The organism is Rhodococcus sp. Leaf278 (genome assembly GCF_001426085.1).
Lineage (GTDB): Bacteria > Actinomycetota > Actinomycetes > Mycobacteriales > Mycobacteriaceae > Rhodococcoides.
Window position 1 is genome coordinate 57,672 of record NZ_LMRR01000042.1, and the last position, 112,423, is coordinate 170,094.

Sequence of the window (112,423 nt, forward strand, 5' to 3'; positions counted from 1 at the left end):
GTCGCCCCCGTTCACGTGGGCGACGGCGCTTACACCGGCGCAGGAACAGTGATTCGGGAGGATGTCCCTCCCGGCGCACTGGCCGTCTCCGGTGGCAAGCAACGGAATATCGAAGGCTGGGTCATCGACAACAGGCCCGGAACCGAAGCTGCGCAGGCAGCGGCGCTCGCAGATCGTGATCGGCACGAACAAAAGGACGGCGAACAGTAGTGAGCACCCCCAATTGGATCGACAACCAGAAGAACCTGATGTTGTTCTCCGGTCGAGCACATCCGGAGCTGGCCGAACAGGTCGCGAAGGAACTCGGCATCGAGATCACCCCGCAGACGGCACGTGACTTCGCCAACGGTGAGATCTTCGTGCGCTTCGAGGAGTCGGTCCGCGGATCGGACGCATTCGTTCTTCAGTCGCATCCGTTCCCGCTCAACACCTGGCTGATGGAACAGCTCATCATGATCGACGCTCTCAAACGTGGATCGGCCAAACGCATCACCGCGATCCTCCCGTTCTACCCGTACGCCCGCCAGGACAAGAAGCACCGCGGCCGTGAGCCCATCTCCGCTCGCCTCGTCGCCGATCTGCTCAAGACCGCAGGTGCCGACCGCATCATCACCGTGGACCTGCACACCGATCAGATTCAGGGCTTCTTCGACGGCCCCGTCGATCACATGCACGCGCACAGCCAGCTCGCCGATCACATCCGCGGCAAGTACAGCCTCGAGCACATCACCGTCGTCTCCCCCGACTCCGGCCGCGTCCGCGTCGCCGAGAAGTGGGCGGACTCCTTCGGCGGCGCACCGCTGGCCTTCATCCACAAGACGCGTGATCCGCTGGTGCCCAACCAGGTCAAGTCCAACCGCGTCGTCGGCGAGGTCGAGGGCCGCACCTGCATCCTCATCGACGACATGATCGACACCGGCGGCACCATCGCGGGCGCGGTCAAGGTTCTCAAGGAAGCCGGCGCGGGCGACGTCGTCATCGCTGCCACTCACGGCGTGCTGTCCAACCCGGCCGCCGAGCGCCTGGCCAACTGCGGTGCCAAGGAAGTTGTCGTCACCAACACCCTGCCGATCAGCGACGAGAAGCGCTTCGACACGCTCACCGAACTCTCGATCGCACCCCTGCTGGCCCGCACCATCCGCGAGGTCTTCGAAAACGGTTCCGTCACCAGCCTTTTCAACGGCAGCGCATAACAATAGGTCTGTTTCGCTCGACCGGAACCCGCCCCACCCACTCTCCATCCGCACTGCATGAACTACGTCACGTCGACGACCGGAATATGCAGCTCGCGAGACGGGGGTGTGTGGGGCGGGTTTCGTTGTCACCTAAGATGACTCGTCGTGATCGACGCACACTCTCTCAACGGCCCGGCTGGAACTACTACCGTCAGAATTGCTCGATGGACGCCGGGCGGGTGCGTCTGGTGCGGGAGCACCGACGCCGTCGAAACCTTTCGGAACGAACCTCGCTGTGGTCTGTGCCGCGAGAAGGAAGCCGTCATCGACGAGGCCAAGCACTTCATCGGCATGTACGGTCTGCGGCCCCTGGGCGGCACTCTCGCGTCCGAGGACGACGAGGAGCGCGAGTACCGCGTCACCGCCCGCGATGCGCGTGAGGTCCTCAACCGCATTCGGCTCGAGAAGCTCCCCGACCCAGCCGCCGTCCGCAAGGCGTTGCGCCCCAGGGCCGCTGCCGCAGTGAACGCGCCGGCCTCACCCTCGTCGACGTCCGCTCCGGCGAAGGCACCGACGAAGAAGTCGCAGGCCGGTGTCACCGGAATCGATGCGATCGAACTGCAGTCCCGCGTGGAGAAGTTGCTCGGCCAACTCACGTCCGTCGACGAGCAGATCAGCGCGCTGGACGGCGTACAGGGCCTCCCCGCACGTGCCCGTATGAAGGATCTCGAACGTCAGCGGACCACCGTGCTGTCGACGTTGGCCGCGCTCGAGAAGGCTCGTCGCCGCACCAACTGATCCACGTAGTCTGATCGAGTGCTGCGCAAGCGTTCGATCTCCCGGCAGGTGCTCGATGCCGTCTATGCGGTCGTCTTCGTTCTGCTGCTGCTGGGGTCGACCCTGAACGGAGTCGCCGGTACCCCGGGTGTGGGTGTTCTGGTCGGGTTCGGCATTGCCTTGGCCATCCGGCGCCGATCACCACGGTGGTCCTTGGCGCTCGCCTGGGTGTTGGCCGTCGTGCAAATGGTCTTCGGAGTGCTCCCCCTGTCGGCCGATACCGCAATCTTCGCGATTCTGTACTCCTCGGCCGCCTACGGCGACAACGTGGTTCGACGCCTCGGTCTCGTCTCGGCAGTGGTCGGCGGAGTGATAGCGGCGCTGTATCTCGCGTACGTGGACGGCAATCCTTTCGGAGATCCGACGGAAGAGGGATTCCAGGAGCCTCGCCTCGCTCAGTTCGCTCTCCTCCTCGTCGGCCTGTGGGCCATGCTCGGCTTGTCCTGGGCATTGGGTCGACTCGCCTACGCGCGGCGCACAGCCATCGAGTCGGCACACGCGCGCGAGCTCGCCGAGGTCTATCAGGCGCGAGCCGAGCAGGAAGTGGTAATCGAGCAGGAGCGCAACCGAATTGCCCGGGACATGCACGACATCGTCGCGCATTCCCTGGCCGTGGTGATCGCTCAGGCCGATGGCGCACGCTACGTGCGTGCAGTGGATCCCGCTGCCGTCGACACTGCCCTGACAACGATCTCCGACACCGCGCGCGAGGCGTTGTCCGACGTTCGGGTGCTGCTGGGGCAGCTCCGCCACAGCCAAGGCGATCTCCCGACCCCCGGGCCGGGCGACCTCGAGCGATTGATCGATCAGATGCGCGCCACCGGCCTGACCATCGAGTCCTCGATCGGCACCGGCGACGTGTCGTTGGGTGCCGGGGCGCATCTGGCGCTGTATCGCATCGCGCAGGAATCGTTGACCAATGCACTGCGCCACGGCGATCCGAACGCGCCGGTGACCGTCGCCGTCGAATCGGATTCTGCCGGCGTCGAACTGACGGTACGAAACAGTGTGTTGCCGGGGCCTCCCGCCGCGGAATCAGCCGGTCACGGAGTGGCCGGCATGAAGGAACGCGCCAGCCTCTCCGGCGGTACGTGCACTGCGACCGGCGACGCCTCGTCATGGACCGTGACGGCATGGTTGCCTGCCACCACCCCCTCGACGAAGGGCACTACGTGAGTTCCGATCGCATCAAAGTTACGCTGGTCGACGATCAGCAGCTGTTCCGAGCGGGCATTCGCATGCTCATCTCCTCGCAGACCGATCTGGAATTCGTCGGGGAGGCGGGGAACGGACGAGAAGCCGTCGAACTCGCAGCGTCCGCGACTCCCGACGTGATGCTCATGGACATCCGAATGCCGGTGCTCGACGGTATCGCCGCGACCGAGCAGATTCTGGCCGCCTCCGACAATCCCCCACGCATTCTGGTACTGACGACGTTCGACCTGGACGAGAGCGCTGCGCGGGCCATTCGTTCCGGTGCAAGCGGATTCGTGCTCAAGGACGCCGACCCGGAGTTTCTGCTCGCGGCGATTCGTACGGTCCATGCCGGAAACTCGGTGATCGCTGCGTCCGCGACGACCGGTCTGCTCGCACATTTCACTCCGACGCCTCCGGTTCCGACGGTCCCGGCAGCCTTCGAAACCCTCACTGCGCGAGAGAAGGAGCTGTTCCGGCTCACCGCCCGCGGGCTGAGCAACTCCGAGATCGCCGAGCTGGAGTACCTGAGCGAGGCGACGGTGAAAACACACATCAGCCGCATATTCGCCAAGCTGCATCTGCGTGATCGGGTGCAGCTTGTGGTCTACGCATTCGAGCACGGACTCACTGGAGACTGACGCCGACGTCATCCTGCAGATGTACGAGGTGAAGACTCGCGCCTGACTACTTCGGTGCGTCGAATTCATAGCGTTGTGGGCATGACAAGCACAGCAGGCCCTGTTGCACGGGCATTCCAGGTCAGTAAGCATTTCGGCGACTCGTCCAATCCGGTGAGCGCGCTCGACAACGTGTCCCTCGACATTCACGGCGGCCAGTTCACCGCCATCATGGGGCCATCCGGTTCCGGTAAATCGACGCTCATGCACGTCATGGCTGGATTGGACAGCGCCAGCTCGGGCCATCTGATGCTGGCCGGTGCAGATATCACCTCGGCCGACGACGACGCTCTGACGACGTTGCGACGCAAGCAGGTCGGCTTCATCTTCCAGTCCTTCAATCTTGTTCCCACCCTGGATGTTCGGGGCAACATCCTGCTTCCCTTCGAGCTCGACGGCCGCGCGCCCAGTGCGCAGGAGTCGGCGTGGATCGATCAGCTGATCGACACCCTCGGACTGAGTGGCCGGGTGAATCACCGTCCACATCAGCTCTCGGGTGGGCAGCAGCAGCGCGTCGCCATCGCCCGCGCGTTGGGTACCCGGCCGCATCTCATCTTCGCCGACGAGCCCACCGGCAACCTCGATTCCCGCACCGGCCGTGAGGTTCTCGGCCTCCTGGCCGCAGCGGTGCGCGAGTACGGCCAGTCGATCGTCATGGTCACCCACGATCCCATCGCAGCCAGTTACGCCGATCGCATCGTCTTCCTCGCCGACGGCCGCATCGTGAACGAACTGGGACGTTCGAGCGCGGAGCAGATCTCGAGCTACATGCTGGGAATGGAAGGTGCAGTCCGATGAGTGCGTTGACTTCTGCACAGGCGTCGAAAGAGCACGGTGCCAGCATCATGGTGACGTCGCTCGCGTCGTTCTTCGGTGTCGTCTTGATTCAGGCGACGGCCTTTCTGGTCGACATATTCGGAGGTGGGGCCGGCGACAGTGCCGCAATCAACGCGCTCTACAGCGTGGCGTTGGTGTTCATCGGCGTTGCCCTGTACGTCGCGGCGGTGGTCACCTCGAACACATTCGCCACGATCGTCGCGGGGCGCACCCGCACCATTGCACTACTTCGCCTCCTGGGAGCGCGCTCTCGTGACCTGCGCCGATCGGTGGCACGCGAGGGTCTCGTCGTCGGATTGTTCGGTGGCGCAGTCGGTATGGTTCTCGGCGTCGGCGCCAGTCATCTGGCCCGGGCCATTGCGGTCTCGGCCGGCCAGCTGCCGGACGTGCAGTACACGACCGTTCAGCCACTGATAATTCTGCCGGTGGTCATCGTGGTGCTCACGACGACCGTCGCATCGTATGTGGGGTCTCGCAAGGTACTGGATGTCACGCCTGTCCAGGCAACGGGAGGTGCAGTCGACACGGGAGTGGAAGCTCCGCGGTCGCGTCGGATCAGAACAGTGCTCTCGATCGTGCTCATCGCCGGCGGGGTGATTCTGCTGGGTCTCGGGGTCCTGATCGGGATGGTCAACCCGGGCGGTGTGCTGGTGGCATTCTTCGGTGGTATCGCATCGTTCACCGGAATCATGGTTGGGGCGTATCGCATTCTGCCCGCCACCCTGAAGCTGGTGGGGCGACTGTCCGGCCGCGGCCCTGCTGCTCGATTGGCGTCCGCCAACGCACTTCGCTACCCGGATCGCAGTACTCGTACCGCGGTGGGCCTGCTGATCGGGGTGACGTTGGTGACGACGTTCGCGGTCGCCATGTACAGCTATCGGACGATGCTCGTCAACGAATACGACGAGGCCACCGTCGGGCAGGTGCTCACCGTGACAGTGGGAATCATGACCGGTCTCATCGGATTCTCGGCCGTCATCGCGGCCGTCGGAATGGTGAACAACCTGCTGCTGAGCATTCTGCAACGCACTCGTGAGATCGGCCTGCTGCGCGCACTCGGGTTCACCCGCAAGCAGATTCGAGCGATGATCGTATCGGAAAGTACTCAGATGGTGGTCGCATCGATGGGCTTCGGTCTGATCCTCGGCATCGTGTACGGCTGGGCCGCAGCACAATCGCTGCTGGGCTCACTGGATTCCCGAGGGCTCACCGCGCCCACCCTGCCATGGGCCGTCATCGCCGGAACGGTGTTGTGCGGTGGACTCCTCGCACTGGGGGCCTCGTTGACCCCGGCGCGGCGTGCCAATCAGATCTCGCCGGTACTCGCGTTGGCAGACGCCTGATCTCGAGGCCTCGGGCCGGCTGCGGTGGGCATGGTTGCGCACTACCGACGCCGATCGACGGGATTCCGTCGATCGGCGGTCGTCGTGTGCACTGGTGCCCGTCATGGTCGGCCGGCCTGTGGATAACGCATCGACTTATCCACAGTTACGGAATTGCCACTGTTGCGCAAGCTCCACAGCCGCAACGGTGTAGCAATGGGGGTTTACGCGGTGCAGCAACTGGTGGCGCAAGGGCTCAGTACGAGCGGCATTTCGAGGCGAGCTCGATCGGGAGAACTCGTACGCCTTCTGCCTAATGTCTAAGCGACGGAGAAACCCGACTACTTCGGCCTGTGCACTGCGGCGACTCTATGGAGACCGGATGCCGCACTGAGCCACGAAAGTGCGGCCTGGTTGTGGGGACTGATCGACTACGAACCGCGCCTGGTCTCTGTCACCGTTGCCCCGAACACCCAGTCGAGGTCGGTTCCCTGGGTTCGAATACATCGCCGACGCCTCGTCGACGTCCAGCTGCACCGAGGCCTGCGAGTCGTGTCACTGGAGCAAACTTTTGTCGATGTCGCGACGTGCTTGTCGACGCCTGACCTCGAGAAATTCTTCGACAACGCCATCGACCATCACCTGCCGTGGCGTCGAGTTGCCGAATTGTGTCACTCCGCAAAGGGGATGCACGGGATGGCCGCGGTTCGCAAGCAGCTTCGAACATGTTGCCCCAGCACCAGATCGGAGCCGGAACGCGTGGTGGCGCGGGCATTGGCAGCTCGCCACTTCACGATGGAGATCAATGCGCGCGTCGGAAAGTTCTACGGCGACCTGGTCGACTTTTCCGCACGAGTGATCGTCGAAATCGATGGCCGAGAGTTTCACACGGATCCCGCCACGTTCAACAACGATCGTCGACGGCAGAACGAGTTGGTGCTCGATGGATGGTTGGTGCTGCGCTACTCGGCGGCGACGGCACTTGCGGAGTTGGATCGCGTCGTGGACGAGATCATCACCGTGGTGCGCCGTCGACGGAAATCGATTGCGGCAAGCGATCGTCGACTGCCGTGATCATGCAGCTGCGGCGGGCCGGAGTGCGCACTACCGCCGCCGATCGACGGGATTGAAGTCGATCGGCGATCGTCGTGTGCACTGGTGCCCACTCGGTGCGAGCTACTCGACCTTGCGCGCGAGGATGAGCGCGAAGCGGGAGTCTGCATCGGTCCACAGATGGTCGACGTCGAATCCCGCTGCGGCGAGTTCTTCGGTGATGCCTTCCGGTCGAAACTTCGCCGAGATTTCGGTGCGCAGGTCCTCATCGGCGTCGAAGTGCACGTGCAGATCGAGATCGGCGAGATACACCTCCTGCGGTGACGTGGCCCGGAGCCGCATTTCGATCCACTCCTGCTCGGCATTCCAGAGCGCGACGTGCTCGAACGCATCGGTGTCGAAATTTCCGTCCAGGCGAGAGTTGATCACCGACAGCACGTTTCGATTGAATTGCGCCGTCACCCCGGCAGCATCGTCGTATGCCGGAACGAGAACCGCCGGGTCGATGACCAGCCCGACACCGAGTAGCAGGTATTCGCCGGCATCCAAGGCGTCGGCGATGGCCTTCAGAAATTCCTCGCGCTCCTCGGGGATGAGGTTGCCCAGGGTGCCGCCCAGGAACGCAATGGTGCGTGCGCGACCTGCGGGCAGATTGTGCAAGGTGTCGGTGAAATCGCTGACGATGCCGCGCACCTCGAGAGCGGGAAACTCCTGCCCGATCTGCTCGATGGCTCCCTCGAGCGCAGTGACCGATACATCCTGCGGCACATAGGTGTTCAACGAACCGTGCTTGACCCCTGCAGCAAGAAGAATCTTCGTCTTCTCCGACGACCCCGAGCCCAACTCGATCAACATCGTCGATTCGGTTGCCTCGGCGATGTCGAGTGCATGTTCTTCGAGGAGTGCCCGCTCGGTACGCGTCGGGTAGTACTCCGGCAACACGGTGATCTGCTCGAACAACTCACTGCCCAGTGCGTCGTAGAAGTACTTGGGCGACAGCCATTTCGGCGAGGACGTCAACCCGTCTCGCACATCCTTGCGCAATTCGTCCACCAGTGCGGTATCTGCCAGGTGTACCTCGACAGTGCTCATGTGTGCTCCTCTTCATCGAGACGGGAAACGGTGAACTCCGATGCTGTAGCGACGACAAGACTGCGGTCGTCTATGTGCGTCCAGTCGGAGTCGTCGGTGGGTTCGGACGCGATGGTGACGGCGTCATCGGAACGGCGGACGGACAGTGCGTGATGTATCGCGGTGGCGTACATGTTCTCCCCGTCGCCGAGGAGAAAGTTGAGCCTGGACCCCGGCGCGCGCTCTTCGATGCGCCGAACCAACGTAGCAAGGGCCGCCTGCGGTTCGAGGCGGGTGAGCAACTGACGCAATACGATCCACACCGCCGCTGCGTCGGTCGGAGCCGGCAACGTGAGTGCATCGACGGGTGGTACCTCGGACCACAGGTCGGTCAGCGAGTGTGGCCAGCCGCGGACCACACCGTTGTGACTGAATGCCCAGCGGCCGTCGGTGAACGGGGCGCAGGCCGATCGTTCCACCGGCATTCCCACCGTCGCCGATCGCACCGCGGCGATCACCGACGTCGACTCCAGCTGCGGCAGAACATCGTCGACGGCCGGATCGGTCCAGATGGGCATCGGATTGCGGTAGCTGCGCACCGAACCGTCCTGCCACCAGGCGACGCCGAACCCGTCGGCATTGATGGTGCCGCCGCCGCGCATGTCGTTGGGGGCATACGACTGCACGCGGAGACTGTGGTCACCGGCAGTGAGCACGCCCCCGACGGACGTGCGAGGGCCGAGATACCCGAGATGACGGCACATTCAGCTGGGCTCGACGTCGCGGGCCAACCGGAACCCGCTGAAGATCTGCCGCCGAATCGGGTGATCCCAGTTGCGGAACGTTCCTCGACAGGCCACTTCGTCGGTGCCGAACGAGCCGCCGCGCAACACCTTGTAATCGCCTCGCAAAAACACCTCGGAATATTCGGCGTAGGGGAACGCCTCGAATCCGGGGTACGCCTCGAATTCGGAGGACGTCCATTCCCACACGTCACCGATCAGTTGATGAACACCGGCGGCGGACGCACCGTCCGGGTATGCGCCCACGTCCGCCGGTTCGAGGTGTCGCTGATTCAGATTGGCATGCGCTGCAGTGGGTTCGGCGTCGCCCCACGGGTAGGCGTGGCTGCTACCGGTCCGGGCGTCGTGGCGCGCGGCCTTCTCCCACTCCGCCTCGGTCGGTAGTCGCTTACCTGCCCAGCGGGCATAGGCGTCGGCCTCGAACCAGCTCACGTGCACCACGGGCTGCTGCGGACGCACCGGCTTGCGAACCCCGAAGCTACGCCGCCACCACGTGCCGTCGGAATCACGCTCCCAGAATTGCGGGGCGGTGAGTTGCGCGTCGACGCGATGCGCCCAGCCCTTCTCGGTCCACAGTTCACGACGCTCGTAACCGCCGTCGTCGATGAACTCGATGTACTGCGCGTTGGTGATCGGAGCTCGGTCGATGGCGAACGTCGGCACGTGCACCAGGTGAGCGGGCCGCTCGTTGTCCAGTGCCCACGGATCGAGCGAGGTGCCCATCGAGAACGCTCCACCGGGAATGATCGCCTCACCCGACACCTGCGCCGCAGACGTCGGGGGCGCGGGGGCAGTGAGAACGGCGGGGCCGGAGCGTAACTGGTGGGTCGCCAGCATCGTCTCGTCGTGCTGCTGTTCGTGCTGCGCGATCATGCCGAATGCAAATCCGTGCTTCTCGACCGGCCTGCCCGCGAATGTACTGCGGTCCAGTACGTCCCAGGCCTTGTCGCGAACGGTCTGCACGTACACGCGCGCCTCGTCCGGAGTGAGCAACGGAAGCGAGGTTCGGGACGACCGTGAGTGCTTGAACGCGTCGTACAACTCGTCGATGTCGGGACGCACGGGATCACGACCACCGACGTCGCGGACCAGCCAGAGTTCTTCCTGACTTCCGATGTGCGCGAGATCCCACACCAGCGGACTCATCAACGGCGAATGCTGCGCCATCAGTTCGGCTTCGTCCACGCAGTCGGTGAGTGCTGCACTGCGGGCACGGCTGCGGGTGAGGACCGTTTCGATCCTGTTCCTGAGTTGTTCGGCGCTCACACCGATTCCTTTCGATTCCGAAAATCCGGTGATGCCGTGTCGAACTCGCTGGGAGGTTCGCCGGCTCGGCATCGGCGAGCAGCTGCCGACAGGTAGTCGGCGTACTCACCGCCACACTCTGCTGCGAGGTCGAGCAATTCGGTTGCGGCCGAACGGAGATCGCGGTCGCCGAGTCCGATACGAGCCGCGTCGAGCCAGCGTCCGGCCGTCCCGGCTCCGATCTCGGTGGCGCGAGCCACCAGCTCGGGCGTCGACAACAGCGCCTCGAACGCCGCCGCGGGAATGACCCACTGCCCGTCCGGTTGGGCGTCGAGATAACGGATCTCGAGATGACCGCACGCTCGAACCTGGGGAAACAGGGTGGTCAGGTGATAATCGAGGTCGCCGTACGTGGGCGCACGTCCGACGACATCCGGATCAGCCAGCCACTGTGCGAACGTCGTACCCGCAGGCGCTTCCCAGTTCTGGTCGACGCCCATTATGCACAGCAGCGGAACGTCGAGAGCCCACCGCGCGTAATCGGCAATCGGATCTCCGGTATTCGGAACCGCCGTTCTGCTGGAATCGGTTCTACTGGAATCGAGTTCGAGCCACGTGCGCATCCGCTGGGACGCCCACACTCCTTCGGGGGCTCCCTCGAGTTCCGGGGACCGAGCGAATGCCGCCACGAACGCCGGGCCGATCACGTGGAGCATTCGCCACCGCGCGGCAACCTCGCCGCGGTCGCGACCGGCGTCGACACTCACCTGCGCGGCAGCGGTGTTGCACATCATCAATTTGCCGAAGGGACCGATGGTGGTGAACCGGTTCTCCATCGCGCAGTATCTCGGCAGAACGAGAAGCCGTTCGGGAGCGCGTGTGGTATCTGCCGGAACGGCGAGGATGCGGATGCCGGAGCCCTCGAGCATGTCTCGCACCAAGCGCGCATCGGCGTCGAGCACGGATGCCAGGTCGGAAACGGATGTATAAGGCGAACTGGACAATTCGACTTGGCCGCCGGGTTCGACGGTGACCATACTTCCGCCCGGCAACGTCAGGGCGGGTGACTCGGGGGCGATACTGCGCGGGGAGTGATCACCGAGCGCAGTGGCAAGCGAGGAGAGGCTGGGACGCGTTCCGTCGTCGAGGGCAGTGAGCCACTCGAGTTCGGCACCGATCAACGTCGGTGGACCCAGCTTGAAACACACTTTCGACACGTATGCCTCGGCTGCTGGGCGTGTGCTCAGCTCGAGGGACTTCTCGTTGGACGACACTTTTTCCTTCTTTCCGCACTCACCACGTTCTTCGCTACTGAACGTACCCAGCTGCGGGGATCGAAAACGCCGTGATCCCGCGTCGTATCGAGGCTACCGATTGTGCAACCCTGATGCCGAGAGTTCGTGACAGGAAGGACGACCGATGCTCGATCAGGACCGCATCCGCCGCGATACCCCCGGTGCGTCGGGTCGGGTATTTCTCGACAGCGCCGGCTCCTCGTTGCCGCCCACCGTCGTCGTCGACACCGCCGTCGCGCACCTGCGCCGAGAAGCGGAAGTCGGTGGCTATCGGGCAGCAAACGAACGCTCGGACGATCTCGCGGCGGTGAAGACATCGATCGGAACGTTGATCGGGGCTTCGGCGTCGAGCATCGCCCTGAGCGATTCCGCGACACGTGCCTGGACCGACTTCTTCTACTCCGTGCCGCTCTCCCCCGGTGATCGAATCCTGCTGTGCGAGGCCGAGTACGCCAGCAACGCGATCTCCGCTCTGCACCGCGCCGAGGTCACCGGAGCGGTGGTCGAGGTGATTCCGAGCGACGTGTCGGGACGGATCGACGTCGACGCGCTGGCCACCATGCTCGACGATCGCGTGAAGCTGGTCTCGGTGGTGCACGCACCCACCAACGGCGGTCTGATCAACCCCGCCCGCGCTGTCGCAGATCTCGCCCACCGACACGGTGCCCTGGTACTGCTCGACGCCTGCCAGTCCATGGGACAGATGCGCATCGACGTCGACGAGCTCGATGTCGACGCGCTCTCTGCCACCGGACGCAAATGGCTCCGCGGCCCGCGCGGAACCGGATTTCTCTACCTGCGTCCAGGATTGGCGTCGACGCTGCATCCACCGGCCCTCGACTTGCACAGCGCCCAATGGGAAGACACCTCCACCTACCGAATGGCCGACGACGCCACACGATTCGAGTTCTGGGAATGCGACGTCGCGGCCAGGCTCGCACTCGGTGCCGCCGTCGACTATCTACTCGAGCTCGGTATCGACCACGTCGAAGAGGCAGTCGGCGAACGTGCCGAATATCTGCGCGCGGGGCTCCTGAAGGTCCCCGGCGTGACAGTGCAGGATCTGGGCGAACGCAAGAGTGGGATCGTCTCCTTCACCGTCGACGGTGAAGATCCCCTTGCTGTCCGCGATCGACTCGCCGCCCAGAACGTGACGGTGACCGTCAGCCACCGTGGCTCGACGCGCCTGGACATGACGGGCCGCGGACTCGACGCCGTGGTGCGTGCGTCTCCGCACTATTTCGTCACCTTCGCCGAGTTGGACGCGATGCTCGCTGCGCTCGCAGGTGCATGACAATTCGTAGCGGGGGTCGAATTTTCGCTCACATGGGTCTTGCGGAGGTATAGAGCCACACCGATTCCCGAGACCACCAGTCCACCCACTCCAACCCAGGTAATCGCATCGCCGAACATGAGCCAAGCCCACACCATGGTCGTCGGCGGAGTCAGGTACAGCAGCACGCTGGCGCGAGTGGGTCCGTTACGACGCACCACGAACAGGTACGCGCCGTATGCGCCGAACGTCGACAGCACCACGGTCCAGGCGACGGCCGCTCCGAAAGCCACCGTCATCGGCGGTGCGAGATCTCCCGCCAGAGCGCTCCAGGTCATGAAACCGGCTGCGCTGAAGGAACATTGAACAGCCATCGACAGCGCGATCGGCTCCTTCGGTGCCAGGATTCGCTGACCGACGGTCCCGATCGACAACGCCAACATCCCGGCGGCCGGTAGTAAGTAGACGGGCCAGGAGAGGTCGGCACCGGACATGTCCCCCACCACGACCAGCGATACCCCGACGATGCCGACGACGAGTCCCAGACTCTGCCTCGGCCCGACGCGTTCGCCGAAGATCCTGCTCGACGCCATGGCGACCAACAGCGGCTGCAGGGCGGCGATCAGCGCGGCGACACCTGGCGGCACGCCCATCCCGATGCCGGTGATGGTGGCCCCGAGGTAGAGGAACTGACAAAACAGGCCCAGCACGGCGTGAATTCGGATGGCGTGCCAGGTCGGTGTCAGCCTCCGATATCGGCACCAGGCGATCAGGAGCACCGCAGCCGCGACGTAGCGCCAGGCCAGCAGCGTGTGCGCGGGGGCTTCGGCTGTGCCGAGTTCGGCTCCGATGAAGCCCGAACTCCACAGCACCACCAGGGCCGTACCTGCGACCGTATCGATATTTGCTCTCATTCAGCGATGTAAACATACAGGTCTGTATACTCGCAGTGCACCTGCTTCTCACCAGCGCTTTCGGAAGGTATCCATGCTCGACAAGCCGCTCACCCCCGCCGGAGAACGCATTCTCAGCGTCGCCAGCGAGCTGTTCTACGCCCGCGGGATCCGCGCCGTCGGCGTCGACCTCATCGCCGAGGAGGCCGGTACCACCAAGAAGACCCTCTACGACCGCTTCGGCTCCAAGGACGGCCTGGTGCAGCGATACCTCACCCGCCGATACGGCCTGTGGTGCGAGCATGTGAGCAGGTACGTCGAATCCCTCGAACCCGGCGACGCGCGAATCCTCGGGGTGTACGACGCCCTCGATCTGTGGATGCGCGACAACCATCGCGGCTGCGGATTCGTCAACGCGTTCGCCGAGTTCGGCGGCACCGACAGCCCGGTACTCGAGATCATCAAGTCCGAGAAGGAATGGACCAGATCACTGTTCGCGCAACTGGCCGCCGACGCCGGGTACTCCGACGCCGAACAACTGGGCTCACGACTGTCGGTACTGCACGAGGGCGCGGTGGTGATGGGAACTGCAGGCGGCCGTGATGATGCGATATCCGTCGCGCGTGGTGTTGCCGCAGAGTTGCTCGCTGCGCTCGCACGTGCACGGTAGTTCGTAGCAGGGGTCGAACTTACGCGCACATGACGTGGTCGTGTATTGTCTTCCAGGTTGTCTCGGCGAGGGTAGATCCACGATTTCAGGATCCACCGTTATCGACGCGGCTCGGCCCCGTTGGCCGCGCTCGTTCGTGTCCGCCCCGACGAGCTTGACCGCCCGACGAAGTACGCCGCACGAACCACAGTTATCAGGAGCATGTAGCACCATGGCATCGAAGGTAAACAATCTCACCGCGCAGGTCCGCACCGAATTCGGCAAGGGCGCAGCTCGCCGCGCACGTCGCGACGGCCTCGTTCCCGCCGTTCTCTACGGACACGCCACCGATCCCCAGCACCTCGCACTGGACGCTCGCGCGTTCGCCGCTGTGCTGCGTAACGACGGCACCAACGCTGTGCTCACCCTCGACATCGCCGGCAAGTCGCAGCTGGCCCTCACCAAGTCGATCGTCGTGCACCCGATCCGTCGCAGCATCGAGCACGCCGACCTCCTCGTCCTGAAGAAGGGCGAGCGCGTCACCGTCGAGGTCAACGTCATCGTCGAAGGCGATGCCGCACCGGGCACCCTGGTCGTCACCGACTCCACGTACATCGAGATCGAGGCCGACGCGCTCGAGATCCCGGAGAACTTCGTCATCTCCGTCGAGGACAACCAGATCGACACCCAGTACTACGCAAAGGACGTCGAGCTTCCTGACGGCGTCACCCTGATCTCCGATCCCGAGCAGCTGCTCGTCAACGTCACCGAGGCACCGTCCGAGGAAGAGCTCGAGGCCGACGGCGAAGGCACCGAGCCGATCTCCGAGGAGGGCGAGGCCGAAACTCAGGAAGAGGCCGAGAGCCACGAGGATTCGGACGAGGACAGCAAGGATAGCGACAGCTGATCTCGCTCCATCGACCGCGTACGACGCGCTGTTCCCACGCCGGGAGCAGCGCGTCGTTCGTTTCGAAGGCGTGATGAGACAATGACGACCGTGAGTGTCGAACCCGAAGAGCCGGCCTTGATCGTCGGGCTCGGTAATCCTGGCCCGCAGTACGAAAAGACCCGCCACAACGTCGGTTTCATGGTCGCCGACGCCTTGGCCGGACGCATCGGCGGAGCGTTCTCCTCGCACAAGAAGTCCAATTCCGACATCGTGCAGGCTCGTCTGGGTCGACGCTCGGTGGTCATCGCCAAGCCGCGCACGTTCATGAATGTCTCGGGCCAGCCGGTGGCGGCATTGGCTCGGTTCTTCTCCATCGACGCGGCGAACATCGTGGTGGTGCACGACGAATTGGATATCGACTTCGGGGCTCTGCGACTCAAACTCGGCGGCGGCGAAGGCGGCCACAACGGGCTGCGCTCGATATCGCAGCATCTGAGCACCAAAGACTATCTGCGGGTTCGCGTCGGCGTCGGACGCCCGCCCGGACGAATGGATCCGGCGTCGTTCGTGCTCAAGCCGTTCTCGGCCGCCGAACGCAAGGATCTCGGCGTCGTCGTCGAAGAAGCAGCAGACGCCGCGGAGCTCCTACTCTCGGCCGGACTGGAAGCAGCGCAGAACCGAGTGCACCCACGCTGAAGCCCACACCCTTTTTACGAGGTGCGCGCCTGTTCTCGCCTCCGAGCGCACGCGCGCACCCCGCAAAAAGGGTGTGAAGTCCCAGCTCAGCTGAGTAACGACGCCGAATTCGCCCGTCGCAGCTTGCCGCTCGATGTCTTGGGAATGCTGCCCGGTCCGAGTACCGCGACGGTGCGCGGCCGCACCCCCACCTCCGAGTGCACCGCATGGATCACCTCACGTTCGATGCGTTTGACCTCGTCCGGCTTGTCGATGTCGTTGGTTTCGACCGCTACAGCGAAACTTTCACGCTTGTCCCCTGCATCGAGTCGGATGGCCACGGCATTGCCCGGTCGCACACCAGCGACGGTTTGTGCAGCCCGTTCGATATCGGTGGGATAGATATTGCGACCGCCCATGATGATGACGTCCTTGATGCGTCCGCAGACGACCACCAGTTCGTCCTCGGTGATGTAGCCGACGTCGCCCGTGTCGAGCCAGCCGTCGGCGTCGAGCGTCGAGACCGGCCCGTCGACGGTGATGTATCCGGGGGTGACGGCCTTGCCCCGCACTTCGATGATGCCGACACCGCGCGCGGTCAGCACCTGCCCCTCCTTGTCTACGACCCGACCCTCGAGGCCCGGCACGAATTTGCCTAGAGTGGCGAGAGAGCGGGTGTTTCCACGGGTGGACGGAACGGCGCGACCCAGCGTCTCGAGCAGGTCCGCGTCGACCACGTCGATCACCTGACCGCGATCGGGGTCCGGAATCGACACTGCCAGAGTTGTTTCGGCCATTCCGTACACCGGAGCGAGCGCCGACGGGTTGAGCTTGTACCGCGCACCGGCCTCGGCCAAGGCGATCATCGTGTCCGGATCGACAGGCTCGGCCCCGTTCCAGGCGTAGCGCAGAGTGGAGAGGTCGAGGTCCAGATCGTCCTCGGCCTGGCGCAACCGGCGCGCAAGCAGTGAATACGCGAAATTCGGTGCTGCCGTGACGGTTCCGCGGTACTTGTGAATGAGCTTGGCCCACAGCAGCGGTGAACGAAGGAAGTCCAGCGGAGTGATGCTGACGACCTCGGCACCGACCTGCATGGGCACCGAAAGAAAGCCCACCATCCCCATGTCGTGGAACAGCGGCAACCAACTGACCATCACGTCGGACTCGACGTCGAACTCGATGCGGTCGATCATCGCGTACGCATTGACGTAGAAGTTCTCGTGCGTGATCCGCACGGCTTTGGGTGAACCGGTCGAACCGGAGGTGAGCTGTTGCAGCGCGATGTCGGACTCCGCCGTCGGCACCGGGTCGATATCGCGACCGGTCTTCATGTCCTCGATCTTCAACACGGTGATGCCGCGCTCCTCGAGCACCGGGGCGGCGATGTCGAACGGCGCGCCGAGAACGACGGCCTTGGCCTCGATCATCCGCACGACGGTTTCGGTGTCCTCGCCCCACACAGCGAGGTCGGTTCGGGGAGTCGGCTGATGCAGCATCGTCACCGAGGCCCCGCGCATCCATGTCGCCTGGCACGCTGGTGCGATATCCACCGGCTGACCGGCCAGAATGCCGATCGCGTCACCGTGTACTACGCCCGCGTCGGCCAACGCGCCTGCCATCCGACGCGCCTGCTCGTGGATGTCGCCCCAGGACTGTCGGAGCGCCTCGTCGGGCTCGCCGGTGACCAGACCTCGCTTGCTGGTGCTCGCGGTCTCGAACATTTCCTCGGTGAACTTGCTCAACGCGCGTCTCCTCGTGACGTGAACCCCGCCCCACCGAACACAGTAGGCAGTCCCGCCGCGCCCGCGCTGGACAATAGGCCGCGTATCCTTGATGTCTGCCCGGTCACCGCATCGGTCCTGCCTGTCTACGAGAATGAGGTTTTCGTGAGTACCCCGTCCAGTACCCCCGACGTCGACGCAACGCTCGAAGGGTCCGGACCGGCAGTGCTGGAAGAATCCGGACCCTCCCGAAGCCCTGCCAAGGAACTCGAGACCGAGGTCGCGAGGCGTCGAACATTCGCGGTGATCTCACACCCCGACGCCGGTAAGTCGACTCTCACCGAAGCACTCGCATTGCACGCCCGCGTCATCTCCGAGGCCGGAGCCATCCACGGCAAAGCCGGCCGCCGGTCCACCGTCTCGGACTGGATGGAGATGGAGAAGGCACGCGGTATCTCGGTCAGTTCGACTGCGCTGCAGTTCAATTACCACACCTCACCCGATGCCGAGATCACCAACGTCATCAACCTCGTCGACACTCCGGGCCACGCCGACTTCTCCGAGGACACCTACCGGGTCCTGACCGCCGTCGACGCAGCCGTGATGCTCATCGACGCCGCGAAGGGCCTCGAACCCCAGACCCTCAAGCTGTTCCAGGTGTGCCGCCAGTTCGGCATCCCGGTCATCACCGTCATCAACAAGTGGGACCGTCCGGGCCAGTCACCGCTGGAGCTCTTGGACGAGATCGAGTCGCGGATCGGACTGACCCCGACGCCGCTGTACTGGCCCGTCGGCATTGCCGGCGATTTCCGCGGGCTGCTCGACGTGCAGGACGGCAGCTACATTCGCTTCACCCGCACCGCGGGTGGTGCGACCATCGCGCCGGAGGAATTCATGTCGGCCGAGGCGGCCGCCGCACGCGAGGGCGTCGATTGGGACACCGCGGTCGAGGAGAGCGATCTGCTGATCTCGAGCGGTCAGCAGCACGACCAGGAAATGTTCCTGGCCGGCCAGACGTCGCCGGTGATCTTCGGCTCGGCCATGCTCAACTTCGGCGTCCGGCAAATCCTCGACACCCTGGTGGCCCTGGCCCCCGCGCCGGGATCGCGTGACGATGCTTCCGGCGGCGTGCGCGAGGTGACCGATCCGTTCAGCGCCGTGGTGTTCAAGGTGCAGGCCGGCATGGACACCGCCCATCGGGATCGACTTGCCTTCATGCGCGTGGTGTCGGGCGTCTTCGAGCGCGGAATGGTCGTCACGCACGCCCAGACCAAGAAGCCGTTCACCACCAAATACGCCCTGACGGTGTTCGGTCGCGATCGCACGACGGTCGAGAACGCATACCCCGGCGACATCGTCGGCCTCGTCAACGCGACCGCGCTGGCTCCGGGCCACACCCTCTATTCGGACAAGAAGGTCGAGTTTCCGCCGATCCCGTCGTTCGCGCCCGAGCACTTCTCGGCACTGCGCGTCGACAGTGCGGACAAGTACAAGAAGTTCCGCCGTGCCGTCGAGCAGCTCGACTCCGAAGGCGTGGTTCAGGTGCTACGCAACGACATTCGCGGTGACGCGTCGCCGGTACTCGCCGCTGTCGGACCCATGCAGTTCGAGGTGGTCACCGCACGAATGAAGACGGAGTTCGGCGTCGACGCCCGAATGGAACCCCTCGGTTACTCCTTGGCCCGGCGGACCGACGCGGCATCGGCCGTCGAGTTGGGTCGCCAGCGCGGAGTCGAGATCTTCACCCGCACCGACGGAGCCCTGCTGGCGTTGGTCAGCGACAAATGGCGCCTGCAATACATCCAGAAGGAAATGCCCGAGCTGACCCTCGAGCCGCTCGTCGCCGCGGGCGATCAGTAGCCCCTGTGCTGATCGAGCTGCTCGACGCCGAATTCAGCGTGTTCGGCCACCCCGTGCTGTGGCGCGAGGTGGTCGGCAACGGCTTCGGGTTGCTCTCGGCAATCGGTGGGATGCGACGCGTCGTATGGGCGTGGCCGGTGGGCATCATCGGAAATGCATTGCTGTTCACCGTCTTTCTGGGCGGGGTGTTCCACACACCGCAGGCCCTCGATCTCTACGGCCAGGCCGGACGCCAGCTGATGTTCATCGCCGTGAGCGTCTACGGGCTGGTGCGCTGGATGCGCGATTCCCAGCGCACGGGGGCCGCCGTCCTCCCGCGGTGGGGTACTACGCGTGAACGGACGGCGATGCTCGTTGTCGCGGTCGTCGGAACGGTCGTGTTCGCGCAGCTGTTCGGCTATCTCGGCTCGTTCGGCAAATGGGCCGATGCGTGGATCTTCACCGGATCGATGCTGGCCACGTTCGGAATGGCGCGCGGCCTCACCGAGTTCTGGCTGATCTGGATCGCGGTCGACGTGGTGGGTATTCCCCTACTCGTCGTCGCCGGGTTCTATCCGTCAGCGGCGCTCTACCTGGTGTACGCCGGGTTCGTTGCCTGGGGATTTGCCGTCTGGTTGAGGATCCAGAACAAATACGCCGGTCAAAAAATGGCGTCTTAAACAATCGTGATGCTACTCTCACAGGGTCCGAACAAACTTAGAGTACGTTTTAGCGTGCTCGGCCCCGAGTAGCACGTCCTGATCGATATCCGATCGTGACATCTCGGCACCGAGCCAGCTGGGAACACGATGAAGTGGAAGACGACATGACACAGGGATCGAATTACCCATTGGCCGGGATCAAGGTCGGTGGCGCTCCTGCGCATCGTTTGGCGACGCCGCCGAAGTCGGACTCCACTTCGCCAAAAAGTGCCCGCACCGATTCTTCGGCGGCAGCGCCCGCCGAGAAGGCGGTCGAGGCCGCAACCACCGAGAAATCGGCCGTAGCGACCACGCCCGCCGAGAAGGCGTCTGCAACAACGCCTGCACCAGCAACGTCGTCCGTCACGGATTCAGCGACTCCCCGCGCGGATCGACGTCGTCCAGAGAAGCCCGCCACGGAATCGAACGAGGTTGAAGTGACTACAAGCGATCAGATCTCAGAACACGGCCTGCCCACCAACGGCCGCTCCACGTCTCACGGATCGACCGCCGGCTCCACGCCGACGCTCGGACGCGGCCAGGCACCCGATCGTCGTACTGCCATGGGCGTCGCCTCGGTACGCATCGCAGGCCGGCTGACCCAGAACGAGCTCGGCAGCCGTACCGGTGACATCCGCACCCCCGACACCTCCGTCGGCCCCGACGAGCTGCTGCAGCTGCTCGGCGAATACCTCGTCTCGGGTGGCCTGCAGAACCCCGAGATCCATGTGCGTTCCAACGGCCAGACCATCGTGTTGGACCTGCAGAACCCTGCCAAGGGTTACCGCTGACCCCAGACGGTCACAACAGCTGTTGGAAAGCCTCTGGTCGCACCATTTCGAGTACCAGAGGCTTCCACTGCGGTGCGCGGTCCTTGTCGACCAGCACCGCGCGTACACCTTCGGCGAAGTCCGGTTCGGTGATGATCCAGGTCGCCATTCGCAACTCGCGGTCCAGACATTCCCGCAACGTGCTGTCTGCTCCGCGCGCAATCAGCGCGTCGGTGGCCATCAGTGACGTCGGAGACAGCGTCGCCAGCTGAGTCTTCGTGGTACGTGACCACGGGGTGTCGCACTCGAGCGCGTCGATGATGTCGACGAGAGACTCCTTCTCGAACACCGCTGCCACCGCCTCGGCGTCGAACGAGAGCTCTGTCGTCGACGGCACCGTTGTGTGGCGATCCAGCGCCTCGTGAATATCGGTGCCGGCGAGGATGTCGGCCTTCAATTCGTCCACGACCTCGCTCGGGCAGAAGTGCGTGGCCAGACCCAATGCGAGTGCGTCCGGTCCGGTGATGCGCGTACCCGTCAGAGCCAGGTACCGCCCCACACGACCGGGCAGTCGTGACAGGAAGTAGCTCGACCCCACATCCGGCACGAAGCCGATCGCCGTCTCCGGCATGGCCAACACCGCGTTCTCGGTGACGACGCGGATGCTGCCGTGAATCGAGATACCGAGACCTCCACCGAAGGCCGCTGCCTTGATGATCGCGATGTAGGGCTTGGGGTAGTTCGCGATCAGTTCGTCGAGATCGTATTCCGCGGCGAAGTACTGCGGCCCGGCGTCGCGATCGCCGTCGACGACGGCCTGCCGAATCGCCTTGATATCTCCGCCCGCACAGAACGCCCGCGGTGAACCACTCGTCACCAATACCGACGCGACCGCATCGTCGTCTCGCCACGCATCGAGAGCGTCGCGGATGCCGTCGATCATGGCACCGTTCAACGAATTCAGAGCCTCCGGCCGATTCAGGACGATATGTCCGACCCCGCTGGACACCTCGGCTTCGACAACAGCCATTGTTGACTCCTTCACCCGCACATCGTTCGACGCGTAACAGTAGCGCGCTACTCGCGTGACTCCACCGATCGAGGACGCGCGTCACCGGGGATGTCGGCTGTTCGACACGGCCTCTCCTCCGCGGTGAACCATCCGCGATACAGAAAGAGCTGGCCGAGGACCGGACTCTGAACCTTGATCTCGATGCGATGCCGCTCCTCGGCCGAGTCCCACCACTCCCGACCGATCGTCAGCGCCGACGCCACCTTCGGCAATTTCGGTGCCACCGGGCCGAGCAGGAATCGGGGCACTTCGCTCTCGAGTATCAGACCGCCTTCGTCGTCGACCTCACACCTGGTGTGCACCACCATGTCCGAGGAGAATCCCAGATAGTCCAGGGCGTACTCGTCGGACTCGGCAGAGGACACCATCACGGAGTTCATCCCCTGCGGACGGCCGGCAAAGGCGAAACGGCGCACGAAAGACATTGTCTCGCGGCCCAACTCGTCGACATACGCGTAGTTGGCGATGGTGAACGGCACGTCCGTGCCCACGCCCGCAGGAAAGAGTCCGCGCTTGCGGCCGGCCCACAGCAACGGCGGCGGTACCAAACGAGAGTGCGTCATCTCCTCCATCACGCCCACCCCGAACTGGGCGAGCTGATCCGAGGACTGCAACCCGAAGCGCCACTGAACCTTGGGATGCAGACGTGAGAAATCCGAACCGAGTACTTCCGCGACCACCGATGCCATGTGTCCAGTATGCGCACCTCGCACGTGCACGAAACTTCGTAGCGGGTTACGAATTACCGATCACCTGGGTCGTTCCGCAGGCTCCACTCCGGCCACATGCGGCGGAGCCGCTCACTCGAGCTCGGCGGCCAGTTCCATCCACCGTTCCTCGGCCACGTCCTTGTCCGCCAGGACCTGCTTGAGCTCGGTGTCGAGAGCAACGAGCTTGCCCTGCTCGGTGGACGCGTCGACGAGTTCGGCGTGCAACTCGACCTCACGCTTGGACAGACGCAGGACGAGCTTCTCGAGCTTGCTGAGTTCCTTGCGGGCCGCGCGCTCCGAGGCCGCATCGCGGGTTGCCTTGCGCGGTGTCCCGCCGGTGGTCAACGAGTCCGGCGTCGCGTCGGCGGCGAGAACAGCCCGCCTGCGCAGGTACTCCTCGATGCCGCCGGGCAGGTTGGTGAGTTTGCCGTCACCGAACAGCGCCCACGTCGAGTCACAGATGCGTTCGATCAGGTACCGATCGTGACTGATGACGACGAGCGTGCCCGCCCAGCCGTCCAGGATGTCCTCGAGCTGCTGCAGGGTGTCGATATCCAGGTCGTTGGTGGGCTCGTCGAGCAGCAGCACGTTCGGCTCGGCCATCAGGACTCGCGTCAATTGCAGGCGGCGGCGTTCGCCACCGGACAGGTCACCGACCGGCGTGCGCTGGCGGGCGGGCGTGAAGCCCAGCCTCTCCGCGAGCTGCCCGGCAGAGATCTCCTTGTCGCCCAACGTGATTCGCTCGGCCACTTCCTTCACCGCGTCGAGCACCCGGAGCTTCTTGGGCAGGTCGTCCAATTCCTGCTTCAACCAACCGATCTTGACGGTCTGGCCCTGAATGCGCTTACCCGAAGCAGGTTGCAGTTCACCGGCAAGCGTGCGGAGCATGGTCGTCTTACCCGAACCGTTGACGCCGACGAGACCGACGCGCTCGCCGGGAGCCAGACGCCAGGTGAAGTCCTTGACCAGCTCACGCCCGTCGGGAGTTTCCAGGCGCGCGTCCTCCAGTTCGATGACGACTTTGCCCAGCCGACGCTGCGCGAAGGAGGACAGTGCGACGGAGTCACGAGGCGGCGGAACATCGGCGATCAAGGCCTCGGCGGCCTCGATTCGGTACTTGGGCTTGGACGTCCGGGCGGGAGCGCCGCGGCGCAGCCACGCGAGTTCCTTCCGGGCGAGGTTGCGACGCCGCTCCTCGGATGCGTCGGCCTGACGGGATCGTTCGGCGCGCGCGAAGACCCAATCGTTGTAGCCACCCTCGTAGGTTTCGATACCGCCCCCGACGACCTCCCACGTCTGATTGGCGACGGTATCGAGGAACCACCGATCGTGAGTGACCACGACGAGTGCGCTGCGACGCGAAACAAGGTGCGCAGCGAGCCACTGCACTCCCTCGACGTCCAGGTGGTTGGTGGGCTCGTCGAGCACGAGCAAGTCCAGGTCCTGCACGAGCGCGGCAGCCAGCGCGACGCGACGGCGCTCGCCGCCGGACAGATTGTCGATCGAGGCGTCCAGCCCGGAGCTGCCGACCGGTCCGAGATCGGCGATGCCGATGCCCGTCAGGATGTTGCGCACCCGAGAATCACCGGCCCATTCGTGCTCGGCCATGCCGAGCGGGTCGAGCACAACCTGGCCGACGGTCGACCCGGGAGGCAACACCCCGCGCTGGGTCACGACGGCCATCCGCAGGCCGTTGACTCGGCTGACGCGTCCCGAATCGGGCGGTTCGAGACCGGCCAGAACCTCGAGCGTGGTGGTCTTACCGCCGCCGTTGAGGCCCACCATGCCGATGCGTTCGCCCTCCTGCACGCCGAGGGATACGCCGTCGAGCAGCGGCTTGACGCCGAAGGACTTGCTGACGTTTTCGAGATTGACGAGATTGACCATCAGGAAAAACCAATCGATTCATTAGTGACAACACGAGCGCCGGGAACCGGCCCACTCGCAACACGGACGGTGCGGCACACGCCGGCACCGGACAGTTCAGCGCTCACCGACACCGCCGCGTCGGCGTCGGCGCAGAGAAACGCACACGTGGGGCCCGAGCCCGAGACGATGCCCGCCAACGCCCCGGCCGTCACCCCTGCGCGAAGGGTGCGACGCAGCTGTGGCATCAGCGACACCGCAGCAGCCTGCAGATCGTTGCCGAGCAACGGCGCGAGGGCACGCGCATCACCGGACGTGAGCGCATGCATCAGATCCTCGGTGCCGCCGAGGCGAGGCGGACTGCCTTTGGCGCGCAACTCGTCGAGTTCGTTGTACACCGCGGGCGTCTGCAGACCGCCCTTGGCCAACGCCAGTACCCAGTGAAAACTGTTGCGCGAGAGCACCGGAAGCAACTTCTCACCGCGTCCTGTTCCCACCGCAGTGCCGCCGTGCAACGAGAACGGTACGTCGCTGCCGAGGTCTGCAGCGACGTCGTCCAGCTCGTCCCGAGAGAGATCCAGATGCCACATCGCATTGAGGGCCACCAGAGTCGCAGCAGCATCGGCGCTTCCACCTGCCATGCCTCCGGCCACCGGAATGCCCTTGTCGATGGTGATCTCCACCGACGGCTCACGGCCGACTCTTTCGCCGAGCAGCACCGCGGCCTTCCACACCAGATTCCGCGAATCGGTGGGAACCACCTTCGCGTCGTCGCCGCGCACCCGAACCGACAGCGACGTGGCCGGAATCACCGACAGCTCGTCGGACAACGAGAGCGCCTGGAACACCGTCGTCAACTCGTGAAAGCCATCGGGACGCAGGTCACCGACCGCGAGATGCAGATTCACCTTCGACGGGGCCCGTACGACAACGGGTGTGGGAACGACAGACAGCACGAGTAACCACAGTAGTGGAGAAACAGCGGCCGAGTTCACCACCGGACCGCCCACCTGGGGGTACTCAATGTCACGTCGAGTGGACTGGAGTGCAGCCTGCGGAACGACCATCGAGCACTTTCGGGGGTCGATGTCACGTCGAGTGGACTTCGGTGGCGGGGCTGGGTCGCTAAAAGGGACCGAAGGTGTCCGCATTCGGTGGCATCGTGTGGATATGAAGGAAACCTCGGCCCGGCTGTTGCGGCTGTTGTCGCTCCTGCAGACCCGTCGCGACTGGGCGGGTGCGGAGCTGGCAGAGCGGCTCGATGTCACTCCGCGGACGCTGCGACGCGATGTGGACAAGCTGCGCGATATCGGATACCCCGTCAATGCCACGCCGGGGGTCGGCGGCGGCTATCAGCTCGGCCCCGGCGCGGAGATGCCGCCACTGCTGCTCGACGACGACGAAGCACTGGCGGTGGCGTTCGGCTTGCAATCCGCCGCCGGCGGGTCGGTGGCAGGCATCGGCGAGGCGTCGCTGCGGGCCTTGACGAAGCTGCGTCAGGTGATGCCGTCGCGCATCCAGCATCGGCTCGACGCGCTGCGCATCGACGTGGTGGAACAGACGCCACGTTCGGCGGTGGATGCCTCGGTGCTGTCGACGGTGGCGGCGGTGTGTCACCGGCACGAGCGGCTCCGATTCGACTACCGCAAACACGACGGTTCCGAGTCCAGGCGTGAGGTGGAGCCGTACAGCCTGGTGCGGGCGGGAGCGCGCTGGTATCTCCTGGGATGGGATGTGCTGCGGGAGGATTGGCGATCGTATCGAGTCGATCGTCTGATTCCGAAGATCCCGACGGGTCCTCGGTTCACCCCGCGCGAGCTGCCTGCCGGCGGGGCTGCCGCGTTCGTCTCGAAGGGTATCGATCGCGCGTTCACTCAGGTGCAGGCGAGGATCGCGCTGCATGCACCGATCGAGACCATCGCTCCGATGATCGACGAACAATGGGGCGCAATCGAATCCATCGACGAGCACACCTGCGCTGTGATTCTGTCCGGCGATTCGCTGCCGTCGATCGCGCGGTGGCTGGCAGCGTTCGATACCGATTTCACCGTGCTCGATCCACCAGAACTACGTGACGAATGCCGAGTCGTCGCCGAGCGGCACGCGAGACTGACCGACCGGTACCTGGCGGCGGTTCACTCTCCGGTAACCGACGCGTGAGTCAATGGACCGATGACGTCACCACTCGGTTTCGACCCGGAGTTTCTGTCCGACATCGACGTTCCTCTGCCCGATCGCGCAGGCCTGGTGGTGCTGCCGTACACGCACTTCTCGGTGTCCATCGACCCCGATCGACGCCTCGCCGCGGTCACCGGCGTCAACATCGACGGCATGAGCTTAAAAGACGTCGAGCGGGGCGACGACTGGCGCTTGGACGACCGACTGCCGGCGTCACAGCAGGCCGGTAACGAGCTGTACAAGAACAACGACCTTGATCGCGGGCACCTGGTTCGCAGGCGAGACCCGGTGTGGGGCGAGCTGCCGGTGGCCACTCGCGCCAACCAGGACACATTCCACTACACAGTCTGCGCTCCGCAGACGGCCACGCTGAACCAGTCCAAAACACTGTGGCTGGGGCTCGAGGATTACGTTCTGGGCTACGCAGAGCAATACGGCCAACGACTTTCGGTGTTCAGCGGCTGCATCTTCGCCGACGACGATCCGATCTACCGAGGCATCGCAATTCCGCGGCAGTTCTTCAAAATCGCTGTGTGGTCGCAGGATTCGAGTCCTGCGTGCACCGGCTACGTGCTGGACCAGTCGCCGTCCCTCGACCCGATCCTCGACAAGCCGCTGCGACTCGAGACCGATCCCCCGCCCCTCGGCCCCTACCGGACGTACCAGGTTCCGGTCGCCGACATCGCGTCCGCCACCGGTCTCGAACTGAGCCTGCTCATCGACGCCGATCGGTACGCACCGGTGGCCGCGGCCCGTGCCGAGGCGTCGAGGTGGACCGAGCTGACGCGACTGTCTGACATCCACCTCTGAACGAACCAAGTGGTTTGATATGAAATCGTGACGCGCACAATCGATGGATGCCAATAGCATTGCTCAGCATCTGACGGAACGTCGAAGAACAGGGGTCCGACATGCGTAGACGATGGACGACGGCACTGGTGGCGCTGGCGATGACGGTGGCCGCACTGTTCGTCTCGGGTGGCACGGCGGCGGCCGCGCCGCACTCCCATCTCGCGACCGTATCGATCCCGAGCGCGTACCCCTGGGAAGCGCCGTACACGCTCGAGGTCAACGGCTACAGCGGCCTTCGATCCGACTTCGGCGGGCCGTATCACGCATTCCTTGCGATCACCGCGCAGCCGCCGACCACCGACCCGATCTACAGCCAGAACTGGCGTTTTCTGTCGTTCGCTTCGCACACCGAAGTGCAGTGGCGCAACACGACGACCGGGGCCTCGGGCGTCGCACACGAGGACAGGAATGCGCGGTATCCGTGGGGTGAGGCGTACATCGACACCGGTCTCGGGTGGGTCGAGTACACGATCACGGTCACCTCTGGAGCATTCGTTCAGCAGCTGAATCCGCAGCGGGTCACGTCGTCCGGCGCACTCGAAGTGTCCATGAATCCGTTCTGACGGTCAGGCTTGCGTAGCGGCCAAACGGACGAAGGCTGCGGCGTCGATGGTCTCGCCGCGTGCCGTCGGGTCGATCCCGGCCTCGCGGAGGCGTCGTTCGGCGGCAACCGGGGAACCGGCCCACCCGGCCAGGGCTGCTCGTAAAGTCTTGCGCCGCTGCGCGAATGCGGCATCGATCGCGGCGAAGACGGCCTTGCGATGCGCTGTGTCCGTCGGCCACGGTGGCTCGGCGTACCGATCGATGCGAACCAGGCCCGACTCGACCTTGGGCACCGGCCAGAACACCGAACGGCCCACTGCGCCTGCCCTTTTGACATCACCGAAGAATCTGGCCTTGACGCTGGGAATGCCGTAGATCTTGCTTCCCGGTACCGCGGCCAGTCGATCGGCGACCTCGGCCTGGACCATCACCACGGCCACCCTCAGGCTCGGCAGTTCCGAGAACAGATGGATCAGCACGGGAACGGCGACGTTGTAGGGAAGATTGGCCACCAGGGCGGTCGGCTCGCCGGCGATGTCTGCTGCACGGATACGAAGGGCGTCGAACTCGATGACCGTCAGGCGGTCGGCCAGAGTCGGGGCGCGGTCGGCCACCGTGATCGGCAGACGGGTCGCGAGCTTGGGGTCGATCTCGACCGCAATGACGGCCTCGGCGACATCGAGCAGCGCGAGTGTCAGCGATCCGAGCCCTGGACCGACCTCGAGCACCGTGTCCTGCGGGCCGACGCCCGCCGAGGCGACGATGCGTCGAACGGTGTTGGCGTCGTGGACGAAATTCTGCCCGAGCTGTTTGGTGGGCCGAACATCGAGCTCGGCGGCGAGAGAACGGACCTCGGCAGGACCGAGCAGAGCCGCAGCTCCCCTCACATGTTCGGACACTGGGGAGACTCTACTGAGGCGATCAGCGATAACCCAAGCGCGAGGTGCAGGCAGGCCATGCGCCCCAGCCTTGCGACTTCTGCGTCACCGAGGCGATGGCGATCTGCTCTTCGCGGGTGGCAAGGTCTGCACGTGGAGCGTATTTGAGGCCGCCCTGGCGTTCCCAGGTGTTCTGGTCGAACTGCACGCCGCCGTAGAAACCGTTGCCGGTGTTGATGGCCCAGTTGCCGGTGGCCTCGCACTGAGCGAGCGCGTCCCAGATCGCACCGTTCTCCACGGGCGGAACCTCGGTACCGGGCTTGGCTCCGACGCGCACGGTCTTCGGCTGCGCCGGCACCTTGACCACTTCGTCGACCTTCTCGCGTCCGACCTCGACCCCGTTGACCATGTTGATCTTCCAGGTGATGTCGGAGACACCGGGAGCGCCGGGGTTCTCGACGACGGTCTTGCTCATGTTCATCGCCGGATCCTCGATGCGCTGTTCCGGGGCATCTGTATCGGTGGTCTCGGTCTTGGTGACGGTCCGATCGCGCGTCACGACGATCTCCGCGCCGTCGGTGACGGTGGCGTCGGGATCCGGGGTGACGGTATCGGCCTCTTCCAGCGGCTTACCCGCTGCTTCGAGGAATTCACGCACGGTCGGTGCGGCCAGGGTGAGCGGTGTGACCGGCGATCCGCCGTCGACCAGTGAGACCTTCTTCGGGAGAGCCACATCGAGCTCGGTTCCGTCGAGGGGCAGTCGTTCGGACCTGGACGCGGACACATGGACGTCCTCGGCCAGACCGGTCTGCTGCAACGCCTCGTCGACGGTCAAGGCGGTGGTCCAGATGTCCTCGGGCTTACCGTCCACGTTCAGCGTGATCTCGCGCGCGCGGCGCAACACCACGGTGTCGCCGTCGCTCAGTCCGGAATCGGGGGCGGGAACAACCAGATCCTTGTCCGACGGCGCGTAGCCCGCATCGACCAAGGCACTGTTCACGTCGGTCTTCATCGTGCTGAGGGAGATCATGTCGCCGTCGACGTCGATGGTCACGGTCTTGTGACGGCTCACGGCCATCACGCCACCGGCGACGAGCGTCATCAACAGGGCCGCGACGACCAGGTAGAGCGTGGTCGAACGGGCGGAGTTAAGACGTCTGATAGTCGACAAGTTTCGTATTCCTGGCGGTTGCGAGCGTGACTCGGTACGCAAAACGCCGAGTTCGGTCACGGTACGGTAACGAATTAGTACCCACGCCGCAACTTCAGCTGCTACAGGCCGTACACCCGCTCGGCATTGGCCGTCGCGTGCGCCGCCAGCTCGGCAGGATCCTGGCCGCGCACGTCGGCCAAGGCTCTGGCGGTGTACGGCAGGCAGTAGGGCTCGTTCGGTGCGCCACGGAACGGATGCGGAGTCAGGAACGGTGCGTCGGTCTCCACCAGCACCAACTCGTCGGGCACCAGCACCGCGGCCTCACGCAAAGCGTGCGCATTCTTGAAACTGACGGTCCCGGAGAAGCTGAGAACGTAGCCGGCGTCGACGCAGGCCTTCGCGGTCTCGGGACCGCCGGAGAAGCAGTGGAAGATCACGGTCTCGGGTGCACCTTCCGACCTCAGCACCGCCAGTAGATCCTCGTCGGCCTCGCGGTTGTGGATCATCAGCGGCTTCCCGAGCCGCTTGGCGAGGTCGATATGCCAGCGAAAGCCCTCGTGCTGCTCGGCCACCGTCGCGCAACCGTCGAGCTTGCCGGGCCAGTAGTAATCCAGCCCCGTCTCACCGACGGCAACCACACGCGGATCGGATGCCAATCGCTCGATCTCCGCCTTGGCGTCGTCGTCGAGCACGTTCGCGCGGGTGGGGTGAATGGCCACCGCGGCCCACACCCGCGAGTCCCAGGACGCAGCGTCGACGGCGAAGCGCGCAGCATCGAGATCGTCGGCGATGGTGACCACTCGGGAGACGCCGACGGACTCGGCCTTGTCCACGATCGCGGCCACACTCGCCGCGTCGGTCGCGCCGCACGCATCGAGGTGGGTGTGCGCGTCGACGAGGGTGCCGACGGGCTCGGGCAACGGTGGTGCGGGACGGTCTCTACTCACGATCGTTAGAGTAGGCGCACCATGACTGCGCCAGCTGATGCCTCACGGCCACCCTTCTACGTCACCACGGCGATCGCGTACCCCAACGGCGCTCCCCACATCGGGCACGCCTACGAGTACATCGCCACCGACGCCATCGCGCGCTTCAAGCGCCTCGACGGTTACGACGTGCGATTCCTGACGGGAACCGACGAGCACGGGCTCAAGATGCAGCAGACCGCTCAGACCGAGGGCGTCGACGTACGCGAACTCGCCGCTCGCAACTCCGATGCGTTCCAGACGGCCCAGGATCTGCTGAAGATCTCGTACGGACGCTTCATTCGCACCACCGACGCCGATCACCACGCCGCGAGCCAGGAACTGTGGAAGCGGATGGAAGCGAACGGCGACATCTACCTGGACTCGTACTCCGGCTGGTACTCGGTGCGCGACGAGGCGTTCTATACCGAGGCCGAAACGACTCTCGGTGAGGACGGCTCCCGCGTCGCGACGGAGACGAACACTCCGGTCGAGTGGACCGAGGAGTCGTCGTACTTCTTCCGGCTCTCGAACTACCAGGACAAGCTTCTCGAGCTGTACGACGCGTCGCCGGACTTCATCGCACCGAACACACGCCGAAACGAGATCGTGAATTTCGTCAAGGGCGGACTGCGCGATCTGTCGATCTCGCGCACCACATTCGACTGGGGTGTACCGGTTCCCGGCGATCCCGCGCATGTCATGTACGTGTGGGTCGACGCGCTGACCAACTACCTGACCGGCGCCGGCTACCCGGACCTCGAGTCCGAATCGTTCCGCACGTTCTGGCCTGCCGATCTCCACGTCATCGGCAAGGACATCACTCGCTTCCACACCGTCTACTGGCCGGCGTTCCTGATGTCCGCAGGCATCGAGCTCCCCAAGCGGGTGTTCGTGCACGGGTTCTTGAACGTCAAGGGCGAGAAGATGTCCAAGTCTCTCGGCAACGTGCTGGACCCGCAGTCGTTGGTGGAGAACTACGGTCTCGATCCGGTGCGCTTCTTCTTCCTGCGCGAGGTCTCGTTCGGTCAGGACGGCAGCTACAGCCACGAGGCCATCGTCGCCCGCGTCAACGCGGATCTGTCCAACGAACTCGGCAATCTCGCGCAGCGTTCGTTGACGATGGTCGCGAAGAACCTGGAAGGACAGCTTCCGACACCGGGCGACTTCACCGCCGAGGACGAGGCGATGCTGGCCCGCGCGGACGCGCTGTTGGATATCTGCCGACGCGAATTCGACGTGCAGGCAATCCATTCCGCGCTCGAGGCGATCTGGTCGGTACTCGGTGAAACCAACCGCTACTTCTCGCTGCAGCAGCCGTGGGTGCTACGCAAAACTGATCCCGATCGCATGGCCACCGTGCTGTACGTGACGATCGAGGTGCTCCGCATCGTGAGCATCCTGGCGCAGCCCGTCATGCCCGATTCCGCGTCTCGCATCCTCGACCTGCTCGGTGCGTCCAACCGCGAATTTGCCGATGTGACAACACGTTCGGTACCCGGTACCGCCCTACCGACCCCGACGCCGGTGTTCCCCAAGTACGAGTAGAGCGCTCCGCGCATGTGAGCGAAAGTTCGACCCCCACTACGAATTTTCGTTCACATGCGGCGAAGCCGCTCTCACAGGGTCTTTTCCAGCTCCTCCAACGTGTTCTCCAGATGCGTCAGCATGCGCTGCAGATGCGGAACACTGCGTCGGCACCCGATGAGTCCGAAGTTCAACGAATCGCCGTTGCTGGCGACGGTGATGTTGAGCGCCTGCCCGTCGACCACGATCGACGCCGGGTAGATGCCATCGAGTTTCGCGCCGTTCCAGTACAGGTCTTCCTTGGAGCCCGGCACGTTCGAGATGACGACGTTGAACGGCGGCGGGGTGTAGTCCACGAATCCCGGAACCGGCCCGAACAGCAACGGAGCCATGGTGATTGCGCCGACGGCAAGAGCTTCGAGGGTATTGAGTTCGCTCATCATCTGCTTGCCCTTGACGGTCGAATCTTTGATGCGCTCGAGCCGCAGCAGGGGATCGGATTCGTCGGTTCCCAGATTGCACAGGATTGTCGTCACGGAGTTACCCGCATCCTTGCTGTCGCCCTCCTTGCGCAGCGACACCGGAACCATGGCGATCAGGGGCTCCTCGGGCAACGCGTTCTGGTCGATGAGGTACGCGCGCAACGCTCCGGCGCACATCGCGAGCACCATGTCGTTGAGCGTGGCGTCGAGCGCGGTACCGACCTTGCGAATGCGCTCGATCGACCAACTCTCGGCGGCGAATCGACGGGCTCCACCGATCGGCACGTTGAGCATCGTCCTGGGTGCCTGCAGCGGTAGCTGTGCACCCTGTTTCTTCAACGCGCGCAGCCCGATTCGAGCGGATGCCGGCGCGAAATCCACCAGGTCGCCGGCAATCTTGCGTCCCAACGAGAGCCCGCTTCCGAGCTGCGCCAAACGCCCGGGCTGCTCGGCATCGGCTTGCTTCGTGCGCTTGCGGAACAACGACGGGTCCCAGGTGGCCACCCCGTTGCGATCGTCCGGATCGTTCGTGAGCGTGCGCATCGACAGCTTGAGAGCGCTGACGCCGTCGACCAAGGAGTGATGCATCTTGGTGTACAACGCAATTCGTCCGTCGGCCAGCCCCTCCACGATGTGCAGTTCCCACATGGGCCGGTACCGATCCAGCGGTGCACTGTGAGTGAGAGACAAGAACTGGAACAACTCACGGATGCGTCCCGGTGAGGGCAGCACGGTGCGTCGGACGTGGTATTCGAAGTCGACGTCGGGGTCGTAGGCCCACGCCAGGTTTCCCATGATCTGTACGGGCCGGGCAGGCCGCTTGCGGAACAACTCGTGTACCTCACCGGTGGTGAACTTGTGGTGCACCTCCTGGGCGAACTCGTGCGGATCGCCCGGGGGAACGAACAGCTGCAGCCCGCCCACGTGCATCGGGTGCTCCCGTGACTCGGCGATCAGAAACATCGATTCGGTGATGGGCATGAGTGCCATGAGCTGTCCTTTTTCCATTTGTTTTATGTCACGGTACGGCACCGAATGTGACTCAGAACACGACCTTACGTGCGCTCACGAAAACCCACCCGCTATTGTCCGTTACCAGGGGTTCCAAATAGAGCGGGGTTCCGACGCACGGCGCACACGCTCCGCGCAACGACAACGGGGATGGAGGCGACGGCTATGAATCCGGCGCTCACCGTAGTGAAATCGACCGATCCGGCGGCCACCGCACGCCGCCGTGACATCCGTGGCGCGAGCCTGCAATCACAGATCCTGTCCAAGTACCTGCAGTTCACCGTTCGGCCGTTTCTGACGGTGTGGGCGCAGGCTCCTTCCCTCCCATGGCCGATGGGGCTGGTCGACTACGCCGGGCTTCTCGTCCCACAGATCAGCGGCACCACACGCAGTCGCGTCATGCTCGCCGAGTGCGAGGCCGAATGGATCCGAGCCGAGGGCACCGGAACCGATCGTGTCGTTCTGTACCTGCACGGAGGAGCCTTCGTCTGCTGTGGCCTGCGTACCCATCGCCGAATGACCTCCCAGGTCTCCAAGCACGTCGACGGCCCCGTGCTCTCGGTCGACTACCGCATGATGCCGCGCAATCCGATCAATCATGCCGTCGAGGACGGCGTCGACGCGTACCGCTTCCTCCTCGATTCCGGCTACCGCCCGGAGCAGATCGTCCTGGGCGGCGATTCGGCCGGCGGGTATCTCGCGTTCATGGTCACCTTGGCACTGCGCACCGTCGGCCTGCCAGCACCGGCAGGGATCTTCACCATGTCCCCGCTGACCGATATGGACCCCTCCCGCAAACTCGACCACGAGAACGCGTCGAAGTGTTCGGTGTTTCCGTCCAATGCGGTTCCCGCACTGACTGCATTGGCCGATCGCGTCGATGCGCGCATCGTCGTCGAGGGCCAACGGGGCCCACGGGTCTCCCCCGTCGACGGTGACCTCACGGGTCTGCCGCCGGTGTTGATTCAGGTCGGTTCGACCGAAATGGTCTATGCCGACTCCGAACTCATGGCTCAGCGCCTCGCGGTTGCCGGAGTCGACTGCGAACTTCAGGTGTACGAGGATCAGGTCCACGTGTTCCAGGCAGCCGATTTCGTTCCCGAGGCCCGACGCGCGTTACGCGCCATCGGCGAGTTCGCCCGCAACGTCAGCCCCCGTACAGAAAGCTGAGATACCTTCTCCCCATGGCAGTCACAGTGAACAAGTCCGTCGATATCGACGCCGACGCAGCGACAATTCTCGACGTCCTCGCGGATGTCGAAGGCATCCCCTCGTGGTCTCCGGTGCACAAGAAGTGCGAGGTGGTCGATCGATTCGAGGACGGTCGACCGAACCACGTCAAGATGAACGTCTCGATAATCGGTGTCAACGACGAGCAGTTGGTCGAATACACCTGGAGCGAGAACGAGGTGTCGTGGACCTTGGTGGAAAGCGATCAGCAGAAGGCCCAGGACGGCCGATACACGTTGACGCCCAAGGGCAACGGCACCCACGTCGAGTTCGAGCTGACGGTCGACCCGAAGATTCCGCTCCCAGGCTTCCTGGTGAAGAAGGGAACCAAGACCATCCTCGAGGCGGCGACCGAAGGACTGCGTCAGCAAGTAGTGGGCTGACCCGCTACTGCTCTTTCCGCGCAGCGAGAACCGCCTCGTAGACCTCACGCTTGGACACGCCGTCGACCGCCACCTGGGCGCAGGCGTCTTTCAACCGCATGCCCGACGCCACCAGCGTTTCCACGTCGGCGACGAGATCCTCGGGCTCCCCGGCGACGGCGACAGCGCCTTCGAGTACGACGGTGATCTCGCCGCGCACTCCGCCTCTCGCCCAGTCGAGCAACTCCCCCAGGCCGCCGCGTCGGACCTCCTCGTAGGTCTTGGTGAGCTCCCGGCACACCGCGGCGCGGCGGTCGGGACCGAGTACGTGCACGGCGTCCTCGAGACACGCCACGAGGCGATGTGGGGCCTCGAAGAAGACGATGGCCCGTGGTTCGGCGAGCACCGACTGGAAGTAGGTGCGTCGCTGGCCCTGCTTGCGCGGCGCGAACCCGTCGAAGCAGAACCGTTCGACCGGCAGACCCGACAACGCGAGAGCAGTCGTGACGGCCGACGGACCGGGCAGACAGGTCACCGGCAGATCCGCCTCGACGCATGCAGCCACGAGCCGGTAGCCGGGATCACTCACCGACGGCATCCCGGCGTCGGTCACCAAAAGCACCGTCTTGCCCTCGGCCACGGCTTCGACCAGGGCCGGCAGGCGAGCCGTCTCGACCTGGTCGTAGAAACTGACCACCCGCCCTGCGATCACCACGCCGAGCGAGGACGCGAGTTGTTTGGTGCGCCGAGTGTCCTCGGCGGCGACGACATCGGCACTGCCGAGGGCATCACGCAGGCGCTGCGAGGCATCACCGACGTCGCCCATCGGGGTGGCGGCAAGGATGAGCATGTCTTCAGTGTCCCGCATGCAGTGCAGCGAACTGCATGCACCGCGCATCAACGCCTACGATCGGTACGTGACCTTGCTGACCTCTGAGCGCTCCGGCGACCGGTCGATGGTCAGTCCCGGGCCCACGGTTGCCGCGCGCGACTGGTTCCACGACACCGATGCCAAGCGCGGCTGGATCGTCACTCTTGTCATCACCGCCATCTGTGCGATCACGCGATTCACGATGCTGCGCTACCCCACCGACGCAGGAACCCCGGTCTTCGACGAGAAGCACTATGCCCCGCAGGGCTATCAGGTACTCACCGGCGGCGGACTCGAAGACAATCCTGCCTACGGCCTCGTGGTTCATCCACCGGTCGGCAAACAGCTGATCGCCGTCGGAGAAGCGCTGTTCGGTTACAACGGGTGGGGTTGGCGGTTCTCGTCGGCCGTGGCCGGAACACTGTTGGTGCTGTTGGTGATTCGTAACGTTCGACGCCTCGCACGGTCGACACTGGTCGGTGCGATCGCCGGGATCCTGCTGACCGTCGACGGGGTGACCTTCGTCAGCAGCCGGATCGGCATGCTGGACATCTTTCTCGCACTGTTCGTCACCGCGGCACTGGGCTGCCTGATCGTCGACCGCGACGACATGCGGCAACGATTGTCGAGGGTGCGTGACGAAGGCCGAATGAACGCAAGTGCGTTCGGTCCGCGCATGGGTGTGCGATGGTGGCGATTCGGAGCCGGCATCATGCTGGGGCTCGCCTGCGGCACCAAGTGGTCGGGCCTGTACTTCATTGCGTTCTTCGGATTGCTCAGTGTGGCATTCGATGTGGCCGCACGTCGCTCGTACGGCGTCCAGCGTCCGTGGCGAGGAACGGCAGTGCGAGACATCGGGCCTGCGCTCTACGCGTTGGTCGTCGTTCCTATCGCGGTGTATCTGATGACGTGGTGGGCGTGGTTCACCTCAGAAACGGGCGTCTACCGGCACGAGGTCGGCAGCGGCATCGGAGTCGGAGGCCCGTTCTCTTTCGTTCCCGACGCACTGCGGTCCCTGTGGTTCTACAGCGGCAGTGTGCTGCAATTCCATGAGGGACTGACCAATTCGGCCGGCAACCGGCATCCGTGGGAATCGAAGCCGTGGACGTGGCCGATGGGTCTGCGTCCGATGCTCTACTACTTCGCCGACGGCGAGAGCGTGTCCGGCTGCTCGGCGTCCTCGTGCGTGAAGGCCATCATGCTCATCGGCACACCCGCGATGTGGTGGCTGGCGCTGCCGATGCTGGCCTGGACGATCTGGTCGGTAGCCGTTCGGCGCGACTGGCGTTATGCCGCAGTGCTGGTCGGATACTCCGCAGCTCTCCTGCCCTGGTTCACCACACTGGACCGGCAGATGTACTACTTCTACGCGGTGGCGCTCGCTCCGTTCATGGTGATGGGCTTCGCGTTGGTGCTGGGAGACATCATCGGCAAGGCGACGGCATCAGCGGAACGGCGAGGTACCGGGCTCCTACTGGTTGCCCTGTACCTCGCCGTGGTGATCGCGAATTTCGTCTGGTTGTGGCCGATCCTCACCGCGATGCCGATCACTCCGGAGATGTGGCAGCAACAGCTGTGGTTACCGAGTTGGCGTTAGGCCGACCGACTACGCAAGCAGCGCTGTCTTGCCTTTGGTGAGCCCGTCGATGCTGATGCGTCCGGCACCGAATGCGGCCAGCAGCAGCGCGCCGACGCCGAGGGCGACGACGAGTTCGTAGCCGTTGTCCGCTGCGAACACACCGTGCTCGAAGTGGACGAAAATCGCCGCTCCGAGCATGTCGAGGAAGAGCAGCAGGCCTGCGATGGGAGTAAAGATTCCCAGGATGAGCGCGCCGCCGCCGATGAGTTCCACGAAGGTGGCGAAGTAGGCGGACGCCGTGGGGAGCGGGATGTTCATCATCTCGAAGCTGGCCGCGGCACCGTCGAGGCCGTAGGTGTTCAGCTTCTGCCAGCCGTGGGCAATGAAGACGACTCCCAGGCCGATGCGGGCTACGAGGGCGACGGCGTCGCGGACGAGGGTGGAGTTCATTGGACATCCTTCTGACACGACTACATGGGCCGCACCACGATGTCAGAACTATGTTGAAGCGTCAACTTAGCGGTCGCTTGCACCCTTCAGCGCCGACTCCAGGAAGGATCGCGCCTGATCGTCGCCCAAGCCGATCGAACGGACGGTCTTGACGAACTCCGTCGCCGCCCGTGCCGCGATATCGCGCGAGGGATCGCCACCCGAAGCGACGAACGAACCCGATCGTCCGCGTGTCTCGATGACACCTTGCTGTTCCAGCTCTCGGTACGTCTTGGCTACCGTGTTCGGAGCGATCTTCAGCTCCTCGGCGAGACCGCGAACCGTCGGAATCTTGGTGCCGGCGATCAGATCTCCGGATCGCACCAGCCCGAGGATCTGCATCCTCAGCTGCTCGAACACCGGTGTCGTGTTCGACGGATCGATATGAACGCGCACAGTCCGTGCCTCAACCAACCGCGTCGACTGCGTCGACGATCGACGTCGAACCGGACGTCAACATCAGAATCTTGTTCACTGCTTTGCCGGTATCGAGCAGCTGCGCGATCACGGCGGCCACATCGGCACGCGTCACCTCGCCGGCCTCGAGGGGCGGCTCGGTGAGCGACACCGAATCCGTGGGATCCTCGTCCGTCAGTTTGCCGGGACGCAGAATCGTCCAGTCGAGACCGGATCTCGCCGAAACATTCTCTTCGGCAGCGGTTTTGGCGTTGATGTAAGCCTTCCAGCCGTCATCCAGATCCTCTGCCACCGGCTCTCCGGCACCGAACGAGCTGATCAGCACGTAGCGACGAACACCGGCCTTCTCGGCTGCGTCGGCCAGCAGTACCGCACCTGCTCGATCGACGGTGTCCTTGCGCTCGGGACCGCTGTTGGGCCCGGCACCGGCTGCGAACACCACGCCGTCGGCACCCTCGAGCACGGCCGCCAACTCGTCGACGGAGGCAGACTCGAGGTCGATCACCTGGGGCAACGCACCCAATGCGGTGACAGCATCGACGTGGTCGCCGTTGCGAATCAGCGACACCGCGCGATCGCCGTGCGCCGTCAACACCTGCGTCAGGTGCTGCGCGATCTGGCCGTGCCCACCTGCAATGACAATCCGCTTGTCGGTCATGAAAACAACTCCCGTTCCTGGCGTGAATCTGTCGGCGGGCTACCCGCGTGGCAGGATTGCAAACATGACCGCCACCGCGACCATCTATCACAATCCCCGGTGCAGCACATCGCGCACGGCGTTGAAATTGATCGAGGAAGCGGGCGTCACTCCGCGAGTGATCCGATACCTGGAGTCACCGCCCACCGACGGCGAGCTCCGCACCCTGCTCGCCGACGCCGGTCTCGAACCCCGGCAGGCTGTTCGCACCCGAGAGAGCATCTACAGGGAACTGGAGCTCGGATCCGCGGACGACGATACGTTGATCGCGGCGATGATCGAGCACCCGATTCTCATCGAACGCCCAATTGTGGTGACAGAGAAGGGAACCGTGCTGGCACGACCCGCCGACAAGGTGCACACCGTTCTCTAGCTCATGGCCTCGGCGAGCGGCCGCACCGCAAGAAGTCAGGACCTCGAGTAATGTCGAGGTCGTGCCGATGCCCGAGTGGAACGTTCGCGAGCTGACTCCAGGCCAACTCTCCGAGCGCAGTGGAGTCGCCGTGTCTGCACTCCACTTCTACGAGAAACAGGGTCTGATCACCAGCCGCCGAACCACGGGGAATCAGCGCAGATTTCACCGCGAAACCTTACGACGGGTCGCGTTCATCCGTATCTCACAGAAGGTCGGAATTCCGCTGGCGGAGATCAGGCGAGCACTGAGCGATCTTCCGGACGAGCGGACGCCGACGCGCGAGGACTGGGCCCGACTCTCGACGCGGTGGCAGCGCGAACTCGACTCTCGCATAGAACAATTGACCAGGCTGCGTGACAACCTGACCGGGTGCATCGGCTGCGGATGTCTATCTCTTGCCGGCTGCGCTCTGGCCAATCCGCACGACGAACTGTCTCACTCGGGTCCGGGTGCACGCACGCTGGACGTCGACTTCGACGCCCCCTCGACGCGACGCGGCACCAGCAACCTCGAGAATTGATCGTTGGCCCGCTGCAGCACGAATTCGTAGGGCGGCGAGAACTTGCGTGCCATCCAGTAGCCGAACCTGATGTCGTTGGAGGAGTACACGAGGTACTTGCGCTTGGCGATTCCGGTGAGGATGGCATCGGCGACCACGGACGGTTCGACGGCACGCTTCTCGAATCGGTGCTGCAATTTCTGCACCCGCGGATCGTCGCGATCGACGCCGGCTATCTGAAGTGTGTCCACCAGACCGGTTTTGACGCCGCCCGGAACCACCAGGCTGACGCCGATTCCATGGCGCTTGAGGTCGTACTTGAGTACCTCGGACACTCCGCGCAAACCGTACTTGCTTGCGCTGTACGCAGCGTGCCAGGGCAGAGGAATCAAACCGGCCGCAGACGAGACGTTGACCAGATGGCCACCGCGTCCGGCCTCGACCATCGGCGGCAGGAACTTCTCGATGATGTGAATCGGCCCCATGAGATTGACATCGACCATCGACTTCCAGTGCCGGTGCTCGAGATTCTCGACGGTTCCCCACGCCGAGATACCGGCGATGTTCATCACGACGTCGAGGCTGCCGAACTCGGCATGGATGTCGTCCGCGAACGCGGTGACCGCCTCGAAATCGGACACATCGAAGGGCAACGAATGGCTGACGGTACCGCCCGCGCGGCCGACCATGTCCACCGTCTCGGCCAATCCCGAGGCGTTGATATCGGTGAGGAACAGCTCCGCTCCCACCCCTGCGGCAGCGATAGCCGTCGCCCGACCGATTCCGCTGCCCGCGCCCGTGATCAACGTCTTTTTGCCGCGCAGATCGTAAGTAGCCATCGAAGCCTGTATCCCCCACCGGTTGCCACGTTCAGTTCGATTTCGACCCTACGCGGTGACGACCGACTGGGTTGTCACAATCTGTGCGACATCTCGTCTCGGTAGTCGGCAATGGTGTGCTCGATACGCGCAGCGTCGTCGTCCGCACCGCGTTTGCGCGCATCGTCCGCGCGCTGCTGCAAGGTGCCGATCGCCTTCCGCAGTTCGTTGTCCGACATTCTCGATTTCTGAACAGTGTGTTCCATATCACACAGTGTGCCCGGCACGAAGGAGCCCGGCAAGCACTACCCGATCACGAAACTGCTCGGCGGATCTGTTCAGACGGTGACGGATGCAGAGGTGATGTTCTCGCGTACGAAACTGGACAGACTGCGTGCTGCGAATTCACGGAAGTAAGGGAGCTTGTCGGCGGGCACGAGCGACGGAAGCACGGTGTTCCACACTTTCTCCATCCTCGACGGCGCGTCTTCGAGACGTGACTGCGCCTCGGACACCATCAGGACTCCGGCGAGCATCTCGCACACCAGCAGTGCCGCGTTGCCCGCGTCCAGGTGATCGGCAACGTCGCCGTGCTCGATCGCGCGCTCGAAAAGATGCTCGAAGATGTTTCCCCAGGTACCGAATACGCTGCCACGCGCAGTGTCGGAACCGTCGATCTCCATCTGCAGCCGGTACATGACTCGAACCAATGGATCCGAGGCCGCGAGCTCGAGCACGGAGTACGAGATTCCGATGACCGATTCGAGGGCTGGGCTACGACTGTCCACCAGGCCGGCACACGCGGTCGACACCCGTTCGTGACCTTCGTCGACGATTGCGCGGGCCAGCTCTTCCTTGGACGCGAAGTGGAAGTAGAGCGCTCCCTTGGTCACGCCGGATTGCGCAGAAACCTGACTGAGTGTGGCATTTGCATGCCCAACCTCGAGGAAGAGATCTGCCGCGGCGCGCAGTGCTGCTGCGCGTGTTGCTTCTGCTCTGAGTTGTCTGACCATGTTGCTGCACCCCTGCTCTGTCGACCTTGCGATGACATCGACGCCCTGTCCTTGCTGCCTGCCCGTCGAACTGACGGCGTGCGGGCCGAATTGACGACGACCGATCGGGCCGACAGCGTTCGACAATAGTAACCGGTTCGATGCTGACTTTGTGATTCGAAAGTGACAATTGCGTGAAGAAGGTTCTGTCTACAAAACAATTGAAATGAAAAGTTCCACTTCTCCAGATCTTGTAACGACTTCCACTTCCTCTTTGTACGCCCGAAAAATTGCCCCGGACGCCACACAGTCGTCGACCTGAGCCCACACGTCCTCGATAGGGTCGGCCAGAGAACCACTCGGCGTGAATACTGCAAACACACCGGTCGGTATTGAAACGAACACATCTCCCGCATCGACATCAGCGGGAGAATCCACCGGAACAGCGACGACTGCATTGACCGTGCCGTGCGCGTCCGGCACGTACACCGTAGTAACTTCGTTCGCGCTGATATGCTTCTCGCGCAACCGATCTCGCAAAAATCCCATCCATTCGCTGCCACTGGATTCGGCACCCGCGTCCACTCGCGGCGCTACCAATCCACTGAACAGTTCTGCACTGCGCGCTGTCACCCGAAAAGTCACGATGAACCACCGGGCAGAGTGATCGCCAAATAGAGATCGATTTTGTATGCGTGCGGATAGCACTCGTAATCGCCGGTGAACGATCGCACTATCTCGCCCTGCTCCTCGGCATGATCGATCTGAGTCCACAGTCGAGTGAGAACCTCGGGGAAATACCCCACTGCAGAAAATCGTGCGTATTTCCCGGCGGGAACTTTTGCTACCAGATGCCCGCGCGCAACTTGCCCGAGAGACGAACAGAGATAACCGACTATCTGCGTGTTGTAAGAGCCGATACCGGGCGCGAAGTCGGTGTAAATGGAGGCCAGCGGACCCGACGTGTCCTGATTGAGCACCGCAGACCAGGCCTGGTCCAAAGCGGGATCGTTCAGCCTGCCGAGTGCCCGTTTGGGACTGCGGACCGGAAGACCGGCGACCCACGTTTCGGGGAGGTCGACGATCTCGAACGACATTCACACTCCAAGAGAGATTGCAGGGCAGATCCTGTGCTCGGAACCGGTCCGGTCGAGGATATCGCCCGTCAATCTACCGGCCCGACGGGCACGTCGATCGTCAATCGATCAACCATACCGTCAGTCCGTTTTGATTGCTAAGCAACTTCTGCCTTGCCGGCCGACCTCAGGTGTCGAACCGCCAGCGCAGCGACGACCACGACGAAACCGCCGACACTGAGCCACGGCAGCAGATCGATCGCCGACGCGGCGAAGGTGCCACCGACGAAGCCGCCTGCAGCGATGGCAAGGTTGATGAGCGCGACGTTGAGCGTCGCAGCGAAACCGCCGCCCAGTGCCACGACCGCGGTGGTCACGATCGGAAGCGCGGCCATCTGCGCGGCACCCCACACCGCCAGTGCGGGGAACACGACGGCAGCGGACCCACCGGACAGGGCGAGCGCGGCCACCGCCGACATCGCAATCACGGCGAGCACAGTCACCCAGAATGTATCGGCGCGTCCGCCCAGGTAGCCCCCGATGGCATTGCCCAGCAATCCCGCTACGCCGAAGACCCCCAGCCCCACCGAGATGCCGCCGGAACCCATTCCGGCCGACTGCTCGAGGTATACCCCGAGGTACGGAAAGAAGAAGTTGGACGCGAGCAGAATTGCGACGGCAACACTCAGTAAGCCGAGCACGCCGGGAACGGTGACCACCCCTAGTTGGTGAAAGCCCCCGCGGACCCCCGTCCCCTCGATTCGACGGGGCAGCACAACCCACAGACCCACTGCCAGCAGCGCTCCGAGCCCGGCCAGCGCGACGAACACTGCACGCCACCCGGCGACCCCGCCGAGGTAGGTACCGATCGGTGCCCCGAGGAACATGGCGCTCATCAGACCTCCGAAGACCAGAGACACGGCCTTTCCGCGCGCCTCTGGGGCAACGAAGGTGGTGACTGCGCTGACGGCCACACCCAGCGCAACTCCCTGTGTAGCAGCGGACGCGATGCGTCCGACCAGCAGCACGGGCAGTCCGGGTGCCACTGCGGCAACCAGGTTCGCTGCCGCGAATACGACCAGAAGCGCGGTCAGCAGCGCACGTGGGTGACGGTGGGCCAGCGCGAGGCCCAGCGGCATGGCAAGGATCCCGACGGAGAGGGCATACAAGGTGACGGTGAGCCCGGCGGCACCGACTGTGGTGTCCAGATCTCGGGCCAGCTGAGGAACGAGTCCGATGGCCACGAACTCAGCCGTTCCGATCACGAACGCGACGGCGGCGAGCAACAGGACGGAAGGCGACAGCAGAGATCGCTGCTGTATGTCGGCAGAAACGGTGGACGTCATGCCGACGACGCTAGAACCGAAGCGGTATAGGATCAAAGACCAATTTACAGTTCTGTGTATAGGCAATCACTATAGGAGTTGGCGAATGAGCATCCGCCAGTACGAATATGCACTCGCTGTTGCCGAGGAGGGGTCGGTGACCGCGGCGGCCGAGAAGCTCCGCGTCGCTCAACCGTCGGTCTCGCAGCAGATCAGGTCACTGGAGAAGGAACTCGGCGTGCAGCTGTTCGTCAGGACTTCCCGCGGACTGAGCCTCACCGTCGCCGGACGCGCCTTCGTCAAAGAAGCATCGATTGCGGTGTCCGCCGCTCGCCGAGCTCGCGCTGCCGCGACGGCATGCTCCGGAACAGTTGCCGGCGAGCTGGTCGTCGTCGTCGAAACCGGACTCGGGATGTGTCAACTGCCGCGAGCAATCGGCGAGTTGCGGCGGCGGTATCCCGGCTTGGAGGTGACCCTGTACGAGGAGTCGGACCCTCAGGCAATCGACCGTTTGGTGCGCACCGGCGAGGCTGACCTGGTGCTCTCCAGCGACTACGGCCACTACGATCCGAACGCCACGGTCATCGGCGTGGAATCGTATGTCGTCTTACTGTCCGGAGGTCACCCGCTGTTGAGCAGGAAAGTGTTGACGCTGAAGGAGCTGGCACCCCAGCCGTGGGTTCGACTTCGACGGGGTAGTGCTCGCGACGACGTCATCACGCACGCACTTCGATCGCACTCGTTGTCGGTCTCGACGGTCGCTCGGGCATCGCAACTGGCCACCGCAGTGAAGCTTGCTTCGGAGGGTCTGGGCGTCACTCTCATACCGGCCTCGGCCGTCCCACCCGGATACGGACACCTTGCGCGTCCGATCGATCCGCCGGTATCGCATGCCGTTCGAGCAAGCGTCCGCTCGCCGTCCGGTCCCGCCGAGTCTGCATTGCTCGATTATCTGAGCCACGAGAATTGGTGCGGACTCGACCTCGTTCGCGCCTGAGACCCGACATTCGATTCCCGCTATTTCGGGCGAATCGGACTTTGTCGTTATTGTTCCGAGCGAGTCGGAAACCGAGAAAACCGACGATTCGTCACATTGTTGTCATTCATTGTCGAGCAACCGAGAATTCACTTCCCGGACGCAGCCGCAAATCGATTTTCACGAATTGCGGACAGATGACGGTCCGATGTAACGCTTGCGTCGGAATGCGATACCGGGAGAATGCGCGATTCACAGGTGGACAGCATGCGCGTCAACGGCCAATGAACAGTGTGCAAGATCATGTCCCCGACCAGCAATCGACGCAGCGACTTGTTTGCCAGGTTGTGGAACGCCCAGGTCCGGTAGGAACTCAGGACATAGTGGCGGTACTCCAGGGGCGGCGTGAGCAGTCGACGCCCCGATACCTCTACGCACATGGACTTGATCTGTGCGATGCGCAGCCCGACGCGGTAGAGACACAGCGACAGATCGATGTCCTCGTGCAGGTCGGTTCGCACACTCACTCGGCCGCGGGCCGCCTCCCAGGCGGAGCGACGAATGGCGAAGTTGTTGCCGGACGCTGCAGATACCCACAGCTCATCGGGCTTGCGCCTGGTTGTGTACTTGACGAAGGCTCGGTAGGGAGCAGCCCAGGGCGAGTCGTAAAGATTGATCGGGCCGGTCACCGCGGCGTAGTCCAACCGTCGATCGAAGAAGTCCAGAACCGATTTCGCCCAGCCGGCGCTGACGTGTGTATCGGCATCGATGCGGCCGATGATCGATCCGCTCGCGTGATCGAAGCCGGTGTTCCGGGCGTGCACGACGCCTCGCTCGGACTCGGCCACGAGCGTCACCATCGGGAATCGACGACGGCGATCGAGCACTATCGCGGCAGTGTCGTCGGTGGAGTTGTTGTCGACCACGATGATTTCGTGAATGTGTTCTTGCTGCTCGAGCAATGCATCGAGGCATTCACCCACGTGGGCGGATTCGTTGAATGCAGGAACAACGACCGAAAGAGTGTTCACCCGTGCCAACCCCTGACGAATTGTTTTTGGCAACCGTGTGGCTCGATTCGCTTGCAGAATTCATTGGTCCCGAAATGCGAGCCGCGGACGAATTCGATGGTACCTCACTATGACGCGGGGACAATTCGTCGATTTATGCGCAGTAAACAATACGAATTACGTTCAGGTATCGCCGAACATACTCGAAATCGCAAGACGGACGCCTGAACCAGTGATCGCCCGGTTTATGCGCGGAGAGTCGACTAATCGTTCAGATTGCGGACTCTTATCGCCGGACTGCCCACGTAGACCCCGTCGGGATCGCAGTCCTTCGTCACCAGCGAGCCGGCACCCACGATGCAGCCCGCGCCGACCCGGACGCCCGGCATGATGACGGCACCGGAGCCCACCCAGGTTCCCGTTCCGATCGTCACCGGCTTGCCCACCAGGCGCCCGGCCCGTCGAGTCGGAGCGCCGACCTCGTGCGTGCTGGTCAACACGCGCACATGGTCCGAAAGGAAAACCCCATCACCGATATCGATGTCGGCGACCGTGTCGAAGTAGCAGCCGTGATTGACGAATGCACCCGCACCCAGCCTGAGTAGGCCTCGTCCCTGGACCGTCTGACCGCCGTAGACGAGCGCACGCGCACCCGCCCGTACGCGAGCTCCCCGCAGCGCCCGTCCGCGGAGTACGGCGGGCAGAAGCGGGCAGTTCGCCAGCGTCACCACGGCCGATTGCCGCACCTGGAACAGAGCCCAGAAGACATCGTCGGCTACGTATCCTCGCCAACCGTGCATGAGCAGAACCTTAGCTGTGCGCAATGAGCCTCCGGAACGACCCAGGGGCAGGAGTGGAGCCTGCGGAACGACCCAGGGGCAGGAGTCCGTCAGCGGATCACGTTGATCCGGGCTTCGTTCAGCACGACAACTCCGTCGCGGACAGCGAACAGGTCGATTTCTTCCGACAGCCCCTCGGTGTTTCCGAGTAGCCCTTCCACCGACACCGGTTTCCGACGGGAGCCCGTGCTCGGATCGATCGCAACGATCTCCCCGAGATCGGACAGCCAGACGGCGTCGTCGTGCAGCACCTCGGGAGTGACCGGGAGCGGCTCGACAGTCGCGGGCCACGCCTGCGCGCCGGTGTGAAGATCGAGCGCAGGGGCTCCGCCCGCCAACACGACGTTCCCGACAATCGCGACGTCGCCGGTATACAAGCAGCCGTACTCGTCTTCGGCGCAGGACCAGATCTTCCGCCCCGTAGAGGGGTCGAAGGCATTGCCGTTCAACAGAACTGGGTCGTCCTGTTCCGCTGGTGCATCGATCGTCACTCGTTGATAGGCCTCGGCGTCGACGGTCCCCAGCACACGGCCGCGTATATCGACCACGTCGGTCCGATACTCGAACAGGTCACTGCAATGCCGCCCCAGGACGAAATGGACATCGGTCCCGCGAACCGAACGTGCTCGGACGCAGTCCGGCACACCGAAGCTCGAGATGATCTCACCGGTCTCCGCATCGAACACCGCTGTGGAGGAAAGAAAATTGGTGACGCCTACCCCGCCCACGAATTCGATCATGTCTCCGTACGGTTGCATTCCCACATACGTCTCCTCCATGGTCAGAGACCACCGGGAGTCCGGGTTGTCGAGGGTCCCCCGGTGAATCCGTGTGGTGTAGCCGTCGATCGCGCCTTCCATCACGTAGATGTCGGCGCCGTCGGTCGCGACGCTGAAGATCTCCCACTCCGTCGGATGACGGGTGACCGTGCCGTCGGCCGTGTTCACCGCAACGACATCGTGTCCGCCGGTGCACAACAGCAGTGCGCCGAGAAGCGATGTGGAGCAATTCGAGATGCCTTGCGCCGACGTCGTCCACCGCACGTCCCCGGTCGATGCGTCGATTCCGACCAGCTCGGACTTGTCGAATTCCTGGGTTTCCTGGTTCGTCACGCCGACCTCGGTCACCAGAATCTCGCCCGCCTCGATGACGCCACCGACCTTCTCACCGAACCGAGCACCCACGGGGTCGGCGAAGGTGGCGAACTCGTTGCCCACCACGTCGGCTGCATCGAGAGTCCACACTGCGCCCGGCGATGTCGGCGTCGACTGCGTTCGAGGCTCACTCTCCTGGTCCGAGGCACCCACCGACACCACAGCTGCACCGACGCTGACGATTGCCGCGACCGCACTGATCGCCAGCCGTCGATAGACGTTCACAGCACATCCAGTCCTTCGGCCGTCGCGATGTCACGGAGAATCTCGGCATCGAGCGGTTCGTCGGGGTTCTCGGCGTGTGAACGCACCTGCACCTGCGTACCCGACGGGTAGGTGACGGTCACCGACCGATACATCCCTCCGGTCGAACCAGATTGTGGCGCAGGCGAATACGAGTACGGCGATTCGTCCACCTGGACCACCGCTCCGCCGTCGAGCGTCTCTGTCGACAAGGGTCTGCTGGCGTAGGCGGGGTCGTACACGTCCGGGACGGTCGGCAATTCCTGGCCCCCGCGAATGGAGATCGACAGGTCTGCGCCGGTGTCGAGCACGTCGACGTGCGTGCACACCACCCCGGGATCGAAAGCCGCGAGCATCAGGCTGTTCAGACCGTGATCGAAGCGCAGGCCCGTGTCGACACGCTCGAGCGCGGCGTTCATTTCTGATGCCGTAGCGGCGTCGATCTGCGCGCCGCCGCCGAAGAATGCGAACGAGTTGTCGCACGCCTGCGCCGGTTCGGGGGTGCCGGACGGAATCGCCGCGCTGATCCTGAGTTGTGGCAGCGATACGATCGACTTCAATTCGTCGATGGTGAGCACGACGTCCCGCTCTCCGACATTGCTCGACCGAAATCCTTCGCTGTCCGATGCTGTCGCCCTGATCTGCGAGCCATCCGGGGCATACGCCACTACCGACCGGAAGTTCGTCCGATCGTCGCCGTACTCGTACCACGATTCGTTTGCGTCCACGATCGTGCCGTCCCTCGCTGTCGTCCGCTCCTGGAGGGCACCGGCGACGCAGGGAGGAACATCTCCCGCCGCGGAGACATCGACGGCGAGCAGGCCCAGGGTAGGTCCGCGCCACATCTCGGCCGAAGCCGACGCGACCCCCGGCGGCGACGGGTCTCCCGGTTCACTCGACGTCTGCGGAATCGGCTGGAAGACCAGCGATTCGCGAGTGCTCCCGAATGCGACATCGACGCCGTCCGGCAGGGCATCGCCGAGCGCTTCGGTCATCATCACCGACCGGGGTCCTGAGTACCACGGGTACTGCGGGTTGTCGTAACTGTCTGCACTGGTGACGATCTGTCCCCATGTGCCGGATTCCGGGACGGGGCGTTCGACGTCGTCGCACCCCGGGATGGTGGTGGGAAACTCGACCTCGGGACTGCGGAACGTAGTGTCCACCGGCTCGGAGGTCGGCTCCGGCGCGTCGATTGCGGTCGCCTCCGATGTCGGTGCCGCATCGGTTCGCGAGTCGGGTTGCTGCACGTCGCCGCGTTCCAGAACCGCTGCCAGACACACTCCGACAGCAACGATGGAGACGATCGTCAATGCGTCCGCCACCAGTCCGGCGCGACGAGGACCGAGGCGACTGAGCACCGGACAAACATACAGTTACCGATGCGAACCAGACACGCGTTCTCGGCCCTATACGCGAAAACAGGCCCGATCGACAGTGTCGACCGGGCCTGTTCGCGAATCCGGGGTGGAGCTGAGGGGAATCGAACCCCTGACCTTCTCGATGCGAACGAGACGCGCTACCAACTGCGCCACAGCCCCTTTGCCGTCGTCGAGACCGGCTTGGTAACCCTAGCAAAGCCGCGTCGGACGGCCGCTACGCGCCCTGCGCCCGGCGCATGTTCCGATCGTCGTCACGGCTGGCCTGGAACGGCTCCTCGTAGTGGTCCAGATGCTCGAACTCGGGATCCTCGTCGTCGATCTCGAGAACGACTGCGCCCGGTCGACGCAAGCGCTGTGGGACGAGCTCGAGCTCCTCGTCGGTTTCCGATTCCACCCCGAGCCGGGACCGACCCATTCGGGTGAGCCGACGCCGGCGCACTTCTTCCTCGATCTGCACCTGCCGGCGCAGGTAGTAGAGGTATCCGACGAGGACGGCAACGGACAGACCGCACAGCCACCAGATCATCGGAGAAATGATGAACGCCAGTGCCGCTGTGGTGATCGCAGCGAACACCAGACCCAGTACTGCGCGCTGCCGGAAGGCATATCGCGCGGCGCGGGCGATGGCGTCGGCTTCGGGATCGAAACCGCCGCGGCCGCGTCGGCGAGGCACGAAGTCGTCGTCGACGACGCCGGGCTCGTGCGCGGCTGATCTCTCCCGCTCTGGTTCCTGCACCGGTGCGTCGCGTTCGAGATCGTTCTCTGCTGCGTGAGTGTCCATCGGGTCCTCCGCGGTACCGGGTAGATCGGGTGAGTCGATACGAACAGCCGCCACGGTCGGGCCGAAGATCTCACGGGCCGGAGCAGACACTCGGAGGTCGTCCTCCGGTCGCCAGTCGGGATCGCTGCGGTGGCCGGTCGCTGGGCCGCGCTGCTTTCGCTTGGTGCCACCCCGATGCAGCACGCGTGTGGCGAGAGCCGCATCCGTGGTCTGCATGATCTGGGGACGCTTGGTCATCAGCATGGGAAGAAGAACGAAGAGCCAGACGGCCACGAGACCGATCCAGATGACCGAGTTCGGCATCGGCGATGTTCTCCTCCCTTGGCAACGGCGACAGGCGTGACGACATCAGGTTATGGGGAGGAGGTACAAGATCGACGCAGACGCGCCGACCCGAATTACACTCCTGTCACTTTGACAACAGGAGTGCCATCTTTTTCGGGCAGATCAGGCCCATGCCGCGCGTCCCGCACGGACCAGCCGATCGACGACGGTTCCCTGCACTTCGCCTGAGGTGATCGCCACGAGCTTGTGATCGCGCCATTCACCGTCGACGTCCAGGTACTTGTAAAGCAGACCTTCTTCGCGGAACCCGACGTTGCGCAGCACTGCCTGACTGGCGAGATTCTCCGGCCGCACCGTTGCTTCGACGCGGTGCAGTCCGACGGGGCCGAAGCAGTGGTCGAGTCCGAGTGCAAGTGCTGCGGTCGCAACGCCCTTACCGTTGACTTCCTTGGACACCCAGTAACCGATCCACGCGGACCGCAGTGCGCCGCGAACGATGTTGCCGGTGGTGATCTGTCCACAGAATTCGCCGTCGACCTCGATGACCATGGGCAGCATGTGTCCTTTGCGGGCCTCGGACTTGAGGCCGGAACACAGGGTGGGCCACGAAGAGATGTGGTGCCGTGAATTCCAGCTGCCCTCGCCGCTGGGCTCCCAGGGCTCGAGGTGGGCACGGTCTTCGGTGCGAATCCGGCTCCAGGCTGCCGCGTCACGCACCCGTACCGGCCGTACCGTCACGGTTCCGCCGGCCACTCTCACAGGACCCAATTTCGCCGGCCAACCTGGGTGGCTCGACCACGTTCGCGGCATCCGTCGATCGTATGCGCTACGCGCATGTGAGCGGAAATTCGTAGTCCACTACGAACTTCCGCTCACCTGGCGTCAGCCTCTCTGTGCGAGGAACGAGACCTTCACTTCTTCGCCGGTGCGGATTTCGGTGACCTCGGGATCGATGACGACCAGGCAATTCGCCTCGGCAAGTGTCGCGAGAAGGTGTGACGACGATCCCGGCGCGCCGCCGAGCGCCTGAACCAGATACTCGCCGGTTCCCTCGTCGCGCATGAGTTGGCCGCGGAGAAATCCCTTGCGGTCCTCGATCGAGGTGATCGGTGCCACGGTTCGCGCCGTGACGGTCCGACGCATCGGCTGTCGTCGACCGAGTGCGATGCGAATCAGCGGACGCACCATCACCTCGAACACCACCAGCGCGCTGACGGGGTTGGCCGGCAGCAAGAAGGTGGGTACTTCGTCGCGTCCGAGCTGGCCGAATCCTTGAACCGACCCGGGATGCATGGCGACTCGTTCGACCTCCATGTCTCCCAGCTCACCGAGCGCTTCCCGCACACCGTCCGACGCGCCGCCGCCCACTGCCCCGGCGATGACGACGATCTCGGATCGGATCAGTTGACCCTCGACCACCTCGCGCAGTCGCTTGGGATCGGTACTGACGATTCCGACGCGATTGACGTCGGCTCCGGCGTCGCGCGCTGCGGCGGCCAGCGCGTAGGAGTTGACGTCGTACACCTGTCCGGGCCCCGGGGTCCGGTCGGTGTCGACAAGTTCGCCGCCTACCGAGATCACCGACAGCCGAGGACGCGGATGTACCAGCACCTTGTCCCGGCCGACCGCTGCGAGCAGGCCGACCTGAGCTGCACCGATGATCGTGCCTGCTCGAACCGCCACGTCACCGGGCTGGACGTCGTCGCCGATCTTGCGGACGTAGTCACCCGAGCGCACCGGACGGAACACTTTGACGCGGGCACGACCGCTGTCGGTGCGATCCAGCGGCAGCACCGCATCGGCCAGCGTGGGCAGTGGTGCGCCGGTATCGACGCGCACTGCTTGCCGTGGTTGCAAACGAATGGGTTGACGCGATCCGGCCGAGACCTCGCCGACGACGGGCAGCGTCAGGTCGATGCGCTCGTCTTCCTCGTTGCGCAGATCCGTACCGGCGGCTGCCACGTCGACGCTGCGCACTGCGTAACCGTCGATCGCTGCCTGATCGAAACCGGGAAGGGGGCGCTCGGTGACCACTTCTTCGGCACAGAGCAGACCCTGTGCTTCCGAGATGGCGACCCGAACAGGCCGTGGAGCCACCGCCGCTGCGGTCACTCTGGTCTGCTGATCTTCGACCGAGCGCATCTGGCCCTTCCTCTAGTACATCGACCCGCGATGCTATTCGTACGTTGTCAGTTCCGGTGCCCAGCTGTCGCTCAAGCGTTCGTTCAGCCATTCGCGCAGCGCCGGACCGTAGTCGTCACGTTGCAAAGCAAAGTCAACCGCAGCGCGCAGGTATCCCCCGGGATTTCCGAGGTCGTGTCTCGATCCGCGGTGCACCACCACGTGGACGGGGTGGCCTTCAGAAATCAGCAACGCAATGGCGTCGGTCAGCTGCAACTCGCCGCCGGCACCGGGCTCGATACGACGCAACGCGTCGAAGATGGCGCGGTCGAGCAGGTACCGTCCCGCGGCAGCCAGGTTGGACGGCGCGTCCTCCTGCTTCGGCTTCTCGACCATCCCGGTGACTTTGAGGACGTTCGGATTGACGGCATCGGGCACGATCTCGACGGAGAAGACGCCGTAGGACGAGACCTTGTCGTCGGGCACCTCGATGGCGCACAGCACCGAGCCGCCGCGCTTGGCGCGCACCCGAGCCATGACGTCGAGCACACCGCGGGGCATCACCAGGTCGTCGGGGAGGAGGACTGCGACCGAATCCTCGTCGTCGTCGAGGGCTTCTTCGGCACAGGCGACTGCATGCCCGAGTCCGAGCGGCTCGTGCTGGATGACCGACTGCACGTCGAGGAGTTTGGGGGCGACGCGCACTTTTTCGAGCATTTCGAGCTTGCCGCTCGCTTCGAGCTTCTTTTCCAGAACGAGATCCTCGACGAAGTGGGCGACGACGCCGTCCTTGCCGGGTGAGGTGACGATGACCAACCGCTGTGCACCGGAATCGGCCGCTTCTCCGGCGACGAGTTCGATACCGGGTGTGTCGACGACCGGAAGCAGTTCCTTCGGAACGGTTTTCGTCGCCGGCAGAAACCGGGTTCCCATGCCTGCGGCGGGGACGATGGCCGTGCGGAAATGCACAGGCGTGGCGGCGGTCGTCGCTGTAACGGCTTCTGTCATGGTGCTCACCCTATCCATGGTTTCTGTAGATCTGCTCGCCGTGTGCTGCGTTCTACCCCCGAGTGCATATCGTTGAACGACAGCACAGGAAGGGTGGGTGAACCGTTGTGAGCGTTCCCGAATTATCGGAGAACACGCCCAAGGATCGTTGGCGGGCACATGTCCTCGCCCAACGCCGACTGCTCGACGATGCGCAGCGCGCGGTGGAGTCCTCCGCACTCTGCCATGTCGTGGCCGAGTTGGCTGCCGAACACCCGTCGGTGGCCGCGTACGTGCCGGTCGGCCGGGAGCCGGGGTCGATCGAGATGCTCGACGCGATGGTCCGTGCCGGCTCCACCGTCCTGCTTCCGAGTGCGCACGAGCCGGGACCGTTGCGGTGGGTGGTGTACACCGGTCGCGACTCCCTGGTCACTGCTCCGTTCGGTTTGCTGGAACCCTCCGGCCCTCTTCTGGAACCCGACGCCGTCGCCGGCTGCTCGCTGGTGCTGATTCCGGCGTTGGCCGTCGATCGGCGCGGTGTTCGGTTGGGCCGCGGTGCGGGCTTCTACGACCGCACACTGGACCTGTGCAGACCCGACGCGATGCTGGTCGCGGTGGTGCGCGACAGCGAAGTGATGGATCGACTACCCGACGAACCGCACGACCGAAGAGTGACGCACAGATTGACTCCCGGCGGCGGACTCGTACGCTCGGGTACGGAATAACGTTCCGATTCGATTGGTTGGCACTCCTGACTGTAGAGTGCTAATGCTCTCCCCAGTTTCGACGAACAGATAAGACACCGGCGGTGTTCGGCCTCGGCTCGTAGAGCAGCCAATCTCCTCGGTGACCAGCGCGGAGGAAACACGATGCCCACTTACTCATACGCCTGCACCGAGTGCGACAACCGCTTCGACATCGTCCAGTCCTTCACCGACGACACGTTGACGGTGTGCCCGGCGTGCTCCGGCAAGCTTCGAAAGCTGTTCAATTCCGTCGGCATCGTCTTCAAGGGCAGCGGCTTCTACCGCACCGACAGTCGCGGTGGCTCGAGCACCTCGAGCGAGGGCGCAGGCGAGAAGAAGTCCGATGCTGCCGCCGCGAAGTCGGACTCGAAGTCCGAGTCCAAGTCCGACTCCAAGCCGGCCGAGAAGAAATCTTCCGATTCGTCGTCGTCGAGCTCCTCGTCTTCGTCGTCCACCACGAAAGCTGCTGCAAGCCAGTAGCTTTCCGCTTCATCCACAGGCCGGGCCGTTATCCACAGCCCGGCCTTTTCGGCGTTCGAAGCGCCTTCGTCGGCGATAGCGTTCCAGCATGACCGCTCGTAAGAACCGACTCGACTCGACTCTGCTCGATCGCATCACCCTGCGGCCGGCGTGGGTCGGCTCCCCGAAGTTCCGGCGGGTGGCGGCAGGCGCATTGGTGGCACTTGCAGCAGTCTTGTTCGTCGACGACGCCGCAGGCGACGACCGAGTCGAGGTGATCACCGCAGGACGCGATCTGACACCCGGGACGGTTCTGACGCCGGCCGATGTGGTCGTCAGCGACTGGGATTCAGCCAGTGTTCCCGAGGGCGCACTGATCGATACGGCTGCGGTGGACGGCCAAACGCTGACCGGGCCGGTACGAACGGGCGAGTTGCTCACCGACGTACGCCTACTCGGATCTCGGACCGCCACGACGGCACTGGGGACCGAGGCGCGCGTCGTACCGGTGCATCTCGCGGACGCCGGAGTGAGCGACCTGCTGCGGGAAGGCGATCAGGTCGACGTGTTGACCGTCGAGGTGCAGGACGACCCGAATGCTGTCCCGGCGGCCCGGGTACTGGCGTCCGGGGCTGTGGTCGTACTCGTCTCCGCCGACGCCGGGGGCAGCAGACAGCGAGATCGCGTGGTGCTGTTGGCCTTACCCACCGACGATGCGACGACGGTGGCCGCCGCATCGTTGGTCAGTGCTCTAACGGTCACTCTGCACTAACGTTCCTCGAGACAGAACATACCGAGCGTTGGGAGAAGGGCTCATGCTGAAGGGCTTCAAGGACTTTCTACTGCGGGGCAATGTTGTTGACCTCGCAGTCGCAGTGGTCGTCGGTGCGGCATTCACCGCCATCGTCACCGCATTCACCACGAATATCATCAACCCGCTTGTCGCCGCTCTCGGCGGTTCCAACGAATACGGCTTCGGGTTCCAGGTGACGTCGTCGCCGGAATCGTTCATCAATGTCGGCGCTGTCATCACCGCGATCATCAACTTCGTCATCATCGCCGCAGTGGTCTACTTCGTGCTGATCCTGCCGGTGAATACCGCGAAGAAGCGCTTCGTCAGCCAGCCGGAGAAGGAACTGAGCGACGTCGACGTGCTGGTGCAGATTCGCGACATCCTTGCCGGCGGTACCGCAGCGGGACAGAAGCTTTCGACTGCCGAAGACACCACGGGCGGAAGCGGCGAGGCTATGGATTCCTCCTCCCCCGACCTCGGTAAGCACTCCAAGGACTGACGCCCACGCCCACGCTTGGGCGGCCCCCTAACGAATGAATGTGCCAGTCACGCACTCAGAGTGTGTGACTGGCACATTCATTCGTTGGTGGGGGGTGATGATGGGACAGTCCGAGAGGGCCGTCAGGCGATCAGTTGGTGAACGTGGACAGCGGAAGTGCGTCGAGGGTGATCGTCGTGCCGTCGGCCTCGCAGGCAGACTTCACAGCTGCGCCGTTGTCGACGAACGCCTTACCGGATTCACTGTCGGTGGTCGAGAGCTCGAGTGTGTCCGCCGGCAGCCCATCGCTGAAAGTCGTCAGCGAGCTCGCAACATCTCCTGACGCGGTGCCGGGCAGGGCTTTCAGCTTGTCGACTGCGGCCTGCTTGTCGGCGGTCCACTCGTCGATGTTCTCGGCGGATCCTGGTCCTGCCGCCGCCAGGCCCACGAATGCATTGTGGTCGGCCGCGAAGGTGTTACAGACGCCGGTGTTCTCGCCGGAGGCCGCGGACTCGTCGCTGCTGCAACCGGCGGCGAGGCCGAGAGCAAGGATCGCTCCTGCAGCGGCAACTGTGTAACGGGCTTTCGAGTGCATCTTTGGTTCAGTGCCTCTCTGTACAAATCGAATTGCCTTGTGCCGAACATAGTTCAGGCCCGTACGGAGTGATCCGTACGGGCCTGAACTCGTGTAATTCAGAACTCGTGAACTTACTTCACCGAGCTACAACCGATTCGGAAATCAGTTGAGACGAACCGGTGCACCGTACGTGACAGCAGCGTCGCCCGTAGCGCTTACCAGCGAAACGTAGGGACGGATCGTGACGTTGCCCAGGATGCCGGTGGCGGTTCCGTGCAGGTTCGCGATCTGGAGGGAGCCACTGGTGCCTGCTGCGTCACCCTCGGAAGAGGTGAGGTCTGCCGACTCGTCGATGACTGCGACTGCGCCCTCGGACTGAATGACGCCCGGGCCGTTGCCCAGCTCGATCGCCGCGGTGGCCTGTGGGATCAGCTGAACGCCGATATCGAGACCGCTGCTGGACGTTCCCGTGCCGGTGAGAGGTCCAACGGAAGGTGCCGTTCCGTCGAGGGGGAAGGTACCGGTGACGGAAGAGTCGTTGCCGCTCGAGATGCCCAGATCTGCGGACGGCGTAGCCCACTCGATCGTGACGGTTCCGTTGAGGCTCATCGGGTAGCCGACCTGGTAACCGATCTTGAGGGTGCCCTCGAAGTCGTCGGCCGAGGGGCCCTGGACGTCGTAGGAAGCCCGGCCGTTAGCGAACCACTCACGGGTGAGCGGGCTGCCGTCGAGCGGAGCAACACCGTTGATGAAGGTGTCGGACAGCGTCACCGTGATGGTGTTGCCATCGGCGTCGACAACCGAGTTGGAGCTGTCGACAGCGGCGGAAGCGGTTCCGGTACCGAGCACCAGGCCGACAACCGAAGCGCTGGCAGCAACTGCGACGCTCATGGACTTGAGTCCCCGGCTGCGCCGCGACTTCTGGATCTCCGTCATTTATTCCTCATCATGTTCAGTCCCAGCGCGGTGTCGCACGGGGAAGCTTGTGGCTTTCACCCTCGAACTAGATCGGCCGCAACGATGCGAACGAGCCCGAGCCGGATGGAGCCGTGAAGGCCACATCCTCGTTCAACTGTTCCGAGATGAAGGGCGCGGCACCGGTTGGTCCCACGCCCTGATCCTTGGAAGCTGAGGGGAACATTAGAGGAGATGCCTGACCGTGACAATCCCTACGATCGGCCTTCAAACGTTGCCGACTCGTGATGTGTTTCGACGGCGTGAACAACTTTCACAGCAGTGTTAGCGATAACCCGAGTCACAGCATCTCGCGGAAGCGCCAAACCGTTACATCCGTCTCATTCGAGTAAACCCACCCTGATGTGGGAATACTCCGACACGGCCATGTCCGGATCGGCCGAATAGTCCGGTCTGCGTCGCGTCCACTACGTCCGATTTGAGGCTCGGCGTCCGAAGCTACTACTGGGTAGCTCGCTAACGCTAGGTAAACGAGTAACTAACAGACCTGTCATTCCAGCCAAGAAAATGTGTCGTGGATCACATCAAAAGTAATGGGGTGGTCGCTGCTGTTCCAACCATTCGTCCGACTTCGATCCGCTCGACCCTGCATCCGGACCGTCTTGTCGCTCGTCCCCGGTCGTCTCCGGAAGTACCTCGCCGAAGATGCGAGCGAGCCGGGCCCGTTCTGCTCGGGCCCGGCTCGCTTCGTCTTCGGCCGATCGATCGTCGTTCGGCTCGTTCATCGGTATCGCTACGCGTCCAGCCCCGACAACTCGGCAATGACCTGGCTGGCCAACGGAGTCAGCGTCGCCATGCCGTCGCGAATAGCGGCCCGCGACGAGGCCAGGTTGACCACCAGAGTGCTGCCGGAGACGCCGACCAAGCCTCTGGACAAGCCCGCGTCCAGCGACCCTGCTGCCAGACCGGACGACCGCAATGCCTCGCTGATGCCCGGAATCTCACGATCGAGCACCTCGGCGGTGACATCGGGGGTCACATCTCGCGGCGAGACCCCGGTGCCGCCGATGGAGACCACCAGATCGACACCACCGATCACCGCAGTGTTGAGCGCGTTTCGCACGTCGACCTCGTCGGCAGTCACTGCAACGACGCCGTCGACGAGAAAACCTGCCTCTGTCAACAGTTCGGTGACGAGCGGACCCGTCGAATCCTTCTCGGTGCTGTGCGCAGTCCGGTCGTCCACGATGACGACCAACGCGCGTCCTGCCAGTGGTGCGTCGAGTTCCATACCGCTCACCGTAGTAGTAAGGCCTCCACCCGGCTCACGCTGTGCGTAAATCGTTGCAACCGTCCCGTGCCTACCCGCTTCCCGCAACATCAACGACCGCCCGGGAACGACGGGATCTGGAAGGGCAGCTGCTGTTCCTGCTGCTGTGTCTGGGGCTGCTGCTGAGCCGCCGCGGGCTCTGCGGTTCCGAGCGTCACCTTCGCCGTCTTCTCACTTCCACCGTCGGTGTAGGTGACGGTGACGGAATCCCCGGGAGCGTGCGAACGCACCGCTGCGATCAGCGCGTCACCGCTGGAGATGATGCGATCGTCGAGCTTGGTGATCACGGCACCCTTCGGAATTCCTGCCGATGCTGCCGGTCCACCCTCGGTGGCCTCGACGACGGTTGCGCCGTTGGCATCGTCCTGCGACGGCACCTGCACCCCGATCATGGCCTGCGTGGCCTTGCCGGTGGTAGCCAGCTCGTCGGCGATGCGCTTGGCCTGATCCACGGGAATCGCGAAGCCCAGGCCGATGGAGCCGCTCTGCGCGCCGGAGCCCTCGCTACCACCCAGCGTGGCAATCGCGGTGTTGATGCCGATCAGTTGGCCCTCGGTGTTGACCAACGCACCACCCGAGTTGCCCGGGTTGATCGCCGCGTCGGTCTGGATGGCGTCGATCACCGAGTTCTGGTTGCCGGATTCACCCGACGTCGAGACCGGGCGGTTGAGCGACGACACGATGCCGGTGGTGACGGTGCCCGCCAAGCCCAACGGTGAACCGATCGCGACAACCTGCTGTCCCACTTCGAGATTCGACGACGAACCGAGTTCGATGGGCGTCAGATCGGTCTTGCCCTCGGCCTTGATGACGGCCATGTCCGATACCGAATCGGCACCGACGAGCGTGGCGTCGGCCACCGAGCCGTCCGAGAACGCAACGGTGAGTTTGCCGTTGGCTCCCGCCCCCGTCGCGACGTGGTTGTTGGTGAGGATCAAACCGTCACTGCTCAGAATGACGCCCGAGCCCTCCCCCTCCTGCTGAGAACCCTTGACCTGAATCTGCACGACGCTCGGGAGAACCTTGTTGGCCACGGCCTGAACGGAGCCGTCGGGGAAATTGGCGGCCGGCTGCGCGGCCGTCACAGTGGAGTTCAACGAATTGCTGACTGCGCCACCGTTGCCGTTGGCGTTGTTGGTCGCGATCGCACCGACCGCGCCGCCGATTCCGCCGCCGACCAGAACCAGCGCGATGGCTCCGGCGACCAGCGCCGAGCGACCGGACCGGGTCTTCACAGCTCCCGGTACCGAGTTCGACTGCGGTGCAACGTGCTGCGGCTGAGCATGGGCCTGCGTGGACGCCTGAGGATGACCCTGCTGGCCGTAGGGCCCGTAGCCGGGCTGGTAGGCCCCTTGCCCGTAGCCGGCGTACTGCTGCGGGTAACCCTGCTGCGGCGGTTGCGACCCTGTGTTGTGGGGTTGGCCCTGCTGGGACGGGAACTGCTGCGTCGGGTGCTGCTGGGCGGGATCCTGCTGGGTCGGATGCTGCTGGGCCGAGTAGTTCTGCTCGTCGCCGCCCGAAGCCCGGTTCACCGGATGCTGCTCGGACCCGGCACCCTGTCCGGGCTGTTCGGATTCGTTACGGTCGTCACTCATCGTTGCTGCTTCCTTCAGTAGGGACCTCGACTTCCGAGGTCCGCCCGCCTTCTTGCTACTCACTGTGCAGGGCGGTACTGAGAGCGCGCTGAGATCCGCCTATCAGTTTCCCGAGAGTGCGGTCAGGGTGCCGAGAGTGTGTGCGGATCCGGGGCACCTTCGCCCGGTAGCACGATCCGAATGAGCGCACCGCCGCGTTCGGATACCTCGACCCCGATGGTGCCGCCGTGCTTGACGACCACCTGTCGCACAATCGCAAGCCCCAGACCGGATCCCGGCATCGAGCGCGATGCCGTGGAGCGATAGAAGCGCTCGAACACCAACTCGCGATCTTCCTCGGGGATACCCGGGCCCGCGTCGTCCACCGTCAACTCGAGCAGGCCATCACCGATCTGCCGCATGGCAATTCGCACCTCGCCGCCGCTCGGACTCCACTTCGCTGCGTTGTCCAGCACGTTCAACACGGCCCGCGACAATCCCGCCTGGTCGCCGTAGACGAACCACGGCATCAGCGTTGCTTCGAAGTCGATTTCGTTGCGGCGTCGGCGTGCTCGTTCGAGGCTACGTTCGACGGCATCGGCCAGATCGACGCGCTCGAACACCGTCTCCGGTGCATCCTCACGCGCCAAATCGACCAGATCCCCTACCAGCGTGGACAGTTCCTGAATCTGCGCCACCACGTCGGTTCGCAGTTCGGCCATGTCCTCGTCCGGAATGGACGGCGCACCAGGGCGACCGGCCGCGATGAGCAACTCCATGTTGGTCCGAAGCGACGTCAACGGTGTCCGGAGTTCGTGGCCTGCGTCGGCGACCAATCTGCTCTGCCTGCCGCGGGATTCGGCGAGCGCCCGGAGCATGGTGTTGAAACTCTCTGTCAATCGCGCCAATTCGTCGTCACCGGTGACCGGGATGGGCGTCAGATCGTCGGTACGCGCCACTCGCTCGGCTGCAGCCGTCAGTCGCGCGATCGGACGTAAACCAGTACGTCCCACTGCCATACCTGCTCCGGCAGCCAACACCACTCCGCAGCCGCCGACGATCAACAGGACCCACGCCAACCGGTCCAGCACTTCTCCGGTGGGCAACAGCCGCTGCGCCACGACGAGGGTGCTGCCGTCATTGGTCCGGATGGCCAGCACTCGCTGGTCGTCGAGCGTCCGCAGCGACGACTGCTGATCGCCCCGCACCACAGCGAGTTCGGCGTCGCCGATAGGCACCTTCGGGCCCGGTGGGTTGTAGCTGGACATGTCCGGATAGATCAGAGCCACACTCACGTCGGTGCTGTACAACGTGGCACCGGCAACGAAGCGAGGGTCGTACGAGACGAGGGTCGACTCGGCCAAAGCCGATGCCCGAGAACGCAATTGCGTGTCCACATCGCCGTACAACGCTCGCGACACCACCGTGTATGCGGCGATGGCCATCACTGCCACCGCGATTGCGACGACCGAGGCCGCAAGTAATGTCACCCGCCAGCGCAGGGACACCGACCGCGTCAGCGGTGTCGGCGGTCTCATCGGAGTAGGCGCGCCAGCACCGACGTCGGCCGTCTTGCGTCCGAACGAAGCGACCATCACGGGGGCGTTTCGCGTAGGACGTACCCGACACCGCGCACGGTGTGGATCAGCCTCGACTCCCCCTCCGCCTCGGTCTTACGTCGCAGATAACCGACATACACCTCGAGCGCGTTGCCCGACGTAGGGAAGTCGTAGCCCCAGACTTCTTCGAGGATGCGACTTCTGGTGAGGACTCGGCGCGGGTTCGTCATCAGCATCTCGAGCAACGAGAATTCGGTGCGGGTGAGGCTGATGGAGCGCTCGGCACGCGAGACCTCCCGGGTGACCGGGTCCAGAGACAGGTCCGCGAACGTCATGGTCTCCGAGTCGATGCCCGCCTCCATCGCGGTGCGCCGTAGCAAGGCCCGCAGCCGGGCCAGAAGTTCTTCGAGCGCAAACGGCTTGGGCAGATAGTCGTCGGCACCCGCATCGAGACCGGCGACGCGCTCGGAGACAGAATCCCGAGCCGTCAGCACGAGGATCGGCAGGTCGTCGCCCACACTGCGTAATCGTCTGCACACTTCGAGGCCGTCGAGCCGAGGCATCATCACGTCGAGTACCAACGCATCGGGGCGTCCCGCCGCCACCTGCTCGAGCGCGTCGAGACCGTCGACCGCCAGGTCCACGGTGTACCCGTTGAACGTCAGCGACCTGCGCAACGACTCACGCACGGCTCGATCGTCGTCGACCACCAATATCCGCATTCGTACAGTTTGTCCTGGTCGACTGAGATCTGTCTGAGAGGGGTACCTACTCCCCCTAGAGCACTGGAAGGTTCCGAGCCAGCGGGAGGTTCCACTTCCGCCACAGCGCGAGCAGACGCAAACCCGTCGCGAGCACTGTTCCCACGACCAGTCCTACGTTCTCCGGCAGCGTCAGGACGTCTGCCAACACGACCGTCGACGCGCCGAGCAACGCCGGCAGGGCATACAGGTCTCGATGCAGGAGCAGGGGCACTTCGTTGACCAGCACGTCTCGGATCACGCCGCCGGCCACCGCCGTTGTGGTGCCGATGAGGGCTCCCGACAGGGCGCTTCCCCCGGAAGCCAACGCGATCGTCGCACCGGTCGACGCAAACAATCCCATCCCGAAAGCGTCGAGCACGAGAACGCCGCGTCGGACCTTGCCCATCTGTCGATGAGCCACGAAGACCACCAACGACGCGAAGAACCCGACGGTGAGATTCGGCCACGTGTCCAACGACGTCGGCGGATGGATGCCGAGGAGAAGATCACGGATGATTCCGCCGCCGATGCCCGTCGTGATTCCGACGACGCAGACCCCGAACAGATCCAACCGGCGGTGTACTCCGACCAAAGCACCTGACGCCGCGAAGACTGCGATACCGATGTAGCCGAGGAGGTCGAGAAGCATCGGATCAGCATGTCACGGCACTGACAGCAGCTTCACAGCAACATCCGAGGGGCGACTCAGCATCGGCGAGCAGTGTCGTGTTGTCAGCGATTCCGCCTCACCGAGGAGAACATCATGCGTATCGGATTCAAGAAGACCATCGCCACGATCGCCGTAGCCGGTGCCCTCTCACTCGGCGGTGCTGCCGTCGCTCAAGCCGCGCCGGATCGGGCCACGATCCCCGTTGTCGCGGGGAGCTCAGAATCGGATGCGCTGCAGGCACTCTCGGATGCCGGCTTCACCGACGTCATTACCGACTACGACCGTCCCGACGCGACCGTGATCGGAACGAATTTTCAGGCCGGTACCAAGGTGAGCGAAAACGCGACCATTCTGGTGATCGTCGGCAACGGCTAGCTCGGCCGTTCACACGATAGTCTCGATCGGGTGCCGTCCGGCACGTCTGTTTCTCGAACCGAGGTGATCAGAAGTGCCGATCGTCGACAACGCCGTCTACGTCGAGGGGAAGCGAACCGCGAATCCCGAGAGCCTCGATATCACCTTCGAGTGCATGCGAGATCGTCACGGAATGGCATGGATCGGCCTCTACCGACCTGAACTCAGCGAAATCAACGCTGTGGCAACTGAATTCGGTCTGCATCGATTGGCAGTCGAGGATGCCATTGCGGCCCATCAACGGCCGAAGCTCGAACGGTATGCCGAGCAACTCTTCGTCGTACTGCGCCCCGCCCGATACATCGACGAGACCGAAAAGGTCGAATTCGGCGAATTGCACATTTTTCTCGGCGTCGATTTCGTCGTCACCATTCGCCACGCCGAATCGCCCGAACTCGGGAAGGTACGGCATCGACTCGAGGAATCGCCCGAATTGCTCGGTCTCGGTCCCGAAGCGATCCTGTACGGCATCCTCGACCAAGTGGTCGACGAGTACGTTCCCGTCATCAAGGGTTTGCAGACCGACATCGACGAGATCGAGGATCAGCTGTTCACCGGCGATCCGAGTGTGTCGCGACGAATCTATTCACTGTTGCGTGAGGTATCCGAATTCGATCGTGCTGCAAAGCCTCTGGTCGAGATGATCGAATCCCTCAAGCGCGGATCGGACAAGTATCACGTCGACGTCGAATTGCAGCGCAATCTTCGCGACGTGCTGGACCACGCGATCCGCATCTCCGACCGCATCGAGGCATTTCGGTCCAATCTGCAGAACGCAATGACCGTGCACTCCACCATGGTGGCGCAGCAGCAGAACGAAGAAATGCGCAACATGACCCAGGTCAGCCTGGAACAGAACGAACAGGTCAAGCGCATTTCGTCCTGGGGCGCAATACTTTTCGCGCCCTCGCTCATCGCCGCCATCTACGGAATGAACTTCGACGACATGCCGGAGTTGAAGTGGCAACTCGGATATCCGATGGCACTGATTGCCATGGTGATCTGTTCGAGCGCGCTCTACGTGGTGTTCAAACGCCAGAAGTGGTTGTAGAGCGGCTTCGCCGCAGGTGAGCGGAAATTCGTAGAGGGGGTCGAAGTTTCGCTCACAAGGGTGTCAGGACGAACCGAAGATCGGGCCGACGGGGATCGTCCGCTCGAACGTGAGTCGGTCGAACTCATTGCCGTATCCGTCGATGGCACCGATGGTCATCGTGCTGGCCTTGATTCCCGGAATACCCGGCACCACATCGACTCTGACGAACGAGTAGTTCAGGAATCGCACCCGAGACCAGGTGATCGACTCGGCCGACTTGGTGCCGTCGGGTGCCCACACGTAGCTGTTCGGAACTGCCGTGTCGGGCAACTCGTTGCCGCGGTAGCTCACGCCCTCGCCGTCCTGGAACGTGTATCGGGGACGGCCGCCACCGCCGACGGTGTAGTACACCGTGCCGTCGGTCTTTCCGCACACCGTCGCGTTGTCGCCGGCCACCCGCGTCGCACGATTGCCGCGGATGGGATCGGTCCTCTCGAAGACGTGATTGTGCGCCTGAAGCACTACATCGACCTCGTACTTGTCGAACAGCGATACCCATGCGTCGCGCACGCCGCCGTCACTCGCGTGTGTCGAGGTGGTCGAGTACGCACAGTGATGGAAGAAGCAGACGATGAAGTCGATGTTCGGATCAGCACGATACTTCGCGAGAGTCTGCTCCACCCAGGTGTTCTGGGCTCCTCCGCTGTACCCGGTGTTGGCCTTGATCTCGTAGCTCACGTCGTTCGCGTCGAGCGAGAGGACGGCGGTGTTGCCGTAGACGAACGAGTAAGCCGACGGGCATCCCTTGGGCCCGGTGGTCGGCTGATCGAGACGTGCTGCGTGGCCGCCATATCCGTTGGGGCTGTATAGGGCTTCCATGTCGTGATTACCAGTCGCGAACAACCACGGTGCGGTGGACGCACTGGCCTCGATCGCCTGGAAGTAGCCGTCCCAGACGAAGGGGTTGAACTTGTCGAACCCCTTCGGCGGCGTCTGACCGTGCTTCGCGAACTGCGGCGGTAGACCGGCACCCGACGGATCCGCGTAGGCGATATCGCCGGCGAGAATGTGGAAGTCCGGACGCGATGCCTCGATCTGCCGATTGATGTTGCGCGCGTGCTTGACCGACGGTTCGTTGTCTGCCTTGTAGTACAGGTCGTCGTAGTCTCCGGCCACCAGACCCGGCGGCTGCGAGGGTGTTTCGTCGACGCCCTGATCGCCCATCATCGTGAACCGGAACGGAGCGATACGACCGGTCGGCAATGCCGGAGACGCGCTCCGGATGTCGCTGACGAAGCCGTCGGCGGTGCGCCAGCGGTAGTAGTGCGGCAGCTTGGGCGTCAGATTGTCGACGGGCACGTGCACGTAGTACTGCTCCGCCGAGAGAATTCCGCCGTCGGTCTGCGGCACCTGGCTGATCAGGTTGCGCACCTCGGCGGACGTCGTCGCGCCCAGTGCAGGCGTAGGGCCGTGGTCGAGAAAGACGCCGGTGAGGCCGGGATTACGCGAGAGTTGAGCGGAGAACCGCAGCTGCGTCGCCGGGTCGTTTCCGAATCCCATGTGCCGGCCGGCGACGGCCAATGGAGCGTCCTGCGCGTAGGCGGTGCGGGCGAACACCGAATTCCCGACGCCTACCGCGGCAGCCGTAGCGGCGGCTCCCACCAGGAAGTTACGTCGGCTGACCGGGTGCCGACGCAGGAACGACCGATGCCAGTCGTGCTGCTCGGCCATGGTCATGTTCTCGGCGAGAGTGCCCGGGATTCCGGTCGCGACGGTCTCGCCTGCGGGATTGAGCGTCATGCATCGATCGTGACCGCAGACCCCCCTCGGACGCTGAACAGAACGGAGCACGATAGGTGAACAGATGGAGAACACCGATGCACAACGGGACGAACGGGGACAATCCCGTCGGGCCCAGGACTTCGCAACACTGCGAAGTCCCGGACGCGACGGAAAGTTCTCAGGTCCCCTTGACGTTGAGGATCTGACGCAGCTCGTGCTCGATGCTCACCAGGTCACGGGCATCCTCCATCACGACGTCGATGGGCTTGTAGGCGTCCGGAATCTCGTCGATGAAGTCTGCACTGTCGCGGAACTCGATTCCCTTCATCCGCTCCTGCAGGTTCTCGTAGGTGAACCGCTTCCTGGCTTCGGTCCGAGAGAACTGTCGTCCCGCACCGTGCGGTGCCGAGCACAGGCCGGCCTTGGAACCCTTACCGACGACCACGTATGAACGAGTTCCCATCGACGCCGGGATGATCGCCCTAACACCCTCGTGTGCGTCGACTGCACCCTTACGAGTGAGCCACACGTCCTTGTGCGCGTGCGTTTCCTTCACCGTGTAATTGTGATGGCAGTTGATCCGCTCGACCTCGCGATGATCGTCGGTTCCCATCCACTCGGCGAACACCGCGCCGAAGCGGTCCATCATCTCGGCGCGATTCAGGTAAGCGAACAGCTGCGCCCACTTCAGGTCTCGGATGTACCGCCCGAATTCACGGGAGCTTTCGGGCAGGTACGCCAGATCCTTGTTGGGCAACGAGATCCACCACTGCGCACACAAGCGTTGCGCGATCGCGATGTGCTTCTTGGCGATCTTGTTGCCGACGCCCCTCGACCCACTGTGCAGAAACAGCCACACTCGATCGGTCTCGTCGAGGCACAGCTCGATGAAGTGGTTGCCGCCGCCCAACGAACCGAGCTGCTCACGCCACTGCGGTGAGTGGTTCAGCTCGACACCGTCCTTGGCCGCCAACTCCTCGAGTTCGAGTAGCTTCGGTGCGGTGAAGTCCCACCGGTCGACGCCGGCGTTGTAGTTGCCGGGCGACAGCGGGATGCTTGCCTCGATGGCGAGTCGCAGGTCCGTAAGATTACGGCCGTCGACGTCGTCGAGCATGAATTCCGTTCGGACACCGATCATTCCGCAGCCGATATCGACACCGACGGCGGCCGGAATAACAGCGCCCAGCGTAGGAATCACTGTTCCTATGGCGCTTCCCATACCGCTGTGGGCGTCGGGCATCAGGGCGACGTGCGGATGCACGAACGGCATCGACGCTGTTTCGCGAGCCTGCTCGAGCGTCTTGTCCTCGAGCTGTGACGCCCAGTTGAGCAGCCGTAAGCCCACCTTGTTCGGGGGCATGATGTTCCTTCCTGCCCCCTTGCACAAGAGGGCGTTATTCGATGGGTCGATTTACGAACTGTGCCTGTTTGCCACGGAGAGCAGCACGCAGTTCGGGCGAACATGCGCGCAGCACAACGCTCAGACCGGCTCTCGTATCGAGAACCGCACAAGGCAGACAAGTAGCACGCATGGTGATGACCCTATCGAGCGAAACCTCTTCGACGCGAGCGAATTAAGTCGAGCGGCGGGAATGGAAGAACGCGGGACTCAGTGCACGGAACTGCCGCGCATCGACGGGATCCCGTCGATCGGGCCCGATAATGCGCAAACCTGCCCACAACGCCGCGCCCTACACTCCCCCACCGAATGCCAAGCCAAGCAAATACGTCGCCCCAGCCGCGCCGTAGCCGATGGCGAGCTGTCGCAGAGCACGTTTGACGGGCGGTCCACCACTGAGCAGTCCCACCACCAGACCGGTACAGATCAGAGCCAGCCCGACGAGAACGGCGGCGACGATCAGCGCGACAAAGCCTTCGAGGCCGAACAGATACGGCAACACAGGGATCACCGCCCCCGAGGCGAAGAAGCAGAAGCTGGCTCCGGCCGCTCCGAGTCCGGTTCCGATGGACTCGTGCTCGTCGAGGTAGGGCGCCATCTCGTCGTCGGTGGGCAACAGCCGCAACACTTCCGACGCTTTTGCGTCGGCCTCCTCATGCGTCATTCCCCGGGCCCGGTACACCAGCGCCAGTTCGTTGGCGTCGACGTCCAGATGTTGGACGGCTTCGCTCGCGGCGCTGTCCGGGGACGACGCCTCGAGCAACTCGCGTTGCGAACGCACAGAGACGTATTCGCCTGCACCCATCGACAGCGCACCCGCGAGCAATCCTGCGAGTCCGGTGACCAAGACGATCTGGTTGGACACTCCGGAGCCGCTGATGCCGAGTACCAGAGCGAGGTTGCTCACCAGTCCATCGTTGGCACCGAACACCGCGGCCCTGAAAGTGCCGGAGAGCCGATTGCGACCGCGCGCAGCGAGCGCTCTGATCACCTCGGCGTGGATCTGCTCGTCGGCAGTCATCGCCTCCGTTGCATCGTCATCGGTGGCGTACGGCGACCGGGTTTCGGCTCGTTGTGCCAACGCGAGGACGAACACCGAACCGAACCGGCGCGCCAGGACACCGAGGATTCGAGTGCGGATGTCGCCTTTGAGCGGCATGCCGACTCGCTCACCCAGCAGATTTCGCCAATGCTGCTCGTGGCGGCCTTCCGCATCGGCGAGTGCGAGCAGTATCTCTCGCTCCTCGCCGCTGCGTCGGCCGGCCAGATCGCGATAGACGGCGGCCTCGGCCCGCTCGTCGGCGAGGTACTGCCGCCATCGTTTGACGTCTTTCGTCGACGGTGCCATCTGACTCATCGATCAAACGTAGCGGGCTCCGCCCTCGTGCGCGTTTTGCGTACCGGGAAGGGCGCAAAACGCGCACGACAGGGGGTCAGCTCGGGTCGTACACCCCAGTCTGCACCGCTTTGACCAGTCTGCGTGGAACCCGGAACTCCGTGCCCTGGAAACGCACCGTCACCAGATCCGGGGCAACGGCTTTCCACTGGGCTCTACGACTCCGCGTGTTCGAGCGCGACATCTTTCTCTTCGGAACAGCCATGACTCAGACGTCCTTTCGGCTTCGGCGGCCGTAGCGCTTCTCGAACTTCTCGACGCGTCCCTGGGTGTCCATCACGCGGGCGGCTCCGGTCCAGAAGGGGTGCGATTCGGACGAGACGTCGACGACGATCAGCGGGTAGGTGTTTCCGTCTTCCCACTCGGTCTCGCGAACCGACGTGACGGTCGATCGGGTGAGGAATTTGTTTCCCGTGCTCGAATCCTGGAACACCACCGGGTGGTAGTCGGGGTGGATGCCTGGTTTCATTCTGTTGCCTCTCGTGATTGTTCTGCGTACGGGGATTCACTGCTGTCGCAGGGGTCTTCGTGCCACTGGCCGAACGGGTCGGTCCACCTGGCCCACTGGGCGGGATCGGTCATCTCGTCGTCGGACACCAACGCCCACTGCAGAGTGCGGTCGATCTCGGTGGGGTCGGCCTGATGGACCAGGATCACCAACGAGGTGTCTCGATCACCGAACTGCTCGTCCCAACGCAACGCGGCCATTGCCCGTCGGGTGGTGTCGATGCGGTCCTGTTCCGCCGGAGTCATTGCGACAAGCCACTTTCCAGCGCTCGCCACCCGCAGACCGCCACCGGCCGACTCGATCCACAGTGCCTCGTCGGGCTGCGTGGCGACCCACGCCCGTCCGCGGGCGGTGACGACTCCGTCGAGCAGCACGTCGATGGCCTCGTGCAATCGCTCGGGGTGGAAGGGCCTCGTCGCGGTGAATTCCACGAGTGCGACCCCGCAGTCGACGGTCAAGGGCGGCTGGCCCCGCAACAGCGGCGAGTGGGCGTCCGTGATCTCACCGCGACGAGCGTCGAAGGGAACAGACGCGAGAACTGCTGGGCCGTCGACCATTGCGTCCTGGGCAACCCAGACGACGGGTGCGTTCGGGGCCAACCGCGCCAGAACGGCGGCGAGGCGTGCTCGCTCCCACGCGTCGACCTCGGGACCTGCAGTGACGACAAGGGCGTCGGCGTAGTCGACCTGGCCGACGACCAACTGCGCGACGGTTCGATCGTCGTCGCCACTGGCGACGACGCCTCGATCGGCCAACGCGTCGTCACCGGTCGCGTCGGCCAACCAGGTTGCGGCGTCGAGGCAGCCGATCACGGCGTCGATACGCACATCCCGCGAGGCCGGGCCGTCGATCTGCCCCACCACGTCTGCCACGACTACGTTGTCCACCGCCCAGCACAACGCCTCGGGCTCGAGGGCCGGGTCCAGGACGAGCACGATGCGATCGACACTGCTGCGCGTCGACAACGCACGCAGCAGCGGCAGCAGGTCTTCGCGGAGCGTGCACGAGACACAGCCGTGTGCCAGTTCCAGGATGGTTTCGCGCGGGTTCTCGCCCAGCACACAGAGCGTGCGCCGCACCACTCCCTCGGTGACGCGGCTCAGGTCGTGGCGCACTGCGACGGTTCCCGGCGCGAGTAGCGAGGTCACGACAGCGTCCATGGCTCCGGTCCAGCCGGAGACGAGGACCATCGGGGTTCGATCGTCCGCTGAGTTGTTCACAAGCACCCTTCTTCTCGACAACGATTTTCATTACTTGAGAACGCACGCTACATTCAGAGCAGCGCTTTGTCGAAAACGATTGTCATAACGATCAGAAAGGACTGCTCATGTCAGCGCACTGCCAAGTCACCGGCCGTACCCCCAGCTTCGGAAAGTCCGTCTCGCACTCCCACGTGCGCACCAGCCGCAGGTGGGACCCCAACATCCAGCGCAAGACGTACTACGCGCCGAGCCTCGGCCGTCGCGTCACCCTCACCCTCTCGGCCAAGGGCATCAAGACCATCGACCGCGACGGCATCGACGCCGTGGTCGCCAAGATCCGCGCACGCGGGGAGAAGATCTGATGGGCAAGAGCACGGATGTGCGTCCGATCGTCAAACTCAAATCGACCGCCGGCACCGGCTACACCTATGTCACCCGTAAGAACCGTCGCAACGATCCGGACCGATTGGTGATGAAGAAGTACGACCCCGTCGTCCGCAAGCACGTCGATTTTCGAGAAGAGCGTTAGCCATGGCGAAGAAGTCCAAGATAGAGAAGAACGAGCAGCGCAAGGTCATCGTCGCCCGCTGGGCCACGCGTCGCGCGGAGCTCAAGGAGATCATTCGCAAGCCCTCGAGCAGCGATTCCGAGCGCGCCCAGGCCCAAGCAGCACTGCAGCGTCTGCCACGCGATTCGAGTCCGGTACGATTACGCAATCGTGACGCTGCGGATGGACGTCCGCGCGGTTACCTACGGAAATTCGGGCTGTCCCGCGTGAAAATGCGCGAGATGGCACACCGTGGGGAGCTGCCAGGCGTCCACAAGTCGAGCTGGTAAGGGAAAAGGTAGAGATGGCAGTCAAGAGAGCACCGTCGAAGAAGGTCCGCGCAGAGGCGGGTCGTCGACCGAAGAAGAACCCGTTGAACGCCGCCAAGGTCACCACGGTGGACTACAAGGACATCAACCTTCTTCGTCAGTTCATTTCCGACCGCGGCAAGATCCGCAGCCGTCGGGTCACCGGGCTCACCCCGCAGCAGCAGCGCCAGGTCGCTGTCGCAGTGAAGAACGCTCGTGAAATGGCATTGCTGCCGTTCACCAGCCGCTGAATCAGCTTTCGAGAAAGGCCGCGTAGCCCTGAGGGCAACGCGGCCTTTCTGTCGTTCCCAGTAAGAAATGAGCACTTCCACGATGTCCGGCGTTCTCGAGGGCTTCACCGTCATCTTCGTCGTCATCGCACTGGGTTACCTGCTCGCCCACCTGAAGGTGCTCGGCGAACACGGTCAATTCGTCCTCAGTCGTCTGGTGTTCTTCGTCGCGACGCCGTCACTGCTGTTCGTCACGCTGGCGAACTCGGATCTGTCGGTCATCCTCTCGCCGGTGTTGGCGGTCGCCGGCTCCACAGCATTGCTCGTCGGAGCCATCTATTTCGTCATCGCGAAGCTTGCACTGAAACGAGCCGTGCCCGACGCGACAGTCGGTGCGCTCGCGAGCTCGTACGTCAACGCCGCCAACCTGGGCATCCCGATCGCCGTGTTCGTACTGGGTGACGCCAACTTCGTCGCTCCCCTGCTGCTGTTCCAGATCATGATCTACACGCCGATCGCCGTGACCATCCTCGACATCTCCACCAAGATCGATCAGGTTTCCCTGTTCAAGACCGTCACGACGCCGTTTCGGAACCCGATCGTGCTGGCCGGAGCCGCGGGGCTCGTCCTGTCGATCACGGGATTCGAGCTTCCCGAGGCGCTGATGCAGCCGTTCCAACTCGTGGGCAACCTGTCCGTTCCAGGTGCACTGCTTGCCTTCGGTCTGTCCTTGTACGGTGCCCGCGTACTGCAGAAGGGCAGCAGCCCACGGCGGGACGTCGCCCTGGCCACCGTGTTCAAAATGGCGCTGCAGCCAGTGCTCGGCTACCTCATGGCCCGGTTCGTCTTCGGTCTGGACGGTCACGACCTGTTCGCCATCGTCGTCGTATCGGCACTGCCCACCGCGCAGAACGTGTTCGTGTTCGCCAGCCGCTACCAGCGCGGAGTGGTACTCGCCCGCGACACCGCGTTCGTGACCACGCTGGTGTCGATTCCCGTCATCGCACTCGTGACGGTCTTGCTCGCGTGAGCCGAACACAAAGGTTCTCCTCAGCTCCCGGCGCTAGCTTGGTCGGTATGAGGTTTCTCGCTGCAGGTGTCATGTTGTGCCTGCTGCTGGCGGGCTGCAGTACGGCCTCCGGCAGCGACGAGGACACGGCGCCCACGCTCGGTGTCACCACACCCGTCGGCCACATCCAGCAGCCCAGCCCGCCTCCGGTTCCACACGAGGTTCCTGTCGGCGACGTCGGCACGATGTTCGAGCCGACTCCTGACCTGATCGGTGCCACCACCACTCCCTTCGAGTCGTGGAGTCAGGTCTCCCCCAACACCATCGCCGTGCACTTCGTCACCGGCACTCCCGAGTGCTACGGGGCCGACGCCACGGTGACCGAGACCGACTCGACGGTGACCGTCGAGTTGCGTACCGGCACCAGGCCCGACGCTGCCGACAAGTCCTGCATCATGGTTGCCGTCTACGCCACCATGCAGATGACATTGGCATCGCCACTCGGTAGCCGCACAATCCTGAATGCGGCCTGACCGCCACGCAGGTAGGGTCCGAGCGGTGAGCGATCATCTCCCCGACCGAGATCGAAGCCTCGTCCGCGCTGCCGACGCAGACAGAAATCTGGTCGCACAGCTGCTCAGCGATGCTTTTGCGAACGGCCAACTCACCGTGAGCGAGTACGACGAACGCACCGCCGCGGTGTACCAGGCCAAAACCTACGGCGAACTCGATCTGCTCACCGGCGACCTGGCACTCTCTCCGCCTCCCACATCCGCACCGTCCGGCGGTCCCTCGAACGACCGCGTGATCGCCATCATGAGTGGTGCCGTACGCAAGGGAGACTGGACCGCCGCGCCGCGAATCGACGCGTTCGCCTTCTGGGGCGGCGTCGAGCTCGACCTGCGACGGGCCTCGTTCTCCGCAGCGGACACCACCATCAACTGCGTGGCCATCATGGGCGGCATCGAGGTCACCGTGCCGCCCGGGGTGAGCGTGGAGGTTCGCGGCATGGGCATCATGGGCGGTTTCGAGCACGTCAGTGCAGCCCACCCCGGAGCACCCCGCGTCATCATCACCGGCTTCGCATTCTGGGGTGGAGTCTCGGTGGACATCAAGGCCGCAGAGAAGTAACTACGATCGTCGACGCTTGAGGTAGTCGGTCACCACTGCCGCACCCAATCCGTCCAGATCCGGCGCGATGACCCGTCCACCCACTCGTTCGGCCATCTTGTCGACAACTCTGGCCAGGCCGGGATCGTCACCGAGCCGGAAGATCGTCACCTGCGCACCGAGTTTCGCGACGGTATCGAGCTCCCGCACCGTCAATCCCAGAGTCTTCGACGACGGCGGATAGTCGAAATACGCATGGCCGTCCGGCTCGAGGTGAGCAGTCGGCTCACCGTCGGTGACGATCAACACCACCGGCTGTGCATTGGGATGACGCCGCAGGTGACGTACTGCCAGCATCAGTGCATGGTGCAGGTTGGTGCCCTGATCGTAGGCACCGTCCAATCCCGCCAGCTCCGACGCCGTCAATGTCTGTGCGTGCCTGCCGAATCCGATCAGCTGCAGATCGTCCCCGCGGAATCTGGTGCTGACCAGATGGTTGAGAGCGAGTGCAGTGCGCTTCATGGGCACCCAGCGGCCGTCCATCACCATCGAGAACGATGTATCGACCAGCAAGGCAACCGCGGCCTGCGTTCTGGTCTCGGTCTCGCTGATCTCCACATCGGTCACCTGCAGCTGCACCGGAAAGCCCGATCCTGTTGCCGCTGAACGCAGTACCGCATTGTTCACCGTACGGGTCACGTCCCACGGTTCGGTATCGCCGAACTCCCACGCCCGCGACGCTCCGGTGGGCTCGCCCATCGCACCCGCCTTGCGAGTGTCCCGCTCGCCGCCGCGTCGAGACAGCTTTCCGGCGACATCCTTCAGCGCGGACTGCCCCAGCTGACGCATCGCCTTGGGTGACAGACGCCATTGCCCGTCGGCACCTTTGTCCATGAAACCCTGCTGCTGAAGCGCCTTTTCGAGCTCCGAGAGCATCCGCGCATCGGCTGCAGCCTCGGGCCCGAGTTGCTTCAGCAACGCGTCGGCGTCGATATCGTCCAGTGCCGCGCCGTTGTACTGCTGCGAGAGCTGGTTTCCCAGGTTCTCGAGATCTGCGATGTCCTGGAGTGCGCCGGTACCGTCGCCCAGACCCATGCCGTTCTCGCCGCGGAAGTTCTGCGAGCCGTCCCAATCCTCACCGGGCCTGGCCTGCTGCAGGTTCTGATCGAGTTGATCGAGCTGATTCAACAGGTTCGAGTCACCGAAGGCCTGCTGCGCCAACGCATCCAATTCGGCTCGCTGCTCGGGAGACAGAGAGTTCCGCAGCCGCTGCGCCGCCGCAGCCCTCTCCGCCAACGAATCCAGTAGCTCGTCGACATTCTTCGGATTCTCCGGAAAATGCTGACCGTGCTTGTTCATGAACTCGTCGAACTGCTCGTCGGTGTCCTCACCCTTGTTGTGGGCGTCGAGCAATTCGTTGAGGTCCTTCAGCATCTCGCTGATGGCCTGCCGGTCCTCCTCGGTGGCACCTTCGAGGGCCTGCTTCATGCCCGCAAAACGCTGATCGAGCATCTCGCGTCCGAGCAGATCCTTGATCTTCTCGTAGTTCTCGCGCCCCTCCGAGGAGCGCCAGTCGTAGTCCGAGAGCTCCTGCACAGCTTGGGCAGTGGACGGTGATAGATCACCGATCTGCATCTCCTGGAACCGCGCATCGTCGTCGAGCGCGCGCGCCAACGCCTTGCGCTCCTCGAGCACAGCCTTGTCCAGCAGCTCACGCACTTCCTGCAGCGTGCCGTCGAGGTTGTTCTTCTTCAGCAGATCTCGGCGACGCTTGGCCGCCTGGGCAGCCAGGTCGTCGAGCCCGCGCATGTTCTTCGTCCCGCGCCGCAGCATCTCTTGCAATGCCCGCCGCGGCGATGCCCCTTCGAGTACGTCCTCGCCGATGGCGTCGAGCGCCTCGCGCAGATCCACCGGTGGCGCAAGCGGATCCGGCCCGTCGTGGTACCGCCCGTATCTGGAACGACGCATCAGCTGTACACCGTCTGGCCGTCGTCGTCGGGATCCTTCGAGATCCGACGCGCGAGGTAGAGGCCTTCGAGTGCAAGTTCGACGGCGGCTGCCTTCTCGCCGTCCGAGGTGGCGTTCAGCCGTTCGTGGATGTCGCCGATGACCTCGACGTCCGGTAGCTCGTCGAGCAGAGCCTTGGCGGTGATGCGGTCGCCGGTGACGATGGGTTCACCGGTCTCGACTGCCGTCACCAGCGCGGCGAGGTTGATACCGCCCAGATGTGCCCGGACGGTATCGGCGGTCGCGCGGCGCAGCATGTGTTCGAGTACCTCGATCTCGCGGCCTTCTTCACCGGACTCGAATTCGACCTTGCCGCGCAGCACCTCGATGATGGTGCCGAGATCGACCGGCCGGGCCACGGGCTCGGCCTCACCGAGGATCGCGGCACGGTGAACAGCTGCGGCAGCGATGGTTTCGGCAGCTGCGATCGCGAATCGAGCGGACACGCCGGAGCGCTGATCCACCGACGGCGACTCGCGCAGCAGTCGGGTGAAGCGAGCGAGCACCTCGAGCAGGTAGGTCGGGACCGCGGCCTGAAGATCCGCTTCCTGATCGATGACGGCTACTTCGTCGTCCAGCTCGAGGGGGTAGTGCGTCCTGATCTCGGCCCCGAAACGGTCCTTGAGCGGGGTGATGATGCGTCCGCGATTGGTGTAGTCCTCGGGGTTCGCGCTCGCCACCAGCATGACGTCGAGTGGCAGCCGCAGCGTGTAGCCGCGAACCTGAATGTCGCGCTCCTCCATGACGTTGAGCAGTGAGACCTGGATGCGCTCGGCGAGGTCTGGAAGCTCGTTGATCGCCACGATGCCGCGGTGGCTGCGCGGGACGAGTCCGAAGTGAATGGTCTCGGGGTCGCCCAAGCTGCGGCCCTCGGCGACCTTCACCGGATCGACATCACCGACGAGGTCGGCCACCGACGTATCCGGGGTTGCGAGCTTCTCGGCGTACCGTTCGCTGCGGTGCCGCCACTCGATGGGCAGGTCGTCGCCCAGTTCTTTCGTTCTACGGATGCTGGCGGGAGTAATGGGCTCGTACGGGTGCTCGCCGAGTTCCGCTCCGGCGATCACGGGCACCCACTCGTCGAGCAGCAGATTCAGGGTGCGCAACAGTCGCGTCTTACCCTGCCCGCGCTCGCCGAGCAGCACCACGTCGTGACCGGCCAGAATCGCCCGCTCGAACTGCGGCAACACCGTGCCGCCGAATCCGACGATCCCCGGCCACGGATCTTCGCCGTCACGCAATGCCTTCAGAAGATTTTCACGCAGTTCTTCCTTGATCGACCGCTGCCGATGTCCAGATGCCTTGAGTTCGCCGAGAGTGGAGATGCCAGGTTTGGTAGAGGTCACTTCTCCACGCTACGAGCGTTTGGCAATTGCCGCCATCGAGAGCTCCGCCGAACTCGAAGTTATGGACGAAATTCGGCCGGATTCCGTCCATAACTTCGAGTTCGGCGGGCGATGCACACCTGGGCTGAAAGTCGAGCACAACTGTGTAACTGTGGACAACTTTTTTGTTCATCCACAGCCAGCGCTCGGCCCGCTTTTGGCGCGGATTCGATGCCACTGTGCGTGCATGGACAGCGCACCGTTCGTCGGATCCGAGGCAATGGCCAATGGATTGGTCACCCGCCAGCAGCTCCGAGGCCACTACACGCGCATCTACCGTGACGTCTACATCGAACCGGGGTGTGAACTGGATGCGCCGACCAAGGCGCGGGCAGCCTGGTTGTACTCCCGACGTATGGCAGTGGTCTCCGGCGTCAGTGCCGCGGCAATCCATGGATCGGGCTGGATCTCGGCAGCTCACGATGCCGAGCTCATCTGGGCCGAACATCGTAGGAAGTTCGCCGGCCTCCGCATCAACTTCGACGAGCTGCGACCGGAAGAAAGCGAGACTGTCGACGGCGTGGTGGTCACCACGGCGGCACGAACTGCATACGATCTCGGCCGACGCAGGCCGTTCGGAACCGCCGTGCCACGGCTGGACGCACTGTGTCGCGCGACCGGGGTGGGCATCTCGGACATCGCCCGGCTTGCCGAGAACCATCGAGGTGCCCGCGGAATCGTTCAGTTGAGGGCCGTGCTCGCCATGGTCGACGCGGGTGCGGAATCACCACAAGAGACGCGCACCAGACTGGCGCTGATGGACGCAGGCCTACCTCGCCCGCAAACTCAGATCGAGGTGTTGGGCCCGGACGGGCGGGTGTTCGCACGCATCGATATCGGCTGGGCACGCTGGAAAGTCGCGGTGGAGTACGACGGTGAGCAGCATTGGGCCGACGAGAGACAACGCGCCTGGGACATCGAGCGTCTACACCTACTCGAAGCCCTCGGCTGGACTGTGATTCGCGTGAGCGCGATGCAATTGCGCACCGATCCGTGGGGCGTTGCAGCGCGGGTTCGCGACAAGTTGCGAGCCGCCGGGGCGAAGGTCTAGCCCAACTCGAAGTTAGGGACGGATTTCGCCGGAAATCCATCCCTAACTGCGAGTTCGGCGGTGGCGGCTAGTGAGCGAAGTGCCGCGAACCCGTCAGGTACAGCGTCACGCCTGCGTCCTGTGCGGCAGCGATCACTTCGTTGTCGCGAACCGAACCACCGGGCTGCACAACGGCTTTGACACCTGCGCTCATCAGGACCTGCAAGCCGTCGGGGAACGGGAAGAAAGCATCCGAGGACGCAACCGAACCGGCGGCGCGGTCCCCCGCCCGCTGCACCGCGAGATGGGCTGCGTCGACGCGGTTGACCTGGCCCATTCCGACGCCGACCGACGCACCGTCGTGGGCGAGCAGAATCGCGTTGGACTTGACGGCTCTACCTGCGCGCCAGGCGAATTCGAGATCCTTCAACGTCTGCTCGTCGGCAGCCTCACCGGCCGCGAGGGTCCAGTTGGCCGGATTGTCGCCGTCTGCATCGAGAACGTCGCGCTGCTGCAGCAGTGTGCCACCCGAAATCGGCTTGAGCTCGACGCCTGCCGTGGGCGGCGCCTCCGCCAACAGCACGCGAATGTTCTTCTTACGCTGCAACACTCCGAGGGCACCGTCGGCGTAGGACGGCGCGATGATGACCTCGGTGAAGATCTCGGCCACCTGCTCGGCCATCTCGACGGTGATCTCTCGGTTGGCTGCGATGACGCCGCCGTAGGCGCTCACCGGATCACATGCGTGCGCCTTGCGATGCGCCTCGGCGATGTCCTTGCCGACGGCGATGCCACACGGGTTGGCGTGCTTGATGATCGCCACGGTGGGTTCGGCATGATCGAAGGCCGCCCGCCAGGCCGCATCGGAATCGGTGAAGTTGTTGTACGACATTTCTTTACCGTGCAGCTGCTCGGCCTGCGCGATGCCCGTGCCCGCAGGATCGACGTACAGCGCCGCGGCCTGGTGCGGGTTCTCGCCGTAGCGAAGCACGGCCGCGCGGTCCCAGGTTCCGCCGATCCACGCCGGGAACTGCTCGTCGGAATCCACGAGCACATTGCTCATCCACGACGCCACCGCGACGTCGTAGGCGGCAGTGTGCTGAAACGCCTGTGCTGCAAGCGAAGTCCGCTCGGCGAGAGTGAATCCGCCGCCTGCGACCGCAGTCAGCACGTCCTCGTAGCGGTTGGGGTCGACCACCACGGCAACCGACGGGTGATTCTTGGCCGCGGCACGCACCATCGACGGCCCGCCGATGTCGATCTGTTCGACGCATTCGTCGGGGGTCGCACCACTGGCGACGGTCTCGGTGAACGGATACAGGTTCACCACGACGAGCTCGAACGCCTCGATGCCCAGTTCCTCGAGCTGCGAAAGATGCTCGGGCTTACGGGTATCGGCGAGCACGCCGGCATGGACCCGGGGATGCAGCGTCTTGACGCGTCCCTCGAGGGTCTCGGGGAATCCGGTGAGGTCCTCCACCTTGGTCACCGGGATTCCGGCGTCGGCGATCTTGCTCGCCGTCGATCCGGTGGACACCAGAGCGACGCCCGCACCGTGCAAGCCGGTCGCCAGTTCGATCAGTCCGGTCTTGTCGTAGACGCTGACCAGTGCGCGGCGCACTGCTTTACGTTCACTCATCGGATTATCTGAGCCTTTCGTCCATCGGAGGTGACACCTGTGGTGGCGACGGCTGCGATCACATCGATCAGCAACCGCCGCTCGACAGTCTTGATGCGTTCGTGCAACGCGGCTTCGTCGTCCCCATCGAGAACGGGAACGGCTTCCTGCGCCAGAATCGGCCCGGTGTCGACGCCGGAATCGACCAGATGAACCGTCGAACCGGTCAGTTTGACGCCGTGATCGAGTGCATCCCGAACGGCGTGCGCCCCCGGAAACGACGGCAGCAGTGCGGGGTGAGTGTTGACGATGCGTCCGGCGAAGTCCTCGAGAAATCGCGCACCCAGAATCTTCATGAAACCGGCAGTGACGATCAGATCCGGCTCGAAGCTCAGCACGGTATCGGTGAGGGCGACGTCCCACTCGCCGCGATCGGCAAAGTCCCGCAGCCCGATCCGAAAGTTCGGAATTCCGGCCTCGTCCGCACGGCGTGCCGCATCGCAATCTCGATCGACTCCGACAGCGACGATGCGCGCGGGATAACTCTCGGACGCCGTCGCGTCGATGAGCGACTGCAGCAGCGAGCCGGTCCCCGACGCGAGGACGACGACCCGCGCGGGTGTCTCACGCAAGGCAGTCAGCGCACTACTCCTGAGGTATCGAGGGGATCGTTCGAGCCAGCAGAAAGCCTAGTCGCTGACCCCCGCAGCCCTACCGGGCAGGTCCATCCTCGGTGCTGCTCGACGCGTCGTCCTTGTCCCCCGGCGGGGCGACGATCTCGGCGTCCAACGGTTCGTCGGTATCGGCATCGACTGTCGTCTCGACGGCTGGTTCCTGGGCCGGCTCGACCGCAGGCTCGTCGACGACCTCCGCCTCGACAACCTCCTCGACGTGCTCGTCTTCCTCCTCCTCGGCGGGTGCAGCTTCGATCGCCACCTCGGCGGCCGGTACCACCACCGGGGTCGGTCCAGGTTCAGGTTCGGGTTCAGGATCTGCTCGACGCCATACGACGATGGCCGCGGATATCGTGCCGGCGACGGCCAGCCACGCAAACGTCAACAGCCCGAAGCTCCAGACGGTCACCTCGACGGTTCCGAAGGTGCCGAGATTTCCACCTGCGGCGTATCCGAACAGCGCTGCCAGCACTCCGGCGGCAGCTGCTACCACCCACACCGAGGACACAGCGACCTGGATGTCGGCGCTGCGGATGGCGCAGTCTCGGCCGAGCAACAACCCCGCAGCGACGGGCACGGCGAGCATGACGACCCACATCGTCTGCGCAGGGCCCTCGGGGAGAACGGCCAGAATCGGCAACGGCGGAAGTGGGCCGCCGGTGGTCGCGAACAGGCTCACCGACGCGTCGCCGAGACCGGCCGTGGACCCTGTCGCCACCGCGAGGGCACCGACCAGGACATTGGGCAAATAGAGCACCGACAGAACGGTCAAGCCGAGCATTCCGACGACATCGCGGCCACCTTCGACCAGTGCGCCCACAGTCTCCCAGGAGGCCAGCAGGGCGAGCAGGACCACGGCCGCGCCACCTGCGACGAGGATCGAGAGTGCGCGTACGAACGGTGCGACGAGGGCACGAACCCAGTCCGGGAGACCGCGGCGGAGCACCAGTGAATCCCACCGGGCGAGGATCAACCCGGTTCCGGACGCGGCCGCGTGCACGCCGGCTATCCAGGAGAAGGCCGCGAGAGCATGGGGACTCGACAGGCCGATGACGGTGGACGCGTCCCCGGCAACGGCCAACGCGATAGCGGTGACGGCGAGCGGACCGGCCATCGAGGCGGCGAACACCCACCGAACCATGCGGCGATCGGTGTCCGGATCCACCGCTCGGTGGACGGTACGAGCAACGGACCAGCCGATGATCAGGGTTGGCAGTAGTGGTGCGACGCCGAGGGACGTTCCGCCGATGGTCAGGGGAACCAGATGCGCGGCAAACCACATGCCGGCGATCGCTCCGAGCGTCCCGGTGAGATCGCTGTTCACCGAGACGAGCGTGACCAGAGCCAGGGTCGTCGCAATCACCACGACCAGGCCGGAGGTCTTGAACGCGACGGCGGCAAGCGTGCGCGACTGGTCCGGCGTCGGGCCGGTGCCGACCCGGGCAGTCCTCGCAGCCGCGCGTCGAGTGTCTCGGTTCAGTAGATCGCTCATCGCAACGAGAGTCGCATCAACTTCGCGGCACGCCGGTCAGGCGCGCCGCGAAGGTGGATGTGATGCCTGAATCAGTCGCGCTTGTTCTCGTCGTCTGCGGCAGGAGTGGCACCGAACGACTGCGTGGGCGCGCCGTAGGGCGTCGACTGGTCCCCCGAAGCGGGCTCCTCGGACTTCGGCGGCTGGCCGTAACCCGACGACGGCTGACCGTACTGGTACTGATTCGGTGGGTACGCCTGGCCCGCGGCAGGAGTGCTCGGACCGGTGTACGGCGGCGGTGCGTAGCCGCCCTGCGGCGACGTGTTCGGTGCCGACTGACCGCCGAACGGCGGCTGCCCGCCGGGGCTGTACGAATGCTGACCAGACGACTGTCCGCTGGGAGCCTGACCGTAGTTCGACGGGGTTCCCGGAGCCTGACCGTAGGCCGGCGGATTGCTGTAGTTCTGGGGCTGCGACGGCCCGCCGAACGATGTCGTGGGCGCGTTGTACGGGTTCTGCTGGCCGTAGCCGCCCTGCTGGTTCGGGCTGTTCTGCTGGTTCTGGCTGCCGTAGCCGGCGGGCTTGGGGGCCGGAGCCTTGACGATGCCCGCGTCGAGCAGCAATGCGACCACAGCGGCCGCGGCCTGAACGAAGCCGAGGACCAGCACCAGGATTGCGCCGATACCGAGCGAGCTGGTGGTGCTGGCGAACTCGTTACCCTCGGCGCTCGGCAGGCTGAACGACTGGAAGACCAGCACCAGGAAGCCGCTGATCGCCAAGGCGGCAACCACGGCCTGGTTCTTGGCGTCCTTCTGCAGCAGCGACGCGCCTGCGATCAAGCCGGCCGCGAGCAACAGCGCCACCGATACCGCGCTGCCACCGGATGCGAAGAAGGTGGTGCTGAACGACGTCTGGATGCTGCTCGGCAGCTCCTGCGCCGAGCTGACTTCGGCAGTGACGAGATCGAGCAAACCGAGCAGGAAGTTGACGATACCGAGGCCGAGCACCACGAAGGTGAGGATTCTAGGCAGGTTCGTCAGGCCCGATCCGGGCGACTTGCGTTCGGGGGCAGCAGAACCGGGCCCCGACGTCCCCGGCGCGCCAGGTGCCGAGGTGCCCGGCACGGGAGGCCCGAACGGATTGGATACCGACGGCTGATGGAACGGCTGGCCCTGACCATGACCCTGCGCAGGCGACGGAGGCTGATTCGGCGAGGAGGGAGGACCGTAGGACGGTCCGCCTCCGCCGTAGCCACCAGGGTTGGAGCCCCCGTTTTCAGGGCTGCCGGGCGAGTAGGTCATCGCGTCTCCTCATCCTGATAGTTACGTACCCAGGGTCAACGAGCCGGGTCCTGTCGATTCACGCTACTGCACGGGCCCGACCGATCCAGGCACTCCAGGTCAACGGGCCGCGACCAGCTCCTGGTCCTTCGACTCGGCCGCCTCGAGCTCACGAACGAGAGGGAGAATCTTCGCACCGAAATACTCGATTTCCTCCTGGAAGTGCAGGAAGCCGCCGAGGATGAGGTCGACGCCGCGGCGACGGTAGGCCACTATCCGCTCGGCCACTTGCTCCGGCGTTCCGATCAACTGCGTCTTGAACCCGTCGTTGTACTGGACGAGGTCCTCGAACGACGAGTCCGCCCACATCCCCTTTTTGTCGGCCGTCGAATTTCCCGCCTGTTGCACTGCTCCCTTGAAGCCCTCGACGGCAGGCTTGTTCGCCTTCTCGATGATCTCGCGCAGGGTGTCTCGGGCTTCCTTCTCGGTGTCACGCGCGATGATGAAGCCGTTGAGTCCGAACTTGACCTCACGCTGATGATCACGCGCGACGCGCCTGAGGTTGTCGAGCTGCTCGGTAACGCCGTCGAAATCCTTGCCGTTGCTGAAGTACCAATCCGAGTACCGCCCGGCATTCTCCTGCGCTGCAGACGAATTGCCACCTTGAAACAGTTCGGGATTGGGCCGTTCCGGAGTGTTCAGTGGCTTCGGCTTGAGGGTGAAGTCGTGGATCCGGTAGAAGTCACCCCGGAAGTCGACGTCGTCCTCGGTCCAGATCTTGCGCAGTACCTGCAGGAATTCGGCACTGCGACGGTATCTTTCGTCGTGCTCGAGCCACGGTTCACCCAGATGGGTGAACTCGTCCTTGAACCAACCGCTGACGACGTTCACTGCGAAGCGGCCGTTGGACAGATGATCAGCGGTCGCGCCGAGCTTGGCCAGCACGGCCGGTTGCCACAGCCCGGGGTGCACGGCGGCAATGACTTTCAACCTCTCGGTGGCCAGCAGGAGCGCGAGCGAGAAGCTGGTGGATTCGTGCTGGAACTCCGCGCCGTAACTCGCCTCGTACCGCACCTGACTGAGCGCGTACTCGAAGCCGTTGTTCTCGGCAGTCTGCGCCAGCTTCTTGTTGTACTCGTAATCCCAGCTGGTGCGTTGCTCGATGGTGCTGGTGACCAGACCACCCGAGACGTTGGGTACCCAATACGCGAATTTGATTGCGTCGGCTATCTTTTCGGTGCTCATGTGCGTCTTCCTTCAGCGGATGAATGTGCCATCCATGCAGTCAGATGGCGTGGATGCCACATTCATCCGGAAATCGGGGGTCGGATCGGGGCCAGAATGGTCGGGATTACGAGTACCAGGTGGGCTCGGGCAGCTCGCCCGTGAGAACCCAGCGTCCGACCTCACGTCGCTTGTATGCGACCGGATCGTGCAGCGTGTGGGTTCGCACGTTGCGCCAGAAGCGGTCGAATCCGTACTTGCTGGCCGTCGCACGCGCGCCGAGCGCCTCGAACACCGTCGAGGTGATCTCGAGCGAGACCTCGGTGGCACGAGCCTTGACGGCGGCCACTCGCACCTCGTGATCACCGCGCTCCTCGGCGGTGACGTTCCACGCGTTGTCGTGAATCTTTTGCCCCTCCAATGCAACTGCATCGGCGAGGGCTTCGACGGCCCACAACTTCGACGTCAGGTCTCCGTAGATGTCGATGATGTACGGCTCGTCGACGGCCTTGTCCACGGTGCTGTGCAGCCATGCGCGAGTCTTGTCCTTGGTGTACGACGCCGCCTCCTCGAGAGCACCCCTCGCGATTCCGAGGTAGAAGTTGACGAACACCAGCTGGATGGTCGGAACATTCAGGGTGTTGTAGACGCGTGGCTGAAAGGCTTTGTCCACGAATCCTGCTGCGCTGGCCCAGTCGACGCGAACCTTGTCGATGGTCACGCTGCCGCTCTCGGTCTGACGCTGGCCGATGTTGTCCCAGTCGTCGTGGAAAGACAGGCCCTCGATATTCGACGGCACAATGGCGAACACGTGATCGGTACTGCCCGCGAGCGCACCTTCGAGCACGGTCACGTCCGAGACGCGGCTGCCGGTGGAGAAAGTCTTGGAACCGTCGAACACGATGGTGTCACCCTCGTCGGTGACCGACACGTCGTTGTCGCGGGGATTGACGGCACCGCCGAAGAACCACTTGTTCTTCGTGGCATCGGCCTCGACGACCTCGATCTGCTCGGGCGTGCCGACCAACCGGGCTGCCCAGAACCAGAGAAGGTGGTAGCCCAGCAGCTGGCCGATGGAACCGTCGGCATTGGAGACGGTACGAATCACCTGGTATGCCGTCGGCCAATCCTGACCGCCGCCGCCGTGTTCGACAGGCCCGAGCAGGGTGACGAGCCCGGCGTCCTTGAGCAATTGGACCTCGGCGGACGGAATCTCACGACCCTTGTCACGGGCGACGGCGTCCACGGCGAGAAGCTGAGCGACCTCACCCGCGCGAGAGATCCACCCTGCAGCGGTAGTCGGAGCGTCGGGCCAGTTCTTGGCGAGTGCACGATTTTCTGTGGTTGTCATGACGCACAGTGAAGTCGCGCTCGGAGCCGGTGACCACACTTCGGATCAGCGTGATTCTGGGAGTTGGCACCTGTTTCCTCGGCTTTCGCGCCAACCTCGCGCTGCATTCTGCAGTTTTCCGGTCTCACGAGTAGGAGTTACCGTCCCGAACCAGACCCGACTTCGAGCCCGTTATGCAAGCCCTAAAAGATCTTCGTGACAGATAGTCGAGAATTGTAACGGTTCCAGAACACGGACGATTATTGTGATACAAACCACAAACCGGCGGGTCTGAACACCGCCACTCCAGAGGACGTCCCCCAATGCGCAAGTCACTCGTTGCCACCGTCGCCGTAGCAGGCGCACTCGCCGCTGCCGTCATCTCGCCCGCCGTCTCGAACGCAGCTGACACCCTAGTCACCTTCACAGTCGCCACTGGCCCAATATCGATAACCGCGAACCCTGCGGCCGCACTGATCGTGTCCGGTAGCCAAGCAACAGGTGGTATTACCCCTGTCACCGTCGCCGACCTGCGCCTCGGTGTGAGCAACTGGAACGCATCGGCCGTATCGACAGCGTTCACCAAGGCTTTGCCCAATGCGCTTACTATCCCCGCCACATCAGTGCTTTACGCAGGGACGACTGCGGTCGTCACAGGCACAGCCACGGTCGCAGCCGCAGCATCTCAGGCCATCGACGCCACCAAAGTTGTTCAAGCTGCCACCAGTGTGTCAGGCGCAAACACCGCCACGTGGACCGGCAACCTCACGGTAAACTTACCGTCGAACGTCATCGCTGGCGTCTACACCGGCACCGTCACCCACTCGGTGGCTTGATCGCTGGCATGCGATTTCTTCGGGGATCGACTGTCGGGGTTGTGGCAATAATGACTGTCGCTTTGGCGACAGTCGCTGGAGCCCCGGCAGTCGCACAAGAACCAGCAGACCCAGGACCGTCCGGCAACATCGGTATCCGTCTGCTCGAAGCGCCGGTCTCGCTACAAGACGATCCTCGAGCACTGGCCTACATAATCGACAACTTGCCGCCTGGAACCACTATCACCAGGCGGATCGAAGTCAGCAACAGCAGCAGCCTGGAAGAACAGGTAAGCATTTATCCCGCAGCGGCAAATATCGACAACAACGACGGTTTTCAAATCGGCGACGGAAGGGCTGTCAACGAATTGACAACGTGGATGTCAGTGACGCCAACGGACGTCACCCTGGCACCGAACTCGGTCGCCGAAGCAGTCGTCACCATCGCAGTTCCCTCGGACGCACCCGAGGGTGAGCAGTACGCTGTGGTGTGGGCGGAAACTGCTGGGCCCTCGAATGGAACAGGTATCCAGAACGTGAGCCGCGCCGGCATTCGCACTTATCTCTCGGTCGGAGCCGGGAACGGACCGGCCGCCGATCTGGAAATCGGCGATGTCGTGGCGTCACGCAACGAATCGGGTACCCCACAGGTCGTCGCAAACATCACCAACACCGGCGGCCGCGCCCTCGACCCGAGCGGAACCGTGGAGCTTTCGGGCGGTCCCGGCGGGATTTCGACTGCGCCGGTGAAGGGTTCGAGCGGATCTATCGCGCCAGGGCAATCGGGAAGCGTCACGTTCACGCTCGACCCCGCGCTTCCAGCGGGACCGTGGCAGGCGGCCGTGACCATCACGAGCGGGTTGGTGAGCAAGACATCGGCCGTCGAGTTGACGTTCCCTGATCAGGGCTCGGTCACGGCGGCGGGAACATCGTCGGATTCCGGTGTTCCTGTGTGGATCTGGGGACTCGCCGCGCTGGTCGCCGTCGCGATCGCAGTTGCGGTCGTCGTGGTGATGCGGCGACGAAAGATCAGTTGAGATGCGACGTCTCGTGGTAGCTGTCGGGTTGGCGGTGGTTCTTGCAGCCACCGCCAACCCGGCGGCGTCTGCGCAACAATTGGCAGATCCCCCTGCAGCAGAACAGAATTGCGTCGTCACACCTACGACGACCACAAGTCCCGTGCCGACCACCACCACAGCGGTTCCGACACCGGCATGCACGACCACCGACACGACCGCCTCGACCCCTCCGGTCCAGATCGCCACCACTGATGCTCCGGCACCACCCGCAACAACCATGCCGACGACGACCACGACCACGACCACGACCACGACGGATGCTGTGTCCAGCGCACCGACCGAAACATCGAGCGCCGTACCGACTTTCGAGCTGCCCACAACAGGGCCAGCCGTGTCACCGACAACCGACACGACGACAACGACGGTTCCTACGGTTCCGATCGCGACTGCGACCGGCTCCGCCCCATCACCTGTTCCGGCAGCGCGCGCGGCGGCGGCCGCCGACAGTCTGCTCGATCTGAAGGTGACCGGAGACTTGCTGCCCCAAGCAGGACAGGGTGCGCTCACTCCGGGAATTCCGTGGGCGGGCAATATGAAATTCGCAGTGGTCAGCGCGCTCGGCAACTGGACTACCACGGTGAGTCTGTCGCCGTTTCGCGGGCGGGACACTGGGAGAACGGTGACCCCGAACGCTACCTATTCTGCACCCGAGACCAATTGCGCGCCCATCGCGTTGCTGCCTCTGAAGAAGTCACCGAGCGTGAACATACCGAAACTTACTGCGACGCCGGTCGATGCGAAAACCGGTGGAGGCGTGGCGTGCCTGACCGATTGGACGGCAACGATCACCATTATGGTCCCCAACGACAATCTGCTCGCCGACACCTACACCGCAACTCTCACTCATTCGATTTACTGAACAACGGTCATTCGCGCAGAATTTTCTCCATCGCCTTGCCCTTGGCCAACTCGTCGATCAACTTGTCCAGTAGTCGGATTTTCTTCATCAACGGGTCCTCGACAGTCTCGACGCGAATGCCGCAGACGACTCCGGTGATCAGGGTCGCGTTCGGGTTCAGGTTCGCTGCCGCGAAGAAGTCCTCGAACGTCGTCTCGGCCTCGAGATGGTGTTGAAGAGTCTGTTGGTCGAATCCGGTGAACCACCGAATGATCTCGTCGACCTCCGCTGCGGTTCGGCCCTTTCGCTCGACCTTCTTGATGTAGAGCCGATGGACCGTCACAAAGGCAGTGGTAAAGATGTTGTGCACGGGGGTCAACCTAGTCCACTGGTGTGCACGCACCGCGTGAATGTGACATTGCCGCGCCCAGACGTATGCAGTGGTTCATTCACGCGAACCGGGAGCGCAAAAAAGCCCGCCACCGAAATCGGTGGCGGGCTCTTTCAGAAGCGAGTCCTACTTGACGGACAGCGATTCCAGGATTTCGCGCGCGAGGGCAGCAGTTTCGGACGGCGTCTTGCCGACCTTGACGCCTGCGGCCTCGAGTGCGTCCTTCTTCGCCTGCGCCGTTCCCAGCGAGCCGGAGACAATGGCACCTGCGTGGCCCATGGTCTTGCCCTCGGGAGCGGTGAAGCCTGCAACGTAGCCGACGACCGGCTTGGTCACGTTGGCCTTGATGTAATCGGCTGCACGCTCTTCGGCGTCGCCGCCGATCTCACCGATCATGACGATGATCTTGGTGTCGGGGTCCGCCTCGAACGCCTCGATGGCGTCGATGTGGGTGGTTCCGATGACCGGGTCGCCGCCGATGCCGATGGCCGTCGAGAATCCGAAGTCGCGGAGCTCGAACATCATCTGGTAGGTCAGCGTGCCACTCTTGGAGACCAGGCCGATGGGGCCGGTTCCCGAGATGTTGGCGGGCGTGATGCCGACCAATGCCTCACCGGGAGTGATGATTCCGGGGCAGTTCGGGCCGATGATGCGGGTCTTCTTGCCCTTCTCCACGTTGTAGGCCCACGCGTACGCGGAGTCCTGCACGGGGATGCCCTCGGTGATGACGACGAGCAGCGGGATCTCCGCGTCGATCGCTTCGACGATGGCGTCCTTGGAGAATGCCGGCGGCACGAACGCGATGGACACGTCGGCTCCGGTCTTCTCCATGGCCTCGGCGACCGATGCGAACACCGGCAGTTCGATGTCGTTGCCCTGGGCGTCGACGTGCTTGACCGTGGTTCCGGCCTTGCGTGCGTTGACGCCGCCGACGACCTGGGTGCCGGCCTTGAGCATCAGGGCGGTGTGCTTGGTGCCTTCGCCGCCGGTGATGCCCTGGACGATGACCTTGTTGTCCTTGTTCAGAAAGATAGACATTGTTTCCTCTACTTCGCTGCCAGCTCGGCGGCCTTGTCGGCGCCCTCGTCCATGGTTCCGGCGAGCGTCACCAGCGGGTGCGCGGCGTCGGCGAGAATCTTGCGGCCCTCTTCGACCTTGTTGCCGTCGAGACGGACGACCAGCGGCTTGTTGGCGTCGTCGCCCAGCTTCTTCAGCGCGCCGACGATGCCGTTGGCCACTGCGTCACAGGCGGTGATGCCACCGAAGACGTTGACGAACACGCTCTTGACCTGCTCGTCACCGAGGATGACGTCGAGGCCTGCGGCCATGACCTCGGCCGAGGCTCCGCCGCCGATGTCGAGGAAGTTGGCGGGCTTGACGCCGCCGTGTGCCTCGCCTGCGTAGGCGACGACGTCGAGGGTCGACATGACCAGTCCGGCACCGTTTCCGATGATGCCGACCTGTCCATCGAGCTTGACGTAGTTGAGGTCGTTCTCCTTGGCCTTGGCCTCGAGGGGATCGGCTGCGTCCTTGTCCTCGAACTCGGCGTGGCCGGCCTGGCGGAAGTCTGCGTTGGCGTCGAGCGTGACCTTGCCGTCGAGAGCCAGGATCTGATCGTCGGGGGTGCGAACCAGCGGGTTGACCTCGACCAGGAGAGCGTCTTCGTTGATGAAGACCTCCCACAGCTTCTGGATGGTCACCGCAGCGGCGTCGAGCACCTCGGCGGGCAGCTTGCCCTTCTCGGCGATCTCACGTGCGAACGCGAGGTCGACGCCCTTGACTGCGTCGACGGGGATACGTGCGAGTGCGTCGGGGTTCTCCTCCGCCGTCACCTCGATCTCGACTCCACCTTCGACCGAACACATCGCGAGGTAGGTGCGGTTGGTGCGATCGAGCAGGAAGGAGATGTAGTACTCCTCGGCGATGTCGGAGGCCTCTGCGACGAGAAGCTTCTTGACGACATGGCCCTTGATGTCGAGTCCGAGAATCGCTTCTGCGTTCTCGGTTGCTGCTGCGACGTCCTTGGAGTACTTGACTCCGCCGGCCTTGCCGCGGCCGCCGACCTTGACCTGTGCCTTGACCATTACTGGCTTGCCGATTTCTTCGGCAATCTGTGTTGCTCCGGCGACCGTGTCGGTGACACGACCGGCGGAGGTGGGTACGCCATGCTTGGCGAACAATTCCTTCGCCTGGTATTCGAAGAGATCCATCAGCTCACCGTCTCGTCTACGTTGACGCCCGCTCCAGGGGTGTGAGCGGGTCTGAGCATGGACTTTATCCAGGTGCCCCGACGGCGCATCGGGCGCATGCATGCTATGTGGCCTATCTCACCGCCACGGGCGGGATGAAACCCCCGTCACCGATCGGCGCGGCGGGCCGAAAGTGCCGCGGCGACACCGAGAACGACGATTCCCACCACCAACGGCAGAACGGCGGGCCCCATCGTCGGATCCGTTGCACGCGCGGATGTCAGCGGCCATGACGAGAGATGCACGATGCCGGCGACGGCCGCTGCGGCGAGCAGGACGCTGCCGCGGGCGGCCCGCGCTCGCGCGGCAACGAGGGCTGCGACGACGATTCCGACGGCGAGCACCATCTGCCCCCAGGTATCCCAACCCCACGGAAATTCGGTGACGGTTGCCGCGGTGACGTCGCTGCCCCGATACAGCGGCAGCGCCAGGCCGATCGCGAGGAGTACGGCACCGACCAACCCGACGCCCAGCATCACGCCGTCCGTCGACACGTCCGCGGATGTATCGACATCGTCGCGTTCCGCCGATCCGGCGAACAGCGCCAGCAGTCCGGTGACCGCCGCGGCGACGACGCCCGCGATGATCGCGAGAGCGCCGATTCCGGTGCCCACACCGTCCACGTCCTCGGCGAGCACCACCGATTGCAACACCGACGCCGACGCCGATACTGCGCCCAGCCAGAACAAGGCCACGAACGGGCGTGCAGCAGCGGCGAACTCGGAGAACAAGAGCGGCACCGACCCCAGAATCATCACGAAACCGGCGACCAACACCACCCGGGTGGCCAGGATCTGCGGCACGGCGGTGCCCGAGTCGGTCTCGAGAATCGGCAACAACGATCCGACGACGAACAGCACGCCGGCGAGAACGCCTGCACCGCCTGCTGCCGCATGCCACTTGGCCGATCCTGGACCGGCGACACCGCGGGCACCTCGCGCACCATCCGCGCGTGCCTGCGCTCGCTGCAGCGCACGCCGGTCTCGGGCAGCGGCGACGGGTGCGAGCGCCGCACCACAGATCAGCAGTCCGATTCCGGCTGCCGTCCCCAGATAGGCCCCGAGCCCGGCACTCACCCGAGCGCCCGTACTCAGTCCGGCGAGCAGACCGACGCCCGCGAACCCCAGCACGCCGAGGCCGGCTCCGACTGTCGCGCCCGACGCCACCAGCGGCGACAGCGAGGCCAGAGCCGACGCGACCACCACGAGTGCCGCGAGGCCGACGACCCCGGATCCCACCGCGACGAACACCGGCGATTCGACGACGGCGGTCACGATCACCACCGGGTCGGCCGAGCGATACAGCGACGAGAACGCCGCGACGGCTGCGAGCACACCGAACACCCCGAGCAGCGAACCGAGCAGCGGACCGACCCGACCCGCCGATGCGCGCCCCACATGCTCGGAATACACCGAGTGGCCGTACCCGTCACCGAGCCCGGCGCGATGCACTGCGGACCACCCCGCAACGCCCGCCAGAACAGACGCTGCGTGACCGACGAGCAGAATCTGGGCCCCCGCGGTGGCGTCGAGCATGGCGGCGCTCAGAGGACGGAAGAGCTCGAGGCGATTGGCGTCGATCGGATCGGACAGTAGGGCGACGTCCAGAAGCGCAATGCCGAGGGCCACCGCGCCGTACCCGGCCAGTAGTGCCGCCGCGAACTCGATCCGCCTCGTGGCCGCACCGACCAACGCTGCGACGGCCACCAGAACGGGAAGGGTGACCCCGAGAACAGCGGCCGACGCAGCCCCGCCGCCTACCCGCGAACCGTCGACGCTCTGCACGACGCCCATCACCTGCGCCGCCACTCCAGCAGTCGCCGCGACCAGAGCGAAAACGAGTGCGACTGCGACGCGGGAGGTGGGAGACGGATCGTCCGCTGGCCCGCTCGGCGCATCCGTCGGCTCGATTCGTTGCGGTTCCGCACGCTCGGCACCGCGAGCGGACGAGTCGTCGAAGGTGGGAGTCGGCATTCGGATCACGGTAACGGCTCGACAGGCACGCACACCGTTACTCTCGCTTCATGCACTCCGGGTGTCCGATTACGGATGTGGCCCGTCACGACATAAACACTGGTCGCGCTGTGAGCCATCTCACATATGTCCCCAGTTTGGGCTGTTAACTTGCGCGCCCCGCAATCATTTCGTTACCGTCTGCGAGGTCTTTCAGTAACAGCCAGGTCACGGATAACGGAGGTTGTAGGTCTTGCAGCAACACCGTGCGTCCTTCACTTCCAGCCGATTCTCTCGACCCACCGCTGAAGAAGCGACCACGGTCTACAGCTACGAGCCTGGCGACGACAACAGCGCGTACGACGCGTACTCCTACCCCGCGTATCAGTACGCCGAGGCCGAGTTCGTCGACACCGCCTACGTCGCACCCGACGAAGCGCCGACCGTCGTCACGACGTTCGCGACCACCGCAGACGCCACCCCCGTGGCCCGTCGCGGCGGGGCGCACCGAATCCCGCTTCCTCCCACCGCCCTCAAAGGCCGCGCGGCTGTTCTCGCTGTCGCCGCCGGTGCCGTCGTAGCTGCAGGCCAAGCCGTCATCAACGACGACTCGCCCACCGCGGTCGCCACCTCCGAGTACGCACTCGCCGCCGGTGAAGCACCCGCCGCCGCAGCGGTCGCAGCCACCACCGCCCCGCAGACCACCGAACTTGCCGCTGACTCGTCGAGCTCGGCACCGTCGCAGGCACCGCAGATCCTCAGCGTCGCGGCTCCGGCCGATCTGAGCCAGTTCAACGACCTGCTCGCCAAGGGGCAGCGCTTCAGCGACGAGCGTGCCGCACGTGAAGCAGCCGCACGCCGCCCCCTGTTCGCCCTCCCCGCCCAGGGCACCTACACCTCCAACTTCGGTACGCGCTGGGGCGTTCTGCACGCTGGTGTCGACGTTGCCAACGCCATCGGAACTCCGATCTACGCTGTCGCCGACGGCAAGGTCATCGACTCCGGTCCGGCTGCGGGCTTCGGCATGTGGGTACGAGTGCAGCACGCAGACGGCACTATCACCGTCTACGGCCACGTCGACACCACGCTCGTCACCGTCGGCCAAGACGTCATGGCGGGCGACCAGATCGCCACGATGGGCAACCGCGGCTTCTCCACCGGCCCGCACCTGCACTTCGAGGTCCACCTCCCCGGCGAGCTCAAGATCGATCCGCTTCCCTGGCTCGCGTCCCGAGGAATTTCCCTCGGACCCGAAATGGACTGAATTCTCTTTCACTGCTGCACAACAAGCCGGACCCCGCTTTCGCAGGGCCCGGCTTTCTCGTTCTGAACCTCTTACAGCTTGGTCATCGGGACGCCGCCGATGAGCATCATCTTGACGCGGCCGGCCGAACCGAAGTCGATCAGGACCATTGCCTTGACTCCGGCACCGGTCGATTCCAGCACCGTGCCCAGTCCGTACTTGTCGTGACTGACTCGATCGCCTACAGCGAGAACGAGATTCGAGTTGCGACCCTTGGCGGCACCGAAGCTGGGCGACGAGCTCTGGCCGCGTGACGAGGAACCGCCGTAACTGTTCGATCCGTAACCACCACCCGAGCCGTAACTGTTCGAGCCGTAGCTGTTCGAGCCGTAGCTGCCGGATCTGCCGCCGCCGATCGCGCGGCCACCACCGTGGCCGGGATCCTCACGTCGCCAATCGATCAGGTGTTGCGGAACTTCTTGCAGGAAACGCGATTCCGGGTTCGCAATGGGCTGGCCCCACGCCGACCGCATGATCGCGCGCGTGAGGTAGAGCCGCTGCCGAGCGCGGGTGATACCCACGTAGGCCAGGCGTCGTTCCTCGGACAGCTCGTTCGGATCACCCAGCGCCCGCATGTGCGGGAATTGGCCGTCCTCCCAACCGGTCACGAAGACGACCGGAAACTCCAGGCCCTTCGCGGTGTGCAGCGTCATCAATGTGACCACGCCGGTGCCGGAGTCCGGAATCTGGTCGGTGTCGGCCACCAGGGAGACCCGTTCGAGGAACGCCGCGAGCGAACCCGGTTCAGCCAAACCGTCGACGCCGCCGTCGTCCTCGCTTCGGTCGTCGCCTGTCTCGAGCGCTTCCTCTGCCACCGCAGCTTGGTTTCGCGCCTCGGACGTGAACTCTCTTGCGACGCTGACGAGTTCGTTGAGGTTGTCCAGGCGAGCACCGTCCTGCGGATCGCTGCTGGCTTCGAGTTCGGCGCGGTAACCCGTGCGGTCGAGAACGGCCTCGACGACATCACCGATATCTGCGATGTCGTTTCCGTCGCCGTCGGTCGCGGTGAGTACGGCGCGCAGTTCGTCGAGCAATTCCATGAATTGTGCGATCAGCTTCTGCTGCCGCGAGTTGAGCAACGCCACCTTGCCCGCGGCTGCGTCGTGCAGAGCGCGCGAGAAGCTGATGTCACGTTGCTCTGCGTGGACGGCGACACACGCCTCGGCACGATCACCGATCCCGCGGCGCGGGGTGTTCAGGATGCGCCGCATGCTGACGGTGTCGTCCTCGTTGGACAGCACCCGCAGATATGCAACCAGGTCCCGGACTTCCTTGCGCTCGTAGAACCGGACGCCGCCGACGACCTTGTAGGGCAGACCGAGCCGAATGAAGATCTCTTCGAGCGCTCGAGAGGAGTTGTTGGTGCGATAGAACACCGCCACCTCGTCGAAGCGCACATCTCCGCCGTCGACGAGTCGGTCGATCTCCGAGGCCACGAACGACGCCTCGTCGTGCTCGTTGTCTGCCACATAACCGACGATCAACTCGCCCTCGCCGGTGTCGGTCCACAACTTCTTCTCGCGCCGCCCGATGTTGCGAGAGATCACGGCGTTGGCGGCCGAGAGGATGTTCTGCGTCGACCGGTAGTTCTGCTCGAGCAAGATGGTGCGAGCGTCGGGGTAATCCCGCTCGAATTCCTCGATGTTGCGGATGGTCGCGCCGCGGAAGGCATAGATGGACTGATCCGCGTCGCCCACCACACACAGCTCACCCGGAGCGACGGTGCCCTCGAGTGCTCCGTCGGCATCGGGCGTACCCACCAGCTCTCGCACCAGCATGTACTGAGCGTGGTTGGTGTCCTGATACTCGTCGACCAGCACGTGGCGGAACCTGCGACGGTAATACTGGGCTACCTGCGGGAAGGCTTGCAGAATCCCCACAGTTTCGCCGATGAGGTCGTCGAAGTCCATGGCGTTGGCCGCGCGCAGACGCTGCTGATAGACGCGATAGACCTTCGCGACGAGCCGCGGCAGCTCGGCGGGGTCGCCGTCGGCGTCCTCGGTTGCCTTGTCCGGGCCGATCAGCTCGTTCTTCAAGTTCGAGATCGCAGTCGACAGCAGCCGTGCCGAAAACTTCTTGGTGTCGATCTGCAGATCTTTGGAGATCATCGTCAGCAATCGGCGCGAGTCGTCTGCGTCGTAGATCGAGAAGTTCGAGTTCAGTCCGGGCAGCAGCGCGGCCTGCGCCCGGAGGATGCGCACACAACTCGAGTGGAACGTCGATACCCACATTGCGTTCGCCCGCGGTCCCACCAGACCGGCGACTCGCTCGCGCATCTCGGCGGCGGCCTTGTTGGTGAACGTGATGGCCAGAATCTGACCTGGCGACACCCCTCGCTCGGCGAGCAGATACGCGATACGACGCGTCAGCACCGCTGTCTTGCCCGAGCCGGCTCCAGCCACGATGAGCAGCGGCGATCCGGTGTGCATCACGGCCTCACGCTGCTGAGGATTGAGTCCTTCCAGCAACGCGTCGGAAGCAGCGTTCTTACGGGACGCGAGGCCTTGAAGGAATGTGTTCATCGTCAGGTCAGGTTACCGGCGCGTACCGACAAACCCACATCGCGTGGTCCCGGCCTCGACGGACGACTTTTCAGGACGGTCGGCCCGTGGCACACTGGATCGGTGATCGAAAAAACCGTACGTCATTGCCTGCGTCGGGTCGGCCGCTCCTATGACACACGTGCGGGAGCCTGTCGATAGACGCAACGCCCCTGTTTTCAGGCGGGGGCTCGAAGGTCCGGGCAGAAAGTCGAGCCGGGAACCGAGCCGCCGAGCGATGCAGTTCCGAATACGAAAGGCGTAACGGTGACGGACGACGCAGCGATCCAAGATGTGACCCGAGGAGAGACGATGGCCATGACGACGAAGATCGACTCAGAGATTGCAGTGCCTTCCAGCGAGGCAGAGATCAACGATTTGCGCCAGGAAATCGACCGCCTCGACGCCGAGATCCTGACGGCCATCAAGCGCCGCTCCGAGGTCTCGCAGATCATCGGCCGCACCCGGATGGCCTCCGGCGGTCCGCGCCTCGTGCACAGCCGCGAAATGAAGGTCCTCGAGCGTTTCAGCAGCCTCGGTCAGGAAGGCCACACGCTGGCCATGCTCCTGCTCCGCCTCGGTCGCGGTCGCCTCGGACACTGATCGACCCTCCGGTTGGGCGCGCAGTGTGCACGCCCAACCGCCAGCTCTACTTCAATGCGATGTACTTGGTCTCGAGGTACTCCTCGATGCCCTCGGATCCGCCTTCACGGCCGAATCCCGATTCCTTCACTCCACCGAACGGCGCTGCCGCGTCCGAGATCACTCCGCGGTTGACGCCCACCATTCCGCTGTCGATGGCGTCGGCCACCCGTAGCGCGCGGTCCAGGTTCTCCGTGTAGATGTACGACGCCAGGCCGTACTCGGTGGCGTTCGCCGCGTCGATACCTTCCTGCTCGGTGTCGAAACCGACGATGGGAGCGACCGGCCCGAACACCTCCTCCTTCAGGATCCTGGCCTCCGCCGGCACGTCGGTGAGCACAGTCGCCGGGTAGAAGTACCCGTCGCCGCCGGGTGCGCTGCCGCCGAGCGCCACCGTCGCTCCCTTCTCCACTGCGTCGTCGACGAGCTCTTGCACGGTCTCGAGCTGGTCGGCGTTGATCAGCGGGCCGAGCTTGGTGTCGGGGTCGACGCCGGGTCCGAGTTTCATCTCGGACATCTTCGCCACCAACTTGGTGGTGAACTCCTCGCGAACACTGTTGTGCACGTGCAGCCGGTTCGCTGCGGTGCAGGCCTCGCCGCCGTTGCGCATCTTGGCCAACATTGCGCCGTCCACCGCGTCGTCTATGTTCGCGTCGTCGAACACCACGAACGGGGCGTTGCCACCGAGTTCCATCGAGGTCCGTAGCAACCTCGTCGCCGATTTCTCGACGAGCGACTTCCCGACTCCCGTCGAGCCGGTGAACGTGAGCTTCCGCAACCGCGGGTCTTCGAGCAGCGGTCCGGTGACGTCACCGGACTTCGATGTCGTCAGTACCGAAAGCACACCTTCCGGCAGGCCGACCTCGTCGAAGATCTGCGCGAGCAGCAGCATCGTCAGTGGCGTCTCGCGGGCCGGCTTGACGACGATGGTGCAGCCGGCGGCCAGAGCAGGCCCGATCTTCCTGGTACCCATCGCCAACGGGAAATTCCACGGCGTGATCGCCAATACCGGGCCCACCGGAGCCTTGGTGACGAGGATTCGACCGTTGCCTGCGGGTGCCCGGGTGTAGCGGCCGCCGATGCGCACTGCTTCCTCGGCGAACCACCGGAAGAACTCGGCTCCGTACTTCACCTCGGCTTTGGACTCGGCGAGGGCCTTGCCCATTTCGAGGGTCATCAGTAGCGCGATGTCGTCGGCGCGTTCCGTGACCTTCTCGAATGCCGCTCGCAAAATTTCACTGCGCTCGCGCGCAGGCGTTGCCGCCCAGCCCTTCTGCGCTGCAGCGGCGGCGTCGAGCGCCTTCATCGCGTCGGCGGGCGATGCGTCCGCCACCTCGGTGAGGGGCTTGCCGGTCGCGGGATCGTTCACCGCGAAGGTCTTGCCTCCCTCGGCGTCGACGGCCTTGCCGCCGATCCACAGTTTTGCCGGTATCGATTCGATCAATGCACGTTGGTCCATACCGTCCATGATGCCTCCGCAGCGCCTGATGCAAACGACAAACGACGCGCGCGCGACTCGGCACGGGATTACTGTTGGTTCGTATGAGCGTCGATATCACCGGCACGGATGCCTGGCAGAAGCTGACCGATCACCACTCCACGATCGCCGATACTCATCTTCGGACATTGTTCGCCGAGGACTCCGACCGAGCGCACACATTCACCCTCGACGCCGCCGATCTCCATATCGATTACAGCAAGCACCGGATCACTCGCGAGACCGTCGAGTTGCTCGTCGAACTCGCCCGCACCGCCGACGTCGAAGGTAAGCGCGACGCGATGTTCGCGGGCGAGCACATCAACACCTCCGAGGACCGCGCTGTTCTGCACACTGCGTTGCGACTACCGGCCGACGCGTCGCTGACCGTCGACGGCCAGGACGTCGTCGCCGATGTACACGAAGTCCTCACTGCGATGGGCGAATTCACCGATCGAGTACGTTCGGGCGAATGGGTCGGTGCCACCGGCGAGAAGATCTCCACCGTCGTCAACATCGGCATCGGTGGATCCGACCTGGGCCCGGTCATGGTCTACAACGCGCTCCGTCACTACGCCGACGCGGGGATTTCCGCGAGGTTCGTCTCCAACGTCGACCCCGCCGATCTCGTCGGCAAGCTCGACGGACTCGACCCGGCGTCGACGCTGTTCATCATCGCGTCCAAGACGTTCTCCACTCTCGAGACGCTCACCAACGCGACGGCTGCCCGTCGCTGGCTCGTCGACGCACTCGGTGAGGACGCCGTTGCCAAGCATTTCGTCGCCGTCTCCACCAACGCCGAGCGCGTCGCGGATTTCGGTATCGACACCGCCAACATGTTCGGCTTCTGGGACTGGGTCGGCGGACGCTACTCCGTCGATTCGGCAATCGGCCTGTCGGTCATGGCCGTCGTCGGCAAAGAGGCGTTCGCCGAATTCCTCGACGGCTTCCACCGCATCGACGAGCATTTCCGGTCGACACCGCTCGCCGAGAACGCGCCGGTACTGCTGGGCCTGATCGGCCTGTGGTACAGCTCGTTCTTCGGCGCGGAAACCCGTGCCGTGCTGCCGTATTCGAATGACCTCTCCCGCTTCGCCGCGTACCTGCAGCAGTTGACGATGGAGTCCAACGGCAAGTCGGTCAAGGCCGACGGCTCCCCTGTCACCACCCCCACCGGTGAGATCTTCTGGGGTGAGCCGGGCACCAACGGCCAGCATGCTTTCTACCAATTGCTGCACCAGGGAACACGTTTGGTGCCGGCAGACTTCATCGGATTCGCCGAGCCCACCGACGATCTCCCCACCCGAGACGGCACCGGCTCGATGCACGACCTGCTGATGAGCAACTTCTTCGCCCAGACCAAGGTGCTCGCCTTCGGCAAGACTGCCGAGGAGATCGCCGCCGAGGACACACCGGCAGATGTGGTGCCGCACAAGGTGATGCCCGGCAATCGTCCGTCCACCTCGATTCTCGCGTCGAAGCTCACGCCGTCTGTGGTCGGCCAATTGATCGCCCTGTACGAGCATCAGGTGTTCGTCGAAGGCGTCATCTGGGGCGTCGACTCCTACGATCAGTGGGGCGTCGAACTGGGCAAGACTCAGGCCCTGGAGCTGACACCGGTGCTCACCGATTCGGAAGCTCCTGCAGTGCAGTCGGATTCATCGACCGACGCCCTGGTGCGCTGGTACCGATCGGAGCGGGGTCGTTCGGTTTAGGGTGTCGCTTAGGCTGCGGATCAGCTCCCCAGTTTTGGAAATCTGCCTCCGATCGGCGTCTGAAATCCAAGACTGGGGAGCTTTTTAGTGGCAAACGGATCCGATTCGACGGTCGGCGCGTCCAAGCAGTCATGGACCTACCCCAGACGGATCTGTTCACGCGAGCCGATGCGCTCACGTTCGGCCTGACCGACGACGATCTTCGGCGACTCCGCCGCACCGGTGAGCTATCGGTCCTGCGCCCCGGCTTCTACGTGCCGAGCGCGGTGATGCAGTCGGCCAGTCCGACAGAACGTCACTCGCTGCTCGCACGGTCCTACCTGCTGTCCGCACCGATGGGCGAAGTGCTCAGTCATGTTTCGGCAGCGATTGCCTGGGGCTTCGACATCTGGCAACTTCCGCTGGACAAGGTGCACATGACGCATGGTCTCGACTACGCCAGCAAGCGTCGACAGCTACGTATCCTCCACGGCACCACGCTGGAACCCACCGAGCGTACGACGATCAACGGTTTTCCCGTCACCACGGCAGCGAGGACCATCGTCGACATCGCGCGAACCACCACCGTGGAACGAGCCGTGTGCGTGGGCGATAGCGCACTGCGGTCCGGCCACACCGATTCCGACGCCCTGTCGACGGCAGTGGAGTCGGCCCGCTTCCGCACCGGTATCGCCGCCGCTCGGCGAGCGGTGTCGCTGATGAGCGGACGGAGCGAAAGTGTCGGTGAATCTCGGAGTCGCATGCTCTTCGAGACGCTGCCGCTGCCCACGCCGCTGCTCAATCAGTGGGTGTACGACGGTGCGGGCCGATTCGTCGGACGCGTCGACTTTCTGTTCTGGGAGTTCAAGGTGATCGGCGAGTTCGACGGCGAATCCAAGTACGACTCGAAGCGGGTGCTCCTCGACGAGAAGTACCGCGAGGACAGACTCCGAGACCTGGGGTGGGTTGTTGTGCGTTGGAACTGGCGAGACTTGGACGATCCACGAGCTCTACTGCGCCGCTTCGAGCAAGCCTTCGCCCGCGCAGCGGCCCTGCCCGCGCCGGCCGGTTGGTTCGGGGACCAGCGCTTGGCAGCGGATCAGCTCCCCAGTTTCGGATAACCGACTCCGATCGGCGTCACACATCCGAATGTGAGGAGCCGATCCGCAAAATCACACCCGCGCCAACACCGCCGCCGTATCGACTCCCGTCGGCAGGGTGCCGAAGGCGATGCCCCAGTCGCGATCGAGTCGAGTGGCGCAGAAAGCGTCGGCCACAGCGGGATTCCCGTGCATCACCAGCTGCGCACCCTGGAAGGTCAGAGCCATCAATTCGACGACGCGCCGGGCCCGGTACTCCATGTCGGAGGTGTCGGAGAGTTCTTTGCCGACCCGCGCGATGGCGTCGTCCAGTCGAGAATCCACGCCCGACGCCTGGCCGATCTCACCGAAGAAGGCCTCGACACTGTCCGGCTGCCGCGCCAACGCACGCAGGGAATCGAGTGCGGCGACGTTGCCCGACCCTTCCCAGATCGACATCAGCGGCGATTCGCGGAACAACCGAGGCATACCCGATTCCTCCACATAGCCGTTGCCACCCAGACATTCGAGCGCTTCGGCAGCATGTGCCGGTGCCCGCTTGCACACCCAGTACTTGGTGATGGCCAACGCGATTCGGCGTAGTGCGCTCTCCTGCTCGTCGCCGCGGGCCGATCCGTCGGTGGCCTGCGCCAGGCGAATCATGGCGGCCGTCGCGGCCTCGGATTCGATGGTCAAGTCTGCCAGCACGTTTCGCATCAGGGGCTGATCGATCAGCTGAGCGCCGAACGCTGCTCGATGCCGGGCATGATGCACCGCGCGAACGGTGGCGTTGCGAATTCCCGCCGCGGACCCGATGACGCAGTCCAGTCTGGTCATGTTCACCATCTCGATGATGGTGCGCACTCCGCGACCCTCTTCGCCGACGAGCCAGCCGGTGGCCCCGTGATATTCGAGCTCGCCGGATGCATTCGATTTGTTGCCCAGCTTGTCCTTCAATCGCTGCAGCATCATTCGGTTTCGGGTGCCGTCGGGCAGCACCCGCGGCAGCATGAAGCACGAGAGCCCGCCCGGTGCCTGCGCCAGGGTGAGGAACATGTCCGACATCGGCGCGGACGTGAACCACTTGTGGCCGACAATCGAATACGTCCCGTCCGACGACGGAGTAGCCGTGGTGGTGTTGGCACGAACGTCGGATCCGCCCTGCTTCTCGGTCATCGACATGCCGGCGATCAGTCCACGTTTCTCGGACGGGACCCGCAGACCGAAGTCGTATTCCCGCGAGGCCAACAACGGCTCGTATTGCGCTGCCAGAGAGGGATTGTGCCGCAACGCCGGAACGACGGCATAGGTCATCGAGATGGGGCACATATGACCGGCCTCGGTCTGCCCCCAGACGTAGAATTTCGCGGCGCGGGCAACGTGCGCACCCACGCGATCGTCGGTCCACGGGCTGGCATGCAGTCCGTGCTCGACGGCGACGGTCATCAAATCGTGCCAGTGCGGATGGAATTCGACCTCGTCGATGCGATGACCGTAGCGATCGTGAGTCTTCAGCACCGGCGGGTTCTCGTTCGCGAGCCGCCCCCAGTCCTGGGCCTGCACTCCTCCGGCCAGGGCTCCCAGCTGCCGAACCTCGTCGAGTGCCCAGCCGCCGCCGGCCCGCTCCAGGCCGTCGAGCAACGACGCATCCGCGGATGTGTCGTACGGACTCAGGTCGACTGCCTGATTGAATACCTCATGCGTGTCCATTTCGAACTCCCAACGCGCGCAACGACAATGCGACCAGACCCGGGACCGGATCCTTGGATTCGGGTGAAGACAACGGACCGACCAGCACTTCGCCGACGGCACCGACCAGACCTGCTGCCGAGATAGCTGCGTCCTGCTCGGGGATCTCTCCGGCTGCGATGCCCGCCGCAATCGCGTCGGCGAATGCCTCGGTGAACTTCCGCCGGAAGACCAACCGTTCGGCGTCGACGGCCGGGTCCACCGGTTCGGCGAGCAGCGCGTACGCCATCGTTCGGTTCTTCAGGGCTCGTCCGGCGAAGGTCTCCACTACAGCCGTCACTCGCTCGGCGGTGCTTCCATGCCCGGCAACTGCAACGACAGCGGCGACCTCGCGGCCGCAGACCTCGCGAAAGATGGCGACCACCAGGTCTGCCTTGCCCTCGAAGTGGGTGTAGACGCTGCCTGCGGATACTCCCGCGGCCGCGGCGACCGACGCGATCGACAGCCCCGCATAGCCGTGCGTCGAGAGCACCTCGATGGCCGCAGCGAACAGCTTCTCCCGGCCGGCGTCGAGCCTGGCTTGCACCGCGGGGGTTCGGCGATAGGGCATGCAAGGATTGAAGCACTGATTCATTGCTTCACGCAAGGGTACTCGAGTAGGGTTCACACATGCCGGTACGGATCGAACGATCAGGCCCCGTCACCACGATCATTCTGTCGCGCCCGGAGGTGCGGAACGCCGTCGACGGCCCCACCGCCCAGGAGCTGACTCAGGCATTCGAGGAGTTCGACGCCGACGAGGCCGCATCGGTGGCGGTGCTGTGGGGCGAGGGCGGCACGTTCTGCTCCGGCGCCGACCTCGAGGCGCTCGGCACATCCCGCTCGAACCACGCGACCGAACACGGTGACGGCCCGATGGGTCCGACGCGAATGCGGTTGTCCAAGCCTGTCATCGCGGCGGTCTCCGGGTACGCCGTCGCGGGCGGACTCGAGCTGGCACTGTGGTGCGACCTGCGTATAGCCGAGGACGACGCCACCTTCGGCGTGTTCTGTCGCCGGTGGGGTGTTCCGTTGATCGACGGCGGCACAGTGCGATTGCCGCGCATCATCGGTACCGGTCGAGCGATGGACATGATCCTCACCGGTCGCGCCGTCGATGCCCAGGAAGCTCTGAACATCGGACTGATCACCCGAGTCGTTCCGGTGGGGCGGGCCCGCTCGGAAGCGGAGGCCCTGGCCGCTCAACTCGCTCTGCTGCCCCAGACCTGCCTGCGTGAGGATCGATTGTCCGTCCTCGAGCAGGACGGCCTGGACGAAGAATCCGCACTGAAGAACGAGTTTCGACACGGCGCCATCTCGATCACCGCCGACGCGCTCTCCGGCGCGAGCAAGTTCGTCTCGGGCGCGGGACGCCACGGCACCCCGAGCCCGTGATCTCGACGCGACTGTCGGTGATCGACGAGATCTTCCTCCGCACCCATCGCGGATATGGCATTCCCATTGCGCTGCAGGGTATCTGGCGCACCAATGACACGGTGACGAGGCACGAACTCGTCCGGGTCCACCAAGAATTGGCCATCGGACAACTCGGCCGCACGGTCGGCAAGCCCCGCATACCCGGTGCCCGACTCCGCTGGAACATCTCATCGGACTCGCTGCCGCTCGAGTACGGCAACGAGGCCGTCGACGACGTCATCGGTTGGGCCGATTCGCAGGCCGACGTTCCACTCGACCCGCAGTACGGCCCCGGTTGGCGATTGACGGCCGCTCCCCTGACACACGGCGGCACCGTGGTGTCGTTGGTCTGCTCCCATGCACTGGCCGACGCGCGGGGTCTCATCGACGCTGCCGCTCGGGCATTCCCCGGCGGGAGAACACCCGCGCCCCTCGAGCATCCGGGATCGGATGTGAGGGAAGCGATCACGATGATCCTGACCGTCCTTCTTCGATCCATTGCAGCGACGGCCAGGTTGTGGGTCAGCAAGAAGGCTCGAGCCGAACTGCGCGCATTCACCACCGCCGATACCGGCGGCGTCGCCCCGCACCGGGCGCGGCAGATGCACGCGGTGATCGTCGATATCGATGCTGCAGAGTGGGATTCGGCAGCGGAGCACGTCGGGGGTTCGGCCAATTCCTTGTTCGTCTCCGTCGTGGCCGCCACGATGGGAGAACTCGGTTCACCCGCCGTCGCCGTCGACATTCCCTTCCGCACCGGATCCGGTGATGCAAATCCGATCGGCATGGCCACCGTCGCGGTTCGCGGAGACGACTCGCCTGCGGCCATCCGCGCAGCGTGCAAGGCGGCGTTCGGCAAGCCCGTCGGAGCGCCGGCCGGCTATCCACCGGAGATCGTTCAACTGCTCCCCCACCGCATCGCCGCGAAGCTGACGTCGACACCGGGACGCGGAGAAGTGTTGTGCTCCAACATCGGCGATATCCCGAGCGCCGTCACCACCCTCGGCCCGCACCGCTCGGGTGGGCTGGCCACTCGGGCAATCCACCCGAACCCGGTAGACGCAGTGTCCACCATCAGAATGTCGACCTACATCTCTCGAATGAACGGCAACTACACACTCTCGCTCGTATGCACCGACGACGCCCTCGTCGGATCGTCGGCCGAGCTCACCTCAGCGCTACAACGAGCTCTCGCGACGCGAAACCTGGCCGGTAAACCCTGGTAGGTCTACCGTGGTCGCCATGAACGAGCACGATATCCACACCAAGATCCAGCAGCTCATCGCCACCGAGCACAAGCTCCGCACCGAGTCCCAGGCCGGCGACATCGACCCCGATACGGAGAAGGCCGAACTGGCCTCCCTCGAGCACGCCCTCGATCAGTGCTGGGACCTACTGCGCCAGCGCCGCGCGCGTATCGACGCGGGCAAAGACCCCGATACGGCAACCGCCAACAGCGTCAACCAGGTCGAGGGGTATTTGCAGTAACTCTGGTCGTTCCGCAGGCTCCACTCCTGCATAAATCTGGTCGTTCCTGCAGGCTCCACTCCTGCAGCTACACCATTCGATCCGTCAGCACGTTCGGCAGAAACCGCAGCGCCGCGTCGATGCCCCGCCATTTGAGGCCGGGCAGCGCGGCGCGGCGGGTTTCGCTCTCGATCGCGTCGACCATCGCGGTGACCCCCTGGTCCAGAGTGGCTGTGAGAGCGGCACTGTCGCCCGCCTTCGCGGACATGTCGGTGGCGATGAAACCAGGAAGCAGGGTGGTGACGGCAATATCGGTTCGAGCCAGTTCCGTTGCCAGGGACTCGCCCAGCGAGGCCACTGCCGCTTTGCTCGCCGAGTAGGCCGCTTTGGCTCCTGGCAGTCCCCGGTCCGCACTGATGGACGAGACGAACACCAAATGCCCGTGCTTCTGTTGACGGAAAATCGACAGTGCGGCCTCGGCCTGCGACAGGGCTCCCACGAAATTGGTGCGCGCGGTCTGCAGATTGGCCTCGGCCCGACCCGTACCGATCTTCGCGCCCTTGCCGAGTCCGGCGTTGACGATCACTCGGTCGAGGCCGCCCAATTCGTCTCGCAACGTGCCGAACACCTCGCCGACTGCATCGTGATCGGTGACGTCGAGGGCACGGACCGAGACGGTGATGTTCGGGTTCTGGTGCATCAATTCGACGCGAAGTTCGTCGAGTCGCTCCACTCGCCTCGCGCACAGCGCCAGATCGCGGCCCATGGCGGCGAACCGTCGGGCCATTTCCTCGCCGAGGCCCGAGCTCGCTCCGGTGATCAGAATCTTGTTCCGAGTGGTCGCCATAAACGGCGAGCCTATGTCACTGTGGAGCTATGGCACCGGAGAGCTCGGAATTCGACGTGATCGTCATCGGCGGTGGCCCGGTGGGCGAGAATGCCGCACAGTACGCAATACAGGGCAGCGATCGCACCGCCGTGATCGTCGAACACGAACTGCTCGGCGGTGAATGCTCCTACTGGGCCTGCATGCCCAGCAAGGCTCTGCTGCGTCCGAGCGAGGTGCTCGACACCGCGCGAAACATGCCGGGAGTCAAAGAGCTGGTGGGCGATCAGCCTCTCGACGCCGACGCGGTGCTGGCCCGGCGCGAGTCCTACACCCACAGCTTGGACGACTCCTCGCAGGTGACGTGGGCCGAATCGGCCGGAATCTCGGTGATCCGCGGCCACGGTCGACTCACCGGGGACAAGACAGTCGATGTCGACGGACACACGCTCACCGCTCGTCACGCTGTTGTCCTCGCCACCGGAACCACCGCATCGGTACCGAACACCCCCGGCCTGCGCGACGCCCTTCCCTGGATCTCCCGCGATGCCACCAACATTCACGAGACGCCCGGGCACATCGCGATCATCGGCGGTGGCGTCGTCGCTACGGAGGCGGCCACCTGGTTGCTCTCTCTCGGAGCGAAGGTGACGATGATCGTCCGCGGATCGTCGCTGCTGGCCGGTTCCGAACCGTTCGCCGGTGAACTGGTCGCCGAGGCTCTGAAACAGCGCGGCGCAACGATCATGCTCGACGCCTCCCTCGGGTCGGTGTCACGAGAGAACCCCGCCGACACCGGTATCGGTCGAATCCACGGTGGCACGGTCACTCTCACGGTCGGCGGTGACGCCCTCGTCGTGGACGAGGTTCTGGTCGCAGCAGGCCGAACCCCGGCGAGCAAGGATCTAGGACTGTCCGCCGTCGGACTCACCGACGGCGGATACATCGAGGTGAACGATCACCTCGAGGTTGCAGGCCGCGACTGGCTGTACGCGGTGGGTGACGTCAACGGCCGCGCTCCGCTGACGCACATGGGGAAGTACCAGGGACGGGTGGCCGGTGACGTCATTGCCGCCAGGGCCGAAGGAAAGTCGCTGGACCAGAAGCGATTCCGGGCAACAGCGGACCACGGCCAGGTACCCCAGGTCGTGTTCACGCCGCTCGAGGTGGCGTCCGTCGGATCGACCGAAGCACAAGCCCGACAGGAAGGCATCGACGTCGAGATCGTGGCGCAGGACATCGCCGTCGCGGGTTCGTCTCTGCAGCAGGACGATTACACGGGCCGGGCGCAGCTGGTGATCGACCGTGCAACCGACACGATAGTGGGCGCGACGTTCGTCGGACCGGGCGTCGCCGAGCTCGTTCACGCCGCCACCGTCGCGGTGGTCGGCAAGGTCTCGCTCGACGACCTGTGGCATGCGGTGCCGTCGTATCCGACGGTCAGCGAGATCTGGCTGAGGCTACTCGAGGCCCGTCGAACAGCCGATCACTGACGCATGTAGGCCGCGGCGATGCCCTCGTAGGTCTTCGGGTCGGCGCGTCTGATGCGTAGTGCCACCAGGACCCCGAGGATCGCGGCGAGAATCAGGACCACAGGGATCGCGTTGACGATCGCGGAATCGGAACCGGTCAGGATGCTGTAATGCGTTCCGGCGAGTATTAATCCGGTCATGAAGCCGGCGAAACCGATTCCGGGCGCAATTCCGGTGCGCCACAGCGAGCGATCCGGATGGCCGATGAAGAACACCACCACCGACAGCGCCGCAGCGGCTTGCAGAGCAATGACTCCCAACGTTCCCAGCCCGATGGCACCGGCCGCGTAGATCAGGTATGGGTCGGCACCGGTGACCGCAAATACGGTGAGTGAGAGTGCAGCCACGACCGAAGCGGTGACGCTTCCGATGTGCGGGCTCGAGTGACGCGGGTGAATTCGGCCCAGCCGCATCGGAAGTACGCGCTCTCGCCCGAGAGCGAACAGATATCGGCTGGCCGCGTTGTGCACGGCGAGATAGGACGCGAGCACGCTGGTGCACAGCAGCACCGCGGTACCGTCGTACAGCACGGTTCCGCCGTACTGCTGCGCCAGCGTGAACAGAAGATTGCCCAGTTCGCTCTCGGCCAGTATCGGTGCGTCGACACCGCCCGCGGCCCCCACGATGATCCAACTCGTCAACACGTAGAACACCGCGATGAGCGTGACCGCGATGAACGTCGCGCGCGGGATGCTGCGCCTGGGATCCTTGGTTTCCTCGCCGTACAGTGCCGCAGACTCGAAGCCGATGAAACTCGAAAAGGCGAACATCATCGCTATCCCCAGCGATCCGGAGAACACCTGCGTCGGGGTGAACGACTCCAGTGGCACCGCCGCGGTTCCCTTGTCACCCACCACCAGGACATTGAACACAGTCAGAAAAGCGAACTCGAGCACCATCAGTGTTCCCAACACCTTGGCCGAAAGGTCGGCATTTCGGAAGCCGAGGAATGCGACAATTACGACAGCGATGGCCGTGAACACGTACCACGGAATGTCGATACCGGAATCGGCAAATACCAGATGTGTGAAATATCCGAATGCTCCCGAAAGGCCACACGCCAGCGAGGTATACGCGACAACTGCGACATATGCGGCAGCAACGCCGGGTGGCTTTCCCAGCGCCAGACCGATATAGGTGTAGAACGCACCGGTGCTGTATACCTGCTGGCTGATCGCCGCGAAACCCACCGAGAAGCACAGCAGTACAACAGCACTGATTGCATAGGCAGCGGGAAGGCCGGCACCGTTTCCCCGTATCAGAGCCAACGGTACGTTGCCGATCATGGCCGCCATCGGCGCCGCAGCGGCGACAACGAGAAACACGACTCGACCGGTGGTGAGTGTTCGTCGATCGGACATCGTCCGGACGCTACTCGCAGAGACGGCACCGTGCTGACATGCGATACAGAATGGGCTGACATGAGGAGTGGAAGGGCGATATGGAATACCAACGCGGTTTCGAGAGACTGGTCAATTTCAGTGACGCCGTGGTCGCAATTGCCGCGACGCTGCTGGTGCTGCCACTCGTCGAGCTGGCGGACCCGGGCCAGAGCGACAGTTTCATGGATGTCTTTCGCGAACACGGAGTCGAGTTCTACGCTTTCGTGCTGAGCTTTCTGGTGATCTACACCCAATGGCTCAGTCACCATCGAGTCTTCAGGAATCTGATCGGCTACACGCGGGCTTTGATGTGGGTGAACTTCGTGTGGCTGCTCTCGATCGTCTTCCTGCCGTTCCCGACGAAGCTGATCGCCGAGAAGAACGGCTACGACTCGAGTTCGTCGACGCTCTATGTCGCCACCATCGCGGTATCGGTCATCTCCATGTTCGTCGCGGACATCATCGTCTCCCGGCACCCGTCCATCGTGGCCGCCGATTCGAGAGA

Annotated in this window: 115 protein-coding genes and 1 tRNA gene (2 of these 116 only partly in view); 51 read left to right on the forward strand and 65 right to left on the reverse strand. The window is 64.1% G+C overall.

The features are described from left to right. The 8 genes from glmU to ASG84_RS28385 all read left to right on the forward strand — a co-directional run. On the forward strand, positions 1 to 210 hold the 3' portion of the coding sequence (gene glmU / locus ASG84_RS22020; RefSeq protein ID WP_057479127.1) for a bifunctional UDP-N-acetylglucosamine diphosphorylase/glucosamine-1-phosphate N-acetyltransferase GlmU. It extends 1,260 nt beyond the left edge of the window; the window shows 210 of its 1,470 coding nt (coding positions 1,261-1,470); its start codon lies off the left edge, out of view; the stop codon is at positions 208 to 210. Further along, a complete protein-coding gene (locus ASG84_RS22025) occupies positions 210 to 1,193 on the forward strand; it encodes a ribose-phosphate diphosphokinase (protein WP_082521150.1) in 984 nt (327 codons plus the stop codon). The genes glmU and ASG84_RS22025 overlap by 1 nt, the downstream gene beginning before the upstream one ends. A gap of 147 nt (positions 1,194 to 1,340) precedes the next feature. Then, positions 1,341 to 1,973 carry a hypothetical protein gene (locus ASG84_RS22030; RefSeq protein WP_235581786.1) on the forward strand — a complete coding sequence of 211 codons (633 nt, stop codon included), beginning with the start codon at positions 1,341 to 1,343 and terminating at the stop codon, positions 1,971 to 1,973. Positions 1,974 to 1,991: 18 nt separating this feature from the next. Beyond that, positions 1,992 to 3,188, forward strand: coding sequence for a sensor histidine kinase (locus ASG84_RS22035; protein WP_057479128.1), 1,197 nt, complete (start codon positions 1,992 to 1,994; stop codon positions 3,186 to 3,188). After that, on the forward strand, positions 3,185 to 3,847 hold the full coding sequence (locus tag ASG84_RS22040) for a response regulator (RefSeq protein WP_082521151.1): 663 nt from the start codon (positions 3,185 to 3,187) through the stop codon (positions 3,845 to 3,847). The genes ASG84_RS22035 and ASG84_RS22040 overlap by 4 nt, the downstream gene beginning before the upstream one ends. A gap of 81 nt (positions 3,848 to 3,928) precedes the next feature. Further along, complete coding sequence (locus ASG84_RS22045) at positions 3,929 to 4,684, forward strand: ABC transporter ATP-binding protein (protein ID WP_057479130.1); 756 nt, start codon at positions 3,929 to 3,931, stop codon at positions 4,682 to 4,684. Then, positions 4,681 to 6,066, forward strand: a complete 1,386-nt coding sequence (locus ASG84_RS22050; protein WP_057479131.1) for an ABC transporter permease — start codon at positions 4,681 to 4,683, stop codon at positions 6,064 to 6,066. Before ASG84_RS22045 ends, ASG84_RS22050 begins: the two co-directional genes overlap by 4 nt. A 531-nt stretch (positions 6,067 to 6,597) precedes the next feature. After that, positions 6,598 to 7,119: an endonuclease domain-containing protein gene (locus tag ASG84_RS28385; RefSeq protein WP_235581787.1), complete on the forward strand. Its 522-nt coding sequence runs from the start codon at positions 6,598 to 6,600 to the stop codon at positions 7,117 to 7,119. A gap of 102 nt (positions 7,120 to 7,221) precedes the next feature. On the opposite strand, the gene egtD is transcribed toward ASG84_RS28385, so the two are convergent. The 4 genes from egtD to egtA are packed head-to-tail and all read right to left on the reverse strand — an operon-like array spanning position 7,222 to position 11,491. After that, positions 7,222 to 8,190, reverse strand: a complete 969-nt coding sequence (egtD, locus tag ASG84_RS22060; protein ID WP_057479132.1) for an L-histidine N(alpha)-methyltransferase — start codon at positions 8,188 to 8,190, stop codon at positions 7,222 to 7,224. Continuing rightward, positions 8,187 to 8,933, reverse strand: coding sequence for an ergothioneine biosynthesis protein EgtC (gene egtC / locus ASG84_RS22065; protein ID WP_057479133.1), 747 nt, complete (start codon positions 8,931 to 8,933; stop codon positions 8,187 to 8,189). Before egtC ends, egtD begins: the two co-directional genes overlap by 4 nt. Next, positions 8,934 to 10,238, reverse strand: a complete 1,305-nt coding sequence (gene egtB, locus ASG84_RS22070; protein ID WP_200936653.1) for an ergothioneine biosynthesis protein EgtB — start codon at positions 10,236 to 10,238, stop codon at positions 8,934 to 8,936. It abuts the gene before it with no gap. After that, positions 10,235 to 11,491 carry an ergothioneine biosynthesis glutamate--cysteine ligase EgtA gene (gene egtA / locus ASG84_RS22075; protein WP_057479135.1) on the reverse strand — a complete coding sequence of 419 codons (1,257 nt, stop codon included), beginning with the start codon at positions 11,489 to 11,491 and terminating at the stop codon, positions 10,235 to 10,237. Before egtA ends, egtB begins: the two co-directional genes overlap by 4 nt. Before the next feature lie 145 nt (positions 11,492 to 11,636). Between egtA and ASG84_RS22080 the strand changes: the two genes are divergently transcribed. Further along, the gene (locus ASG84_RS22080; RefSeq protein ID WP_057479136.1) at positions 11,637 to 12,806 is read left to right on the forward strand and encodes an aminotransferase class V-fold PLP-dependent enzyme; all 1,170 of its coding nucleotides are present in this window, start codon (positions 11,637 to 11,639) and stop codon (positions 12,804 to 12,806) included. Here the strand turns inward: ASG84_RS22080 and ASG84_RS22085 are convergent. Further along, entirely contained in the window at positions 12,749 to 13,699 is a 951-nt protein-coding gene (locus ASG84_RS22085) for a DMT family transporter (protein ID WP_235581788.1), read from the reverse strand. The genes ASG84_RS22080 and ASG84_RS22085 overlap by 58 nt on opposite strands. A gap of 73 nt (positions 13,700 to 13,772) precedes the next feature. On the opposite strand from ASG84_RS22085, the gene ASG84_RS22090 reads away from it, so the two are divergent. From ASG84_RS22090 to pth, 3 genes are all read left to right on the forward strand, one after another. Further along, positions 13,773 to 14,348, forward strand: coding sequence for a TetR/AcrR family transcriptional regulator (locus ASG84_RS22090; protein ID WP_057479137.1), 576 nt, complete (start codon positions 13,773 to 13,775; stop codon positions 14,346 to 14,348). Positions 14,349 to 14,559: 211 nt separating this feature from the next. Continuing rightward, on the forward strand, positions 14,560 to 15,234 hold the full coding sequence (locus tag ASG84_RS22095; RefSeq protein ID WP_057479138.1) for a 50S ribosomal protein L25/general stress protein Ctc: 675 nt from the start codon (positions 14,560 to 14,562) through the stop codon (positions 15,232 to 15,234). Positions 15,235 to 15,315: 81 nt separating this feature from the next. Beyond that, complete coding sequence (pth, locus tag ASG84_RS22100; RefSeq protein ID WP_057479139.1) at positions 15,316 to 15,912, forward strand: aminoacyl-tRNA hydrolase; 597 nt, start codon at positions 15,316 to 15,318, stop codon at positions 15,910 to 15,912. Between the two features lie 86 nt (positions 15,913 to 15,998). Here the strand turns inward: pth and ASG84_RS22105 are convergent, their stop codons facing one another. Further along, a complete protein-coding gene (locus ASG84_RS22105) occupies positions 15,999 to 17,633 on the reverse strand; it encodes a fatty acyl-AMP ligase (protein ID WP_057479140.1) in 1,635 nt (544 codons plus the stop codon). A gap of 204 nt (positions 17,634 to 17,837) precedes the next feature. Between ASG84_RS22105 and ASG84_RS22110 the strand changes: the two genes are divergently transcribed. Together ASG84_RS22110 and pnuC are read left to right on the forward strand one after the other, a co-directional pair. After that, complete coding sequence (locus tag ASG84_RS22110; protein ID WP_057479318.1) at positions 17,838 to 19,472, forward strand: peptide chain release factor 3; 1,635 nt, start codon at positions 17,838 to 17,840, stop codon at positions 19,470 to 19,472. 5 nt (positions 19,473 to 19,477) lie between these two features. Next, positions 19,478 to 20,131, forward strand: a complete 654-nt coding sequence (pnuC, locus tag ASG84_RS22115; RefSeq protein ID WP_057479141.1) for a nicotinamide riboside transporter PnuC — start codon at positions 19,478 to 19,480, stop codon at positions 20,129 to 20,131. Between the two features lie 163 nt (positions 20,132 to 20,294). Here pnuC and ASG84_RS28390 read toward each other — a convergent pair whose 3' ends face one another. Beyond that, positions 20,295 to 20,519: a hypothetical protein gene (locus ASG84_RS28390; protein ID WP_235581790.1), complete on the reverse strand. Its 225-nt coding sequence runs from the start codon at positions 20,517 to 20,519 to the stop codon at positions 20,295 to 20,297. Between the two features lie 70 nt (positions 20,520 to 20,589). Here ASG84_RS28390 and ASG84_RS28395 point away from each other — a divergent pair, with 70 nt between their 5' ends. Next, entirely contained in the window at positions 20,590 to 20,943 is a 354-nt protein-coding gene (locus tag ASG84_RS28395; RefSeq protein ID WP_235581791.1) for a hypothetical protein, read from the forward strand. Between the two features lie 10 nt (positions 20,944 to 20,953). Here ASG84_RS28395 and ASG84_RS22125 read toward each other — a convergent pair whose 3' ends face one another. The 4 genes from ASG84_RS22125 to ASG84_RS22140 form a co-directional block, all read right to left on the reverse strand. Further along, a complete protein-coding gene (locus tag ASG84_RS22125; RefSeq protein WP_057479142.1) occupies positions 20,954 to 21,952 on the reverse strand; it encodes an enoyl-CoA hydratase/isomerase family protein in 999 nt (332 codons plus the stop codon). A gap of 47 nt (positions 21,953 to 21,999) precedes the next feature. Further along, a complete protein-coding gene (locus tag ASG84_RS22130) occupies positions 22,000 to 22,683 on the reverse strand; it encodes a DUF4166 domain-containing protein (protein ID WP_057479143.1) in 684 nt (227 codons plus the stop codon). A 111-nt stretch (positions 22,684 to 22,794) separates the two neighbouring features. Then, entirely contained in the window at positions 22,795 to 24,591 is a 1,797-nt protein-coding gene (locus ASG84_RS22135) for an ABC-F family ATP-binding cassette domain-containing protein (protein WP_057479144.1), read from the reverse strand. Then, complete coding sequence (locus tag ASG84_RS22140) at positions 24,591 to 25,526, reverse strand: 4-(cytidine 5'-diphospho)-2-C-methyl-D-erythritol kinase (protein WP_057479320.1); 936 nt, start codon at positions 25,524 to 25,526, stop codon at positions 24,591 to 24,593. Before ASG84_RS22140 ends, ASG84_RS22135 begins: the two co-directional genes overlap by 1 nt. 214 nt (positions 25,527 to 25,740) lie before the next feature. Between ASG84_RS22140 and ASG84_RS22145 the strand changes: the two genes are divergently transcribed. The 3 genes from ASG84_RS22145 (at position 25,741) to ASG84_RS22155 (ending at position 28,163) form a co-directional block, all read left to right on the forward strand. After that, the gene (locus tag ASG84_RS22145) at positions 25,741 to 26,730 is read left to right on the forward strand and encodes a helix-turn-helix transcriptional regulator (protein ID WP_057479145.1); all 990 of its coding nucleotides are present in this window, start codon (positions 25,741 to 25,743) and stop codon (positions 26,728 to 26,730) included. Between the two features lie 12 nt (positions 26,731 to 26,742). After that, positions 26,743 to 27,558, forward strand: a complete 816-nt coding sequence (locus ASG84_RS22150; RefSeq protein WP_057479146.1) for a DNA/RNA non-specific endonuclease — start codon at positions 26,743 to 26,745, stop codon at positions 27,556 to 27,558. A 101-nt stretch (positions 27,559 to 27,659) separates the two neighbouring features. Then, the gene (locus tag ASG84_RS22155) at positions 27,660 to 28,163 is read left to right on the forward strand and encodes a hypothetical protein (protein WP_057479147.1); all 504 of its coding nucleotides are present in this window, start codon (positions 27,660 to 27,662) and stop codon (positions 28,161 to 28,163) included. A 3-nt stretch (positions 28,164 to 28,166) separates the two neighbouring features. Here ASG84_RS22155 and rsmA read toward each other — a convergent pair whose 3' ends face one another. The 3 genes from rsmA to ASG84_RS22170 form a co-directional block, all read right to left on the reverse strand. Next, entirely contained in the window at positions 28,167 to 29,042 is an 876-nt protein-coding gene (gene rsmA, locus ASG84_RS22160) for a 16S rRNA (adenine(1518)-N(6)/adenine(1519)-N(6))-dimethyltransferase RsmA (RefSeq protein WP_057479148.1), read from the reverse strand. Between the two features lie 22 nt (positions 29,043 to 29,064). Next, entirely contained in the window at positions 29,065 to 30,192 is a 1,128-nt protein-coding gene (locus ASG84_RS22165) for a resuscitation-promoting factor (protein ID WP_057479321.1), read from the reverse strand. A gap of 101 nt (positions 30,193 to 30,293) precedes the next feature. Beyond that, positions 30,294 to 31,121 (reverse strand): TatD family hydrolase, encoded by an 828-nt coding sequence (locus tag ASG84_RS22170; RefSeq protein ID WP_057479149.1) that lies wholly within the window; start codon positions 31,119 to 31,121, stop codon positions 30,294 to 30,296. Positions 31,122 to 31,142: 21 nt separating this feature from the next. On the opposite strand from ASG84_RS22170, the gene metG reads away from it, so the two are divergent. Continuing rightward, positions 31,143 to 32,687 carry a methionine--tRNA ligase gene (gene metG, locus ASG84_RS22175; protein WP_057479150.1) on the forward strand — a complete coding sequence of 515 codons (1,545 nt, stop codon included), beginning with the start codon at positions 31,143 to 31,145 and terminating at the stop codon, positions 32,685 to 32,687. 71 nt (positions 32,688 to 32,758) lie between these two features. On the opposite strand, the gene ASG84_RS22180 is transcribed toward metG, so the two are convergent. Beyond that, positions 32,759 to 34,138, reverse strand: coding sequence for a WS/DGAT/MGAT family O-acyltransferase (locus ASG84_RS22180; RefSeq protein WP_057479322.1), 1,380 nt, complete (start codon positions 34,136 to 34,138; stop codon positions 32,759 to 32,761). Between the two features lie 171 nt (positions 34,139 to 34,309). On the opposite strand from ASG84_RS22180, the gene ASG84_RS22185 reads away from it, so the two are divergent. Together ASG84_RS22185 and ASG84_RS22190 are read left to right on the forward strand one after the other, a co-directional pair. Beyond that, positions 34,310 to 35,329, forward strand: a complete 1,020-nt coding sequence (locus ASG84_RS22185; RefSeq protein WP_057479151.1) for an alpha/beta hydrolase — start codon at positions 34,310 to 34,312, stop codon at positions 35,327 to 35,329. Between the two features lie 14 nt (positions 35,330 to 35,343). After that, complete coding sequence (locus ASG84_RS22190) at positions 35,344 to 35,772, forward strand: SRPBCC family protein (RefSeq protein ID WP_057479152.1); 429 nt, start codon at positions 35,344 to 35,346, stop codon at positions 35,770 to 35,772. 4 nt (positions 35,773 to 35,776) lie between these two features. On the opposite strand, the gene rsmI is transcribed toward ASG84_RS22190, so the two are convergent. Further along, positions 35,777 to 36,619 (reverse strand): 16S rRNA (cytidine(1402)-2'-O)-methyltransferase, encoded by an 843-nt coding sequence (rsmI, locus tag ASG84_RS22195; protein WP_235581793.1) that lies wholly within the window; start codon positions 36,617 to 36,619, stop codon positions 35,777 to 35,779. A gap of 88 nt (positions 36,620 to 36,707) precedes the next feature. Between rsmI and ASG84_RS22200 the strand changes: the two genes are divergently transcribed. Next, positions 36,708 to 38,219 carry a dolichyl-phosphate-mannose--protein mannosyltransferase gene (locus tag ASG84_RS22200; RefSeq protein ID WP_057479323.1) on the forward strand — a complete coding sequence of 504 codons (1,512 nt, stop codon included), beginning with the start codon at positions 36,708 to 36,710 and terminating at the stop codon, positions 38,217 to 38,219. A gap of 9 nt (positions 38,220 to 38,228) precedes the next feature. On the opposite strand, the gene ASG84_RS22205 is transcribed toward ASG84_RS22200, so the two are convergent. The 3 genes from ASG84_RS22205 to ASG84_RS22215 all read right to left on the reverse strand — a co-directional run bounded on the left by ASG84_RS22205 (position 38,229) and on the right by ASG84_RS22215 (position 39,765). Next, the gene (locus tag ASG84_RS22205; protein WP_057479154.1) at positions 38,229 to 38,651 is read right to left on the reverse strand and encodes a DoxX family protein; all 423 of its coding nucleotides are present in this window, start codon (positions 38,649 to 38,651) and stop codon (positions 38,229 to 38,231) included. Positions 38,652 to 38,717: 66 nt separating this feature from the next. Beyond that, on the reverse strand, positions 38,718 to 39,086 hold the full coding sequence (locus ASG84_RS22210) for a GntR family transcriptional regulator (protein ID WP_057479155.1): 369 nt from the start codon (positions 39,084 to 39,086) through the stop codon (positions 38,718 to 38,720). A 10-nt stretch (positions 39,087 to 39,096) separates the two neighbouring features. Next, positions 39,097 to 39,765 carry an SDR family oxidoreductase gene (locus ASG84_RS22215; RefSeq protein ID WP_057479156.1) on the reverse strand — a complete coding sequence of 223 codons (669 nt, stop codon included), beginning with the start codon at positions 39,763 to 39,765 and terminating at the stop codon, positions 39,097 to 39,099. A 64-nt stretch (positions 39,766 to 39,829) separates the two neighbouring features. Between ASG84_RS22215 and arsC the strand changes: the two genes are divergently transcribed. Together arsC and soxR are read left to right on the forward strand one after the other, a co-directional pair. After that, on the forward strand, positions 39,830 to 40,177 hold the full coding sequence (gene arsC, locus ASG84_RS22220; RefSeq protein WP_057479324.1) for an arsenate reductase (glutaredoxin): 348 nt from the start codon (positions 39,830 to 39,832) through the stop codon (positions 40,175 to 40,177). 61 nt (positions 40,178 to 40,238) lie between these two features. Next, on the forward strand, positions 40,239 to 40,739 hold the full coding sequence (gene soxR, locus ASG84_RS22225) for a redox-sensitive transcriptional activator SoxR (protein WP_082521152.1): 501 nt from the start codon (positions 40,239 to 40,241) through the stop codon (positions 40,737 to 40,739). Here soxR and ASG84_RS22230 read toward each other — a convergent pair. From ASG84_RS22230 to ASG84_RS22250, 6 genes are all read right to left on the reverse strand, one after another. Continuing rightward, positions 40,655 to 41,557 carry an SDR family oxidoreductase gene (locus ASG84_RS22230; protein WP_057479158.1) on the reverse strand — a complete coding sequence of 301 codons (903 nt, stop codon included), beginning with the start codon at positions 41,555 to 41,557 and terminating at the stop codon, positions 40,655 to 40,657. The two genes, soxR and ASG84_RS22230, sit on opposite strands and share 85 nt — an antisense overlap. Positions 41,558 to 41,631: 74 nt before the next feature. After that, positions 41,632 to 41,802 carry a hypothetical protein gene (locus tag ASG84_RS28020; RefSeq protein ID WP_200936654.1) on the reverse strand — a complete coding sequence of 57 codons (171 nt, stop codon included), beginning with the start codon at positions 41,800 to 41,802 and terminating at the stop codon, positions 41,632 to 41,634. A gap of 72 nt (positions 41,803 to 41,874) precedes the next feature. Beyond that, positions 41,875 to 42,549: a ScbR family autoregulator-binding transcription factor gene (locus ASG84_RS22235; RefSeq protein WP_057479325.1), complete on the reverse strand. Its 675-nt coding sequence runs from the start codon at positions 42,547 to 42,549 to the stop codon at positions 41,875 to 41,877. 189 nt (positions 42,550 to 42,738) lie between these two features. Continuing rightward, positions 42,739 to 43,173, reverse strand: coding sequence for an effector binding domain-containing protein (locus ASG84_RS22240; RefSeq protein WP_235581794.1), 435 nt, complete (start codon positions 43,171 to 43,173; stop codon positions 42,739 to 42,741). After that, positions 43,170 to 43,625 carry a GyrI-like domain-containing protein gene (locus ASG84_RS22245; protein WP_057479160.1) on the reverse strand — a complete coding sequence of 152 codons (456 nt, stop codon included), beginning with the start codon at positions 43,623 to 43,625 and terminating at the stop codon, positions 43,170 to 43,172. Before ASG84_RS22245 ends, ASG84_RS22240 begins: the two co-directional genes overlap by 4 nt. A 137-nt stretch (positions 43,626 to 43,762) precedes the next feature. After that, positions 43,763 to 44,950 (reverse strand): MFS transporter, encoded by a 1,188-nt coding sequence (locus ASG84_RS22250; RefSeq protein WP_057479161.1) that lies wholly within the window; start codon positions 44,948 to 44,950, stop codon positions 43,763 to 43,765. An 85-nt stretch (positions 44,951 to 45,035) separates the two neighbouring features. Between ASG84_RS22250 and ASG84_RS22255 the strand changes: the two genes are divergently transcribed. Next, entirely contained in the window at positions 45,036 to 45,926 is an 891-nt protein-coding gene (locus ASG84_RS22255; RefSeq protein WP_057479162.1) for a LysR family transcriptional regulator, read from the forward strand. Positions 45,927 to 46,054: 128 nt separating this feature from the next. On the opposite strand, the gene ASG84_RS22260 is transcribed toward ASG84_RS22255, so the two are convergent. From ASG84_RS22260 to ASG84_RS22300, 9 genes are all read right to left on the reverse strand, one after another. Continuing rightward, positions 46,055 to 46,936 carry a glycosyltransferase family 2 protein gene (locus ASG84_RS22260; protein WP_057479163.1) on the reverse strand — a complete coding sequence of 294 codons (882 nt, stop codon included), beginning with the start codon at positions 46,934 to 46,936 and terminating at the stop codon, positions 46,055 to 46,057. A gap of 242 nt (positions 46,937 to 47,178) precedes the next feature. Next, entirely contained in the window at positions 47,179 to 47,715 is a 537-nt protein-coding gene (locus ASG84_RS22265; protein WP_057479164.1) for an acyltransferase, read from the reverse strand. A gap of 89 nt (positions 47,716 to 47,804) precedes the next feature. Then, entirely contained in the window at positions 47,805 to 49,133 is a 1,329-nt protein-coding gene (locus tag ASG84_RS22270; RefSeq protein ID WP_057479165.1) for a PQQ-binding-like beta-propeller repeat protein, read from the reverse strand. After that, the gene (locus ASG84_RS22275) at positions 49,130 to 50,512 is read right to left on the reverse strand and encodes a hypothetical protein (protein ID WP_057479166.1); all 1,383 of its coding nucleotides are present in this window, start codon (positions 50,510 to 50,512) and stop codon (positions 49,130 to 49,132) included. The genes ASG84_RS22270 and ASG84_RS22275 overlap by 4 nt, the downstream gene beginning before the upstream one ends. A gap of 107 nt (positions 50,513 to 50,619) precedes the next feature. Continuing rightward, positions 50,620 to 50,692, reverse strand: a tRNA-Ala gene (locus tag ASG84_RS22280). A gap of 55 nt (positions 50,693 to 50,747) precedes the next feature. Further along, positions 50,748 to 51,617, reverse strand: a complete 870-nt coding sequence (gene sepX / locus ASG84_RS22285) for a divisome protein SepX/GlpR (RefSeq protein ID WP_057479167.1) — start codon at positions 51,615 to 51,617, stop codon at positions 50,748 to 50,750. 144 nt (positions 51,618 to 51,761) lie between these two features. Continuing rightward, positions 51,762 to 52,409: a GNAT family N-acetyltransferase gene (locus ASG84_RS22290; RefSeq protein ID WP_057479168.1), complete on the reverse strand. Its 648-nt coding sequence runs from the start codon at positions 52,407 to 52,409 to the stop codon at positions 51,762 to 51,764. 72 nt (positions 52,410 to 52,481) lie between these two features. Continuing rightward, a complete protein-coding gene (gene glp, locus ASG84_RS22295) occupies positions 52,482 to 53,741 on the reverse strand; it encodes a molybdotransferase-like divisome protein Glp (RefSeq protein WP_032377296.1) in 1,260 nt (419 codons plus the stop codon). A 33-nt stretch (positions 53,742 to 53,774) separates the two neighbouring features. After that, entirely contained in the window at positions 53,775 to 54,728 is a 954-nt protein-coding gene (locus tag ASG84_RS22300) for a UTP--glucose-1-phosphate uridylyltransferase (protein ID WP_057479169.1), read from the reverse strand. A 107-nt stretch (positions 54,729 to 54,835) separates the two neighbouring features. Here ASG84_RS22300 and ASG84_RS22305 point away from each other — a divergent pair, with 107 nt between their 5' ends. From ASG84_RS22305 to mscL, 4 genes are all read left to right on the forward strand, one after another. Continuing rightward, the gene (locus ASG84_RS22305) at positions 54,836 to 55,432 is read left to right on the forward strand and encodes a 5-formyltetrahydrofolate cyclo-ligase (protein ID WP_057479170.1); all 597 of its coding nucleotides are present in this window, start codon (positions 54,836 to 54,838) and stop codon (positions 55,430 to 55,432) included. Between the two features lie 144 nt (positions 55,433 to 55,576). Continuing rightward, on the forward strand, positions 55,577 to 55,933 hold the full coding sequence (locus ASG84_RS22310) for an FmdB family zinc ribbon protein (RefSeq protein ID WP_032377299.1): 357 nt from the start codon (positions 55,577 to 55,579) through the stop codon (positions 55,931 to 55,933). Positions 55,934 to 56,021: 88 nt separating this feature from the next. Then, positions 56,022 to 56,684 carry an SAF domain-containing protein gene (locus tag ASG84_RS22315; protein WP_057479171.1) on the forward strand — a complete coding sequence of 221 codons (663 nt, stop codon included), beginning with the start codon at positions 56,022 to 56,024 and terminating at the stop codon, positions 56,682 to 56,684. A gap of 43 nt (positions 56,685 to 56,727) precedes the next feature. Then, entirely contained in the window at positions 56,728 to 57,204 is a 477-nt protein-coding gene (mscL, locus tag ASG84_RS22320) for a large conductance mechanosensitive channel protein MscL (RefSeq protein ID WP_057479172.1), read from the forward strand. Positions 57,205 to 57,334: 130 nt separating this feature from the next. Here the strand turns inward: mscL and ASG84_RS22325 are convergent, their stop codons facing one another. The 7 genes from ASG84_RS22325 to ASG84_RS22360 form a co-directional block, all read right to left on the reverse strand. After that, on the reverse strand, positions 57,335 to 57,778 hold the full coding sequence (locus ASG84_RS22325) for a hypothetical protein (RefSeq protein ID WP_057479173.1): 444 nt from the start codon (positions 57,776 to 57,778) through the stop codon (positions 57,335 to 57,337). A gap of 144 nt (positions 57,779 to 57,922) precedes the next feature. Next, entirely contained in the window at positions 57,923 to 58,696 is a 774-nt protein-coding gene (locus ASG84_RS22330; protein WP_057479174.1) for an MspA family porin, read from the reverse strand. 772 nt (positions 58,697 to 59,468) lie between these two features. Then, positions 59,469 to 59,966, reverse strand: coding sequence for a MogA/MoaB family molybdenum cofactor biosynthesis protein (locus ASG84_RS22340; protein WP_032377304.1), 498 nt, complete (start codon positions 59,964 to 59,966; stop codon positions 59,469 to 59,471). An 89-nt stretch (positions 59,967 to 60,055) separates the two neighbouring features. Continuing rightward, positions 60,056 to 61,600, reverse strand: a complete 1,545-nt coding sequence (locus ASG84_RS22345; protein ID WP_082521154.1) for a S1C family serine protease — start codon at positions 61,598 to 61,600, stop codon at positions 60,056 to 60,058. A gap of 122 nt (positions 61,601 to 61,722) precedes the next feature. Further along, a complete protein-coding gene (locus tag ASG84_RS22350) occupies positions 61,723 to 63,174 on the reverse strand; it encodes a HAMP domain-containing sensor histidine kinase (RefSeq protein WP_057479176.1) in 1,452 nt (483 codons plus the stop codon). Further along, the gene (locus tag ASG84_RS22355) at positions 63,174 to 63,860 is read right to left on the reverse strand and encodes a response regulator transcription factor (RefSeq protein WP_032377306.1); all 687 of its coding nucleotides are present in this window, start codon (positions 63,858 to 63,860) and stop codon (positions 63,174 to 63,176) included. The genes ASG84_RS22350 and ASG84_RS22355 overlap by 1 nt, the downstream gene beginning before the upstream one ends. Positions 63,861 to 63,915: 55 nt before the next feature. Continuing rightward, complete coding sequence (locus ASG84_RS22360; protein ID WP_057479177.1) at positions 63,916 to 64,530, reverse strand: trimeric intracellular cation channel family protein; 615 nt, start codon at positions 64,528 to 64,530, stop codon at positions 63,916 to 63,918. Positions 64,531 to 64,644: 114 nt separating this feature from the next. On the opposite strand from ASG84_RS22360, the gene ASG84_RS22365 reads away from it, so the two are divergent. Both ASG84_RS22365 and corA read left to right on the forward strand, forming a co-directional pair. After that, positions 64,645 to 64,926, forward strand: a complete 282-nt coding sequence (locus ASG84_RS22365) for a PASTA domain-containing protein (RefSeq protein ID WP_156399663.1) — start codon at positions 64,645 to 64,647, stop codon at positions 64,924 to 64,926. Between the two features lie 73 nt (positions 64,927 to 64,999). Then, the gene (gene corA / locus ASG84_RS22370; RefSeq protein WP_057479179.1) at positions 65,000 to 66,016 is read left to right on the forward strand and encodes a magnesium/cobalt transporter CorA; all 1,017 of its coding nucleotides are present in this window, start codon (positions 65,000 to 65,002) and stop codon (positions 66,014 to 66,016) included. A gap of 63 nt (positions 66,017 to 66,079) precedes the next feature. Here corA and ASG84_RS22375 read toward each other — a convergent pair whose 3' ends face one another. The 6 genes from ASG84_RS22375 to mrf all read right to left on the reverse strand — a co-directional run bounded on the left by ASG84_RS22375 (position 66,080) and on the right by mrf (position 72,273). Further along, entirely contained in the window at positions 66,080 to 67,798 is a 1,719-nt protein-coding gene (locus ASG84_RS22375) for a metallophosphoesterase family protein (protein WP_057479180.1), read from the reverse strand. 160 nt (positions 67,799 to 67,958) lie between these two features. Further along, on the reverse strand, positions 67,959 to 69,140 hold the full coding sequence (locus ASG84_RS22380; protein ID WP_057479326.1) for an RtcB family protein: 1,182 nt from the start codon (positions 69,138 to 69,140) through the stop codon (positions 67,959 to 67,961). 331 nt (positions 69,141 to 69,471) lie between these two features. Beyond that, positions 69,472 to 70,536 (reverse strand): VIT1/CCC1 transporter family protein, encoded by a 1,065-nt coding sequence (locus ASG84_RS22385; RefSeq protein ID WP_057479181.1) that lies wholly within the window; start codon positions 70,534 to 70,536, stop codon positions 69,472 to 69,474. Positions 70,537 to 70,612: 76 nt separating this feature from the next. Next, on the reverse strand, positions 70,613 to 70,780 hold the full coding sequence (gene rpmF, locus ASG84_RS27205) for a 50S ribosomal protein L32 (protein ID WP_082521155.1): 168 nt from the start codon (positions 70,778 to 70,780) through the stop codon (positions 70,613 to 70,615). Positions 70,781 to 70,783: 3 nt separating this feature from the next. Then, the gene (locus ASG84_RS22390; RefSeq protein WP_057479182.1) at positions 70,784 to 71,044 is read right to left on the reverse strand and encodes a type B 50S ribosomal protein L31; all 261 of its coding nucleotides are present in this window, start codon (positions 71,042 to 71,044) and stop codon (positions 70,784 to 70,786) included. Next, the gene (gene mrf / locus ASG84_RS22395) at positions 71,041 to 72,273 is read right to left on the reverse strand and encodes a ribosome hibernation factor-recruiting GTPase MRF (RefSeq protein WP_057479327.1); all 1,233 of its coding nucleotides are present in this window, start codon (positions 72,271 to 72,273) and stop codon (positions 71,041 to 71,043) included. Before mrf ends, ASG84_RS22390 begins: the two co-directional genes overlap by 4 nt. Before the next feature lie 137 nt (positions 72,274 to 72,410). Between mrf and rpmB the strand changes: the two genes are divergently transcribed. From rpmB to ASG84_RS22430, 7 genes are all read left to right on the forward strand, one after another. After that, positions 72,411 to 72,647 (forward strand): 50S ribosomal protein L28, encoded by a 237-nt coding sequence (gene rpmB / locus ASG84_RS22400; RefSeq protein WP_032365915.1) that lies wholly within the window; start codon positions 72,411 to 72,413, stop codon positions 72,645 to 72,647. Further along, positions 72,644 to 72,814 carry a 50S ribosomal protein L33 gene (gene rpmG, locus ASG84_RS22405; RefSeq protein WP_170944568.1) on the forward strand — a complete coding sequence of 57 codons (171 nt, stop codon included), beginning with the start codon at positions 72,644 to 72,646 and terminating at the stop codon, positions 72,812 to 72,814. The genes rpmB and rpmG overlap by 4 nt, the downstream gene beginning before the upstream one ends. 2 nt (positions 72,815 to 72,816) lie before the next feature. Beyond that, complete coding sequence (gene rpsN, locus ASG84_RS22410) at positions 72,817 to 73,122, forward strand: 30S ribosomal protein S14 (RefSeq protein ID WP_037175437.1); 306 nt, start codon at positions 72,817 to 72,819, stop codon at positions 73,120 to 73,122. A 14-nt stretch (positions 73,123 to 73,136) separates the two neighbouring features. Beyond that, complete coding sequence (rpsR, locus tag ASG84_RS22415) at positions 73,137 to 73,391, forward strand: 30S ribosomal protein S18 (RefSeq protein WP_008719028.1); 255 nt, start codon at positions 73,137 to 73,139, stop codon at positions 73,389 to 73,391. 82 nt (positions 73,392 to 73,473) lie between these two features. Next, positions 73,474 to 74,400: an AEC family transporter gene (locus tag ASG84_RS22420; protein WP_057479328.1), complete on the forward strand. Its 927-nt coding sequence runs from the start codon at positions 73,474 to 73,476 to the stop codon at positions 74,398 to 74,400. 47 nt (positions 74,401 to 74,447) lie between these two features. Continuing rightward, on the forward strand, positions 74,448 to 74,912 hold the full coding sequence (locus ASG84_RS22425) for a hypothetical protein (protein WP_057479183.1): 465 nt from the start codon (positions 74,448 to 74,450) through the stop codon (positions 74,910 to 74,912). A 25-nt stretch (positions 74,913 to 74,937) separates the two neighbouring features. Continuing rightward, positions 74,938 to 75,510 carry a DUF1707 SHOCT-like domain-containing protein gene (locus tag ASG84_RS22430; protein ID WP_057479184.1) on the forward strand — a complete coding sequence of 191 codons (573 nt, stop codon included), beginning with the start codon at positions 74,938 to 74,940 and terminating at the stop codon, positions 75,508 to 75,510. On the opposite strand, the gene ASG84_RS22435 is transcribed toward ASG84_RS22430, so the two are convergent. Together ASG84_RS22435 and ASG84_RS22440 are read right to left on the reverse strand one after the other, a co-directional pair. After that, positions 75,511 to 77,457, reverse strand: coding sequence for a vWA domain-containing protein (locus ASG84_RS22435; RefSeq protein ID WP_057479185.1), 1,947 nt, complete (start codon positions 77,455 to 77,457; stop codon positions 75,511 to 75,513). After that, the gene (locus ASG84_RS22440) at positions 77,457 to 78,842 is read right to left on the reverse strand and encodes a sigma 54-interacting transcriptional regulator (protein WP_057479186.1); all 1,386 of its coding nucleotides are present in this window, start codon (positions 78,840 to 78,842) and stop codon (positions 77,457 to 77,459) included. Before ASG84_RS22440 ends, ASG84_RS22435 begins: the two co-directional genes overlap by 1 nt. Before the next feature lie 226 nt (positions 78,843 to 79,068). Between ASG84_RS22440 and ASG84_RS22445 the strand changes: the two genes are divergently transcribed. Next, complete coding sequence (locus tag ASG84_RS22445; protein ID WP_057479187.1) at positions 79,069 to 79,932, forward strand: DUF559 domain-containing protein; 864 nt, start codon at positions 79,069 to 79,071, stop codon at positions 79,930 to 79,932. Positions 79,933 to 79,999: 67 nt separating this feature from the next. On the opposite strand, the gene purH is transcribed toward ASG84_RS22445, so the two are convergent. From purH to ASG84_RS22475, 6 genes are all read right to left on the reverse strand, one after another. After that, positions 80,000 to 81,550 carry a bifunctional phosphoribosylaminoimidazolecarboxamide formyltransferase/IMP cyclohydrolase gene (gene purH / locus ASG84_RS22450; RefSeq protein ID WP_057479188.1) on the reverse strand — a complete coding sequence of 517 codons (1,551 nt, stop codon included), beginning with the start codon at positions 81,548 to 81,550 and terminating at the stop codon, positions 80,000 to 80,002. Then, a complete protein-coding gene (purN, locus tag ASG84_RS22455) occupies positions 81,547 to 82,170 on the reverse strand; it encodes a phosphoribosylglycinamide formyltransferase (RefSeq protein ID WP_327213104.1) in 624 nt (207 codons plus the stop codon). The genes purH and purN overlap by 4 nt, the downstream gene beginning before the upstream one ends. Before the next feature lie 70 nt (positions 82,171 to 82,240). After that, positions 82,241 to 83,695: a cell division protein PerM gene (locus ASG84_RS22460; protein ID WP_156399664.1), complete on the reverse strand. Its 1,455-nt coding sequence runs from the start codon at positions 83,693 to 83,695 to the stop codon at positions 82,241 to 82,243. Between the two features lie 71 nt (positions 83,696 to 83,766). Continuing rightward, positions 83,767 to 84,975 (reverse strand): DUF5336 domain-containing protein, encoded by a 1,209-nt coding sequence (locus ASG84_RS22465; RefSeq protein WP_082521156.1) that lies wholly within the window; start codon positions 84,973 to 84,975, stop codon positions 83,767 to 83,769. Positions 84,976 to 85,074: 99 nt separating this feature from the next. Beyond that, entirely contained in the window at positions 85,075 to 86,199 is a 1,125-nt protein-coding gene (gene sfnG, locus ASG84_RS22470; protein WP_057479191.1) for a dimethylsulfone monooxygenase SfnG, read from the reverse strand. Positions 86,200 to 86,305: 106 nt separating this feature from the next. After that, a complete protein-coding gene (locus ASG84_RS22475) occupies positions 86,306 to 87,529 on the reverse strand; it encodes an acyl-CoA dehydrogenase family protein (RefSeq protein ID WP_057479192.1) in 1,224 nt (407 codons plus the stop codon). Between the two features lie 302 nt (positions 87,530 to 87,831). Between ASG84_RS22475 and ASG84_RS22480 the strand changes: the two genes are divergently transcribed. The 3 genes from ASG84_RS22480 (at position 87,832) to ASG84_RS22490 (ending at position 90,261) form a co-directional block, all read left to right on the forward strand. Then, positions 87,832 to 88,344, forward strand: coding sequence for a hypothetical protein (locus ASG84_RS22480; RefSeq protein ID WP_057479193.1), 513 nt, complete (start codon positions 87,832 to 87,834; stop codon positions 88,342 to 88,344). A gap of 365 nt (positions 88,345 to 88,709) precedes the next feature. Continuing rightward, positions 88,710 to 89,360, forward strand: coding sequence for a hypothetical protein (locus ASG84_RS22485; protein WP_235581796.1), 651 nt, complete (start codon positions 88,710 to 88,712; stop codon positions 89,358 to 89,360). Position 89,361: 1 nt separating this feature from the next. Next, entirely contained in the window at positions 89,362 to 90,261 is a 900-nt protein-coding gene (locus tag ASG84_RS22490; RefSeq protein ID WP_057479195.1) for a hypothetical protein, read from the forward strand. 7 nt (positions 90,262 to 90,268) lie between these two features. Here the strand turns inward: ASG84_RS22490 and ASG84_RS22495 are convergent, their stop codons facing one another. The 4 genes from ASG84_RS22495 to ASG84_RS22510 all read right to left on the reverse strand — a co-directional run bounded on the left by ASG84_RS22495 (position 90,269) and on the right by ASG84_RS22510 (position 94,853). Then, positions 90,269 to 90,610, reverse strand: coding sequence for a DUF2200 domain-containing protein (locus ASG84_RS22495; RefSeq protein WP_057479196.1), 342 nt, complete (start codon positions 90,608 to 90,610; stop codon positions 90,269 to 90,271). Positions 90,611 to 90,757: 147 nt separating this feature from the next. Continuing rightward, positions 90,758 to 91,669, reverse strand: a complete 912-nt coding sequence (gene sucD / locus ASG84_RS22500; RefSeq protein ID WP_057479197.1) for a succinate--CoA ligase subunit alpha — start codon at positions 91,667 to 91,669, stop codon at positions 90,758 to 90,760. An 8-nt stretch (positions 91,670 to 91,677) separates the two neighbouring features. Then, the gene (gene sucC / locus ASG84_RS22505) at positions 91,678 to 92,841 is read right to left on the reverse strand and encodes an ADP-forming succinate--CoA ligase subunit beta (RefSeq protein ID WP_032377331.1); all 1,164 of its coding nucleotides are present in this window, start codon (positions 92,839 to 92,841) and stop codon (positions 91,678 to 91,680) included. 146 nt (positions 92,842 to 92,987) lie between these two features. After that, the gene (locus ASG84_RS22510) at positions 92,988 to 94,853 is read right to left on the reverse strand and encodes a hypothetical protein (RefSeq protein ID WP_057479198.1); all 1,866 of its coding nucleotides are present in this window, start codon (positions 94,851 to 94,853) and stop codon (positions 92,988 to 92,990) included. Between the two features lie 232 nt (positions 94,854 to 95,085). On the opposite strand from ASG84_RS22510, the gene ASG84_RS22515 reads away from it, so the two are divergent. After that, complete coding sequence (locus tag ASG84_RS22515) at positions 95,086 to 96,096, forward strand: M23 family metallopeptidase (protein WP_057479199.1); 1,011 nt, start codon at positions 95,086 to 95,088, stop codon at positions 96,094 to 96,096. Between the two features lie 71 nt (positions 96,097 to 96,167). On the opposite strand, the gene pcrA is transcribed toward ASG84_RS22515, so the two are convergent. Further along, positions 96,168 to 98,657 carry a DNA helicase PcrA gene (pcrA, locus tag ASG84_RS22520; protein WP_057479200.1) on the reverse strand — a complete coding sequence of 830 codons (2,490 nt, stop codon included), beginning with the start codon at positions 98,655 to 98,657 and terminating at the stop codon, positions 96,168 to 96,170. A 330-nt stretch (positions 98,658 to 98,987) separates the two neighbouring features. On the opposite strand from pcrA, the gene ASG84_RS22525 reads away from it, so the two are divergent. Beyond that, positions 98,988 to 99,278 carry a chorismate mutase gene (locus ASG84_RS22525; protein ID WP_032378292.1) on the forward strand — a complete coding sequence of 97 codons (291 nt, stop codon included), beginning with the start codon at positions 98,988 to 98,990 and terminating at the stop codon, positions 99,276 to 99,278. A gap of 46 nt (positions 99,279 to 99,324) precedes the next feature. On the opposite strand, the gene ASG84_RS22530 is transcribed toward ASG84_RS22525, so the two are convergent. Beyond that, on the reverse strand, positions 99,325 to 100,776 hold the full coding sequence (locus ASG84_RS22530; RefSeq protein WP_057479330.1) for an NAD-dependent succinate-semialdehyde dehydrogenase: 1,452 nt from the start codon (positions 100,774 to 100,776) through the stop codon (positions 99,325 to 99,327). 83 nt (positions 100,777 to 100,859) lie between these two features. Here ASG84_RS22530 and pgi point away from each other — a divergent pair, with 83 nt between their 5' ends. Beyond that, complete coding sequence (gene pgi, locus ASG84_RS22535; protein WP_057479201.1) at positions 100,860 to 102,509, forward strand: glucose-6-phosphate isomerase; 1,650 nt, start codon at positions 100,860 to 100,862, stop codon at positions 102,507 to 102,509. 131 nt (positions 102,510 to 102,640) lie between these two features. Continuing rightward, on the forward strand, positions 102,641 to 103,609 hold the full coding sequence (locus ASG84_RS22540; protein WP_057479202.1) for a type IV toxin-antitoxin system AbiEi family antitoxin domain-containing protein: 969 nt from the start codon (positions 102,641 to 102,643) through the stop codon (positions 103,607 to 103,609). A gap of 51 nt (positions 103,610 to 103,660) precedes the next feature. On the opposite strand, the gene ASG84_RS22545 is transcribed toward ASG84_RS22540, so the two are convergent. Both ASG84_RS22545 and ASG84_RS22550 read right to left on the reverse strand, forming a co-directional pair. Then, a complete protein-coding gene (locus ASG84_RS22545) occupies positions 103,661 to 105,277 on the reverse strand; it encodes an acyl-CoA dehydrogenase family protein (RefSeq protein WP_057479203.1) in 1,617 nt (538 codons plus the stop codon). Then, the gene (locus ASG84_RS22550) at positions 105,264 to 105,866 is read right to left on the reverse strand and encodes a TetR/AcrR family transcriptional regulator (RefSeq protein WP_057479331.1); all 603 of its coding nucleotides are present in this window, start codon (positions 105,864 to 105,866) and stop codon (positions 105,264 to 105,266) included. The genes ASG84_RS22545 and ASG84_RS22550 overlap by 14 nt, the downstream gene beginning before the upstream one ends. Positions 105,867 to 105,925: 59 nt before the next feature. Between ASG84_RS22550 and ASG84_RS22555 the strand changes: the two genes are divergently transcribed. From ASG84_RS22555 to ASG84_RS22565, 3 genes are read left to right on the forward strand one after another with little or no spacing between them, the layout of a single operon-like run. Beyond that, a complete protein-coding gene (locus ASG84_RS22555) occupies positions 105,926 to 106,690 on the forward strand; it encodes a crotonase/enoyl-CoA hydratase family protein (protein WP_057479204.1) in 765 nt (254 codons plus the stop codon). After that, positions 106,687 to 107,937: a hypothetical protein gene (locus ASG84_RS22560; RefSeq protein ID WP_057479205.1), complete on the forward strand. Its 1,251-nt coding sequence runs from the start codon at positions 106,687 to 106,689 to the stop codon at positions 107,935 to 107,937. The genes ASG84_RS22555 and ASG84_RS22560 overlap by 4 nt, the downstream gene beginning before the upstream one ends. Positions 107,938 to 107,953: 16 nt before the next feature. Continuing rightward, positions 107,954 to 108,199 carry a DUF2630 family protein gene (locus ASG84_RS22565; RefSeq protein ID WP_057479332.1) on the forward strand — a complete coding sequence of 82 codons (246 nt, stop codon included), beginning with the start codon at positions 107,954 to 107,956 and terminating at the stop codon, positions 108,197 to 108,199. A gap of 67 nt (positions 108,200 to 108,266) precedes the next feature. Here ASG84_RS22565 and ASG84_RS22570 read toward each other — a convergent pair whose 3' ends face one another. Then, positions 108,267 to 109,025 carry an SDR family oxidoreductase gene (locus tag ASG84_RS22570; protein ID WP_057479206.1) on the reverse strand — a complete coding sequence of 253 codons (759 nt, stop codon included), beginning with the start codon at positions 109,023 to 109,025 and terminating at the stop codon, positions 108,267 to 108,269. 29 nt (positions 109,026 to 109,054) lie between these two features. On the opposite strand from ASG84_RS22570, the gene ASG84_RS22575 reads away from it, so the two are divergent. Then, positions 109,055 to 110,497 (forward strand): dihydrolipoyl dehydrogenase family protein, encoded by a 1,443-nt coding sequence (locus ASG84_RS22575; RefSeq protein WP_057479207.1) that lies wholly within the window; start codon positions 109,055 to 109,057, stop codon positions 110,495 to 110,497. On the opposite strand, the gene ASG84_RS22580 is transcribed toward ASG84_RS22575, so the two are convergent. Beyond that, positions 110,491 to 111,897 carry an APC family permease gene (locus ASG84_RS22580; protein ID WP_057479208.1) on the reverse strand — a complete coding sequence of 469 codons (1,407 nt, stop codon included), beginning with the start codon at positions 111,895 to 111,897 and terminating at the stop codon, positions 110,491 to 110,493. The two genes, ASG84_RS22575 and ASG84_RS22580, sit on opposite strands and share 7 nt — an antisense overlap. A gap of 80 nt (positions 111,898 to 111,977) precedes the next feature. Between ASG84_RS22580 and ASG84_RS22585 the strand changes: the two genes are divergently transcribed. Next, positions 111,978 to 112,423, forward strand: partial view of a TMEM175 family protein gene (locus ASG84_RS22585; protein WP_057479209.1) — the 5' portion only. The gene runs 148 nt beyond the window's last position; the window shows 446 of its 594 coding nt (coding positions 1-446); its start codon is at positions 111,978 to 111,980; the stop codon falls past the right edge of the window.

What these genes read in the sequence shown, in the direction of transcription:
- sucC (WP_032377331.1), bottom strand. Translation starts at nt 92,841, where the DNA reads ATGGATCTCTTCGAATACCAGGCGAAGGAATTGTTCGCCAAGCATGGC.
- ASG84_RS22180 (WP_057479322.1), bottom strand. Translation starts at nt 34,138, where the DNA reads ATGGCACTCATGCCCATCACCGAATCGATGTTTCTGATCGCCGAGTCA.
- ASG84_RS22465 (WP_082521156.1), bottom strand. Translation starts at nt 84,975, where the DNA reads ATGACCTACTCGCCCGGCAGCCCTGAAAACGGGGGCTCCAACCCTGGT.
- ASG84_RS22580 (WP_057479208.1), bottom strand. Translation starts at nt 111,897, where the DNA reads ATGTCCGATCGACGAACACTCACCACCGGTCGAGTCGTGTTTCTCGTT.
- ASG84_RS28020 (WP_200936654.1), bottom strand. Translation starts at nt 41,802, where the DNA reads ATGGAACACACTGTTCAGAAATCGAGAATGTCGGACAACGAACTGCGG.
- ASG84_RS22125 (WP_057479142.1), bottom strand. Translation starts at nt 21,952, where the DNA reads ATGGCTGTTGTCGAAGCCGAGGTGTCCAGCGGGGTCGGACATATCGTC.
- ASG84_RS22330 (WP_057479174.1), bottom strand. Translation starts at nt 58,696, where the DNA reads ATGACGGAGATCCAGAAGTCGCGGCGCAGCCGGGGACTCAAGTCCATG.
- ASG84_RS22310 (WP_032377299.1), top strand. Translation starts at nt 55,577, where the DNA reads ATGCCCACTTACTCATACGCCTGCACCGAGTGCGACAACCGCTTCGAC.
- ASG84_RS22445 (WP_057479187.1), top strand. Translation starts at nt 79,069, where the DNA reads ATGGACAGCGCACCGTTCGTCGGATCCGAGGCAATGGCCAATGGATTG.
- ASG84_RS22135 (WP_057479144.1), bottom strand. Translation starts at nt 24,591, where the DNA reads ATGGTCAATCTCGTCAATCTCGAAAACGTCAGCAAGTCCTTCGGCGTC.
- sfnG (WP_057479191.1), bottom strand. Translation starts at nt 86,199, where the DNA reads ATGAGCACCGAAAAGATAGCCGACGCAATCAAATTCGCGTATTGGGTA.
- ASG84_RS22530 (WP_057479330.1), bottom strand. Translation starts at nt 100,776, where the DNA reads ATGGACCAACGTGCATTGATCGAATCGATACCGGCAAAACTGTGGATC.
- metG (WP_057479150.1), top strand. Translation starts at nt 31,143, where the DNA reads ATGACTGCGCCAGCTGATGCCTCACGGCCACCCTTCTACGTCACCACG.
- ASG84_RS22475 (WP_057479192.1), bottom strand. Translation starts at nt 87,529, where the DNA reads ATGACAACCACAGAAAATCGTGCACTCGCCAAGAACTGGCCCGACGCT.
- pcrA (WP_057479200.1), bottom strand. Translation starts at nt 98,657, where the DNA reads ATGAACACATTCCTTCAAGGCCTCGCGTCCCGTAAGAACGCTGCTTCC.
- ASG84_RS22540 (WP_057479202.1), top strand. Translation starts at nt 102,641, where the DNA reads ATGGACCTACCCCAGACGGATCTGTTCACGCGAGCCGATGCGCTCACG.
- ASG84_RS22525 (WP_032378292.1), top strand. Translation starts at nt 98,988, where the DNA reads ATGGCCATGACGACGAAGATCGACTCAGAGATTGCAGTGCCTTCCAGC.
- ASG84_RS22340 (WP_032377304.1), bottom strand. Translation starts at nt 59,966, where the DNA reads ATGGAACTCGACGCACCACTGGCAGGACGCGCGTTGGTCGTCATCGTG.
- arsC (WP_057479324.1), top strand. Translation starts at nt 39,830, where the DNA reads ATGACCGCCACCGCGACCATCTATCACAATCCCCGGTGCAGCACATCG.
- ASG84_RS22315 (WP_057479171.1), top strand. Translation starts at nt 56,022, where the DNA reads ATGACCGCTCGTAAGAACCGACTCGACTCGACTCTGCTCGATCGCATC.
- ASG84_RS22250 (WP_057479161.1), bottom strand. Translation starts at nt 44,950, where the DNA reads ATGACGTCCACCGTTTCTGCCGACATACAGCAGCGATCTCTGCTGTCG.
- ASG84_RS22420 (WP_057479328.1), top strand. Translation starts at nt 73,474, where the DNA reads ATGTCCGGCGTTCTCGAGGGCTTCACCGTCATCTTCGTCGTCATCGCA.
- rsmI (WP_235581793.1), bottom strand. Translation starts at nt 36,619, where the DNA reads ATGCGGGACACTGAAGACATGCTCATCCTTGCCGCCACCCCGATGGGC.
- egtD (WP_057479132.1), bottom strand. Translation starts at nt 8,190, where the DNA reads ATGAGCACTGTCGAGGTACACCTGGCAGATACCGCACTGGTGGACGAA.
- pth (WP_057479139.1), top strand. Translation starts at nt 15,316, where the DNA reads ATGACGACCGTGAGTGTCGAACCCGAAGAGCCGGCCTTGATCGTCGGG.
- ASG84_RS22245 (WP_057479160.1), bottom strand. Translation starts at nt 43,625, where the DNA reads ATGTCGTTCGAGATCGTCGACCTCCCCGAAACGTGGGTCGCCGGTCTT.
- ASG84_RS22545 (WP_057479203.1), bottom strand. Translation starts at nt 105,277, where the DNA reads ATGGACACGCATGAGGTATTCAATCAGGCAGTCGACCTGAGTCCGTAC.
- glp (WP_032377296.1), bottom strand. Translation starts at nt 53,741, where the DNA reads ATGCGCTCGGTCGAAGATCAGCAGACCAGAGTGACCGCAGCGGCGGTG.
- ASG84_RS22575 (WP_057479207.1), top strand. Translation starts at nt 109,055, where the DNA reads ATGGCACCGGAGAGCTCGGAATTCGACGTGATCGTCATCGGCGGTGGC.
- ASG84_RS22095 (WP_057479138.1), top strand. Translation starts at nt 14,560, where the DNA reads ATGGCATCGAAGGTAAACAATCTCACCGCGCAGGTCCGCACCGAATTC.
- ASG84_RS22185 (WP_057479151.1), top strand. Translation starts at nt 34,310, where the DNA reads ATGGAGGCGACGGCTATGAATCCGGCGCTCACCGTAGTGAAATCGACC.
- pgi (WP_057479201.1), top strand. Translation starts at nt 100,860, where the DNA reads ATGAGCGTCGATATCACCGGCACGGATGCCTGGCAGAAGCTGACCGAT.
- ASG84_RS22300 (WP_057479169.1), bottom strand. Translation starts at nt 54,728, where the DNA reads ATGACAGAAGCCGTTACAGCGACGACCGCCGCCACGCCTGTGCATTTC.
- ASG84_RS22480 (WP_057479193.1), top strand. Translation starts at nt 87,832, where the DNA reads ATGCGCAAGTCACTCGTTGCCACCGTCGCCGTAGCAGGCGCACTCGCC.
- ASG84_RS22290 (WP_057479168.1), bottom strand. Translation starts at nt 52,409, where the DNA reads ATGCCGCGAACGTGGTCGAGCCACCCAGGTTGGCCGGCGAAATTGGGT.
- mscL (WP_057479172.1), top strand. Translation starts at nt 56,728, where the DNA reads ATGCTGAAGGGCTTCAAGGACTTTCTACTGCGGGGCAATGTTGTTGAC.
- ASG84_RS22550 (WP_057479331.1), bottom strand. Translation starts at nt 105,866, where the DNA reads ATGCCCTATCGCCGAACCCCCGCGGTGCAAGCCAGGCTCGACGCCGGC.
- rpmF (WP_082521155.1), bottom strand. Translation starts at nt 70,780, where the DNA reads ATGGCTGTTCCGAAGAGAAAGATGTCGCGCTCGAACACGCGGAGTCGT.
- ASG84_RS22230 (WP_057479158.1), bottom strand. Translation starts at nt 41,557, where the DNA reads ATGGCTACTTACGATCTGCGCGGCAAAAAGACGTTGATCACGGGCGCG.
- rpsN (WP_037175437.1), top strand. Translation starts at nt 72,817, where the DNA reads ATGGCGAAGAAGTCCAAGATAGAGAAGAACGAGCAGCGCAAGGTCATC.
- ASG84_RS22355 (WP_032377306.1), bottom strand. Translation starts at nt 63,860, where the DNA reads ATGCGGATATTGGTGGTCGACGACGATCGAGCCGTGCGTGAGTCGTTG.
- sucD (WP_057479197.1), bottom strand. Translation starts at nt 91,669, where the DNA reads ATGTCTATCTTTCTGAACAAGGACAACAAGGTCATCGTCCAGGGCATC.
- ASG84_RS22385 (WP_057479181.1), bottom strand. Translation starts at nt 70,536, where the DNA reads ATGAGTCAGATGGCACCGTCGACGAAAGACGTCAAACGATGGCGGCAG.
- ASG84_RS22205 (WP_057479154.1), bottom strand. Translation starts at nt 38,651, where the DNA reads ATGAACTCCACCCTCGTCCGCGACGCCGTCGCCCTCGTAGCCCGCATC.
- ASG84_RS22375 (WP_057479180.1), bottom strand. Translation starts at nt 67,798, where the DNA reads ATGACGCTCAATCCCGCAGGCGAGACCGTCGCGACCGGAATCCCGGGC.
- ASG84_RS22145 (WP_057479145.1), top strand. Translation starts at nt 25,741, where the DNA reads ATGAAGGAAACCTCGGCCCGGCTGTTGCGGCTGTTGTCGCTCCTGCAG.
- ASG84_RS22050 (WP_057479131.1), top strand. Translation starts at nt 4,681, where the DNA reads ATGAGTGCGTTGACTTCTGCACAGGCGTCGAAAGAGCACGGTGCCAGC.
- ASG84_RS22255 (WP_057479162.1), top strand. Translation starts at nt 45,036, where the DNA reads ATGAGCATCCGCCAGTACGAATATGCACTCGCTGTTGCCGAGGAGGGG.
- ASG84_RS22490 (WP_057479195.1), top strand. Translation starts at nt 89,362, where the DNA reads ATGCGACGTCTCGTGGTAGCTGTCGGGTTGGCGGTGGTTCTTGCAGCC.
- ASG84_RS22570 (WP_057479206.1), bottom strand. Translation starts at nt 109,025, where the DNA reads ATGGCGACCACTCGGAACAAGATTCTGATCACCGGAGCGAGCTCGGGC.
- ASG84_RS22350 (WP_057479176.1), bottom strand. Translation starts at nt 63,174, where the DNA reads ATGGTCGCTTCGTTCGGACGCAAGACGGCCGACGTCGGTGCTGGCGCG.
- ASG84_RS22265 (WP_057479164.1), bottom strand. Translation starts at nt 47,715, where the DNA reads ATGCACGGTTGGCGAGGATACGTAGCCGACGATGTCTTCTGGGCTCTG.
- rpmB (WP_032365915.1), top strand. Translation starts at nt 72,411, where the DNA reads ATGTCAGCGCACTGCCAAGTCACCGGCCGTACCCCCAGCTTCGGAAAG.
- ASG84_RS22325 (WP_057479173.1), bottom strand. Translation starts at nt 57,778, where the DNA reads ATGCACTCGAAAGCCCGTTACACAGTTGCCGCTGCAGGAGCGATCCTT.
- ASG84_RS22435 (WP_057479185.1), bottom strand. Translation starts at nt 77,457, where the DNA reads ATGCGTCGTTCCAGATACGGGCGGTACCACGACGGGCCGGATCCGCTT.
- purH (WP_057479188.1), bottom strand. Translation starts at nt 81,550, where the DNA reads ATGAGTGAACGTAAAGCAGTGCGCCGCGCACTGGTCAGCGTCTACGAC.
- sepX (WP_057479167.1), bottom strand. Translation starts at nt 51,617, where the DNA reads ATGCCGAACTCGGTCATCTGGATCGGTCTCGTGGCCGTCTGGCTCTTC.
- ASG84_RS22155 (WP_057479147.1), top strand. Translation starts at nt 27,660, where the DNA reads ATGCGTAGACGATGGACGACGGCACTGGTGGCGCTGGCGATGACGGTG.
- ASG84_RS22090 (WP_057479137.1), top strand. Translation starts at nt 13,773, where the DNA reads ATGCTCGACAAGCCGCTCACCCCCGCCGGAGAACGCATTCTCAGCGTC.
- ASG84_RS22150 (WP_057479146.1), top strand. Translation starts at nt 26,743, where the DNA reads ATGACGTCACCACTCGGTTTCGACCCGGAGTTTCTGTCCGACATCGAC.
- ASG84_RS22190 (WP_057479152.1), top strand. Translation starts at nt 35,344, where the DNA reads ATGGCAGTCACAGTGAACAAGTCCGTCGATATCGACGCCGACGCAGCG.
- mrf (WP_057479327.1), bottom strand. Translation starts at nt 72,273, where the DNA reads ATGGTCCTCGTCTCCGGCTGGACCGGAGCCATGGACGCTGTCGTGACC.
- ASG84_RS22345 (WP_082521154.1), bottom strand. Translation starts at nt 61,600, where the DNA reads ATGAGTGACGACCGTAACGAATCCGAACAGCCCGGACAGGGTGCCGGG.
- ASG84_RS22390 (WP_057479182.1), bottom strand. Translation starts at nt 71,044, where the DNA reads ATGAAACCAGGCATCCACCCCGACTACCACCCGGTGGTGTTCCAGGAT.
- ASG84_RS22080 (WP_057479136.1), top strand. Translation starts at nt 11,637, where the DNA reads ATGCTCGATCAGGACCGCATCCGCCGCGATACCCCCGGTGCGTCGGGT.
- ASG84_RS22235 (WP_057479325.1), bottom strand. Translation starts at nt 42,549, where the DNA reads ATGGTCAGACAACTCAGAGCAGAAGCAACACGCGCAGCAGCACTGCGC.
- ASG84_RS22200 (WP_057479323.1), top strand. Translation starts at nt 36,708, where the DNA reads ATGGTCAGTCCCGGGCCCACGGTTGCCGCGCGCGACTGGTTCCACGAC.
- ASG84_RS22045 (WP_057479130.1), top strand. Translation starts at nt 3,929, where the DNA reads ATGACAAGCACAGCAGGCCCTGTTGCACGGGCATTCCAGGTCAGTAAG.
- rpsR (WP_008719028.1), top strand. Translation starts at nt 73,137, where the DNA reads ATGGCAGTCAAGAGAGCACCGTCGAAGAAGGTCCGCGCAGAGGCGGGT.
- ASG84_RS22425 (WP_057479183.1), top strand. Translation starts at nt 74,448, where the DNA reads ATGAGGTTTCTCGCTGCAGGTGTCATGTTGTGCCTGCTGCTGGCGGGC.
- ASG84_RS22215 (WP_057479156.1), bottom strand. Translation starts at nt 39,765, where the DNA reads ATGACCGACAAGCGGATTGTCATTGCAGGTGGGCACGGCCAGATCGCG.
- ASG84_RS22565 (WP_057479332.1), top strand. Translation starts at nt 107,954, where the DNA reads ATGAACGAGCACGATATCCACACCAAGATCCAGCAGCTCATCGCCACC.
- ASG84_RS22510 (WP_057479198.1), bottom strand. Translation starts at nt 94,853, where the DNA reads ATGCCGACTCCCACCTTCGACGACTCGTCCGCTCGCGGTGCCGAGCGT.
- ASG84_RS22365 (WP_156399663.1), top strand. Translation starts at nt 64,645, where the DNA reads ATGCGTATCGGATTCAAGAAGACCATCGCCACGATCGCCGTAGCCGGT.
- ASG84_RS22555 (WP_057479204.1), top strand. Translation starts at nt 105,926, where the DNA reads ATGCCGGTACGGATCGAACGATCAGGCCCCGTCACCACGATCATTCTG.
- egtC (WP_057479133.1), bottom strand. Translation starts at nt 8,933, where the DNA reads ATGTGCCGTCATCTCGGGTATCTCGGCCCTCGCACGTCCGTCGGGGGC.
- ASG84_RS22130 (WP_057479143.1), bottom strand. Translation starts at nt 22,683, where the DNA reads ATGGCATCGGTGGTCGCGGAAGTACTCGGTTCGGATTTCTCACGTCTG.
- ASG84_RS22360 (WP_057479177.1), bottom strand. Translation starts at nt 64,530, where the DNA reads ATGCTTCTCGACCTCCTCGGCTACATCGGTATCGCAGTCTTCGCGGCG.
- ASG84_RS22380 (WP_057479326.1), bottom strand. Translation starts at nt 69,140, where the DNA reads ATGCCCCCGAACAAGGTGGGCTTACGGCTGCTCAACTGGGCGTCACAG.
- ASG84_RS22085 (WP_235581788.1), bottom strand. Translation starts at nt 13,699, where the DNA reads ATGAGAGCAAATATCGATACGGTCGCAGGTACGGCCCTGGTGGTGCTG.
- ASG84_RS22460 (WP_156399664.1), bottom strand. Translation starts at nt 83,695, where the DNA reads ATGAGCGATCTACTGAACCGAGACACTCGACGCGCGGCTGCGAGGACT.